This window comes from Allosalinactinospora lopnorensis (assembly GCF_000981225.1).
Lineage (GTDB): Bacteria > Actinomycetota > Actinomycetes > Streptosporangiales > Streptosporangiaceae > Allosalinactinospora > Allosalinactinospora lopnorensis.
In genome coordinates this window covers 1-96,582 of record NZ_LAJC01000014.1, presented here as the reverse complement: position 1 = coordinate 96,582, position 96,582 = coordinate 1, and the positions used below count along the sequence as shown (strand labels likewise).

Below are 96,582 nucleotides of genomic sequence, written 5' to 3'. Positions count from 1 at the left end.
CGGCCGATGAGCGGGCGCAGCCGGCGGCACCCGACCACGCGGCGCGCACTGAGGCGGGCGCGCCCGGAACCGATGACCGCCACCTGGTCCGCCGCCGATTGGTGGAGGACCCCGTGGTGCCGAGGTCCGAGCTGTCGGCCGAGCAGTGGGACTGGCTGCGCACCCACCTGCGCGGTGAGGCCGACCTGCTGGAGGATCTCACCGGTATGCGGCTGGAGGCGCGCGCGGAGGGCGTCCTCGCCGTGGATCCCGAGGGGTACCTCACCGATCACCTGTTCCCCGGGCACGGCACCACCGCCCGGATCGCCCTGCTGACGATGGCGGAGCTGCTCGCTCCCGGAGCCGGCGAGGAGAACGAACAGGCGGCGGTGGCCGGGTGGATCCCGGTCGGCCTCGACCGGCTCGGTGACGTCGCGGCCGGGATCGTGGAGCGCTACCCGCGCGCCTGGTCCAAGGAGGCCGTACAGGGAGTGGAACCCGGATCGTCGTCCCCCTCCACTACCGTCGGAGGGGACGCACCGCGCCGCAGGCTCGCCCGCGCCGTCGCCCAGGCGCTCGCACACGCGGGACTGGCCCGGCTGGGCGGCGACCTGGTGGAGATCAGCCTGCGGCGGCCCGTTACCGCCCGAGGCCCAACACACCGGGTGAGGAGGAGGATCCCGCCGACGGCCGCTCCGTAGCGGCCGAGCCCGGCGAGGGCCAGCAGTCCCTCTTCACCCGCTGACTACGGCCGGATCCCATCCTTTTGACGACCGAGTGAGGACGCACACGTGGACAGCAAAGCCGACCCGCGGGGGCGCTGGCGCCTGCACCGTGGCGGCGTGGTCAACATCTGGCAGTACCGCGACGAAGAGTTCGACCTCTCCGGCGGCCGGGTGATCTTCAAGGGGACCAACGGCTCCGGCAAGTCGCGCACCCTGGAACTGCTGCTGCCTCTGTGTCTGGACGGCGACCTGCGCAACATGGGGTGCAAGGGCTTCGACACCGTCAGCATGAGCCGGCTCATGCTCGACGACTACAGCGAGGGCACGGTCCGGCTCGGCTACGCCTGGGTCGAGCTGCGCCGGGTCCTCGCCGACGGCTCCGAGGACTTCTGCACCGCCGGTATCGGGGTGAAAGCCAGCGCCTCCAGCCGGCAGATCAGCGACTCCTGGCGGTTCGTCACCCCTTTGCGGGTGAACAAGGACTTCGCGCTCATGGAGCAGGACCGCCCGATCACGGCGTCGCGGCTGCGCGAGCACATCGGCGAGAACGCCGTCGTCGGCGCGCAGGAGGCGTTCCGGCAGCGCATCGCCGAGGTCGTCTACGGCATCACCGGCGGCAACCGCTACACCGACCTGCTGCACCTGCAGCGGACCCTGCGCAACCCCGACATCGGGCTGAAGGTGCTGCAGGGCCAGCTGGAGCAGCTCCTCTCCGACGCGCTCCCACCGGTCGACCCCGATGTCATCGCCCGCACCGCGACAGGCCTGGATAACCTCGAAGGGGTACGGCGCAACGTCGCCCGGCTGCGCCAGGCGGACGCCGCGCTGCAGGAGTTCCTGGCCGGCTACCGGGACTACGCGCGCGGGGTTCTCACCGATCGCGCGGCCCGGCTGGAGAAGGCCGAGAAGGAACTGCGGCGCACCCGCGGCGCGAAGGAGAAGCGGACCAAGGAGCGGGACGGGGCCGGGGCGGACCACCGGCGGGCCAAGCGGGCCCGCGGCGCTGTGATCGAGCGGCTGGAACAGGCGCAGACCGATCTGGACGCCCTCAAGGCATCCCCCGCTTACAGCGCGCTCGGCGATCTGGAGGACAAGGAGGCGACCGTTGCCTCCCGGCGGCTGCACGTCGAAGCGGCCCTGCGGACCGCCGCCGACCTGCGTGCCGCCGAGGAGCAGTCCGTCAGTGCCATCGAGCGCGCCGCGGCGCTGGCCGCCCGGCTGGGCGAGACCACCGCGGCGAGCGCGGCCGAGGCCCGCGAAGCCCTTTCGGCGGTCGGCCTGCGCTCGGCCCTCGACGCGCCGCCCTCCTTGGTTCCCGGCCTGGACCGGCGCGAGTCGGCCGCGCACGTGCTGCTGTCCGCCGAGCCCGACGCGCGCCCGGAAGAGCTTCGCCGCGTGTCCGCGCCCGCCATCGATGTCACCGCGCTCCAGCGGACCGCCGAGGAGGCGGCCGAAAGCGTCCACGCGGCCGCGCAGGCCGCCGGAGAACGGGCTCCACTGCTGAACGGGCTGCACGCGGAGGCCGAGCGGCTGGCCGAGGCCGGCGGCGACGTCGAGCGCCTGGGGGAACGCGCCGCGCAGGCCGCCGAGGACGCCGCCGATGCCGAGCAGCGGGCCCGCGAGAGCAGGGACCGCCTGGCCGGACTCGTCCGGCAGTGGGCCGGGGCGGTGCGGGACTGGCGCGACGAGGCGCTGCCGCAGGACGACCGCCCCGACCCCTCCGAGCTGCCGCCGGTACCGGACTTTGACGACGTGCTGGCGGCACCCGACTCGTTCCGCGAGGCGCACCGCGAGGCGCGCTCGGCGCTGAAGCCCCGGATGCGCGACGTCCAGCACGCGGTGATCGCAACGGAGCAGCGGCTGGCGGAGGCGACCGACGAACGGGCCCGGATCGATTCCGAACTGTCCCGGCTGCGAGAGTCCGCCGAGGTGGGCCTGCGCGCCCCTGCGCTCAGCACCGCCGTGCGCGACAGCGGGGCCGGAGCACCCTTCTTCCGCCTGGTGGACTTCGGTCCCGGCCTGAGCGACGCCGAACGCGCGGGGCTGGAAGCGGCGCTGCGCGCGAGCGGTCTGCTCAATGCCTGGGTGCGCCCCGACGGCGGTATCGACACCGAGGGCGACGACACCTGGGCCGTTCCGCGCGCCCCCGTCGACGGTCCGTCGCTCGCCGATGTGCTGGCACCCGGCCATGATGACGAGGCGCCCGATGTCGTCGCCCCGGACGTCGTCGGGGCACTGCTGCGTTCCGTCCCGTTGCTCGGCGACGGCGATGCCGCCGGCCCGGGCTCGGGCGCCTTCGCCGTGGGCTGCGACGGGCGGTGGAACGCCGGACCGCTGCACGGGCGGCACAGCAAGGACAGGGCCGAGCGCATCGGCGCGGGCGCGCGGGAGCAGGCGCGGCGCGGCCGTATCGGCGAACTGGAGCAGGCGCTGGCGGAGGTGGCCGGACGCGAGACAGGGGTGCGGGAGTCCCTGGAGGCGGCGCAGGCTCTCGAACAGGCATGGAACCTGTGCCTGGACTCCTTCCCGGACATCTCCGAGGTACTGAGCGGCCACGCGGAGGACCGGGCGCGGCGCTCGGCGGCCCAGCGCGCGGCCGCGGAGGCCGAGGCCGCCGAGGCCGCGCACGCACGCGCACGCGCCAGGCTCGGCTCCGAACGGGCCGGGCACCGGCGGTCCTGCGGCGAGCTCGGCGTGGCCGACAGCGGGAGCGTGCACGCCTTCGGGAACTCCGCGACCGGTCGCGGGAGGCAGCGGCCACATTGGAGCGCCTCGCCGCCCTCCTCGACCGGGACTACCCCGAGGCGCTGCGCTCGGTCGCGGCCTCCCAGGCCGACCACGAGCGCACCGTGGCCAGCCGGGAGAAGGCCGAGGCCGACGCCGAACAGGCGCACCGGGCCTACGTCGAGGCGCACTCCGGGCTGGCGACGCTGCGCTCCGCCCTGGGCCGGGACGCCGAAGAGGTCAGCGAGCAGGTGCGCGCGCTGAACGAGGAACGCCGGCGGCTACGCGAGCAGGCGCCCAGGGCCCAGGCGGAGGTCGAGAGCCGGGTGAAGGCCGTGGCCGAGGCCGAGGGCCGGCTGGAACGGGCGGAGAAGGAGGTGGCCGAGGCCGAGGGCAGGGTCGCCGACGCCGAGGACTCGCTCACCGACACCGCCGACGTTCCCGGTGTCTGGGAGGCGGTCACCGGACTGGTCGACCCGCCGTTCGAGCGCGCGGAACTGCGGGCCGCTCTGACCGAGGCACTCGAGGCCGCGGAGAGCCCGGGGGACCCATCGGCCCTGGAACGCGCCCTCATCGGCCGGATCCAGGCGCTGCAGACAGCGCTGGCCGGCACGCACGATGTGCAGGCCGACCGGACGCAGCAGATCCTCACGGTGGTCGTGAGCGACGAGTCGGGCACCGCACCGGTGGCCTCCACCGCGCGGCACACCGCCGCACGGCTGGCCGAGGCCGAGGGGAACCTGAGCTCCCGAGAGGAAAGGATCTTCGAGGAGTACCTGCTCGGCGACGTCGCGGAGGAGCTGCACCGCCAGATCCGGTCGGCCGAGGCGCTGACCCGGCGGATGAACACGGTGCTGGAGAACGCCCAGTCCAGCCAGGGTGTACGGGTGGAGCTCTCCTGGGAGCCCGCACCACACCTGGACCCCGCTGAGCGCTCGGCGTTCGCGCTGGCCAAAAAATCCGTCGGGCGGCGCACGCCGGAGGAGAACGACCGGCTGCAGCGCATCCTGATGGACCGCATCCGCGCCACGCGCGCCCAGGGCCGCAGCAGCGGCTACGCGGAGGTGCTGGCCGCGGCGCTGGATTACCGGCAGTGGTACACCTACCGAGTGCGCGTGCACGACACCGGCCCCGACGGCCGCCCGCGCGACCGCCGGATCCGCCAGCTCTCCTCGGGGGAGACGCGGCTGGTGTCGTATGTGACCCTGTTCGCCGCCAGCGCGGCCTTCTACGACGCCCTGCAGAGCGAGATCGACGGCCCGCTGCGCATGGTGCTGCTGGACGAGGCCTTCGAACGGCTCGACGATCCCACGATCGCCCGCCTGCTGGAACTTCTCGTCGACCTGGACATGGACTGGGCCATCACGTGGCCGTCCGGCTACGGGGTCTCGCCGAAGATCGACCGCATGCACATCTACGACGTCCTCAAGCGCAAGGCACGTGGGGCGTCGCCTGCGCCCGGACCACGTGGACCGGCAGCGGGTTCGAGGCGGCGGTATGACGTCGTGCGAGCCGAGTCCCGGATCGGGGATCCGCCCCGCTGCTTTGCCGTCCGGAGACCGGGCATGAGTACCGGTGACATGGGTAGCGGCGGGGTATTCCCGAAGCAGGCTGTCGCGAGGCCTACACCGGCTCGGCCGCTCGGCTGCTGATAGCTTCTTACCAGCGAGCAATTCGCTCACAACCAGCATACGAACGCGTCAGAGGAAAGGTGCGTACATGTCCGCGCCATATTCGCTTCCCGACCTGCCGTACGACTACTCGGCGCTTGAACCGTGGATCTCCGGTCAGATCATGGAGCTGCACCACGACAAGCACCATGCCACGTATGTCAAGGGCGCCAACGACGCTTTGGAGCAGATGGCCGCGGCCCGCGATAAGGGCGAGCTGGGCACCGTCAACCTGCTCCAGAAGAACCTGGCGTTCAACCTGGCCGGGCACGTCAACCACACCGTCTTCTGGCCGAACCTCTCCCCTGACGGCGGCGACAAGCCCGAAGGGGAGCTGGGGGCAGCGATCGACGACCAGTTCGGCTCCTTCGACGCCTTCCGTGCGCACTTCAGCGCCGTCGCGACCGGCGTCCAGGGCTCCGGCTGGGCCATCCTGGCCTGGGACATCCTCGGCCAGAGGCTGATCATCGAGCAGCTCTACGACCACCAGGGCAACCTGGCCGCGGGCTCCTACCCGCTGCTCATGCTCGACATGTGGGAGCACGCCTTCTACCTGCAGTACAAGAACGTCAAGGCGGACTACGTCAAGGCGTTCTGGAACGTCGTCAACTGGGCCGACGTACAGCGCCGCTTCAACGACGCCCGCAAGGTCCAGCTCGGCTGAGGTTCGGCTGACCACGGTTACGGGGCGGCGCCGGTGGGCGCCGCCCTTCGCTGTCGACGGGGGTCACCCCAGGGCCGCGACCGCGTCGATCGGGGACGACACCACGGGGTGTCCGGTGGCCTCCAGACGCGTCCGGCTCATCAGACCGCTCGCGACGAGAATCACGTGTGCCCCCGCCTCGCGCGCGGCCCAGGCGTCGTCGTCGACGTCGCCGATGAGCACCGCTGTGGCCGGATCGATGTCCTGTTCGGCGAGATGCGTCACCAGGTGCTTGGCCTTGGAGTCGTCCACGCTGCCGACCCGGCGGCCGTCGATGCGGGTGAAGTGGTGGGTCAGGCCCCGCTCCGAGACCAGCGGTATGAGATGCCCGTGCGAGGCCATCGACAGCAACGACTGCGTCCCCCCGGCCGAACTCCACTCGTGCAGCACGTCGGGCACGCCCGTCGCCAGCCGGCAGGAAGGCAGCGCCGCACTGTAGCCGCGCTCGTAGGTCTCGTTCACCCGCTTCCACTCCCCGTCGTCGAAGCGCCTCCCCAGCAGCTCCTCATAGCAGGGCATGAGCGGCCGCTGAAAGACCGAACGCCAGTAGTCGAGCTCGATGGGAGGGCGCCCGAACTGCGCGCAGATGCGGTTGACCGCCATGATGTTCGCATGGTTGTCGTCGAGCAGGGTCCCGTTCCAGTCCCAGACGATGTGCGTGATTCCGGTGAGCTGATCCAGCGCGTTTTCTGCCACGCCAGCACCTTAAGGCAGCCGGCGACCAGCCCGCGCCGTGGTACACGGCCTGCCGCACTCAAGACGGGGCCGCCTCACCCGGACCCTGCGCCGGGAGGCCGCGGCGTGTGGTCCGGCCCGCGTTGGCCTCGTTCGGCTTTGGCGCGGCGGCCGCGCTGCCGCGCCCACAGGAGAATCCCGATGAGCAGCGGCACGAACACCAGGACGAGGACCGGCACGACGATCGCCAGCACCGCCATTACGGTGCTGGCGAAGTCCTCGGCCGTGCTGACGGCGGGACCGGCCGCGCCGAAGGTGAGGGTGTTCAGGACCGGCCTGGCCAGCGCCTTGAGAGCGTGGAAGGCGAGAGCGATGAGCGCCCCGGCGACGACCGGCGTCCAGGACGCGGTCCCGTCGCTCACGGCCGCGAGGTCGGCGGCGGCCACTGAACCCCCGCTCCGAAGGTGATTCCGCCCGAGGCCGACCGGACGAACGTCTGCACGGCGTCGTTCACGCTGTCGACGAGCGGGACCTTGTCGGCCAGGAACTCGACGGCCAGCAGCACGCCCAGGAGCCCGAGGACGGCCGGGTGTTCCAGCCACTGCCAGCCCGGCCCAAGCGGCATCAGATCGCTGTAACGAGCCGCGAGCCCGACCGCCAGTAACGGGACGTAGGCGTTGAGACCGGCCGCCGACGCAAGCCCAGTACCGGTCAGTACTTCCAGCATGGACGCTCTTCCCTCATCCGCGGACTCACCTTGCGGATGAGACGGTATAAGAGCGGGCGTCCGGGAAAACCCCGCCGGCACTCATTGGCCGGATGCGGCTCTAGGTGCTCCAGGGGTCCTGACCGAACTCCGCGCGGGCCCTGCGCCGGCGCAGCAGATCCCAGCACTGGTCGAGGGCCGTCTCAAGCTCGCGCATCCGCTGCCGCTCCTGCGGGGTCAGCCGGTGTTCGGGTTGCTGGCGGAGATCGTGCTCTTCGGTGACCAAGGCGCCGATGCGTCCGAGGATGTCGGTCTCGAAGCTCTTGGGGTCGTTCATATGACCAATACTCGGCGCTACCGGAATGGTCGGCAACCCTTCGCCGCAGCGTCCGCGCAGCTCATCCCGTACACTACCGCCGATACGGGCCGCGAATACCGCCGCGGCGGGAACGGGATCGCCGGTCCGCGTCCCGGCCCCCATGGGATGAAAGGGCGGATTTTCCGCTGTTCTCCGTGGAAGAGCTGATACCCAGGAGTGCGGCAGGATTCCGGAGACACCGGAAAAATACCGCGAGGGGGTATAGTGACGGCGGAAGGCCACGGAGATCAGGGGAGTACCACCATGGCGACCTACGGATATCACGACGACAAACAGAGCCACCTCAACCGGCTGCGCCGCGTCGAGGGTCAGGTCCGTGGGCTGCAGCGGATGGTGGAGGACGACGCCTACTGCATCGACATCCTCACCCAGACCGCCGCGGTGAACAAGGCGCTGCGCTCCTTCGCCCTGTCCATGCTGGACGAGCACCTCAAGCACTGCGTCGGCAACGCCGTCGCCTCCGGCGGCGAGGACGCCGACGAGAAGGTACGTGAGGCCTCCGACGCCATCGCCCGGCTGGTGCGCTCCTGACCCCTACCCGAAGACCCGGTTGGAAGAGAGACCCCGATGACCAGCACCACGATCACCGTCTCCGGCATGAGCTGCGGGCACTGCGTCAGCTCCGTCAAGGAGGAGGTCGGCGCGCTGCCCGGCGTCCAGGACGTCCAGGTCGACCTGGAGAGCGGACGCGTCACCGTCGACAGCAGCACGCCTCTATCCGACGAGCAGCTCAAGACCGCGATCGACGAAGCCGGCTACGAGATCGTCGGCTGACCCTCCCCTCCCTCCCCGTTCCAGGGCCGTACCGGCCGACGGGCCCGGATGTTCCTTCCGAACCGCGGGCTCGCCACTTCCTGTGCTGGGACGGAAGCAGCGAGCCGCCGCTCCGGCCGGCCGGAGCGGCGCTCACCGTGCACCGCCGGCTCCGTCGGGGCGGGTCCCCGGCAGGCCACTCAGCGCCCGCTCGGAGCTTCGAGGAACTTGGCGCTCTCCTTGCGGGCCGCTTCCGCGTCCAGATAGCGCTCGGTCTCGACATCGACGAACGTGGACGGCTTGCCGTGCGCGAAACCGAGGCGTGCGACCTCGCCCCCGGTCAGCGCGCGGATCAGCCAGTTGGCCAGCACGCGGGCGCGAGCGGGCGTCGACTGCAGCGACAGCAGGTGGTAGGCGCGTGTCACGGCGAAGGCCGGGAGCCCGGACAGGTCGTAGCCGAAGGGGCGGGCCACCGCGTCACGGCCGCTGAGGTCCACCACCAGCCCCAGGTCCTCGTGCAGGAACGGCCGCATCGGCTGGTCGAGCAGGGAGGCGATCACGTTGTCCGCGGCCACGCACCCCTGCCGCTGCGCGTACTGAGCAGTGGGCGGGCAGAACGCCCCCTCGTCGTCCTTGGTGAGGTCGGGGACCGCCGCGGCGTCCCCCAACGCGAACACGCCGGGAAGCTCCGGAACCGCGAGATCGGATCCGGTGATCAGCTTTCCGCGCTCGGTCGGCGCGTCCAGCGAGGACATCAGGGGGCTGGGAGAGGTGCCGGCCGTCCAGATGAGCGTGCGGCAGGGCAGCACCCGGCCGTCGGTGAGCGCCACCTTGTTCTCGGTCACCTCGCGGACCGAGATCTCCAGTTTCACCTCGATCCCGAGGTTGCGCAGCAGGTGGAGAGCCTCGTCGCCGAGGTTGGTGCCCAGTTCCGGAAGCACCCGGGGCGCGATGTCGACCAGATGCCAGCGGATCGAGGAGCGCAGTGCCGGGTAGTACCGCGCCGCCTCCTCTGTCAGCCGGTGCAGCGACGCGGCCGTCTCCACCCCGGTGTAGCCGCCGCCGACGACGATGAAGCGGCACCGCTCCTCGCGCTCCACCGGGTCCTTGCTGGCATTGGCGAGTTCCAGCTGGGCCAGCACGTGGTCGCGCAGCACGACCGCCTCGGCGAGGTTCTTGTTGCCGAAGGCGTGCTCGGTCAGGCCGGGGATGTCGAAGACCCGGGTCAGGCTGCCCGGGGCGAGGACGAGCCGGTCGTAGCGCTCGTAGCTGATCTCCTCGGAGATCTTGCGGACCACCACGACGCGTGATTCGGTGTCGACCCCGATGGCCGAACCGGGCACCATCCGGGTGCGCCGCAGCCGCCGGTGCAGCGACACCGCGACGGATTGCGGGGTGAGCAGGCCGGAGGCCACCTGCGGCAGCAGGGGACTGTAGAGCATGTAGTCGTTCGGCGCGACGAGCACGAGTTCAGCCGCCCCCTTCGGGATACGCTGTTCGAGTCGGCGCAGTGTGCGCAGACCGGCGAACCCCGCGCCGATCACAACGATCCTAGGCCGTGTCATCGTCTGACCACTCTCCCCGTAGACGGCCCGGCACCGTATCCGCGAGACGCGTCAAGCGGCCCCACGACTCCCGCGGATGCCGGGCGGAATAGGCCGTTCGGTGACTCGGCTGCCCGCTTCCCCCTACGTGAAACGTGTCCAAAGCCTACGGGAAGAGCTGTCGCAGGGTCCGCCGCAGCCGGCGCACGCTCCTCATCCGCCCGCGAGTAGCGCCGCGCCCCCCATGTCCAGCAGCAGCTCGGCCATCTGCTCCCCCGGCACCTCGTCCGCACTGTGCGGAGTGGAGTTGAGCAGGCCGAAGGTCGCGTGCACAGTGGCGCGCAGCAGTTCGGGGCGGCCGTCCGCGCGCAGTTGGGCGAGCACCCGCACCCATTCCTCCACGTAGCCTCTCTGCAGCCGCCGGATGCGGCGGCGCTCCGGCTCGGGCACGTTGTCGAGCTCGCGGTCGTGCACGGTGATGAGCGCGGGCTCTCCCAACGCGAACGCGATATGCCCGCGCAGCAGCGACTCCAGGGCCTCCCGCGGATCCGCGGCGGCGGCCACCCGCTCGCGGCCGCCGGCCGCCAGCCGTTCGCTCACGTCCAGCAGCATCGCGGCGAGCAGCGACTCCTTGCCGGGAAAATGCCGGTAGAGCGCCGGACCGCTGGTTCCCACGGCCCGCCCCAACTCCTCGATCGAGACGCCGTGGAAGCCGCGCGCGGCGAACAGTTCGGCGGCGGCACGCAGGATCTCCACCCGGCGTGTGCCCACTGCCCGGCTCGTCATCCGTTCGTCACGCTCCATCCGCCGTGTTCTGGACACCGATGTTAATACTCACTAACATCGACCATGTTAGCGACCATTAACAGGCGCGGCCAGAAGGGACAGGGATGAGCAGGGCTCCCGTGCTCGCATCGGCGGTCGACACCGCCGGCGCGGCGTTCGAGGCCAACGCCGAGGCCAACCGCGCCCTGGCCGCCGAGTTGCGCGAGCGCCTCGCGACCGCGGCCCTGGGCGGCCCGGAGAAGACCCGGACCCGGCACGTCGAGCGGGGCAAGCTGCTGCCGCGCGACCGTGTACACGCGCTGCTGGACCCGGGATCGCCGTTCCTCGAGCTGTCTCCGCTGGCCGGCTACGACCTGTACAGGGCCGACGGACAGGACGCCACCAGCGCCGGGCTGATCACCGGTGTCGGCCGGGTGCGCGGCCGCGAGGTCGTGGTGGTGGCCAACGACGCCACGGTCAAGGGCGGCAGCTACTACCCGATGACCGTCAAAAAGCACCTGCGCGCCCAGGAGGTGGCCCTCCACAACCGGCTGCCCTGCCTGTACCTGGTCGACTCCGGCGGGGCGTTCCTGCCCATGCAGGACGACGTCTTCCCCGACCGCGAGCACTTCGGCCGGATCTTCTACAACCAGGCCACGATGTCGCGGCTCGGCATTCCGCAGATCGCCGCGGTGCTGGGGTCGTGCACCGCGGGCGGCGCCTACGTTCCGGCGATGAGCGACGAGGCGGTGATCGTCCGCGACCAGGGCACGATCTTCCTCGGCGGACCGCCGCTGGTGAAGGCCGCGACGGGCGAGGTGGTCACCGCCGACGAGCTCGGGGGCGGCGATGTGCACTCCCGGACCTCCGGGGTGACCGACCACCTCGCCGAGGACGACGCGCACGCGCTGTCCATCGTCCGCCAGATCGCCGCCACCTTCGGCCCCCGGGCCGAACCGGCGTGGGAGCGGCAGCCCGCGCGCCCGCCCGAGCTCGACCCCGCCGAGATCTACGGCGTGGTCCCGACCGACACCCGCACCCCCTACGACGTGCGCGAGGTCATCGGCCGCGTCGTCGACGCGAGCGAGTTCACCGAGTTCAAGGCCGAGTACGGCAGCACCCTGGTGACCGGGTTCGCCCATATCCACGGCCACCCGGTCGGCATCGTCGCCAACAACGGGGTGCTGTTCAGCGAGTCCGCGATGAAGGGGGCGCACTTCATCGAGGTGTGCGACCGCCGCCGGATCCCCCTGGTGTTCCTGCAGAACATCTCCGGCTTCATGGTGGGCCGCGACTACGAGGCCGGCGGCATCGCCAAGCACGGGGCCAAGATGGTCACCGCCGTCGCCTGCGCCCGAGTCCCCAAGTTCACCGTTGTGATCGGCGGATCGTTCGGCGCGGGGAACTACAGCATGTGCGGCCGGGCCTATTCACCGCGCTTCCTGTGGATGTGGCCGAACGCGCGCGTCTCGGTCATGGGCGGCGAGCAGGCCGCCTCCGTCCTGGCGACGGTGCACCGCGACCAGTTGGCGGCTCAGGGGGCGGAATGGCCGGCGGAGGCCGAGGAGGAGTTCAAGGCCCCTATCCGCGAGCAGTACGAGCACCAAGGCAATCCCTATTACTCGACCGCCCGGATCTGGGACGACGGTGTGATCGACCCCGTAGACACCCGCACCGTGCTCGCCCTGGCGCTTTCCGCAGCCAGGCACACCCCCCTGGAACCGGTCGGCTACGGCGTTTTCCGGATGTGAAGCTGGATGTACACGAATCCTCAGACGGCGACGAACCCGGCCGGCGCGACCACCGTTCTGGTGGCCAACCGGGGTGAGATCGCCGTGCGCATCATGCGCACGCTGCGACGGCTGGGAATGCGCTCGGTGGCGATCCACAGCGACGGCGACCCCGACGCCCGCCACGTACACGCCGCCGACACCGCGGTACGGGTCGGCGGCGCGGACCTCGCCGACAGTTACCTCAACGGGGCGGCCATCATCGACGCCGCGCTCACCGCCGGGGCGGGCATGGTCCACCCCGGGTACGGGTTCCTGTCGGAGAACGCCGGGTTCGGACGCGCCTGCGCCGAGGCGGGGCTGGTGTTCGTCGGTCCCCCGGCCGCCGCGATCGACGCGATGGGCGACAAGATCCGGGCCAAATCCGCCGTCGCCGCCGCGGGCGTGCCGCTGCTCCCCGGCTTCGCCGAGGAGCCGGACACCCCGATGGACGAGGACCAACTCGCGCGCGCGGCGGCCGAAGTCGGCTACCCGCTGCTGATCAAACCCTCGGCCGGCGGCGGTGGCAAGGGTATGCGGCTCGTCCGCACCCCGGTCGACCTCGCGGCCGCGGCGGCCGCGGCCAGGCGCGAGGCGCGGGCGGCGTTCGGCGACGCGACGCTGCTCGTGGAACGCTTCGTGGAGCGGCCCCGGCACATCGAGATCCAGGTCCTCGCCGACACCCACGGCAACGTCGTGCATCTGGGGGAACGCGAGTGCAGCCTGCAGCGCAGGCACCAGAAGATCGTGGAGGAGGCACCCTCCCCGCTGCTCACCGCCGACCAGCGCACCGCTATGGGCGAGGCGGCGGTCGCCGCGGCCAAGGCCTGCGGCTACGTGGGAGCGGGAACGGTCGAGTTCATCGTGCAGGCCGGAGACGCGGGCGGGGCCGGAGACTCCACCGCGAAGAGCCCCTCCCCCCTCGACTACTCCTTCCTGGAGATGAACACCCGGCTGCAGGTGGAGCACCCGATCACCGAGGCCGTGGCCACCGTGGCCGGGCAGCGCGGTGTCGACCTGGTCGAACTGCAGCTCCGCGTCGCCAAGGGCGACCCCCTCTCTTTCTCCCAGGCCGACATCGGGATGTCCGGGCACGCGGTGGAATCCCGCGTCTACGCCGAGGACCCCGCGCGCGACTTCCTGCCCACCGGCGGCCGGGTGCTGCTGCTCAGCGAACCCGAAGGGAGCGACGTGCGCGTCGACTCCGGCGTGGACGGCGGCGCGGAGATCACCTCCGCCTACGACCCCATGCTGGCCAAGGTGGTCACCTGGGGGCCGGACCGGGCGGCGGCGCTGGACCGCATGGACACCGCGCTCGCCGAGTACACCCTGCTCGGTTGCACCACCAACGTCGGTTACCTGCGCCGGTTGCTCCGGCACCCCCGCGTCGTGTCAGCGGACCTCAGCACCGACCTCATCGAGCTCGTCCACCGCGAGCTGCTCCCCGAAGAGGGGGAGGAGGTTCCCGACGAGCTCTATGCCGCCGCGGCGCTGGACCGCCAGCTCGACCTGGAGCCCGCCGGCCCCGCCGCCGACCGCTTCGACGTCCCCGACGGATGGCGCATCGGTGCCCCCGCCTGGACCATGTGGCGGCTGCGCGCACCGCGACTCGGCACGGTGGCCGTGGCCATCCGGCGGTCCGTGCCGCCGGACGCGCCGCACCGCTCCGGCGCGCTCGACTACGAGGTCCGCGTGGGCGACTCCGCTCCCGTGCCCGCCCGCGCCTCCCGCTCCGCCGATGGACGCCGACTGGCCGTCTCCTTCGGCGGACACACGGTACACTACGCCCGTGCCGCCGATGACAGCAGCCTCTGGCTCGGCCACGAGGGCGGTACCTGGCAACTGCTCGAAGAGCCCGCCTTCGCTCCGATCCGCGAGCGCGAGTCGGCGGTCGACGGCACGGTGCGCAGTCCGATGCCGGGCACCGTACTGTCGGTCCTGGTGGAGCAGGGCCGGCATGTCGCCGCCGGCACCCCGGTCGCCGTCGTCGAGGCGATGAAGATGGAGCACACGGTCACCAGTCCTATCGACGGCGTTGTGGCCCGGGTCGACGCGCACCCCGGCCGCTCCGTGGCCCTGGACACGGTCCTGGCCGCCGTCACCCCGGAACCGGCGGAACCCCCGCCCGGTTCCGCCGAACCCGCCACCCACGAGGAGTGAGCGCCATGCCCCACGGACTCTCCACCGAACACGAGGAACTCCGCCGCACCGTCGAGACGTTCGCACGGGAGGAGGTCGCCCCCGTCATCGGTGACTACTACGAACGGGGCGCCTTCCCCTACGACATCGTCGCGAAGATGGGCCGGATGGGCCTGTTCGGCCTGCCCTTTCCCGAGGAGCACGGTGGCATGGGCGGCGACTATTTCGCGCTCTGCCTGGCCCTGGAGGAGCTCGCGCGCGTCGACTCCTCGGTGGCCATCACCCTTGAGGCCGGGGTATCCCTCGGCGCGATGCCGATCTACCGGTTCGGCAGCGACGAACAGAAGAAGACGTGGCTGCCCCGGTTGTGCTCCGGCGAGGCGCTCGGCGCGTTCGGACTGACCGAGCCGGGAGGGGGCTCGGACGCCGGCGCCACGCGCACGACGGCCCGGCCGGTCGACGGCGAGTGGGTGATCAACGGGACGAAGTCCTTCATCACCAACTCCGGTACCGACATCACCGTGCTGGTCACCGTCACGGCCGTCACCGGGGAGCGGGACAACGGGAGGCCGGAGATCTCGGCGATCCTGGTCCCCGCCGGCACACCGGGCTTCTCCGTGGGGCAGAAGTACTCCAAGGTGGGCTGGAACGCCTCCGACACCAACGAGCTGGTCTTCGACGACTGCCGGGTGCCCCAGGCCAACCTCGTCGGCGAACGGGGCCGCGGCTACGCCCAGTTCCTGCGGATCCTCGACGAGGGCCGGATCGCGATCGCCGCACTGTCGGTGGGCCTGGCGCAGGGCTGCGTGGATGAGAGCCTGCGCTATGCCGCGGAACGCGAGACCTTCGGCAAGCATATCGGGCAGTACCAGGCCATCCAGTTCAAGATCGCCGACATGGAGGCCCGCGCGCACACGGCCCGCCTCGCCTACTACGACGCCGCCTCCCGGATGCTGGCCGGCGAACCGTTCAAGAAGCAGGCCGCCATCGCGAAACTGGCGGCCTCCAACGCCGCGATGGACAACTCGCGCGACGCCACGCAGATCTTCGGCGGCTACGGCTTCATGAACGAGTACCCGGTGGGCCGGTTCTACCGCGACGCCAAGATCCTGGAGATCGGCGAGGGCACCTCGGAGGTGCAGCGGATGCTGATCGCGCGGGAGCTCGGATTGCCGACCTGAGCCCCGCGGGGGAACCTGGGAGGGGCTCGGTACATCCAAGGTCCCATCAACCCCCGTTGCAGAGTGAGGTTCCCCGATGGACGTACCGATGGACGCGGTGGCGGGCATCCTCGTCTTCGTCGTCGTGGCGGTCGTGGCCCTGTCCGTCTCCACGTGGCTGCACCGCAGGAAGGTCGCCGCGCTGACCGAGTGGGCGCGGCAGCGAGGCTGGCAGTACACGGAGAAGCGGCCCGACCTGGTCAACCGATTCTCCGGGGCCCCGTTCGGCCGCGGGCGCGGCCGGCGGGTGCAGCACGTCCTCTCCGGCACGCACCGCGGCCACCGGGTCCTCGCGTTCGAGTACAGGTACACGACGAGAAGCGGAAGCGGGGAGGACAGCTCGTCGAGGACCCACCACCACCAGATCACGGCGATCCCGCTTCCGGCCGCGCGGCCGACCCTCGAGGTGTCCCGGGAGCACTTCGGCCACAAGCTCCTGGAGTTCGTCGGCATCCACGACCTGCGGTTGCCGAATGAAAGGTTCAACGCCGCCTTCCGGATCCGGACCGAAAACGACCAGTTCGCCCACGACGTCCTGCACCCGCACATGACGGAGTGGATGCTCACCGACGAGCGGATCCGAAACCTCACCCTCCGCTTCAATGGGGACCACCTGCTGGCCTGGCAGCGCGGCAAGTTCGACTCCGACAACGCCGCACGGGCCGCCGACTACCTGATCGACGTCCTGGAACGCGTCCCCGCCCACGTGTGGGCCCAGGCGCCGCGGATGTGAGGAGAGCGGCTCCGGCGCCCCGGGACCGCACTTCCGGCCTCCGGTAGCCGCGTTCGCGGCTACCGCCCGCCGCACCGCCTCAGCCGCTCGACCACCGCCGGACTTTCGGGCGCAGCGTCCTCCGCACCGTTCCTGAGTCGGAGGATTCCACGGCTCTTCCCTGGACGACAGGGGCAGTGCCGCCCTAAACCAACCTTAACCAGGAGTGTCGATCCCTTTAAGAGGCGCTCCTGCGCGACGAGAAACACTAGACTCATTCCCGGATTCACTGAGTGATATGCGCCACCGGCGGCCGGGGCCCGGAACCGCCTTCGCGCCGCCCTCCGGAAACGCGGGCCGAAGCATCCCTCGGAGGCCCCGACCCTCTGAACGGCTGGTTTGGCCATTTTCCGCGCTGCCGGATAAAACATACGTTGGATGCTCGCCACCGGGCGAGTTCTGTTTCAGAAGGGTCCTCTATTGAAAAACAGTTGGGTTTCGAACATCACGCGGGTCGGCGTCGTTTTCGCGGCGGCAGCCATGTTCGGCACGACCGCGCACGCCGCCTCCGCGTCGGAGGCCACCGCCGGGACCCCCGAACGGGAGGCGTCGGACGGTGTGGACCTACCCGAGCGCGGAGACTTCGGATACCTGGACACCCGCACGTTCCTCCCCACGACCCTCTGCGTCGCAAACAGAAGCGACACGTCCAAGGAGTATGTGGCGGCATACCTCGACTTCGTCTCAATGGATGTAAACTCGGCTCTCCGCATGGCCCCGGAGGCCGGGGAATCGGACTGCGCGACGAGATTCTTCGGCGGGCAGAAGGTCAAAGTGAGCAACAAAGGCGACACGCCGATTCATGCCTACAGGAAATAACGTCGGCGTTCCTTCCTGAGAACGTTCCGCAGTCGGTAGGCGGCGATTCGAGCGCCTTCGCACCGTCGCGGGCGCAGGTGCGGGCATAGGCTGATTCCGGTGCGGGCGCGGCCGAAAGCTCCGGCGTTTTCCGCGTCACGGATCCGTCACCACGTGTCTGCCCGCCGACTGCGGAATTCAGGCGCTGCTATCTCCGTTCGCGAACCGCCGCGGCGATCTCGGCGACGGCGTCCTCGACGGCCACGCCGTTGTTCTGCGAACCGTCGCGGTAGCGGAAGGACACCGCGCCCTTGCTGACATCGTCGTCCCCGGCCAGCAGCATGAAGGGAACCTTCTGCTTCTGGGCATTGCGGATCTTCTTCTGCATCCGGTCGTCGCTGGAGTCGAGTTCCGCCCGGATCCCCTCGGCGCGCAGCCTCTCCACGACCTTCTCCAGGTACGGAACGTGCTCGTCGGCGATCGGGATCCCCAGGGCCTGCACCGGAGCCAGCCACGCCGGGAACGCACCGGCGTAGTGCTCCAACAGCACGCCGAAGAAGCGCTCGATCGAACCGAACAGCGCCCGGTGGATCATCACCGGACGCTGCCGCGAGCCGTCGGCAGCGGTGTACTCCAGCCCGAACCGCTTGGGCTGCTGGAAATCGACCTGGATCGTGGACATCTGCCAGGTTCGGCCGATGGCGTCCTTCGCCTGCACCGAGATCTTCGGGCCGTAGTAGGCGGCCCCGCCGGGGTCCATGACCAGTTCCAGTTCCTGCTTGTCGGCGGCCTGCCGGAGCGCCTCGGTGGCCTCTTCCCACTCCTCGGGGTCGCCCATGAACTTGTCGGAGTCGCCGCGGGTGGACAGCTCCAGGTAGAAGTCGTTCAGGCCGTAGTCGCGCAGCAGGTCGAGCACGAAGGTGAGCAGGGTGTCGAGCTCACCCGGCATCTGCTCCTTGGTGCAGTAGATGTGCGAGTCGTCCTGGGTGAAGCCCCGTGCGCGGGTCAGGCCGTGCACAACGCCGGACTTCTCGTACCGGTACACCGTCCCGAACTCGAACAGCCGTAGCGGCAGCTCGCGGTAGGACCGCCCGCGCGCCCGGTAGATCAGGTTGTGCATCGGGCAGTTCATGGCCTTGAGGTAGTAGTCCTGCCCCTCGAACGCCATGGCCGGGAACATGGCCTCGGCGTAGTTCGGCAGGTGGCCGGAGGTCTCGAACAGCTTCGCCTTCGAAATGTGCGGGGTGTTGACGAACTCGTAGCCCGACTCCTCGTGCCGCCGCCGGGAGTAGTTCTCCATCTCCGTGCGGACCACGCCCCCCTTGGGGTGGAACACCGGAAGACCGGACCCCAGCTCCTCGGGGAAGGAGAACAGGTCCAGTTCCGCGCCGAGCTTGCGGTGGTCGCGCTTCTCGGCCTCCTCCAGGAAGGTCAGGTAGCTCTTGAGCGCGTCCCTGCTCTCCCACGCGGTGCCGTAGATGCGCTGCAACTGCGGGTTGAGCTCGCTTCCGCGCCAGTAGGCCGCCGCCGAGCGCATCAGCTTGAACGCCGGGATGACCTTGGTGGTGGGCAGGTGCGGGCCCCGGCAGAGGTCCTTCCAGCACAGCTCGCCGGTACGCGGGTGCACGTTGTCGTAGATGGTGAGCTCGCCCGCGCCGACCTCGACGCTCGCCCCTTCCGCGGCGTCATCCGCACCGCCTTTGAGCCCGATGAGCTCCAGCTTGTAGGGCTCGGTGGAGAGTTCCGCGCGCGCGTCGGCCTCCGAGACCGCGCGGCGGTCGAAGCGCTGCCCCTGCCGGACGATCTCCTGCATCCTCTTCTCGATGCGCTTGAGGTCCTGCGGGGTGAACGGCTCGGCGACGTCGAAGTCGTAGTAGAAGCCGTTGTCGACGGGCGGACCGATCCCCAGCTTGGCCTCGGGGAACAGCTCCTGGACGGCCTGGGCCAGCACGTGCGCGGTGGAGTGCCGCAGGATCGCGCGGCCCTCGCCGGAGTCGATGGCGACCGGCTCGACGGCGTCGCCATCGGCCACCTCGTGAGCGAGGTCGCGCGGTTCCCCGTTGACCCGCGCCGCGATCACGGTTCGCCCGTCGGCCTCCAGCGCCTGACCGGCCGTCGTTCCGGTCGCCACCACGCGCTCGGCTCCGGCGAGGGTGATGCGCAGGTCAGGAACGGCGGACACGGTGTCTCCTCAAGAGGTCGGGCATCTCGGCGGCCAAGATTGCGGCATGCGGCCGTATGCGGGATGATGTCGGAATTTCCGGGTGCGGGCACCGGCCACCGCGGCCTGGCCCGCCACCTCGGTTTCGATGCTATCGGCTACCGGCCGCCCCCTCATCCGGATCGCCGCGCTTCACTGGTCGTCTTCCCCCCCCCGCACCGACCACCCGAACCGTGATAAATGACTTCGAACTGGACACCCGGGCCTGACGTCGAATAATAAGTGAGGGATTCTCAGGACTCAGGACTTCGGTAAAGCTTCCACGGGTATGCAGATCAACAAGGACAGGGCGTGCAGCCCGAGATGTCCGAGGTGCAGGGGTGTTCATGCGGATCGTCATCGTAGGGGCGGGAATCGCCGGATTGACGCTGGCGACCGCGCTCGCGCGCAGCGGCATCAGGGTGGTGCTGCTGGACCAGAACCAGGAGCTCCGGCCGGTCGGGGCCGGGCTTCAGCTCGCGCCGAACGCCGCACGCCTCCTCCTGCGCCTAGGGTTGGGCGACGCGCTGGCGAAGGTGGCCGTGCGCCCCGAGAGCCACGACATGCTGCGGTGGAACGACGGCCTTCTGCTGCACTCCACTCCTCTGGGCACGGACTACGAACGCCGGTACGAAGCCCCCTTCTATACGCTGCTGCGCTCCGATCTGCACCGGATCCTGCTGGACGCCGTCCCCTCCGGCTCCGTCAGGCGCGGGCGCTACGTCACAGACGTGCTGGAGAGCAGCGACGGCGTAACCCTGTGCTGCGCCGACGGCCAGGAGGTACACGGCGACGTGGCGGTCGGGGCCGACGGCATCCACTCGGTCATGCGGGGAGTGCTCAACACCGAGAAACATCGGTTCGCCGGCAGGAACCTCTACCGCGGCCTGGTACCCGCCGAGCGCGTGACCGGTTTCGGCGCCGAGCCGCGGATCCGGGTGTGGATGGGCGCCGAAACGTACTTCTCCTGCTACCCGGTGTCGAGCGGCGCGACGATCAGTTTCAACGCCTCCGTTCCCACGCAGGTCGTCCGCCCGGAGTCGTGGACCGCTCAGGGGCGTATCAGCGACCTCAAGCAGGCGTTCCAGGACTGGAGCCCCGACATTCTCTCGGTGGTCTCCGGGGCCGACTGGATCGGCAGGTGGGTGCTGCACGACCGGGACGCGGCCACTGATTGGCACCGGGGCCGGATCGCCCTCATGGGCGATGCCGCACACCCGATGCTGCCCTTCTTCGCCCAGGGGGCCAACCAGGCCGTGGAGGACGCCATTGTGCTGGCCTCCTGCCTCCGCACGGCGACGGCCTTCACGGCGGACCAGGCGCTGGCCCGGTACGCTGCGTTGCGCCGGGAGCGCACCGAACGGATCCACGCGCTCTCCCGGGAGCTCATGCACAGGCTGACCGGGACCGGCAGCGAGGATTCGGGGCGGCGCACGGCCGTCCTCAGAAACGCGGAGCTGGCCAACGCCGACTGGATCTACGGCCACGACGTCGCCGCCGAGACCGGGGGCGGACTGTAGAGCGGGATTGGGGCCCACCGGGGCGGATGACGACCGCCTAAACTCTTCCCCTAAGCGGCCGAGCCGATTTCTCCACGTCATCTAGCCGATATTGTGATCATATGTCACCGAGCTCACTCTCCGGCACGCCGGATCCGGCGACATCCCCCTCTTCGAACCTCTCTTCCCCGCGCGTCCGCCGTTGGCGGCGGTTCCGCACCCGGCTGCGCATCTGGCGTCAACGTATGCGCTCCCATCCGGTGCTGCACTGGACCTGGCGCACCGCTGTTGGGCTCACCGGCGGCCTGATCCTGCTGGCCGGGCTCGTCATGTGTGTGACCCCCGGACCGGGACTCGCCGGGATCATCCTCGGGTTGGCGATCCTGGCGACCGAGTTCGCGTGGGCGCACGGACTGCTGCGCCGGGCCCGGCGCTGGGCGCACGGCACCAAGGAGAGGGCCCTGGATGCCGGGCGCCGCGCCCGCAAGAGGGTGGCATCCGACGAGTGAGACCTTCCGCAGCCTGCGCCCGGAAAACACCGTCACCCGCAGCGAAGTCGAACTGGGGCGGGTGGACCGGCCAAGGGAGCCTGGCTCCCCGAAGGAACGCTGCGGCCCGCCATGAAAATGACCGGGGGTCGGTGAACAGAACGGGTCGACTTGTGGGCGATACTGGACTCGAACCAGTGACCTCGTCGGTGTGAACGACGCGCTCTAGCCAACTGAGCTAATCGCCCCTGAAGGTGCGCCCGCCCCGCGCTATGGGGCGGACAAGAAAGACTCTAGCGCATCCGGAGGGGTGGGTGGCGCACTCACCCGCACCGAGGAAACCCCCTGGATGTGATCGATATCACGCCATGAATGCACAGGTTCTTCCCAAGGACACGCAAAATGTGAAACCCCCTCATGTGACGGTGGTCCGGGCGCACGGTAGTAGAAGGGAGCCATAAGCTTCCCGCCTGCAGGTGACCTGGCACACACACCATCCGGAAATTCCTGGTTTCCGCAGCTCATTACAGTGACGAAGGATCGGGGGAGCGGCCGCGGCGCGCTCCCCCTGCACGATTCGAGAGGATAAGTTCCGGTCGCGCGTCACAGGTCGCGGCCGGCCGCGTTGAAGCGGGCGACACGGCAACCACCCGCACAACGCGGGGCCGGACGAGAAAAAGGTTTGGCGAATATGAACAGTAGCGGCATAACTGCCAGCGCCGAGCTCGGCCTTCGGCTCGTGGTCCCTGACCGCACGGCGGTCCCCTTGGTCGCGCGGCTGGACTACACCGCCGATGACCCCTACGCGATCAAGGTGGCCTTCCACACCGGCGAGGACGACCCCGTTGAGTGGATCTTCGCCCGGGAGCTGCTGACAGTGGGCATCGTGCGTCCCGTCGGCGAGGGGGACGTCCGGGTCTGGCCGGCCAAGGGCGAGGGAGAGCAGACGGTCAACATCTCACTGTCGTCCCCGTTCGGGAAGGCGCAGTTCGACGCTCCCGTCTCTCCACTGGCCGAGTTCCTGCACAAGACGTACGAAATCGTTCCAGCAGGGCAGGAAGCCGACCATGTGGACCTGGACGCTGAGATCGAGCAGCACCTGCACCTCTGATGCGCCCTTGGTACCTCCGTCGCCCGGGGCGCTGCGACATGTCCGACAATACGTGAATACGCCTATACACCTGGTTCGTGGTTTACCCACCGACATCACCCACAAACCCCCCATCAGAGCCGAAGACGACGAAGCCGTGCCCCTTCCGGAAGGGGCACGGCTTCGTCGTCTTCGGGGCGCATGCGGTGTTCCGGTCGGCTCAGGGGTCCAGGTCGGCCGCGGCGCGCTCCATGAACACCTCCATGGCCTTCCGGGTGATCGGTCCCGGAGCCTCCGGCAGCTCTCGGCCATCGATCGCGCGGATCGGCTGGACGTCGCGGCCGGTCGACGCCAGGAAGGCCTCCGATGCCTCCGGCAGCGACGACATCGGGATGTCGCTCTCCTCTCCCCCGGCCCACTCCAGCACCAGCTCGCGGGTGATACCCGCCAGCGGACCGGCCGACAACGGGGGCGTCACGAGCCGCCCCCCGATGACCACGAAGATGTTGCTGCCCGTTCCCTCGCACAGGTTCCCCGCCGTGTTCGCGAAGACCGCCTCACTCCCGCCGCGCTTGGCCGCATAGCTCAGCGCCAAGACGTTCTCGGCGTATGAGGTGGACTTCACACCGGCGAGCGCACCGTTCTCGTTGCGGGTCCACGGCACCACCGTGACGTCCACCATGGGAGCGATCGGAGGGAAGGGCCCGATCGCGACAATGCTGGTGAGTTCGCTTCCGGTGCGCTCGGATCCCAGCGGCCCCAGCCCCGCGGTCACGGTGATGCGCACCCGGGTCGGCTCCATCCCGGGATTGGCGTCGAGCGCCTGGCGTACGCCGGCCCTGATGAGGTCGAGGTCGGGAGACGCGATGCCGAGAGCCCGCGCCGAGCGAGCCAACCGTTGCAGGTGGCGGGTGAGAGCGAAGGTCTCCCCTCCCACGGCCTTCACCGTCTCGAAGACGCCGTCACCGACCGTAATCCCGTGATCCAGCACGGGAATCCGGGCCTCCTCGGCATCGAGCACCTGCCCCCTGCCGTATCCGGCACCCGCGATCCACACCCGCATGGCTTCGATCCCCTCATCTCCGAACCGCGTCCTATCCTGATCCTGCCACCTGTGCACTCTCGGACCGCCATCCACTACGTTCTGTTCCGCCATGGACGCAACCCCCTGACCAGCACCGGCCGGTCTCATATAGAGCTCTGAACCGGTGGGTACGGTAACGGACCAGACCGGTTCCCCACCCTCACCAGGAGAACGCCACCCCGGCACCACATCAGAAACCGGACGGACGGGTCACGAATCGCTATCATCTGGGCAACGCTTGCGGGGCCCTCACGGTATCCCGCCGATGTCGGTGGCCGCCCGGCCTTCACGGCCGGCCACCGACGCGCCATCTCCAGACGACAACAGATCAAGAGAGCCATGACCTCACGGAGTACCGCCCCCGCCGAACTGAGCTGGTTGCTCGACGACCTCCTAATCCGCGCGAAAGGCACGCGCCACGCCATCGTGCTCTCCACCGACGGCCTGCTGATGGCCTCCTCCAGCCAACTGGACCGTTCGACGGCCGAGCACCTGGCGGCCATCGCCTCAGGGCTGCACAGCCTCGCCTCAGGCGCCGGCAAGCAGTTCTCGGCCGGCGACGTCCGACAGAGCATCATCGAGATGGACGGCGCGTTCCTGTTCGTCGCCGCCGCAGGCGAGGGCGCCTGTATGGCGTTGCTCGCCGACACCGACTGCGATGTGGGCCTGGTGGCCTACGAGATGAACAAGGTAATACAGCGAGTGGGCCGGTACCTGTCAGCCCCGCCCCGCCCGGACGTCCCCACCTCCATAGGCCCTCTGGAGCGCTGACCCGCGGTATTCCCGGTGAGCAGGGATCACTCCCGTGGACGCCCACCCCCTGCTCCCCTTCCGCGACGCTTCGGGGCGGACCTCCGTTCCCGCGCCGATCCGCGCACTCGTCGTTCATCCAAGGATCGCTCCCGCGCCACCAGCGGGTTTCGATTTCGTCTGGAGGCTGGTATCCGCTAGAGTTCTAAAGGCAGTGAGGGAGGCGCATCCGGCAAGCCCCGGGCGCCCAGGCCTCGCGGCGCGGACGTGGCTCAGCTGGTAGAGCATCACCTTGCCAAGGTGAGGGTCGCGGGTTCGAATCCCGTCGTCCGCTCGGAGCAGCAAAACTCACGGGGTTGCGGCCCCGTGACAGGCGGACGTGGCTCAGCTGGTAGAGCATCACCTTGCCAAGGTGAGGGTCGCGGGTTCGAATCCCGTCGTCCGCTCGGAGAGGCCGTGTGGGTGCCACTCAGAGGGCGCGAACGCGCCTCGCGGCGGAGTGGCCGAGTGGCTTAGGCAAGGGACTGCAAATCCCTGTACACGGGTTCGATTCCCGTCTCCGCCTCCAAGCCTAGGCTTGGGCGGTTAGCTCAGCTGGTTAGAGCGCTACCTTGACACGGTAGAGGTCACTGGTTCGAATCCAGTATCGCCCACCACTACAACAGCGGGTCAGGACAGGTCTCTCAGAGATCTTCCGGGAGGGCTCAGCCTTCATGGGAGACATCTGGGAGACCGTTTTCGTTTCCGGGGTTTGTCCGCACCCCTCGGTGCCGCTCGCATGGTAGTGCCCACCGATCTGCGGCACACCGCCTCCGACAACCTCGCCTCACCCTGCCAGAGCGCACGCAGGCTCTGCCGCCGATCCAGGACGGTGCGCACCTGTTCCACCTGGGCCTCGGTGAGCTTGGGCAGGCGCCCGCTGGCCACGCGCCCGCCGCAGCGCGGCGGTGCCGCCCCGCTCGATCTGGCGCTTCCAGCGCCGCACGCTCTCGGGCGAGACGCCTGCCATCCGTGCCACCTCGGCCTGGGAGCAGCCCTGCTCCAGCAACTCGGCGGCTCGCCTCCGCCGCGCCTCGACCGTCTGCGGCCGTGTCAACGGGGGCACATCAGCAGCGTCACGCTCAACAATGGGGGCATACCGCGATGATCGCAGACCACCCACTCGCCCCACCCGACTAATGAAAAGATCAGTTGTGGTGACAAGCGTGGAAGCGGAGCGGGCCGGTGCCTTCAGGCTGGGCGCACTGGTGTGCGGGCATTGGGATATCGAGGCCCCGCACCACCTCAGAGACCTCCGCTTGGCGAGAACGCCTGCCAGACAGTGCTGGCCACCGACCTGAGAACCTGGCTACGCTCCGCAGCCCCGCCGTCTGGTTTTGGCCACCACACGATCCCGGATGCGATCCGATGGGGTCTACGAGATCCTTATCCACCCCTCAGCCTGGTCGGGCTCTGCTGGCCGGCGAAGCCTCGCACCAAGAGCGGAAATGAATCCACCTCGGAGCGGAGCGGGAGCACCACCGCGGTCCACGCATTCGGGCGGCAATAGAATCTGAGAAGAGTTGCCTCCGGAATTGACTCGTCCGCGGGGCAGGGCGCCCCCCGATCGCGAAATGGACTCACTTTCGACTCGACGAACTGTCCCGATTTCTTCTTTTTGAGTCCCGAGTGAAATCCCCATCCGTCGACAAACAGCGCATTCGATGCAAAGCGGACTGTTCGCCAATCGAGCGAAAAATAAACGGAAGTTGTTTCATGTGGCACGCCTGCCGCGCATGATGAGCCCTATGAATGGTCGCTTCTGCTGGCTGGCCCCCACCTGCCTGTGGGAATTGGCCGCACCGCTCCTTCCCTGGTTCGCCCATCGACCGCAGGGCGGAGGCACCGCCGCTACCGACGAGGAGGCCGTATTCGCCGCGGTCGTTTACGTGCTGGTGACAGGGTGCCCGTGGCGGCAACTGCCGTCGGTGTTCACCGTCTCCTGGCAAACCGCCTACCGCAGATTCCGCCGGTGGACCCGGGCCGGGGTCTGGCGAGACCTGCACCGTTCCGCGGTGCAGCAGGCGTATGCGCCTTCCGTGGTCTACTGGGCGCGGCGGGTCCTGGAATTCGCCGAGGCCCGCACGACATCCCGTGAGGGCCCACCGCATTCGCCTTTCAACTCGTCACGCCGGTATTTCTAGAACACCACACGAAACAGCGGCTCCCGTTTCACCTGTGTTTGGACCGGAATGGCGCCCGGGTAGATCGGATCTCGCCGATTCCAGTCGGGGTGAACTTCGGCACCGGAGTCGCTCATAGCGCGACGCCCACGACCGCCCAACGAAAGAGAACCTCCGATGGCCAGAAAGGCATGTGGTAGCCGCGCTTGGAACGGGATTCCGGAAAGTCTCTATTTCAAGGAGCTCCTATGACCACGGACACGGCCGCCTTCCCGAAGAAGCTCCCCATCATCCCCAACCTCAACCAGGAACGGGGGCAGCCCGCGAACCGGCTGATCATCTTCGGCAACGAGTGGCTGACCTTGCAGTCACACATCGCCTCCGCTCTGAAGCTGCCCATCACCACTGGGGACTTCGTCTCCCGCTACGGCGAGTTCCCCGACAAGGACAAGATCAACAAGGCGGTCCAGGCGATGAAGAACGTCCAGGACCTCAGCGGCACCTTCGGCAACCCGACCACACTGCGCGATGCGATCGCGAAGGACGGCGCGATTCTGCTCCAGAAAGAGCCGCCGAAGGAGATCTACGCGCACATCGTGTGGTTGGCGGGCCAGGTCCGCAGCAGGGCCGACCAGATCGCCTTCATGTTCCGAAACTTCTCGGACGTCTACTCCGGCCACGACGCGGCGCAGAGGGCCAAGGACGTCCGCGACTTCCTCACCGGCCCGCAAGGGGTCGTTCAGACAGCCGAGGAGATGCGCAAGCAGACCGCGAAACTTCTGCAGAAACTGGCGGACTTCGACACGAAGATCACCGCCGCGCACGAAGAGCTCCGGCTCTACACCAACGCCTCCTCAGACATCATGAGCGAGGCCAACAAGATGATCGGCGAGAAGAAGAAGGAAATCAAAACCCTGGAAGGGGCCAGGGACGCGGCGTGGAAGAAGTGGCACGACTACACCATCACGGCATGTGCAACCTCCGTCGGGCTGCTCATCCTCTCAGGCGGCCTGCTCTTCCCGATCGCGCTCGGCCTCGGGATCGGTTTCGGAGTGGCCGCCGCCAAAGCCCGCTCGGCCTACAACGACCTGTGCGGTCAGATCGCCGGCGCCGGACAGGAGATCACCAAGAAGACCCTGCTGACCACGGACCTGTCCGCGTTCAACACCTCGATCAGCCAAGTAACCCCCGCTCTCAGCGGCTTCAAGACGCAACTGGAGAGCATCGAAGGCTCCTGGATCGACATCGGGCAGCGGCTCACCTTCGTCGCCCAGAACTACCAGGACAAGGAACTCGCCGACATGAGCCTCATGATGCAGAAGCTCAAGGTGGCCGAGGCCGCGCACAAGTGGGAGGAGATCAAGGAGGCTGCCGGCAACTTCACGCTCAACTCGATGGTGAAGTTCTCCCACTCTGCCACGCCTCCCGGCAAGCCCATCCCCGAGCATGAACTCCAGCCCGCCTAGGTGGACCGGATGGCCCAGACGGTGTTGCGGGGGTCGGAGGCACCGCTCCCCCGCGGCCCGCACCCACTGTTCGAAAGGAGCGTCCTCGTGGCCACCGAGTTGAGCGGTCTCACCGTCAAGACCAAGGCGTACCGAACGCTGCGTCGCACCGTTGACAGCGGCCGGGTGATCGACCTGCTGTTCGGCGGGCTGTACACCGCGCTGAGCGAGATTGTCGACCATCCCGGTGCCGATCCCGGCACCACTCTGGTCATCTACACCGATACCCTGCTACTGGACCAACCGAGCTTCAACGCTCGGGGAACCTCGATCGTCGCGCGCAACGTGATCGTGCGCGACGCCCAGGACGGCCCCCGGATCGTCAGGGACGGCGACGCCCTAACGCTGCTGATCGGCGGCACCACCGAAGGTCCGCTCCGGCTTGCGACCGGAGCCAGGAGCGACGATGGCTATCCGGTGCCGACCTCCCCGGAGCCACGTGTGGTCAGCGTCGAGGTGGCCGGTGGCCATGTCAAAGCCACCACCAGCGCCACCGCTGAGGACATCGCCGACATGGTGGCGCGGCCTGCTGCGCTCAACGCGTTCAAGGCGTCCCTCACCGCGTCCACATTTCTGCTGGGAAACGAGGATCCGGACGACGCCGCGACCGCCCGTTCGATGCTGAGCTGGATCACCCGATGCGTGGCCATCGCGGGGGCGAAGATCCCGGCCGGGCTGCGCGGAGAGTTCACCGACCTCTACCAGCAGGCCGCCGCGCTGCTGATGACGCTGAACGTACCGCCCGGCACCACCTACGTTCCGGTGCTGGCGTCGGATTTCTACAAAGAGCGCATCACCGGCTTGATCGACGCCGTCAAATGGCACGAGGACGCCCTGCACACCCTCGCCACCGCCGCGGAGATCGACGATGCGGTCACCAAACTGAGCACCGGCCTGGCCGAGACCGCCCTGACCGAACAGAAACCCGTCAAGCAGCGGCACGACCAGGTCGACGAGGACCTGGTCCGGTTGGGCAAGGAGATCACCTCTCTGCGGTACGAACTGCTGGCCCAGCATGACACCGTCGCCACCCGGTTCGCGCTGCTTCGCAAAGCCATTGCCGACAAGCAGATCCGCGATTGGCTGGACGCCTGCCTCAGTATGGGCATCAACGCGGTGAAGAGCGGCGTCACCGCTGCCGCGGCTGTCGAGGATCCCGGAAAGGCGCAGGAGGCCGCCGAGGGATTCGCGCGGCTGGCCGAACAGGCCTACAGCGCCATCAAGGAGGTCTCGCAGGAGATCCCCGACGACGGCGGACTGATCGGGCACGCCAGGACACTGATCCGAACCCAAGAGCAGATAGTGGCGGCCTGCCAGAGTGGGGCCCGGCTGCGTGAACAGCCAACGGCGGCCACGGACCTTCCCCGCGAGCTGGGAACCATCGCCGTCGACCCGGATCTTGCCTGGTCCAACTTCCTCACCGCAGCCGAACACAAAGTCGCCGATCTCAGAGACTCCGGCGCCCCCGGGCCAGAGGTCAACGCCTACCTCGCGGCGCTGCGGATCCTGGGCGCCTATGGCAAGGCCGTCAGCGCCAAACTCATCCGGTACGCTGCGCGGCTCGCCGACGCGGCCGCGCTCAGCTCGCAGATCACCGCGGCCGCAACCGTCCACGACCGGTGGGCCAAACTGGCCCGGGACACGGGCGAGCAGGGGGAACGCCGGGCGGCACTGCGGGGGTTGCTCGCCATGCGCGCCGACACCATCCGCAGATCGCTGTATGCGACCTGGACCGACTACCGAAGCGCCTATCGCTACCTGTTCTTCGCCGCCCCGCCAACGATCGGCGTCGACATGACCGCAACCGAACTCAAGACGCGATTCGCCGAGGTAGCCGACTGGGTGGCCCGGGTCAGCGGCCTGGGTGCCAACCGGGTGACCCTGCCCAGTAAGGGGACGGTGGAACTCGCCTTCCCGATCGTAGGCGCCAAGGACACAACTGTCCCGGACAGCGACGTGGCCTACCTGGTCCCCCCTTCCGGTCGTAGCGGGTCCGGGCTGCTCTTCACCATCTCCCCGAACGACCCCCGACTGCAGGGTCAACTGCCTGACAGCGGCCAACTGCCCGTCTGGGTGCTGGAGGCGAAAGTGCGTGTCGAGGGGGCGACCCCCAACAGTCGGGGCAACATCATCGCGAGCTTGGCGACATCTGGCTGTACCGCAACCTCACCGGGCCGGACCCGACCGACGAGCGCCGGTTCGTGTCGGCCGCTATGAAAGGCAGCTACGTCTACGCCCCGGCGACCGGAACGATATCCACCCCTTGGACGGTCGATGAGAAGACCTATCTCACTCCCACGCCGTTCACCGAATGGATCCTGCGGCTCGACCGCAACGGAGGCGACCTCAACGGTGCCACCAGACTCCTGCTCACCCTGCGTGTCAGCTACCGCACCGCTGACTGAGCATCTCCATGCCGCGACCAGAACCGACCTTGAAGGCGAGGAAGGCAGCATGACCGACGGCACCACCGCTTCCGCCACAAGCGACCCGGCCTCGTTCACCGGCGTGCGCACCTGCTGGGACACCATCACCGCGTGGTTTGCCCAGGTGTCCGAGATCCCGCATCACACCGAGGAGTTCACGCACCGCTACGGCGCGTTCGACGAAGCGGCCGAGATCACCGCGTTCACCTCCGCGCTGTCATCCGTGCGGCAGGTCGCCGCACGGATGAGCGGGCCGGCCGACCTCAAGAACCACATCGTCCACGACGGGAACTACCTGCTGGGCAAGCGCTCCCCCAAGGAAACCTTCGGGGCGCTGGTGTGGTTCGCCGGGCAGGTCGGCAGCGCCGCCGGGGCGATGCTCGACACCCTCGACCATCTGCCCGCCCTCGTGGACGGCACCACTCCCGCCGAGCGGATAACCCAGGTTCGCGAGATCCTGGTCGGGCAGGGAGGGCTGACCGCCACCGCGGCCAAGATCACAGGTGAGGGCCCGGCGCTGCGCGCCCAGGTCCAACAGGACCGCGCCGACCTATTCGCCCAGGTCCAGGCCCTGGAGAGCACCAAACTGATCAACGAGGCCAACCAGACAATCGGTGAACTCACCGCCGTCAACCGCGACCTGCAACAGCGGCTTGCCTCTGGTAAGGGCGGCGGCCTCCTGCCCCAAAAGAAGCTGACTCCGGCCGAGAAGCAGGAGATCACCAGCAAGATCTCCCACAACCAAGAGATCATCCAGCACAAGCAGCGTTTCACCGCCGACCTCCGGGACTTTTTCATCGCCGCCGACCGGGTCGTGCCCGCACTGCTGGAGGTGGAACGCCGCGTCCGCGAGATCGAACACGCCTTCAACAGCGTTTCGGCCACGTTCGGCATGGTGACCGAGCTGGGCCCCGACTCGATGCTCGCCGACCCCGCCAAAGTCCGCACGGCAATCGGGTATCCCGAATGGCCGAAGCGGTGGCAGGCGCTCAAGGCCAACGCCGAGCAATTCGTCCAAGCGTCCATGGCCACCAGCGATCCCTGAACCTGCACGCCCCGCCAGCAGCGACTGGAACGAACAGGAGCACCGCCGTGAACAACCAGGCACAGGTCGCCTCCGCCATCGGTCGCCTCGCCCGTCTGCCCCAAGACATCCTCGACATTGGAGCCCGCGTCGCAGCTACCGACCTCGGCCCTTGGCACATAGCAGTCAACTGCACCTACGACCCCTTCCTGTTCTGGGACACCAAACGCGCCCAATATGGCTACGAGGTCAGCTTCTCCGCAATACGCGGCCCCATAAGCGGCATCCTCTTCGAGGCCGCGAACGAGGGCCGGTCAACCCTTTCGGACTACCGCGCGCTTCTTGACTGGATGCGCGACACCGTCCCCGCTACCGACGACGCCTACCGCGGAGCAACACGCCTGGTGAACGACGTGCGCAGCGCGATCGATCGGGGCGAACAACCCGGCCCTGGTGACCGGGAGCAGCTCCACACCGCGCTGACAACCCTGTACCGGCACTTGGACGGCAGCAAGGAGGTATTCAGCTCCCTGACCTCACGAATCGCCCGGCACTCTCAGCGCACCGACGCCGCCCTGGACTCACTCGTCCGCCTGGCCGAGGAGTTCGAGCGCTCCGCGGCAGCGTCCCTGAGCGCGATGCGGGAGTTCATCGACGACAAACCGTGTGGCAAGGACAACGCCATGCGGCAATTCGAGCGGGTGCGGTCCACGTTCGAAGAGTCCGTTGCACGGCTCCGCGAGGAGATCACCGTCCTCAGGCAACGCCTGAGCCAGACCGGAAACGCCATCGCCCTGGTGGCGGGAAACACGCTCGTCCTGGCCAGCACGGCCAAGAACGCCGCGGACGCCGTCGAACGCGCCGGGGAAGCCGAAATCGGAACGGTGATCCAACGGATCTCGCTGTCGGGATCGCAGCACTTCTGGGAGGAGGTCGTACGCTCGGTCCGCGCCAACCTCGACACCATTGAGTCAGGGTACGCTAAACACGCACTGGCGAGCTGAAGGAACAGCGAGGACACGCCACGTGCGGGCGGGCCAGCGATCGCCGGCCGAGGAGGTCCTCCGGCCCTGTCCCGGACACAGCCGGAGGGCTTCGCCCTCGTAGTGTGCGAACGGCTCGCCCACCGCGCTGAGATCGTCGTCCTTGACATCCTCTCCTGCCCAAAGGCGGGAGAATCCAGCCAACGGAACGCGTCCGCTGCTGGTGGTTGACGCTTCATCGCCCGGGTACCCCCGAGGGCTCCACAGAACCCGGCACACACCAGAGCCTCCATCACACCCGGTACAGGACAGTGGCCGCCCCGGTCGAACAGCTTGTATTCCAGCAGGGTGCTCGTGCGTCCCCACGCTTCTCCGCTGATCGACCGGTTCAATCCGGCTTTCTGCCGGACGCCTGTGCCCGAGGTGTCCACGGTCCCCCGAGCGGACTTGACCATGTTGGCGATGGCCAGGTTTTCCACCCCGATCACGCCGAAGGTCTCGGCAAGTCCGGTGGTGGTCTTGTGCTGCCAGTCCAGGGTGCGGCGCTTGGCTCTCGCGCGCATGCCTGCGATCTGGTCATAGGTCCGCTTGAGACGGTTCGATGTTCTCTCACCGCGCTTGCGAGCGTGCTTCTGACGTGCCGCTGTCTTCTCCAATCGGCGCAGACGTTGCGACTCAGCCGGCTCAGCCAGGGGTCGTGTTCGCGGAAGCTGCCGTCTGAGAGGGCCAATGGCTTGGCGACACCCCGGTCGATACCGACTCCGGGTCCGAGCTGGGGGGCCAGTTCCTTGGTCTCGGTGCGCACGCGGAACACCACGTGCCACCCGTTGGCTTCCCTGACCAGGCGGGCACCGGTGACCTTGTTCTTGACGTCGGTGTGCTTGCCGACCGGAAGGTCTTTGGTCCACCGGAACCGGATCATGCCGACCTTGGGGACCTTCACCACGCCCCATCGGCGGGTGATCCTGCGGATGCCGAGGTCGCGACCTTGGGGTACGTCGATGGCCATGCGGGAGCGGAACCGGGCCTTGAACGTCGGGGCCTTGGCACGTCCTTCCCAGTAGTTCCCCCACGCCCGGAAGTAGGTCTTCAGGACCGCTTGGGCGGCTTGGGCGGGCAGGTCGGACAGCCAGTCGATGTCCTTGCGTGCCTGCCGGATCGCCTGGTCGGCTTCCTTCAGCTGCACGCGCCGGTTCTCGCTTGCCATGGTCCACCAGTCGTGCAGGAGGTTCCACATGGCGCGCGACGCGTGCCCCTGGTCTTCCAGCGCCGAGAGCTGGTCAGAGTCGGGGTAAAGGCGTGCCTTGTGGCCGCGTTCGCGCTTCATATGTCACCTCCTTGCCAACACAGCACTATGCTATTGGTTCATGTCACCACGATGGGAACAGAGTCCCGATTTACGCCGGGGTGCACATGTCGCCTACAACCTTCATGCTCACTTGGTTTTCGTCACGAAGTACCGGCGCAAGGTGTTCACGCCCGAGATGCTGATCAGGTGCGAGGAGATCATGGGCGATGTGTGCGCGGACTTCGGCGCCAAGCTGAAGCGGTTCAACGGCGAGCACGACCACGTGCACCTATTGGTGCACTACCCACCGAAAGTCGCGTTGTCCAAGCTGGTCAACAGCCTTAAGGGGGTCAGCTCTCGCTACCTTCGGCGGGAGTTCACTTACCAGGTGAACCGCAACATCATGCACGGGCGGTTCTGGTCAGGGTCGTACTTCGCGGGATCGTGCGGTGGTGCTCCGCTGGCCGTGGTCAAGCGCTACATCCAGGAACAACAGCGACCCGGGCCGGTTCCGGGAGGCTGGTGGGACGATTCACCCCCGGCCTGAAGGCCAGGGCATTCTCGCGAATGCTAGGTAGGGGCCTGGCTGTGCCACTTGCGAACCTCCCTTAGGCGGGACGCATCGTCCCAACTCCTCAGGTGTCCGCGAAACCGAGGCAAGACCACATCCCGCCAAGCACCGGCCAGCGGCGACGGGCGTCTGACCCGGATGTCGCAGTCCGCACTCGGTGAACGGCTCGGTTACGCCCCCTCCTACATCTCCTTTCTCGAACGCGGCCAGCGCACCATCACCGACCACGGTCCACGGTCCTACCTCAGCCGCGCCCTTGCCATTCCTCCGCATGCGTTGGGCATCACGGCCGACGACGATTTCCGCTCCGCTTCACGGCTCGGCGACTCCACGGTGCGTGGGAGCCGTTGATCGCGGTGCACGCCGCTCCCCCACCCGGCTGCGTCGAGTCCACACGTGCGGGAGAGGTCGGAAGACGGACGATGTCCCTTCCGCCGCTTCCCCCACCGGTTGGTGCACGGGGAAGGCCGTCTTGTTCGCCGCGGTGCCCTCAGGGATCGCCGCCGGGAGGTGCCGGTCTCCTGCATCCCGGAAGTCCGAACGGCGCTCGGCACTCCCCTCCGGGCGCCCACGGTCCGATGGTCCCCATGGGCGAAATGTGCGAATCGCCGTCGATGAGCGGCATGCGTCTCTCAACCGGGATACACCGCTTTGCGTCCTATAGAGGGAATGACGACTGACCAGGGGCTTTTCCCGATCTCCCGAGACGGGGCGCCGGGGTGGCCACACAGCCGCGCCGACCGTCCCTCCGCCCTGACTCGCCGCAGCCACACGTACCCCTTGAGGGCCGGCCGCGGTCCCCGCACGTCCGGGTCGGGAGAGCCGGCAGGGCGCAGCGCACTGTGGCCGCCGGGTCCCGTTCGCCAACGGGGAAGGTGCCCGCAAGACGGAGGCTCGTGTGACCCCCACAACACATCCCCCAGCCCCCTACCGGCCGCGGCACTACACATTGCTCGCCATGGCGGCGCTGTTGCTCACCTCGTGCGGAGGGCCGGGCGTGCAGGACCCCGCCGAGAACCAAGGCGCGACGGCCGAGGCCGTCGACACATCCGAATCCTCGACCGAGCCGAAGCCGTTCACCGTCGCTTTCGGCGGCGATGTGATGTTCGAGGGCATGCTGGCCGACCGGCTGGCCTCCGATCCCGGAACCGCCATGGGACCGGTCTCCGAGGTGTTCTCCCGGAGCGACCTCAGCATGGTGAACCTGGAAACCGCCGTGACCGAGGCGGGTACTCCGGCCCCCGGCAAGGAGTTCGTCTTCCGGGCGCCCCCCTCGGCCTACGAGGCCCTGGAAACCGCCGGGGTCGATGTCGCCACGGTCGCCAACAACCACGGCATGGATTACGGCACCGAAGGCTGGAGGACACCCTTGACCATGCCGAGGACGCCGGATTCCCGATCGTGGGCATCGGCCGGAACGCCGATGAGGCCTACGCCCCGCACCAGGTCGAGATCAACGGCAACACGGTCGCGATCCTCGGCGCCACCGACGTCCTGGACGCACACCTGATCCCGGACTGGACGGCCGGGGACGACAAGCCCGGGCTCGCCTCGGTCAAGGACGGAGAGCTGGAGCGCATGCTGGAGGCGGTCAGCCAGGCCGACGCGCAGGCCGATACCGTCATCACCTACCTGCACGAAGGGCTGGAGGGCGAGCACTGCCCGCTTCCGCACGCGCCGGATCTCGCACGCCGGCTCATCGACGCCGGCGCCGACGTCGTCGTCGGCTCCCACGCCCACGTGCTCAGTCCCGGCGGTTACCTCGACGGCGCCTACGTGCACTACGGGTTGGGCAACTTCGTCTTCTACAACTTCAGCGGCCCCACCGCCGAAACCGGTGTGCTCCAGCTCACCCTCCAGGAGGGAGAAGTGCTGGAGGACGAGTGGCTACCGGGGCGGATCCGGGGCGGCGTCCCGATCCTGTACGAGGGGGAGCAGGCCGCGGGCGCGCTGGAGACCTGGGAAGGGTACCGGGACACCTGCGGATCGGAGGTGAGCGCCGAACCGTGATCGCGCGCCCAGGCCGGTTCCCGAGTCGATCGAGATCCGCCACCTGCGGGGACAACAGGGAGACCCCGTCGAGGAGAAAACCTCTCGCGCAGGGCGCGTCCCGTCCGATGAGGCTGCCCAAAACGTCGCAGACACGGTTCACGGGCGGCACCTCGGGGCCGCGGCGCTGACGGTCACCTCCCGGGCGTACCGGTGGCGGGTGGCTCTCCGGTGGGCAGGCCGGCGAGCCGGCAGAGTGCGGTGAAGCCGTCCTCGGTGCCGGGCCAGTGCCGGCGTACGGCCTGGATTCCGGCGCGCCGTACGACGGAGCGCAGTACGGCGATGACGACGATCGCGTCGTCGGCGTAGCCGAGCACGGGCACGAAGTCGGGCACCAGGTCGATGGGCATCGCCAGGTAGACCGCCAGCAGGCCGATTCGGATGCGCACACCACGGGGAAGGTCGGGATCGGTGGCCAGCCGCCGGATCAGGCGCGGCGCGTCGGACAGCAGCCGAAGCGCCTCCCGTGGCACCCCCCCATGGGGACGGAGCACCAGCAACACAGTGACCAGGGCAAGCCATGCCAAAAGCATCCCCGCGGCGAGACCGATCAGTGCGTCCGCCCAGGCTGTCCCGGTCACGGTGGCCCCTCCGCCTTGACCACGCGGGCACGACCCGCCAACGGCCCTCTGCCCGGCCGGCCGGCGAACGCGAACGCCTCCCCCGGTCCGGTGATCATCCCGACCAGCGCCGTGTCGGCTCCGAGCGAGCCCAGGACGGGCCGGTCACCGCACGGGCCTCCTCGTGCACCGCTTTCGCGGGCAGGCTGACCGCACCGAAGGCCACCGCAAACCGCCATACACTAACCAATGTCATATATTGATCATAACTGCTGTTAGAAATACCAGGTAGAACTATTATCCGGTCTCAGCGGCGTAGACCCGTTCCGCGAAGCCCTCCAGGGATGTCGCGCAGCTCTCCACAGCGGTACCGGCCTCCCGGGCGCGGGAGGCGCCCAACCTGTCGCGCGTGCGGATCTTGTCCAGCCAGCCGCGCAGTTTGGCCAGGTCTTCCTCGTTCTCCTCCAGCTCGGCGTAGGTGAACTTCTCTGCCTTGGTCTCCTTGTCGATCTCGGCCTGGAAGTCCGCACACCGCGACAGCACCTCTGTGTACTCTGCATCGCGCGCGGCGTTGAAGGCGGCGACGATATCGGCCTGCCCCGCCAGCGCTTCCGCCCGCAGCACCTGCCCGGACCCGCCCATCTGTTCCACCTCGGCCCGCAGCGTACGCAGTGTCCGCTCGGCAGTGCTGGACTCCGGTAGCACGGCCACCGAGTTCGCCAGGTACACCGCTCCGGCCGACTTCAACCGCCGCCACACCGCCGCCCGCAACCGGGACGGCTTACTCGGCACCCGGTAGACCAGCATCAACCACGCAGGATCATCGCTCACGTCCGCCAGTATCCCCGCATGAGAACCCCGAGACCACCGCCGGCCTGCGTGGCTCGGTCCTAGGAGTGGCATCCCGGCCCCCTGGCTCCAGAGGCGCCCTTCATCATTCGGGGGCGTCTGCGCGGTTCCGCCGCGCACAGCGGCCACGGAAGCCGCTAGTCCATCTCGGCTGGAACCGTCCCGAGCCCGAAGAAACTGACGGCCCAGTAGACGATGTAGAGGCTGAGCAGCGTGTAGCCGTGCCATCGCTTCAGCTGCCCCGTGGAGAGGAAGTACGCCGCGAGCCCGGTCAGTGCGACGAGCACCGGCAAATGCCACGTGAGCACGTTCGGGCCGAGCATGAGACCGCCCGCCAGGAGGATGATGCCCAGTTTCCCCGTGACCGAGAAGACGACGCTCCCGATGACGTTCCCGATTCCGATCTCCGGCGCGCCCTTGCGGGCGGGTTCAACGGTCAGGAAGATGTCTTCGACGGTCAGCACGACGGTTACGATCGTGGCCCCGAAGATGGTCCCCTCGATTCCGTACTCTTCGAGGATGCCCTCGGTCCCGATGCCCGTGGTCGCGGCGCCGATAATGAGACCGGCGAGTGCGATGACCGCCAACCCGAGGCTGGCCCATCCGGAACGGCGGCGTGCTTCACCGAAAGGCATGTGTTCCGATAGCCGCCCCTCCGCCACCCCGGCCGGAAGTTCGCTTCCGGTGTCCGGCTCGGCCTTTCCCGCGTAGGTACCGGCCTCCGGGAGGTCCGACGTTTCTCCGCCGGACGCTCGGACGGCGGCGTAGGCCTCGTACATCTCCGCGTCGCGGAATACCGGCGTCTCTCCCCTCGACTCCCGGACTGCGACGTAGGCGAGGAACAGCGCGAACAGCCCGAGGAGGATTACACCGTGCACGATGGTGAGCGGCGCTATCAGCGTGAACACGATCATCACGACCGGCGCGAGGGCGAAGACGATGACATAACCACGCGGAACGTTTATCTCGGTCGGTGTGAGGATCGCGGCGATCGCGAGCACGATTCCAGGTAGCGAGAGCACCGTCCCGAACACGATGCCGAGTGCGACATCGTCGATGTCCTCGAGATTGAGCACAACACCGAGAAAAACGTCGTCGAACTCGATACCCGTGAAGATGATGGCGAGCAGAAACACGGAGACCTTGAGGCCACCCGCGACCCCGACGAGGTAGCCGATCAGCTTTTCGGCGCTGTAGACCAACAGCGCCGCCCCGGAGATGAAAACGAGTACCGAGGTCACAGTGAAACCTCCCTCTCGCCGTCTGAACCGCCGCGTTCCCGGAGGGCACGGCACGCCTACCGTGCTCGCGTCGGAGTCGGACACCCCCTCCTTCCCTTTCTTAAAGTAGTGAAACCATCACCCTGTGTGCCGATCCGTAGGAGCGCCGGTGGAGTGGGCAACGACGAGGATCCCCTACCAGCGGCCTGCCCCTCAGCAGTGCCGCGCGGCTGGCGAGGGTTCCGCGCACCGCTCACACCGAGCGGCCCGGATGAGGTCGGGGAGTGAGTTCTTCTTCGCGTGGCCGTGCCGCCTCGTTGGCCGCCTGCACCGCTTCGACCACGATCCCGTGGTCGGGCGAGAGATGGCAGACCGGATCGGTGCGTGCAGCATCCCCTGTGAGCTGGAAGGCCTGACAGCGGCACCCGCCGAAGTCGAGTTCGCGGCGTTCGCAGCTCCGGCATGGTTCCGGCATCCAGTCTGTTCCGCGGAAACGTTGGAAGAGGGGAGACTCCTCCCAGATCCACGCCAGAGAGTTCTCGTGCACGCTCGCGCGCGGCAGCGGCAGGGCGTGTGCGGCGGGACAGGGGAGGACGTCGCCGTTGGGTGCCACGGTGAGCTGTCGCTGTCCCCATCCGCCCATACACGGCTTGGGGTACTGGCCGTAGTAGTCCGGGAGAACATAGACGATTTCCATCCGTTCCCTCAGGCGCTCACGCGCGGCGCGTACGGTCGTCTCCGCCCGTTCGATCTGCGGCCTGCTGGGCAGAAGCGCACTGCGGTTGTGCCACGCCCAGCCGTAGTACTGAGTGTTGGCGAGCTCGACGCGGTCGGCCCGCAACTCCTCGGCTATGCGAAGAATGTCGGTGACCCTGTCGATGTTCCGCCGGTGGAGGACGACGTTCAACGTGAGCGGCCAGTCCAGCTCCTTCACCAGATGCGCTGCCGTGAGCTTGCGCTCGAAGGAGGGAGTGCCGGCGATGCGGTCGGACTCGGCCGCCTCAGCGGCCTGGATGCTGATCTGTACGTGCCCCAGGCCGGCCGCTCTGAGCTGCTCCGCCCGACGTCGCGAGAGACCGAGCGCGCTCGTGATGAGGTTCGTGTACAGCCCCAGATCAGTGGCACTGTGCACGATCTCTACGATGTCGCGGCGCTGGAGCGGTTCGCCGCCCGACAAGTGAAGCTGCAGGACACCCAGCTCCCGCGCCTCGGTCAGCACCCGTTGCCACTGCGCCGTGCTCAGTTCGTCGCGGTAGTCGGCGAGGTTGAGCGGGTTCGAGCAGTACGCGCAGTGCAGTGGGCAGGCGTAGGTGAGCTCGGCCAGCAGTCCGAACGGGCTAGTCATCGCCGAACTCCACACACCGGTTGGCGACCAGGCGAGCGAGGAAGTCCCGCACCTCGTCGCCGACCACACGGTCGTATTGCCGGCCCAGTTCCCGCACGATCTCGGCCACCGTCCGCCGCCCGTCGCACAGTTTGAGAACGGCCGCGCCTGTCGGGTTCAGGACCAGTACCGACTCCGGGCCCAGCAGCACGTGGCGCTCGCGCACCCGATCGAACGCCAGTCGAACGTGCGGGGAAAGCCCGGGATGGCTTGATAACCGCAGTGCAGTGCTCATCGCTGTTTCGGTCCGTTCATTCGGCATAGGCTCGGTCAATGGCGTCCAACATGCTCCAGAGGACGTCGCACTTGAACGACAGCGCCGCCACGGCGCGCTCCTGTTCGTCGACTGATCGGCAGTGTCCGGTTACCACCTCCAGGGCGTGCTCGGAGTCGCGGGGAGCCTGCCGCAACCGGGCCCGGAAGTAAGTGAGGCCCTCGCGGTCGATCCAGGGATAGGAACGTTCGAACGCGGCGATCCGCTCTGTCATCAGGTCCGGCGCGAAGAGCTCGGTCAGCGAGGACGCCACCGCCTCGGCCCACGGCCGGGTGCGGGCGAAGGTGACATACGCGTCGACAGCGAACCGCACGCCGGGCACGACATGGCGCTTGTCGCACACCTCCTCGCGTGTCAGTCCCACCGCCTCGCCCAGGCGCAGCCATGCTTCGGTGCCGCCCTCGTCGCCCTCGGTGCCGTCGTGGTCGAGGACGCGTCGGATCCACCGTCGGCGCACCTCGCGGTCAGGGCAGTTGGCGAGGATGGCGGCATCCTTGCGGGGAATGTTCTCCTGGTAGTAGAAGCGGTTGGCCACCCAGCCCTGGATCTGCCAACGGCTGAGACGCCCTTCGTTCATCTCGACGTGGAAGGGATGCCGGTCGTGGTAGCGCTGCGCCTGGGCGCGCAACGCTGCGACGAAGCTGTCGGTGTCGGGTAGCGTCATCACGGCTCTAGATCTGCACCTCCATCCCGTCCATGGACACTTCCATGCCGCTCTCCTCGACGATGCGCCGTTCCGGCGCGTCGTCCAGCAGGATCGGATTGGTGTTGTTGATGTGGAGGTAGATCCTCCGCTCGATGGGAAGCGATGACAGCTGCTCGAGCTGCCGCCGGGCCCCTCGATCGGTAGGTGCCCCATCTCGCGTGCCGTCCTGCCGGCAAGACCGAGCCGGATCAGCTCGTCGTCGTGCCAGCAGGTTCCGTCGAAGAGCAGACAGGCGCAGTCGTCCAACTGCTCGCGCACCGCTGGCGTGAGTTCCTGGACGCCCGGCAGGTACACCGCCGCCCGCCCGCTGCGTTCGTCGGTCAGGCGGTAGCCCACGACCCGTCCCTCTTCCTTCCCGGTTCCCAAGCGTGTCCGCTTGGTCGTGGGGACCTCGAAGGCCCGGTAGGACACCCCGTCCGCCAGGGACACGTCGACGTTCAAAGCGACCGGTCGCCACTCGACGGGGCAGTAGGCGCCGAGGGTTCGGAGCAGCGCTGTCCCGTCGCACAGCGTTTCGTGTACCGCGGGGGTGGCGTGGAGCTCAAGGGCCCGTCCCTCGCGCAGTAGCAGCAGCCCCAGCGTGTGGTCGAGTTCGGCGTCAGTGAGCAGCACCGCCTGCAGCGGCGTCGACCTGGTCCCGCGCGAACGCAGGGCGGGGAAGGACTCGATCTGGGCACGGATGTCGGGTGAGGCGTTGAGCAGGAACCACCGCTGGTAGTCGGCACTCACCGCGATCGACGACTGCGTGCGCGGGCGGCAGGGCCGGGACCCTTCACGTACCGCACGGCATGCCGGGCAACCGCAGTTCCACTGTGGATAGCCTCCCCCCGCTGCTGAGCCCAGCACCCGCAACCACATCCTGGCCCTCCAACCCTCGCAACACGGTTGTTCGCGGTCGGACACCTGCGCCGGAAGGACCGGGCGGGCGGCGGGCCCACACCCGGCGCCCGCCCGTCAGGCACTAGTCCAACCGAGCGAAGTACATCGTCACCTCGGGCGCGACCTCGATTTCCTCGAACTCCGGGGCCTCCCATACGTCGGGCTGAGGCCGAGCGGCAACGGACTCCATGGCTGTCACCTCCTCCGCCGAACTCGCGGGCGGGTCTGGTGGTTGTCCGCCGCAGCCTTCCCGGTCACCGGTGAGGTCGGGGAAGTCCGCGGCGCTACTACGATTCCGGCAGTGCGAAGACGACGAGCGCGCTTCCAGAGGGAGCCCCGAGCATCCCGGGGAGGAACCCCTCGACCCAGGCACCCCACCCGACCGGCACGGCTATGTACTGCCTTCCGTCGACGCTGTAGGTCGTCGGGCTGCTGTGGTGACCGCTTCCCGTCTGGAACTGCCACAGCAGCTCCCCGGTGCGGTCGTTGAACGCGTTGAACTCCCCCGTGGGTTCGCCAGCGAACACGAGGTCACCGCCCGTGGCCAACACCGACGCGCACATCGGCAGGTCATTACGCCAGCGCCACACCTCCTCGCCCGTGGACGGATCGAAGGCGCTCACGGAGCCCGCCATTTCCTCGGAGTCCACGACGACGGCCGCTCCCCAGTACGGAATGCTCTCCCTGAACTCCCTGCGCCGCAGGGTGACCTCCGCACCGACATCCTGCACCGGGACGTAGAAGAGCTGTGTCCTCGGGCTGTAGGCCGCGTGCGTCCATTCCTTGCCACCAGCCGGCCCCGGCCAGAACTTGACCGGCTCCCCCTCGTTCTTGGGGTACACCTCGGGTGTCACCTTGCCGTTGGCGTCGATCTCGCCCCACGTGATGCGATCGACGAAGGGCGCTACCCGGACCAGCTCACCGTTCGTACGATCCAGGACGAAGAAATACCCGTTCTTGTTGAAATGCGCCAGCAGCTTGCGGCCGTCCAGGTCGAACAGGATGTTCTCCATCGTGCTGTCGTAGTCCCACAGGTCGTGCGGGTTGTACTGGTAGTGCCAGCGGATCTCGCCATTGTCCGGGTTCACGGCGATGACGCTGTCGGTGTAGAGGTTGTCGCCCTCACGGACACCTCCGTCGAAGTCGGGCGACGGGTTGCCGGTCCCCCAGTACATGAGGTTCAGCTCCGGGTCGTAGGTGCCGGTGACCCAGCAGTTTCCCCCACCCCGCTCCCAGGCCTTCCCTTCAGCAGGCCAGGTCTCGGACCCGGGCTCGCCGGGCTTCGGCACTGTGTACGTCCGCCAGACGTGCCGTCCGGTGTCGAGATCGAAGGCGTCGAGGTGGCCGCGCACCCCGAACTCCCCGCCAGAACTCCCGACGATCACCAGGTTCTTCACGACCAGAGGAGCGAGCGTAGCGCTCTCCCCGGCCCGCACATCACCGTACGTGCTGTCCCAGACACGCTCGCCGGTTTCGGCGTCGAGCGCGATCACGTGGGCGTTCAGGGTGACGACGAAGACCTTCCCCTTCGCCACGGCGACCCCGCGGTTCACATTGCCGCAGCAGAGCGACGTGTCATACGGGATCGCATGCTTGTATCGCCATAGTTCCTGCCCGGTCCGGGCGTCGAGGGCCCAGACCCAGCCGTCCCAGCCCGCGACGTACATGACTCCGTCCACGACGATCGGGGCGGCTTCGAACGAGTACGTCGACGGGCCCGCGTGAAGGCCGACAGAGCCGGACTGGAACACCCACGCGGGAGCGAGCTGCTTGACGTTCTCCGTGTTGATCTGGTCCAGCGGGCTGTAGCGCTGCCCGTCGTAGGCGCCGTAGTAGGTGAGCCAGTTCTGCGGTTCCGAGCGGGCCTGGAGAATGCGCTCATACGTGACGTTCTGGGCCACCGGCGGCGCACTCCCGACTATGCCGCTCAGCGATGCTTGGTTGACGGCATGCCCTGCCTCTACGTATTCCGCCATCACCTGCTCCTTTCTACGGTTGCGGCTGGGGCGGGCGATCGAGGCGAGCCCCCTTCGGAACGTCCCCCAGTACGACGATCGCTCCGATCAGGCCCCGGCCTTCGTCGTTGCCGATGGGGGAACTGAACCAGTAGTAACCAGGGCCATCGAGGTTGAGGCTGGCCGTTCCGCGTGAGTGGTTCGGCAACCAGATGAACTGCTCGTCACCGTTGCTCGGCAGGAGCGCGCAGTGAGTGTTCTCGTCGTCGTTGACGAGTTCGACATCGAGGTCGCCCGCATGGGGCAGGACGAGGATCGAGGGATCCCAGATCAGCTCATCGGGCGGGATCCGGACTCGAGCGCGCATGCGGCCGTCCGGTCCCTCCTCGGCACGCCTGAGAGGTCCGTGGGCGAGCAGTCGACCCAGCGTCGCCTTGTTCTGCCTGTCCAATCCGATCTCGCGTACCATTGCGGACAGGTCCTCTGTAGCGGTCGCCATCGGATTCACCCCCTAATTCCAAAGGCGCCTGGTAGGTCGCCCCACTTTTGGTGTGAGCCGCCTCCACGCCAACAATCTCTCGGAGACAATTCTTCGGCTCGGTGGTGGTCCTCCGAGGGAGACCGCACGCATGGTGCCCCTCTCGCGCCACCGGGCGAACCATCGGGGTGCCGCCTTACGCGGCGACGCTGCCGTGTGGACCGGTCCCGCACTTCCCCGCGGACGAACCCGGCGTCCCCCTGCGCCACCCGAAAGGCGCCAACTCCTTTCCACTCCAATCATTGAAAAATGCGGATTTCACTGAAATCAAATGTGAACTCCGGGTTGTCCAGCACGGCGCGGCGAGGAAGTCGCACGGAGCGACTGCTGTCGGGCGACGAACGGCGGGCAGGCGGTGGAAACCGGTCAGCGAACAAGACGTCTCACGGCAGCGCGCCTGCGCCGGCATCTGCAACGTCGTGGTCGTTCTCGACCGTGCTTCCACTCACCCCGATCGCTCCGATGACCTCGCCATCGCCGTTGCGCAACGGGATCCCTCCGGGGAACGTGACCAAGCCGCCGTTGGAGACCTCGATGTTGTAGAGCGGACCGCCGGGCTGTGACAACTTGCCGATTTCTCCGGTATGCATGTCGAAGAATCGGGCTGTTCTTGCTTTCTTGATCGAGATGTCGATGCTTCCCAACCACGCACCGTCCTCGCGGACGAATGCTTTGAGGTTGCCGCCGACGTCCACCACGGTGATGTCCATGAGTGTTCCGAGCTGCTGCGACCTCCGAGCCGCCGCATCGACCACGACCTGCGCCTGCGCCAGGGTTATATCGGCCATCCTCGCGCCCCTTTCGGTACCCCCGAAAAATTTTCGGCACCCAAACAAAAGTGGCGTATGTCTTTGCTATACACGCTAGTCCGACCGAAGTTACACGAACATTACCCTTGGACTAAATTGGGAGTTTTTTTACCGCGAGCGGATACTCGATGCCGACGTTTGGAAGTCCTACACGCCAAGAAGCGGCCGGACCTCAGACGCGTGTCCGCGGGAGACCGGAATGGGCTTCGGAGCGCGGGGATCGGCCGAGGGAGCGGTCCGTCTCGATGCCTTAGGCGAGGACCACGGCGTCCGGGCGTACTCGCCCCGCCCCGGAGTGCTTCCCACGTCCCAGGCGAGCTCTGGGCCGCTTCCGACGGTCTCCCCGGCACCACCGCCGGCGACCCCGCGCACTTCCTGCGGGTTCGGGCGAGACATGGATGTCAGCGGGCCAGTGGGGCGTCCGCGAGGCGGTCGAGGAGTTCGTCGAGGAGCGCGCGCTCGCCGGCCGTGAAGAGTTCGGTCGCCCCGCCTAGCACCGCTTTCAGCCCGGCCGCGCGCTGGGCATAGTCGCGCGCGTCGGTGGGCGCGGCACCGGTGATGGAGTCGATCGTCGCCTCGCGCAGTCGCCGGGGAAGGTCGGGGTCGCGGTCTTCGGGGGCCGTTCCGATGAGGCTGAGGGTGACCCCGGTACCGGCGGCGTGGATCATGCCGGCGCCGGTCTCGACACTGACCGCGAGCCTGCCCGCCGTGGCGATGCGTCCGACGAGCATGCGCAGCCGCTGCGACGCCCGCTCGGCGGCGGCCGTTCGGTGACCGGGAACCGGCTGCCCGTACATGAGGAGATAGTGGGCCGGGTGCTCGAGTCCGAACTGGACGTGGAGATCCCAGCCCGTGCGCAGGTCCTCCACCGGGTCGTCGGTCAGAGCCTGATCGTGCTTGCGCACCAGGTAGGTATCGAACCCGTCGGACGCCACGGCGTCCAGCAGGCCGCGCATATCGGTGAAGAGCCGGTAGATGGTCGGCGGCTGCACCCCGGCGGCAGCGCTCACGGCACGGGTGGTCACCGCGTCGCGCCCCTGCGACTGCAGCAGTTGCGCCGCCGCATCGATGATCCGCTGGCGCACCTCACCTCGCTCGCTCACGAATCAACGATAGCAGTTCGGTGATATCTATGGTTGCATTCCACTGAGAACAGTGTATTGTTATCATCGATAAAGTGGAGGTTGAGATGAGGTTCACCAGAACGATGGCCGCGGCCCCGGTGTCCGCGACGGCCCTTGCCGTCGCGCTCGGGCTGGGCGGCTGCATCTCGCCGCCCGCGCAGGCGCCGCAGACGGATCGCCCGACGGGTCCGGCGACGGATTCCTTCCCCACCGACGCTGACCGACTGGTGCCGGGCGAGCGCACCGAGCTGGTGACCGGGCTCGACTCGCCATGGGGCCTCGCGTTCCTGCCGGACGGCTCGGCGTTGGTGTCGTCGCGGCTGTCGGGCGACATCGTGCGTGTGCCGGCGGAGGGCGGAGACGCCGAACCAGTCGGAGACGTTCCCGACGTGGAAACGAGTTCCGAGGGCGGCCTGCTCGGCCTCGCCGCCTCACCGGACTTCGAGACCGACCGCACCGTGTTCGCCTACGTCTCCTCGTCGCCCACCAACCGCGTCGTCGCCCTGCAGGTCGGCGAGGACTTCGACTCGCTCACGCAGGAGCGCGTGCTGCTCGACGGCATCGAACCCGCCGACCGCCATCACGGCGGACGGCTGCGTATCGGACCCGACGGGCATCTGTGGATCGGCACGGGCGACGCGTTCGAACCCGAGAACGCCGCCGACGATGAATCGCTGAACGGCAAGATCCTGCGAATCGGCCTGGACGGCTTGATCCCCGAGGACAACCCGTTCGGCACCGAGGTGTACTCCAGCGGACACCGCAACGTCCAGGGCATCACCTTCGACCCGGACGGGACCGTCTACGCATCCGAGCTCGGCCACCGCACCTGGGACGAGGTGAACGTGCTCGAGGCCGGCGCCGACTACGGCTGGCCCGAGACCGAAGGAATCGAGGGTGACACCGGCGAGGAGCCGATCTTCACGATCCACCCGGACGAGGCCTCACCGTCCGGGGTCGCCTACGCCGAAGGGTCGCTGTGGATGGGTGCGCTCGGCGGACAGCGCCTCTGGCAGCTCCCGGTCGACGGCCGCGAGGCGGCGGGCGACCCGATCGCCCACTACGTCGGCGAGTACGGACGCATCCGCACGGTCGAGGCGGCCCCGGACGGCGCCCTGTGGATCGTGACCTCGAACACCGACGAGGCGACCTGGGGCGGCACCGCCCCCCGGCCCGGCGACGACCGCATCCTGCGCATCGAACTCGCCCCGCCCGACTGACCAGTCCTATCCATCCGAAGGAGAACGGAATTGAAGACCACAGGCAACACCGTCCTCGTCGCCGGGGGCACCTCCGGCATCGGCCTCGAACTCGCCCGCCGGTTCCACGCGGCCGGGAACAAGGTGATCGTCGCCGGCCGGCGCCGCCGGCTGCTCGACGAGATCGCCGCCGAGCACGACGGCATCGAAGGCGAGGTGCTCGACATCACCGACGACGCGTCGATCCGCCGGCTGTTCGAGACCGTCACGACACAGCATCCCGAGCTCAATGTGCTCATCGCCATGGCCGGGGTCATGGTTCCCGAGAGAGTACTCGATCCCGGCTCGCTCGAGGTCTCCGAACGCACGGTCGGGACCAACCTGCTCGGCCCGATCCGGCTCGTCCACGCGTTCGCGCCGTTCCTCGTGGAGCAGCCGAACGCCGCGATCCTCACGGTGACGTCGGGGCTGGCGTACGTGCCGCTGCCGACCACGCCGACCTACAGCGCCACCAAAGCCGCGATCCACTCCTACACAGAGAGCCTGCGCGAGCAGCTGCGCGAAACCTCGGTGCAGGTCATCGAGCTCGCCCCGCCGCTCACCCGCACGACGCTGATGGGCAGCGGGACGGACAACGAGCGGGCCATGCCACTCGACGAGTTCGCGTCCGAGACCATGAGCCTGCTCGAGTCGCAGCCCGACGCGCCGCAGATCCTGGTCGAGCGGGTCAAGCGCCAGCGCTTCGCCGAGGCGACGGGCACCTACGACGAGGTCTTCGCCATGCAGGCCGGCCGCTGACCTCGGTCCGCCACAGCCGTCCGCCGGCTCCCTCCTCGGGAGACGGCGGACGTATCGGCCTGTACCCCGTCCACCGGCCCAATCGCCGAGGCGCAGTCGACCGCGCCGATCGTGTGCGTGCAGAACTTCTACAGCATCGCCGACCGGCGGGATGCCGACCTGATCGACTCCCCCGCCGCGCAGGACGACGAATCCGGGGGCGGGCTTACCCCCGCACGTCTGAGCCGCCCTCCCGCCCGGTCTGAGCGCGCGCAGGCTGTTCTGCCAGCGCCGCTCCGGAACACACAGCGCCTGCGCCTTCGTCCGCGGGGTGGCGGGACAGAACACCCGGTCAGGAACTTTCGGCGCTCTGCCGCAGGTGGACACAGCATTCGCCGGCGCGCGGCGCGAGGACGGCCTCGACGGTAGGGGCATGGAGCCCGACGAGGAAGCCGGCGAGGAGGGCGTGGTTGATCCCGCAGACCAGTTCAGGGGAGGTGGCAGCCATGGGGTGGAAGGGACAGTTGACCAGGCGCAGGCAGGTGGGTGATTCACGTGCGGGCTCGAAGCCGTACCGGGCGAGCACTCCTTCGGCGCGGGTCAGCGCACGTTGGGCGCCGAGCTTGCCGAGGCGGGTGTGCGCCCGCTCGGTGGCGCCCAGTTGCCGGCCGTGGTCGTGTGCGACGCGTATGGCGGCCTGCCGGGCGTTCTCGCCCTCGCCCTCGGTACGCACGGCCTCAAGCAGGATGCCGGCGAGCAGGTCGTGCTGGCGTTGGGGGATGCTGATGCGGACGTCGGCGTCGGTGGGTTCGTAGACCTTCGGCCTACGCCCTGCCTTGCGGGTGCCGCCGACCGCTTCGAACTGGGCCTGCAGCAGCCCCGCGGTGACGAGTTTGTCCAGGTGGAATGCTGCGAGTTTGCGGGAGATCCCGACCGCGGCGGCGGCTTCGTCCCGGCCCACAGGGCGGCGGGCGCGCCGGATGAACTCATACATCCCGCGGCGCAGCTCGTCGTCCAAGGTGGCGACGGCCGCGATCGAGCCGGATTCCTCACCGATGGTCACAGGGCCACCTTAACTCAGATACACCAACACACATACGCCGAAAACAATCCACCATCGACTGGCGTGCATACATTGCGTCTGCTCACGAATAAAACTAATGTTTCTTAGCGAAACGATGATGAGGAGGCCCGCTATGGTCGGTCCGCACGCGCAGGCGAAACAGCCGGTGAGCGCAGCACTGGCCGGCCCCTACGGGCACCCGTTCCACCCGATCCTGGTCACCGTGCCGATCGGGGCGTGGATCGCGAGCCTGGTGTTCGACGCGGCCTCGCGGTTCGTGGCCGATCCGGGGTTCCTGACCCAAGGGTCGGTGTGGTTGATCGGTCTCGGCGTACTCGGGGCCGTGGCGGCGGCACTGGTGGGCCTGCTGGACCTGTTCGCCATCCCGGTCGGCACACCGGCCTTCCGCCTCGCGCTGGTGCACATGACGCTGAATCTGGCGGTCACCGGCGCCTATGCCCTCAACCTCGTGTGGCGGCTGGCCGACTACGGCCAACCGGTTCCGACCGGGATCGGGATGCTCGCACTGTCAGCGGCGAGCGTGGCCGTACTCGCGGTGTCCGGTTTCCTCGGTGGCAAACTCGCCTACCGCTATGGCGTGCGGGTCGCCGACGAGACCACTCAGGCCGAGGGCTACGTGTACCGCGGCCGCGATTCGGACAGTTGACCTGGTGTTCCGTGGCCTCGGCTCCTTTCGACCACTGAAAGCAGGAGAACGACATGGCTATCGCAGCACTGGTCACCTGGTTGCTCACCGCCGTCGGCGGCTTCGTCATGCTGGGCATGTGGATCGCCAAGGGCGGGCCGAAAAAGCAGCAGCCGACCACCCACCTACCGCCGAGCGTGGTGTTCGGCCACTTCGCGCTCGCCGCGCTCGGCCTGATCCTGTGGATCGGCTACGTGTTCACCGACAACCACGCGATCGCCTGGATCGGGGTCGCGCTGCTGGTGCCGGTCGCGGTGCTCGGCTTCGTGATGCTGTTCCGCTGGATCCCCGTCTACCGCGCCCGCGCCGCCTCGGCCGGTGCTCCCGGCGCCACGGCCGCGGGCCAGGGGCCGGCCGAGCAGCATTTCCCGGTGGCCGTGGTGGCCGGACACGGGGTGTTCGCCGTGGCCACCGTCATCCTCGCGTTGCTGGCCGCCCTCGGCCTCTAACCACATCCACCCCCGTCATTGAATAGCGAGGACATGCCCATGCGCCCGACGCCGCCCTGCATGTGGTGCACGAACCCGGTACCGGTATCGACCTCGATGCCGCCGAGCAGGCCGCGGGCCGGTTCTTGCGGGCGCTGGGCATCCGCACCGACTCCGAGAGCATGCGCAGCACGCCCGAGCGGATGGCGCGCGCCTACGCCGAACTGCTCAGGCCACGACCGTTCGACCTGACCACGTTTCCCGGCAACGAGGGCTACGACGAACTCGTGCTCGCCCGCGCGATCCCCGTACGCTCCGTCCGCGAGCGCCACCCGCTGCCTTTCGTCGGTGTGGCCCACGTCGCTACCTGCCCGGAGAACGGATCCTGGGACTGTCCGAACCGGCCCCGATCGTCGAGTACTTCGCCTGCCGCCCACAGGCGCAGGAACGCCTGACCAAGCAGACCGCCGACCGGCTACGCGAGCACTTGCACCCCAAAGGTGTCGGAATGGTCGTCGAGGCCGAAGACACCTGCATGACACTGCGCGGAGCCCAAGCCACCGGCTCGCGCACCGTCGCCTCCACCCTGCTGGACAGCCTGCGCCAGGACACCCGCTCCCGCCAGGAATTCTTCGCCCTCACCGGCGTCAACGGTCAGCACGCCAGGGGGCGCAAAAGCCTCGGCCGAAACGATCCCCACGTGATCGAGGCCGCCGCGCTCGTTCCCCTCCCTGACAGCTCAAAGGCCGGCGGGCCGCCCGTCACGCAGCGCGGCGGGTGGTCCGCAGCATCGCCACACCGGCGCGGTGGTAGCACCGCACCCGGTTCCGGCCCGCCTTGCAGGTGCAGCCGTCCGTGGTGCTGAAGTAGGCCCGCGATCCGTCACTACTGACCGACCGGTAGACCTCGGGGAGGCTGGTGGGCACGAGGCCGCAGGTTTCGATCAGCTCGGCGGCCTTGTCGGCCTGCCAGGTGTGGAACCCGGTGAGGTCGGTGGTCTTTCGGGCTTCGTGAATATAGCTGACACAGGTGGGGCCGTAGCCACGGGAGACGGAGGAGGGAGCACGGAGGGAGCGACCGCACCGCAGACAGAATGCGCTGACGTAATCTTGGACGACCGCCACGGTCATCTCACGTCCCTTCATATCGCTATTCTTCTCGCCATTCTATTTCACTCCGGACAGCGGGGTCAATTGATTCCGCACGCTAAATCGAGCAAACCGCGCGGAGCGCTCGAAACCACCGGAAGCCGGCAGCGGACCCGGCAGCCTCTACGACATCTCAGACCTGTGGCACCTCTCCTGCTCCAGGGCCGGCACCGCAACACCGCACAACCGGCGATACCAGCCGTGCACTGGCACATCGCCAGTTCGGCCGAGGTGCCACGCCGCTTCGGCGAGCACCGGACCGGAATCCGCGGCAGAAGGAAGGGAAACGAGTCCGACGGGCAATTATTTTCCCGAAAACAAAAACGAGAATTGCAGACTTTTCCGTTCCGCACATCACCGGACAGCAAAATCGCGATCATCCCGGATAAGGAACCAGCCGGCGGTTCGGCGATCCACGGAAATGCGGTCCGAAAGTGTGGGTGACGGTCGCCCGGCGGCCGCGAAGAGGACACCGACGGCGGCTTCGCCCACGGCGGCTGGTCGATGCCGTTCTTCGGCCCCCAGACCATGGGGGCGGCCATCGACGAGGCGATGCCGACCACGCAGGCACTGCTCTGTCCGGGCGACGTACCGCGAGGCCCGGTGGCGCGCATCGATGATCCGCCCTCATCGCGCGCCCTTGCCTCGGAGGCAGGTCGCCGGGGTTGAGGGAAAAGGGCGGTTTCCCCCGTTCGTCGGGTTAGGGTCTTTGCGGGAGTCGGCCCGGTGGGGTGACGCTGGCGCGATACCCCGCTCTCACGCCGACAGATAACGCAACGAATCGCCGATCAGTGCCACTAACTAGCAACATTCGACTGTTTTTTTCGGCATATGGGTAGCGATACCGTTTGTCCAGCCCTGCCACCGGGTGAACAAGCTCACGATCGACACTCCCGAGGAGCCGCGGTGCTCGTCGCAGTCTCCCAAGGTTCGCCGCACACCGGCGGCCACGCCAGCGGATGCCGTTGTCCCCTCCGCCCGCCCGAGGATGTCCTCGCCCATGGCGGGAACGGCGGAGCGCTGCCGCAGGCCGGGAGCTCCCCGGATCGCCGCGTGCCTCGCGCGCCGGAACCCGCGGGGAACCGCAGCACGGCCCCCGCACCGCCGGCACCGGCCCACAGCCCCGCAGCAGGCCGCGCGTTCCCGGAGATACTCCATGGGACCAAAGGGGTAGGGGTGAACATGGTCGAGGCGACTCCCGATCGCGAGCACGCCGAGCCCACCGGCATCGCCACCGCGCATCGCCGACGGACCGCCCAACGTGCTACCGGGAGGGCCGCTGATGCGTAACCGCACCGCCACCGAAGCAGCCGAACGCGCCGCCGAGACCACAGCCGAACATGCGGGCGTTCGGATCGAGACCGTGGACGACCCGCGGCGGCTGGGACCGGTGGCCGAGTTGTTCGCCTCGGTCTGGGGCAGCGAACCGGGCCAGGAACCGCTGGCCGCCGACGTCCTGCGCGCGCTCGTCCATTCCGGGGGAGCCGTGCACGTCGCCTACGACGTCGACGGCACAGACGGTCCGGAGCCGGCGGGGGCGGCCGCCGCCGTATTCGGGCCGCCCCGGACGCGCGGCGCCTACTCCCTGATCGCGGCGTCGGCCAGGCCGGGCCGGGGGATCGGGTTCGCGCTCAAACACGCGCAGCGCGCGTGGGCGCTGGGAAACGGGGCGACGTCGCTGACGTGGACCTTCGATCCACTCGTCAGCCGCAACGCCCGCTTCAACCTGGTCAAGCTCGGCGCGGTGGCAAACGAGTACATCGTGGACTTCTACGGCCCCCTCGCTGACGGCACCAACGACGGCGACGAGACCGACCGGCTGACCGTGAGCTGGGCGCTGGACAGCGTGCACGCCCCGGACGCCGCGCACGGCCGGCCCCACCGGGCCGCAGGAGCCGGCCCGTCCTCCCCCGAACACGCACCGGAGTGGGCGCCGGACGGCGGGCCGCTCACCGTCATGGACTCCCATGGCCTGTGGTGCCGGGTACCCGATGACATCGTCGCCCTGCGCCGGACCGATCCCGGGCAGGCGGCGAGCTGGCGGGCGGCCGTACGCGACGTGTTCGTACCGGCCATGGCCGATGGTTTCATCGCCATCGGCATGTCGCGCGACAACTGGTATCACCTCGCGCGCCAGGAGCAACGGGAGCACAGGGAACACCACCGGGAGCAACAGTGAAGATCGAACGGATCGAGCTGGTCCACATCCGCCTGCCGCTGACCGGCGTGTTCCGGACCTCGTTCGGCTCGATGCCGGAGAAGGACACCTTCCTGCTCCGTGTGGTCACCGACAGCGCGGAGGGCTGGGCGGAGTTCGCGGGCGACCCCGAACCGCTGTACTGCGACGAGTTCGCGGCGAGCGCCGAGCTCGTACTCCGCGACCACCTCATCCCGCGCGTGGTCGCCCTCGGGGATCCCGGGGCCGCGCGTATCGCCCCGGCCGTCGAAGCGGTCAAGGGGCATCCGCTGGCCAAGGCGGTGCTGGAAACCGCGGTCCTCGACGCGGAGATGCGCGCCTACGGCATGCCGCTGGCCACCTACCTCGGCTCGGTGCGCGACCGGGTGCTCCGGGGTCTCGGTCGGCATCATGGATTCGATTCCCGAGCTGGTGGGCGCCGTTTCCGACTACCTCGCCCAGGGCTACCTGCGGATCAAACTGAAGATCGAGCCCGGCTGGGACATCGAGCCCGTCCGGGCGGTCCGCGCCGAGTTCGGCGCGGACCTGCTGCTGCAGGTGGACGCGAACACCGCGTACTCGCTGACCGACGCCGAGCACCTGCGCGGGCTCGACGATTTCGGCCTGCTGATGATCGAACAGCCGCTGGCCGAGGACGACCTGCGCGGCCACGCCGAACTCGCCAAGCTGGTACGCACGCCCCTGTGCCTCGACGAGACGATCGGCTCCGCCCGCGACGCCGCCACGGCGATCGCGCTCGGAGCGTGCCGGATCGTCAACGTCAAACCCGCTCGCGTCGGCGGTTACCTGGAAGCCCGGCGCATTCACGATGTCGCCGCCGCGAACGGTGTCCCGGTCTGGTGCGGCGGGATGCTGGAGACCGGAGTCGGCCGGGCCCCCAACCTCGCGCTCGCCGCGCTGCCCGGTTTCGTGCTCCCCGGGGACGTCTCCGCATCCCGCCGCTTCTACGCCGAGGACATCACAGAGCCGTTCGTCCTGGACGACGGCTCCCTTCCGGTGCCGAAAGGCCCCGGTACTGGCGTGGACGTGCTCCCCGACGTGCTGCGCCGCTTCACCGTCGCCCGACGCGACCTGTATCCCCACCGCTGATCCCAGGAAAGACCATAATCATGACAGCGACCTGGTTCTCCATCCTGCCACCACTACTCGCGATCGGCCTTGCGCTGCTGACTCGCCAGATCCTTCCGTCACTCCTCGCGGGCGTCTGGCTCGGCGCGTGGCTCGTCGAGGGGGTGACACTCAAAGGCCTGGGCATCTCCCTGCTCGACACGGTCGGGGTCTACGTCGTCGACGCCCTGTCCGACCCGGACCACGTGATGATCATCGTTTTCTCCCTGATGATCGGCGGTATGGTCGGCATCATCCGCCGCAACGGCGGCACCGACGGCATCGTCAAGCTCGTGACACGCTGGGCGTCGACACCGCGCCGCGGGCAGGCCGCCACCGGCGGGCTCGGCGTCGCGGTCTTCTTCGACGACTACGCCAACACGCTCGTCGTCGGCAACACGATGCGGCCCGTCACCGACCGGCTGCGGATATCCCGCGAGAAACTGGCGTACCTGGTGGACTCCACGGCCGCGCCGGTCGCCACGCTCGGGTTGTTCACCACCTGGATCGGCTTCCAGGTCGGCCTGCTCGGTGAGGCCGCGGACGGGATCGGCCTCGAACGGACCGGCTTCGCGGTCTTCGTGGAGTCGCTGGCCTACGCCTTCTACCCGGTTCTCGCCGTCGTCCTCGTGTTCGCGATCGCCGCGAGCGGGCGCGACTTCGGCCCCATGTTGAAGGCCGAGCGGCGGGCGCGGGAGGGCCAGGTGCTGCGGCCCGGGTCGCAGCTCGGCAACAGCGAAGCGCTCGCCGAGGAACTGCAGCCCGATGAGCGTACGCCGCGCCGGCTGGTGAACGCCGTCGTCCCGATCGTCGTGCTGATCACGACGACCCTGATCGGGCTCATCGTCACCGGCGAGGGCGACAACGCCATGGAGGTCATGGGCGACGGCGACGCGTTCTCCGCCCTGCTGTGGGGGTCGCTGCTGGCGGTGCTCGTCGCCGGGGTCATGAGCGTGGGCCAGCGGATCCTGACGCTCAGCGAGACCGTGGCGTCGTGGTTCTCCGGTGTCACGTCGATGCTCTACGTGGTCATCATCCTGACGATGGCCTGGTCGCTGTCCGCGTTGACCGAGGAACTGGGGACCGCCGAGTTCCTCGCCGGGGCCCTCGGCGATGCGATCCCCGCCGCGCTGCTGCCCGCCATCCTGTTCGTCATCGCGGCAGCGGTCGCCTTCGCCACCGGCACCAGCTGGGGGACGATGGGCATCCTGACGCCGCTGGCCGTGCCGGTGGCGTGGGCGGTGCTGGAGGCCCAGGGCAACGCGTTCCCGGAGGGCCACCCGATCCTGTTCGCCAGTGTGTCGACCGTTCTCGCCGGCGCCGTCTGGGGCGACCACTGCTCGCCGATCTCCGACACGACGGTCATCTCCTCGCTCGCCTCGCAGTGCGACGTGATCGACCACGTCCGCACCCAGATCCCGTACGCGCTCTACGCCGGCGCCGTCGCGCTCGTGTTCGGGCTCATTCCGGTGGGCTTCGGCCTGCCGTGGTGGCTGGCGTTCCCCATGGCCGTGGTCGTGCTGGTCGCCGGGCTGCGGCTGATCGGCAAGCAGTCCCCTGCCCCTGCCGAGGAAGCCCCGGGCGAGACTCGGATCGCCGCAGACTCCTGACAGCACGGGGACCGGTGGCGACGCGGGCTTTTCATCACCCCGACCGCCGGTCCCCGCCTTCCGGCCGGCGGTCGGGACCATGGACCTGCCGATGCCCGGCGGCTCCGCTCACTCCGCTCACTTCCCGCCGCGGTGGCGCGTCTTCAGCCGGCATGGCCGCTGCGGACCGTGGTGTCCCCCTCGGAGGGGTCCAGCAGGTTCCGGGTGCGCTCGGCCAGCTCACGCTGGAAACGCGCGTCTCGCGCGGTCGCGCTCGGCAGCGTCACCCTGCCGTCGTCGAGATACTGCCCCGAGACGACGTCCCCGGCCAGTGCGGCCTGCACGACGTTGCGCGCTCCGTGCTGGACGGGCGCACCGCCTATCCCGTACATCGCGTGCAGCAGGGATGTGCTGATCACCCCCGGGCTGATGCTCACGATGCCCGGTATTGCCCCGGCGCTCCGGCCGGCCAGCCACAGGGCGTGTGCCACCATCGCGAGCTTCGACCGGGAATAGGCGATCGTTGGGCTATAGGGGTGCCGGTCGAGGTTGAGATCGTCCAGTTCCAGCGTCGCCGACGCGTGCGTGGCCGAGGCGACGTGCACCACACGACCGCCGGCCGCGCGCAGTGATGGCGCCAGCCGCTCGGTCAGCACGACCGCGGCGAGGTAGTTCGTCTGCAGGGTGACTTCGTTGCCGTCATGGCTCAGCCGCCGCCGCGGCGGTCCCGGACGCCCCGCGTTGTTGACGAGCACGTCGACCCGGTCGGTCAGCCGGCCGATCGAGGTGGCCAACTCGCCGACGGCCGCCAGTTCGCCGAAGTCGGCCCGGACATAGTGCACCTCGCTCCGGCCCGCTTTCCTCAGTCGCGCCAGCAGGTCCGCGACCTCCGCGGCCGGTTGCGGACCGTGCACGACGAGCCGGCCGGCCCGGTCGGCCAGCAGCAAGGCGGCGGCCGCGCCGATGCCGCTGGTGGCCCCCGTGAGCACGATCGTCCTGTCCATATTCCGTGCCGCCTCGCCTCATGTGTGCCGATGGGCCGCCGGCGGGAGCACAACGGATCAACGCGCCGCGGTTCCCCGTGGTTCGGCACCGGCGCCGCCCCGGTGGCCCACTGCTCCCGCACGCCGAAGGCCGGAGCTGGTCCTACCGGGTACTACCCACCCGCCGGGAGGTTCCAACGGCCACGAGCATCCCGCGGAGAACCTACCTGGCCGGCCCGAGGCAATATCGGGCCCAGTGGACCGCGAACCATCCGGCCGTGCTGTCACCGGCGCGCCTTCGCCGAGCGATGCGACAGTGCCTCCTTCCGGGGCATGATCCACACGGACGGCCGGGGCGTGCGGAGCCCCCGTACGTCTCGTTCTTTTGTCCCTGCTGGTTGGAGGACCGGCCGTGCGGAGGGGCGGTGCGGTACCGCGGTCTCATGGCCCCGGACGGGCGCAACCTCTCGTGGACGGGAGGAGCGCGATGCCGGCACACGGGGACCCCTCGGTCGCGGCGTCGGGCGAGTGGGGATGAGGGCGGTGTGCGCCTGCCGTCAGGAGAGACACACGCCTGGCGGCCGGGCCGGAACCAGACCCTGCGCGGACCGGCGTCGGGCCGTTCGCGGCTGACCCGATTCAGCCGTGTACCGTGAATGGGCGCGTTCCCCGAATCCGGCGGCCCGGTCGGCGAGGGGCGGCGGGTGTGCCCCAAGTGCCGTGCCGCGGCCCGGCGGGGCGCTCCGGCCGCCGCTGGAGCAGGACGTTCCCTACCCCTGACCGCAGGTGCCGGCCCGGCCGGAACCCGCCTCCGGATCGCGGCGTCCCGCGATGAGGCCCCCGCGAGCGACGAAAGGCCCTCGTGACTTCTCCCACCGCTAAAGCGGCGGGCTTCTCCTGGCGTCGTTCAGGCGGCAGGAAGGACCAGCCCGGCCCTGATTCCTACGTTGATCGCTGCCACCCGGTCGGCGTGCTCTGTGTAGCCGCACCGGGAACAGCGGAACTTTTCCTGGGTGGGGCGGTTGTCCGCACTAACGTGCCCGCACAGTTCGCGGGGGCAGGTGCGCGAGGTGTTGCGGGCATCCACCGGGAACAGCTCGCGACCGGCCCTTGCAGCCTTGTGCGCGAGGATTCCCAGGAACAATCCCCAACCCGTGTCCAGGATGCTCTTGTTCAACCCAGATTTGGCGACGGCGCCGTTGGGCAGGTAACCGCCGTCCGGGTCGGGTTTGGGTGCAGGCACCTTGGTCATGCCCGCGATGTTCAGTTGCTCGTGTGCGATCGTCTCGAACCGGCGCACCAGGTCGAGCGCGGTCTTGTGGTGGTGATCCAGGCGCTGGTGGCGCACCTTGGCATGCAGCCGCGACACCTTCGCTTGAGCGGCGTTGTGCTTGCGGGTCCGGTTCTCCGCCTTTACCCGGGGAAACCTGGCGAGGTCACGTTGCGCGTTGGCCAGCTTGTCCGCCGACCGTTGAAGGAACCGAGGGTTTGGGATGCGCTCGCCCTCGGATGTGGTGGTGAACGATGCCACCCCCATGTCGATCCCGGTGACGCGCCCGGTCGGCTCCAGCGGTTCGGCGGGAACCTCATCGCAGGCCAGGACGACGAACCAGCGCTTGCCTTCCCGCTTGACGCTGATCGTCTTCACCCGGCCCTTGAGCGGGCGGTGCTGGTGGACACGCACGTGCCCGACACCCCGGAACCGCACCCGCCTCACCGGGTCCTCGGGGGTGGAGTCCCACCGGCACCCGTCGCCGTCCTTGGGAAAGACCACGGTGTCGAAGCGACCAGCCCCCTTGAACCGGGGGTAGCCGGGCTTGAGGCCAGCTTTCACACGTCGGAAGAACGCTTGGAAGGCTTTGTCCAGCCGTCGCAAGGTGGCCTGCTGGGAAGAGAACGACCAGCGGCCCTGGCGTTCGGGGTCGAACGCGCGGATCTCCCTGAGCTGGGCGGACTGGTCGCCGTAGGTGATAGGCGTCGTGGATGCGTGGGCGTAGGCGTCGCGTCGTTCTTGCAGCGCAGCGTTGTACAGCGACCGGTGGTCGGCCAGCATTCCCCTCAATGCCGCCTGCTGCCGCTTGGTCGGGCGAAGGAGGAACTTGTAAGCGCGGTGCACTATGCGTCCTCCTCGCGCTTCCTCCACGGGCGTTCCCACTGGGTATCGATGTACCGCTGGACGGTGTCAGCGGATACGGCTCCGACCGAGGCGGCGAAGTACGACGACGACCACAGAGTGGGCAGCTTGGATTTCAGGTGCGGAAACTCCTCGCGCAACACGCGCGAGGTGTACCCCTTGAACTGGTTGGCCACATACGACGCCGATGCTTTCGGGTCGTGCTTGACGAACAGGTGCACCTGGTCGGGCATCACCTCAAGGGCAATGACCTCCCACCCGCGCTCGTCGGCCTTGGCCTGATGAGTTCTTCCAGGCGGTGTGCGACGCGTCCACCGATGACCGGGCGGCGGTACTTCGAGCACCACACCACGTGCAATCCCAAGTCGTACACGCCCCCGGAGAACCGGCGAACCTTCCGAGCCACAGACACACGAGTAGTATACATGCCAGACAGGTCTACCAGGCGTGGTCTGGGGTGGGCGCCGGTCCGCCTAGCGGCGAATCGGCTTTTCCTGACCCGCTACGCGGAAGGCCTGATTCCCCCACCGACTAAAACCGGTGGCCCCCTCAGGAGGATTCGATGGACGAGTCCGCATTCCCCGTCGTGCTCTTCATCCTCGGCCCGGCGATCGCCATCGCCATAATGTGCATGGCCGCGGGGGCCCACAGCAAGAAGGTCAAGGAACTGACCGCGTGGGCCGGGCGACACGGGTGGAGGTACGACGAGCGGCGCCCCGACCTGGTCGACCACTTCCCGGGGGACCCGTTCGACCGCGGCGGTTCAAGCCGCAGCGCCGACCACGTGCTCTCCGGCTCCCACCGCGGCCACCGGGTGCTCCTCTACGAGCACCGCTACACCAAGCGCAGCCACAACGGGCAGAGCACCACGAGCACCACGCACCGCCACCGGATCGCGGCGGTGGCCACGCCGGCCCCCACCCCCGTGCTGGAGATCAAGGAGCAGCACTTCGGACACGTGCTGCTGAACCTCATCGGCATGCACGACCTGCGGATCGGCGATCCGCGTTTCGACGACGCCTTCCGGGTGACCGCCGACGACGACGACTTCGCCCGTTCCGTGCTGAGCGAGGAGCTCAGGACGTGGCTGCTCGCCCAGCCGCCGGGCCGCCGGGTTCCCCTCCGCTTCACCGGCGACCACCTGGTCACCTGGGAGAGCATCCGGCTGGATCCCGACTACGCCCTCGAAGCCGCCGATCACCTGATCGACGTCCTCGAACGGATCCCTGTCGGCGTCTGGGAGCAGCACAGGCACTGAGCTCGCGGAGATCACTCCTTCCCAGCGTTTGGACCAAGACGCGCCGAAGGCCCGGATTCCGCAGGAGCAAGGAGGAAGGGGAGGGACCTCAGTCGGCGAACTCGACGCCGGACAGCTCGGTGCGCCGGTACTCCGCCAGCCGCTCGGCCTGCTCCGCCACGTCGCCGCGTACCGACGCCGGAGCACCGGTCCACAGTTCGACGCGCACCTTCAGTTTCCTCCCGGATGCGCGCGGCCGCCACGTCCCCACGATCTCGCCATCGGCGAGTACGGCGCCGGGCCGACCCAGCACCGGCCACAGGGCCTTGGCGCGCGCCGGGTCGCCGACCAGCAGGGACCGGTCCTTCGCCTGCAGGAACAGGTCGTAGGGACCGAGCAGCCGTGTCGTCCTCGCCGGTCCCGCCGCGAGCCCGTCGGCGTCGATCGCCAGCAGCCACCTGGTCTGCCCGTCGACCGAGACCTCGACGGTGTCGGAGGGCCAGCGGGCCTTGATCTCCTTGACCGGCGCGTCGAGGTAGTCGGCGACGTGCTTCGGTGTGGCGGGCCCGCACAGGCGCAGGTAGCTGCGAACGACCTCGTAGTGCTGCGGCACCTCGACTGCCCGCTCGAAGCCGGGAATGGACCGCAGTACCGGCGGCGACGTGCCAGCCTGCAGCTCCAGCCCGGCACGCAGCGCCGCGAGCCGGAACGGCATCTCGTACAGGTGCGTAGCCTGGCAGGGACGGCAGTACCGCAGGTACGGCCGGTCCATCAGGGAGGTCATCCGCGTGGAGACCTCGCCTTTGACCATGGGCTCGGTCACCACCGACCGCATCGCCGCCGCGACCGCCTCCAGCGCGTCGAGCGCGCCGATACCTGCCTCCTTCAGCGGCTTGGCCGCGTCGTAGATGCGCTTGGCGGCGTCGGCCTCGGAGAACGGCCAGACCGCGGCGGCCACCTGCGGCAGGTTCGCACGGCGGTAGACGTGCGGCGCCCCGCGGATTGTCCAGGCCGTGGCCAACTCCGCGTCGGAGGCTTCGACACGTCCACGCCGCGGATCGCCAGCGCCCACAGCCCGCCGTCCGGGCCGGTGTCCTGCACGCCCGCATCCAGCACCGCGGTGTCGGCCAGTCGGCCGGACTCCCGCTCCAACTGCTGGGCCCGCACCCGGAAACCGAGAACCTGCCCACGCGTGACCGAGATACCCACACTGGCCATAGTAGGCGCGTCCGGTCCCGTCGCGGGGCCGGGCGAGTGCCCGCGGCCCCGCGAAGCGGCGGACCGCTCCGGTCGGGGCGGAGCCGCGGCACCCGTGAACGCAGCCCGCGGAGAAGGGCTCACCGCTCCGGCGGGGCGTGCGCGCCGCCTCCTCCCGAGGCGACCGTCTCCTCGGCTTCCCCGCGGAGGGACCGCGCCGGCTCCACGCGGTGCATCAGCCGGTCGACCAGGAAAGTCGAATCGCCCTCGGCCACAACGTGGTACGGCACGTACACGCGTTCGCGTTCGCACAGCTCAAGGCCCACCAAGCCGGAGGGGCGGTAACGGCGTACGACCTGGTCGCGAGCGAACTCCAACCATGCCTCGTCATCCGCCGCCGCCACTGCCGCGACCAGCTCGCCGGGCGCCGCCGAGGTCTCCTCCCGTTCCCGCAGCGCGACGTCGACGACGCCGAGGCGACCGGTGACCGCGTCACGGGCGAGGGCGACGCGGGCCGACCGGGCCGCGCGGAACGGGAGCTCGATCATCGCGGCCGCGACCGCGAGATCGACCGGCCAGTAGAGATCCCCGCACACGCGGGGCGGCTGCCGCCTTCCGGCGAGCCGGCGCAACAGCCATCCGGAGCGGCGCCGGACCAGTCGGCGGGAACGCTCCGGCCCGTGGTCCACCGCGATTGTCCGGATCCGCACGGCAGGCTGCGTCACCATGCCTGCTCCCCTCCCCTCTCGGCGACGGTCTCCGCCGAACGCACCATCGCCATGTGCTGTTCGGGAAGAGGAGCGCCGATCCGGCTCCACAGCCAGCACCCCAGGAAGCCGGCGGCCATTCCGACCACTGTGGAGGCGAAGGGGTTGTCGCTCAGCGGGTACCACCCGGCGTAGAGGCCGAACTGCGGCCCCATGTGAACGGCCAGGTAGACGAGGAAGCCGGTGAGAGCGCCGCCGAGCGCCCCGGCCGTGTTCGCGCCGCGCCACCACACGCCGAGGAACACGGGCCCGGTCAGCGCCGAGATGATGCCTCCCAGTCCGAGCCACATCCAGATGACGAGCAGCTCCGGCGGCGTCCATACGGCGGCCGCGGCGACGAAGCCGGCGAGGAGCACGCCGATCCGCCCCACCAAGAGAGAGCGGCGGTCCACCCGCGGGTCCTTGGGGTCCTGGCCGCGCCATGGCACCCAGGTCTTGCGGTACAGGTCGTTGGCGAAGATCTGCGAGATGCTCATCAGCAGGCCGTCGGAGGTCGACAGGATCGCCGAGAGAATCGCGATGCTGAGCAGCGCCGCCATCCAGGACGGCAGCATCTCGATGAACAACGTCGGTACCACCGCGTCGGGGTGGTCGGGTTCCACCCCGATGGCCCGCGCGAGTATGCCGCCCAGGAACAGGAAACTCACCACGAACCCGGCGAGGCTCGATGTGACGACGAACTGGCGGACCTGGGCGGTTCCCCGCAGCGCGAAGAACTTGTTGCCGAGGTGCGGCAGCGCTATGAAACCGAGGTGCGACACGAGCACCGCGATGATCATCCACCAGTTCGCGAAGCTGGGGTTGGCGGGATCGGTGTGCACGTCCCAGCGCATCACCTCGGGCAGGGCCGCGTTGACCGCGCCGGGGCCGAATCCGTCGACCCCGAACCCGACGAAGAACGCCCCCGCGACAATGCCCGCGATGACGAGCATGAAGAATCCCTGGACGGCGTCGGTGATGATGTCGCTGTGGCTGCCGCCTATGGTCATGTAGACCATCAGGATGCCGATGACGACCAGGAGCCCGTACTGGTACGGGATGCCCATGAGCGTCTCGAACAGCTGGCCGGAGGCCGCCAGCTGCGCCATGAGGTAGTAGATCAGGAACAGTGACATCAGGGCCGCGACGGCCCGGACGACGGGACTTCGGTAGAGGTCGCCCAGGAAGTCGGGGATCGTCGCCGAGCCCAGGCGGTCTCCGCTTCTCTTCAGGCGGCGCGCGATGAGCATCGTGCCGATGTAGGCGCCGATCGGATACAGCAGCGCGACGTAGGCGCCCTTGAACCCCGACTCGTAGGCGATCCCGGGAACACCCATGAAGGTCGCGCCGCTGGCGATCATGGCCATGTAGCTCAGCCCGAGTACGGGCCCTATGTAGGAACCGCGGGCGGTGGCGTAGGAGTCGGCGCTGTGGGTGCGTCGCATGCCCACGTAGCCGAAGTAGAACATCAGCCCGACGAAGCCGGCGAGGTAGATCCATCCCCAGGCGACGACCGTCATTGGGGCCACCCCCCTGCGTCGGCGCCTTTTCCGGCCTCGTTCCCGGCGGTGGGCCGCCGTTCGTCGTAGTGCAGCCAGACCAGCATTAAGAGCAGGTACGCGCCCATGGCGAGGGCGGACACGAGCAGAGTGTTCACTGTGTTCCTCCGGATGGCCTCAAGTGGACGAGGGGTGGGTGTGGTCGTGGGGCTGAAAGAGCCCCATGGGAGGCGCCGCACGCGCGTACCGGTCCGGCCGTGCGCGCGGCCGGGCGGTGCGCCGCGGCTCCGCCGTCGTCTCCGCGCGTTTTCGGGGGTTGACGTCAGACGAGGATCTGGAACGGGTCTTCGATGACCGCCTTCAACGTGGTGATCCACCGGGCGGCGAGCACGCCGTCGACCGGGCGGTGGTCGGCGGACAGGACGAGGTGGACGGTCGTGGCGACTTCGACCGCGCCGTCGATGACGAGAGCCTCCTCCTGGAGCGCGCCGACGGCCAGGACCGCTGCCTGCGGCGGGTTGATGATGGCGGCGAACTCCTCGGCGCCGAACATGCCGAGGTTCGAGACGGTGATCGAGCCGCCTTCGAGGTCGGACTGCCGGAGCCCTCCGGATCCGGCCTTGTCGGTGTAGTCGCGGACCCGGGTGGCGACCGCCGAGACCGGCATCGCCTCGACACCGCGCAGCACCGGGGTCACCAGGCCGTTGTCGGTGGTGACGGCGACCGATATGTCGACGGCGGTGAACCGGCGGACGGCCTCGGAGTCCCAGGCCACGTTCATCTCCGGTACCAGAGTGTGCGCCTTGGCGACGGCCTTGACCAGCATGTCGTTGACGGAGACCCTGACCGGGCTCGCTGCGTTGATCCGCTCTCGCAACTCCAGCAGCGCGTCCGCCCTGCACCTGGCGCGGACGTAGAAGTGCGGCGCGGTGCGCTTGCTCTCGGCGAGCCGCGCGGCGATCGCCGTCCGCATCCGTGAGTGGGGGACCTCCTCGTAGGCTCCGCTCGGAGCCGACGTGGTCGTGGCGGCCTCGGCGGGTTCCGCCGGTTCCCCGTCCTGTTCGGTCCCCTTGGTCTGGGCGGCGATGGCCGCCTCGACGTCCCGCCGGACGATGCGCGCGCCCGGGCCGGTACCGGTGATGGTTTCGATCGCCAGCCCCACATCCCGGGCCATGCGCCTGGCCAGCGGGCTGATGAAGATCCTGACGCCGCGATCGTCGGCCGCGCCGTCGGTGGCCCTGGGTGCCGGCTCGGCACCGCGGGCAGCGGTGCCGGCCGCGGGAGGGTCGGGCACTTCTCTGCGGGCGGTCGCGGTCTCCGCCAGCCCGGCCACGCCGAGCTCAGCGAACAGCGCATCGAGGTCTCCGGCCTTTTCGTCCGCGGACCCCAGGACAGCGATCGGACCACCGACCGGGACTTCGGCCCCCTCGGAGCACAGGGCCGTGAGCAGGACACCGTCGGCTTCCGCGGTGATCTCGACCTCGGCCTTGTCCGTTTCGATGACGGCGATCGCGTCGTTCTCGGCGAACCCGCCGCCTTCGACGACGTTCCAGGAGGACAGGATCGCGTCGGTGCTGGCGGCGGCGACTTCGGGCATACGGAGAAGCTCGGCCATGGTGTCCCTCCTGGGAAGGGGGTGGGGAGGGGTCAGTGACTCGTGATCTGCACGAGCCGACTGACGATGTCGTCCGTTCCCGCGATGGCGGCCCGCTCCAGCACCCTGCTGATGCTCGGGGCGGCCTCACCGCCGTGGACACGCTGGACGGGCTGGTCCAGCCAGTCGAAGTACCGGCGCTGGATCTCGTCTGCGAGCCAGGATCCGTAGGAGGTGCCCACCGGGCCCTGTTCGGCGATGAGGACGTTGTTGGTCTTGCGGATGCTCGCGCCGATGGTGTCCCAGTCGACGCCGGCCCGGTCCAGCCACCGCAGATCGACGACCTCCGCGTCGACGGCGCCGAGTTCGCCGACGGCTTCGAGGACGAAGTTCGTCATCGCCAGGTAGGAGAGGACGGTGACGTCCCCGCCCGTGCGGCGGATCGCGGCCTTCCCCACGGGCAGGCAGTAGTCGAGGTCGTCCACGGGGCCATCGCCGACCGAGGCGTAGAGGTCGACGTGTTCGATGACGACCACGGGGTCCTTGCATCTGAGGGCGCTGTTCATGAGGCCCACGTAGTCGAAGGGCGTGGACGGGGCCGCGATCCGCCAGCCGGGGGCTGTGGCGAGGATCCCGGCGGGGTCCATGGAGTGCTGGGAGCCGTAGCCGGTGCCCATGGCGACCTTGCTGCGCAGAACGAACGGAACGTCGCCGTCTCCGCCGAACATGTGCCGCGCTTTGCCGATCTGGTTGAAGATCTGGTCCGCGGCGACCCACATGAAGTCGGCGTACATGAACTCCACGACCGGTGTGTAGCGGCCGTCCAGCGCGATTCCGCAGCCGAGCCCGGCGAAGGCGTTCTCGCTGATCGGTGTGCCGAGAACCCGGTCGGGGTGCGCTTCGGCCAGTCCCTTGGTGGCACCGTTCGTGCCGCCCTTGAGGCGGTGGACGTCCTCGCCCATGACGACGATCGTGCCGTCTTCGGTCATGCGCCGGCGCATGACCTCGGAGACGACGTCGATGAACGTGCGTTCGGCGATCCGTCCGGTGAAGGTGTCGCGGTCGGCGAGACGGGCGCCGGAGAACTCGCTGAGGTCTCCCCGGATGCCGACATCGCAGAAGGCCGGGTCGGGCCACTCGCCGGGTCTGATCCTGCGCTGCCCCGGCCTGCCGTCCGGGTCGGGTTCCAGGAACTCCTCCCCGATCTCGACCATGGTGGCTTTCGCCTGCGTCACGCAGGCCTCGACCTGTTCGGCGCTCAGGATGTCCCGCTGGGTTATGTGGCCGCAGACGAGGGCGAGCGGGTCGCGCCGCCTCCACTCCTGCTCCTCGTCCTTGGTGCGGTACCCGAACGCGCTACCCGGGAAGGGGCCGTTCTGGTGGAAGTAGCGGTAGACGTCCGCCTCGATGATCGTCGGCCCGCTGCCCGCACGCATGTGGTGCACGGCTTCGGTCATCGCCGTGTGCACCGCGAGGGGATCCATGCCGTCCACCCGCCAGCTGGGGATGTTGAACCCCAGTCCGCGCGCCGACAGGCGGGGCTCCGCCGTCGCCTCGTTGACGTGGGTGGAGACCGCGTACTGGTTGTTCTCGATGAGGAAGCAGACGGGAAGCCGCCAGGCCGCGGCCAGGTTCAGCGTCTCCAGCACCGAGCCGATGTTCACGGCTCCGTCGCCGAAGCACGTCACCGAGACGGCGTCGGTCCCGGCGTGCCGGCCGGCCCAGCCGAAACCCGCTGCCTGGGGTACGCCGCCGCCGACGATGGCGTTGGTCCCCATCGCCCCGGCCTCTCTCCATCGCAGGTGCATCGAGCCGCCGCGGCCGCGGCAGAAGCCCTTCGCCAGGCCGCATATCTCCGCCAGACTGCGCGACAGGACGGTGCGGACCTCCTCCGTCACCGGCGCACGCGGGTCGATGCCTTCCGGTGCCACGTAGCCGAGCGCCTTGGCGAGGAACTGGTGGTGTCCGCGGTGGGAACCGTTGACGAAATCGGCCCCGGTCAGCGGCAGCATGGCACCTACGGCGCCGCCCTCCTGACCGACACTGGAGTGCACCGGCCCGTGGACCAAGCCCTGGCGGGCGAGTTCGAGAACGTACTCCTCGAAGGTCCGGATCAGCAGGATCTGGGCGAACATCGACAGCAGGAGCCGCGGCTCGGCGGCGTGCCAGTCCTTTTTCGTCGCCGCGACCTCGACCCAGGCGCCGCCGGAACCAGTTTCTTGTGTGTGGGCATGAGCACACCGCTCCGCTCGTCTCGGCTCCGGTCTGACAGGGTCCGGCGAGGGCCGCGACCCGTTTCTCCGGCATCACTGCCTCCTTGGTGACGAAGCCTGTCCGGCAGCCGGCGGCGTCTGCCGGACTGCGCTCTGGACGGCCACTTCGGACTCCAGTGAGACAGGCATCACACTGACAGCGACATGGATCCACAGTAAAGCCAAGTTATTCAGACGTTATATTTCAAGACCTCTGATCATTGACTATTCAGGCATCAACGCATGATACTTGCCGCCGGAGCCAAAATATGGATCCATATTCGGTAGGAACCGCAGCGGGAGGTGTTCGCCCGATGAGCGGCCGGAGATCCGGTGGTCTGCCGGGACTGACCGGGGTCGAGCACGTGGGCTTCACTGTCCCCGACCTCGAAGAGGCGACGAGGTTCTTCGTCGACGTGATCGGATGCGACTTCGTGTACTCGCTCGGCCCGTTCCACTCCGATGACTCGTGGATGTCCGACCGCCTCAACGTGCACCCGCGCACGGTGATGCGCGAACTCCGCTTCTTCCGATGCGCCAACGGCCCGAACTTCGAGATCTTCGAGTACGACGCGCCCGAGCGGAACCCGCAGCCGCCCCGCAACAGCGATGTCGGCGGCCACCACCTGGCGTTCTACGTCGAAGACATCGATGCGGCGGTCGCTCACCTGCGCGGTCACGGGGTGCGGATCCTGGGCGAGCCACCGCCAGCTCCGGCCCGAGCGGAGGACAGCGCTGGGTGTACTTCCTGTCGCCGTGGGGGATGCAGCTCGAACTGGTGTCCTACCCCGGCGGCAAGGCCTACGCCGAGAACGCCTCCGTCCTACTGTGGCAGCCTGATGACCGGAGCGACCGCTAGTCACGCCCGGGGAGGGCCATGTCCAAGAAGGCAACCGCCACCTCGAGTCCGCCGACCGTGGCGAGTCAACGGGTGGCCGACTACCTGCGAGACGCGATCCTCAGCGGCGAGCTGAGGCCGGGCACGCGGATCATGCAGGAAGAGGTCGCCTCCGCGCTCGGGGCGAGTCGGCTGCCCGTCCGCGAAGCGCTGCGGATCCTCGCGGCCGAAGGACTGACCGTCCTCAAGTCCAACAGCGGCGCGTGGGTGTCGAAGATGGACCTCTCCGAGTGCGACGGGGTCTACAAGATCCGCGAGCGCGTCGAACCGCTCGCCCTGGCCGAGAGCATCCCCCGCCTCACTCCGGCGGCCGTGGAGCGCCTCGAACAGATCCAGCAGGAGATCGAGGGCAGCGACGACATCGACCGCTTCCTCAGCCTCGACAAGGAGCTCCACCTCGCCACCTACGCCGGCTGCCGGATCGATCAGCTCAACACCATGATCGACCGGTTCTGGAACAGCACCCAGCACTACCGCCGCGCCTTCGCGCGGATCATCGACACGAGCGGCTGGCAGCTGATCTACGCTGAACACCGCCTGATCATCGAGGCCGTCAAGCGAGCGGACACCATCGACGCCGAGCGCTTCCTCACCGGACACATCCGCCGGACCCGCCTCGAACTGTCGAAGCACCCGGAGCTCTTCTCTGAGGACGGCTACGGCTGACCCCGGCGGCGAAGGCCCGCGGGATCCGCCGGCCGCATCGGGCAGTGGCGTGCTCAGCCCCCCGCCCCCGGCTCACCGCAGGGCGGAGCGGAACCGGCCGACTTCGGCAGCACGACGCTGAGCGCCGGGTCGAAGACCACCCGCGCCTGCTCGCCCGCCGGCGGAGGGGGACGGTCGAGCCGCACCTTCGCGAGCAGCGGCACCGCGCCGTCGAGTGTCACCGTCCAGTACCCCGGACCGGGGGCGACCTGGCAGACGTGCACGGGCACCCCCGGATCCCCCTCCCCCGCCACCCGCACACCGTTGGCGAAAACGGCGACCGTCGCGGGACCGGCGGGACCGCTGCAGCCGAGTCCGGTGGGGACCCCGTCCACGGACACGCCGCCGTCCGCCTCGACGAAAGCGTCGACGAGGTTGTCGTAGCCGACCAGCGCGGCCACACTGCCGTCGACCGGGTGCCGGGTGAGGAACTCGGGGGTTCCGGTCTGGTGCACGCGCCCGTCGAAAAGGGCCACCACCCGGTCCGCCAGCCGCATCGCCTCCTCCGGGCGGTGCGAGACGTGCACGACCGTGGTGGTGCGATCAGCCAGGGCCTGGTCGAGATCGGCGAGGAACGCCAGGCGCGACTGGGCGTCCAGGCCCGCTGCCGGCTCGTCGAGCAGCAGCACGGCCGGCTCGACGGCGAGCGCACGCGCCAGGCTGACCCGCTGCTGTTCTCCTCCGGAGAGCGCGGCCGCGGGGCGGTCCGCCAGGTGCGCGACGCGCAGCCGCTCCAGCGCGTGGAGGGCGAGGCCGCCCCGCCTGTCCCGCGGCACCTTCCGCCAGCGCAGCGGCAGCTCGACGTTGCACCGGACGCTGGTGGACAGCAGCGCCGGACGCTGCGTCGCATACGCCACCCGGCGCCGCAGCTCCACCCCGCCGTCGGTGGTGCGCACCCCGCCGACGGTGACCCGGCCGCGGTGCGGCATCTCGACGGCGGCGAGCAGCCGCAGCAGGGTGGTCTTGCCCGCCCCATTGGGGCCGAGGACGCACAGCCGCGCGCCGCGCTGCACATCGAGTTCGCCCACCCGCAGTACCTCGCGGCCGCCCCGGAAGTGCCGGAGACCGCGCACGCTCAGCTCCGCGCCCACGCGGCCCCCCTTCGCTGCACCGAGGCCAGCAGGCCGTTGACGAGGAACGCCAGGCCCAGAAGGATCAGGCCGTAGACGATCGCGACCCCGAAGTCGCCGCGGCTCACGCTCTCCACGATCGCGGTCGTCATCACCTGCGTATGGCCGTGGATGTTGCCGCCGACGATCGTGGCGGCGCCCACCTCCGAGATCGCCGTCCCGAACCCGGCCGCCGCGGCGGCGAGCAGCGGCAGCCGGGCTTCGAGCCACATGCGCAGCACCAGCTGCGCGCGGTTGGCCCCGAGCGAGCGAAGCTGCTCCGGCAGCTCCGGGGGGAGCATGCGCAGCGCCGCCATCGTGATCGCCGTGATCAGCGGTATGGCGATCAGCGCCTGGGCGATGATCATGCCGCGCACAGTGTAGATCAGCCCGAGACCGCCTAGGGGGCCGCTGCGCCACAGCAGCAGCGCCACGCCCAGCCCGACGACGACCGTCGGAACCGCCATGCCGGTGTTGACCACGGCGACCAGGAACCTGCGCCCGCCCGCCCGGGTGAGCGCCAGCGCGGTCCCGAGCGAGATCCCGACCAGCGAGGCGATCGCCGCCGCGCTCAAGGACACGACCGCGGAGCGCGCCAGCACCTCATAGACCGTCTCGCTCATCAGTCCAGTGCGTCGGGAAAGAACAGCGGCTCGGAGTGCTCGTCGACGCCGAAACCGGCGATCGCCCGCTGTACGGGTTCGCCGCGGATCCAGCCGGAGAACTCCTCCGCGCAACCGGTGTTCGTCCCCTCGTGGTCGACGACGACCACGTGGTAGTCGTTGTTCAGGTCCTCGGTCCCCTCGAAGGCGATCTCGGACTCCAGGCCGCTGGTGGCCAGGAACGTTCCGCGGTCCGAGAGCGTGTAGGCCTGCTTCTGGCTCGCGACCGTCAGGGTCTCCCCCATGCCCTGGCCGGTCTCGACGTACCACGAACCGCCCGGCTCGATGCCGGCCTCCTCCCACAGGGACAGCTCCTTGGCGTGCGTACCGGAGTCGTCGCCGCGCGAGGCGAACAGCGCCTCGTCCTCTGCGACCTCGGCCAGCGCCGCGGCCGCGTCGTCCGCCTCGGCGAGCCCGGAGGGGTCGTCCGGTGGTCCGAGGAGGACGAAGTCGTTGTGCATGACCGGCTCGCGGCTGGACCCGTGCCCGTCGGCCATGAACCGCTCCTCGGCCTCCGGCGAGTGCACGAGCAGGACATCGGCGTCGCCCCGCTCGCCCATCTCCATGGCCTGCCCGGAACCGACCGCCACCGTCTTCACGGTGCAGTCGCTGTTCTCCTCGAACATCGGGAGGATCTCGTCGAGCAGCCCCGAGTTCTGGGTGCTCGTCGTGGTCGCCAGCACCACGTCGCCCCCGGCACCGACCGTGCTCTCCTCCGCGTCCCCGGACGAGCATCCCGCCGCCGCCAGGACCGCCGCTGCCGCTACCGCCCCGGACGCCGTTCTCATCACGCTGCCTCCCGCATGTCGCCGGCACGGCGCGCGTCGTAGCCCGCCATGTCGGCCAGCCGATTCCGGAATGCCCCCGTTGTGAGTACGTCGAGCAGCGGAGCGAGCAGCCCCGCGGAGTCCGGGCCGGTGGCGAGTTCGAAGTCCTCCCACTCGATCGGCAGGAAGTCCGCGTCGACGGCGTCGGCCACCGCGCGGACGGCCAGACCCGCGTCGGCGGCCCCCGTGGCCACGGCGGCGGCGACCCCGAAGTGCGACTCGCACACCTCGCCGCCCTGCCCGGGAGTGACCCCCTCCTCGCGGAGCAGCCGGTTCAGCAGCAGGCGCGACCCGGTTCCCGGTGCCCGCACGGCCAGAGCGGCGCCGTTGAGATCGGCGACCCCCGCGATCCCCAGCGGGTTCCCTTTCGGCACCACGAGGCCCTGCTCGCGGCTCCACAGGTGGACGAGGGTCGCGGGCCGGCCCCCGAGGACGCGCCGCGCGAACGTGTCGTTGGCGCGGCCCGTGCGCGCGTCGCGGAGGTGCACCGCGGCCGCGTCGGCGGTGCCCTGGGCGAGCATCCCCAGCCCCGCGACGCTGCCCCGCCCCGCCGGGACGCGCTCGACGGCGGGCCCGGCGGTCGACAGCAGCAGGTCGAGCGCGGGATCGTCGCTGCCGCACAGCCGGGCCGCTTCGGTACCGCTGCCGAGGCCGGCCGTCATCGCGACCGCCCGTTCCGGACCCTCGGCCGTGACCACCGCGTGCGAACGCGGCGATCCCTCGATGACGCCCGCCTCGCGCAGGATCGTGTGCGCCCGCGCGGCCGTGCCCGGAGAACAGCCGGCCGTCCTGGCCAGTTCGCGGACGGCGGGGACGGGGGCGCCGGGACCGATCCGCCCGGCGATGATGTCGGCTGCCACGGCCATCGCGACTTCCTGTACCTTCTGTACCACCGGTACAGAATACAGTCTACCGGATCCGGTGACCAGTCTCCGCTGTGCTGTAGCCGCCGAGCGCCTCCACCGACGCCTGGAAGTCCGGCGACTCCAGCAGGTCCCACAGAGGTGCGAGGAGCGGGTCGTCGAGACCGCCGGCGTCCAGCACGAGGTCGTAGGGCTCCTGTGCCACCGGAACGAAGCCCAGCCCGAACGCCTGCGCGGCCGCCATGATGCCGAGGCCGCAGTCCGCCCGTCCCGCGGCGATCGCGGCGGCGACGGCGAGGTGCGTCGGCTCCTCCCGCGCGTAGCCGTCGATCCCCGCCGGATCGATCCCCAGCCTGCGCAGCTCGTGGTCGAGCAGCATCCGGGTACCCGCGCCCCGCTGCCGGTTCACATAGGACAGGCGCCCCCCAGCGAGGTCGGACAGGCCCGTGACCCCCTCCGGGTTCCCGGGCGGCACCAGCAGCCCCTGATCACGGTGCACGAGGCGCACCACGGCCAGCTCCCGATCAGGCATCATCTCGTCCAGGTAGGGCAGGGTGTACTCCCCCGTCGCGGGGTGCAGCAGATGCGAACCGGCCACGTGGCACAACCCGTCGCGCAGCGCCACCAGCCCGCCGAGCGAGCCGACGTTGGACGACATCAGGCTCAGCGTCGGGTCGGCGGCGCGCAACTCCGTGGCCGCGAGGTCGAGGACCAGGTCGTGCGAGCCGATGGCGACGATCGAGCGCTCGATCTCGGGCAGCCTGCGCAGCAGCTGCACCGGAACCCGCTCGCCGGCCTGGTGCCCCTCCACGGCCGCCGGCACGACCAGCAGCCCGTCCGCCCGCACCAGCGAGGTCAGCACGCCGGCACCGCGCGGCAGCGGGGTCGCCACGACCTGCCCGTTCACCGCTCCCAGGCGCACCCGGACCCAGTCGTCCATGCCGACGACGGACGGCAGCTTCCGGGCGAGCCGGGCCTGGACCTCCGGCCGGTGCGGCGGCGCCGCGCCTTCGAGCTCGGCGAGCAGCGGCGCGGCGAAGATGTCGAACGTCAGGGCAGCCGAGACCGGATAGCCCGGCACCCCGATCACCGGGGTGGCCTCGACCGCGCCCAGCACCACCGGGTGGCCGGGCCGCACGGCGACCCCGTGCACGGCGAGCGATCCCAGCTCGGCCACCACGCGCGCCGTGTAGTCGTCCCGGCCGGCACTGGACCCGGCGACGACCACCACCAGGTCCGCAGCGGCGGCCGCGCCGCGGACCGCCTCGCTGATCCGGGCCACGTCGTCGGGCTGGACCGGCAGCGCCCACGCCTCGCAGCCCACCTCGCGCGCCTGGGAGAGCAGCATCAGCGAGTTGGTGTCGAGAATCTGATCCTGACGCGGCGGCGACCCGATCGGCACGATCTCGTCGCCGGTGGGGATGACCACCACCTTCGGCCGCCGCCGGACCGTCAGCTCGGTGGCGCCCGCGGCCGCCGCGGCGGCGACGTCGACGGGGCGCAGCCGGTGCCCCTCGGGCAGCAGCAGCTCGCCCGCGCTGACGTCCTCCCCGATCGAGCGCACGTGCTGGTAGGGCGGTACGGCCGCCAGGATCTCCACGGTGTCGCCCCCGCCGACGCGGTGCACGTGCTCGCGCATGACGACCGCGTCAAGGCCGTCCGGCATCGGGTCCCCCGTGTCGACCACGTGGTAGGAGTCCGGCTTCAGATGGAGCGGCGTGGTCTCCGACGCACCGTGGGTGTCGGCGGAGCGGACGGCGATACCGTCCATCGCGGCGACGTCGCCGACCGGCGACGAACGGCCGGCCCAGACCGGTAGCGCGGTCACCCGCCCCACCGCCTCCTCGAGCGCGAGGGTGACCCCGTCGAGCCGCTCCGGGCAGCCGGTGGCGGCGCGGGCCCGCTGCCAGGCCGCCATCGCCGAGTCCGCGGGCACGTCGTTCACGAAGGGACTGTCGTGCACGGGCGTTCCTACCTGTACATCGTTACGGTCACGGCCGCCTGCGCGTCGAGCCCGGTGGCCGCCTCGGGGATCACGACGTAGCCGTCCGCGTTGGTGAGCAGGGACAGCAGCGCCGAGGCCCCGAACAGCGGTGTGGCGACACCGTCGCGCAACCGCACCTGGACGACGTCCAGCCTGCCCGCCGCCGATGCGACCGCGCGCTCCATGGTGGCCGCGGTGGTCGGCTCCGCGGGCGGGTGCGTGATACCGCCGACCCGGCGCAGCACCGGCAGTCCGACCTGCCGGAAGACGACCAGGGCCGACAGCGGGTTGCCGGGCAGCCCGATGACCGGCACGCCCGAGCACTCGGCGAGCAGTGTGGGCTTTCCCGGCTTGATGGCCAGACCGTGGCAGTAGACGCTCGAATCGCCCAGGGACCGGACGGCGGCGGTCGTCTCGTCCCGCGCCCCGACCGACGAACCGGCCGAGACCACCACGACATCGCAGTCCCGCACGGCCGCCTCCAGCGTGCCGGCCAGGGCGTCGACGTCGTCTGGTACAATCCCCCGCGGCGACGGCTCGCCTCCCGCCTCCGCCACCAGCGCGGCCAGCGCGGACGCGGTCGCGTCCCGCACCTGGCCGGGCCCCAGTTCCGCGGTGTCCGGGGGCACCACCTCGTCACCCGTGGAGATGACGCCCACCCGCGGCCGGGCGCGCACCTCGACCCGCGTGACTCCCGCCGCGGCGAGCAGGCCGAGGTCCTGGGCGCGCAGTGCCCGCCCGGCCGGGGCGAGCTCGGCGCCGACGGCGACGTCCTCGTCCGCACGCACGACACCCCCTCCGACGGCGATCGGCCTCGTCACCTCGATCACCCCGGGCATGGTGACCTGCGTGTGCTCGACCATGACGACCGCGTCGGCCTCGTGCGGGATGGCGGCGCCGGTGGGGATCTGCACCGCCGCGCCCGGGCGGACGGCGACATCAGCGGGCGCGCCCATCCGCACGCTGCCGATCAGATCGAAGTAGGCGGGCAGCGCGTCGCTGGCGCCGTAGGTGTCCGCGGCGCGGACCGCGTACCCGTCGACGGTGGAGCGGGCGAACCCGGGCAGCGCCGCACCCGAGGTCACCGCCGCCGCGGGCACGCGGCCCAGGGCCGCCTCGCGGTCGACCGGCTCCGTGCCGGTGCGCCGGCGCGGCCGGAACCCCGCCAGCGCCTCCGACACGGGCAGCGCCGTGAAGAACTCCGTAGCGCTCAATCCCACCTCACTCCGGCGGCTCCGCGGCGCCGTCGCCCCGCTGGTCCAGGACGCTCACGACCGGCCCCATGGCCACCTGCCCCAGCCCGCAGATCGAGGTCTTGCGCATCACGGTCTCAAGCTCGCGCAGGCGCTCGCGGCGCTCGTCGCTCAGCTCGCCGCCGGCCTGCAGCGTGTCGGTGAGCAGCTCGTGGGCCTTGGTGGAGCCTACCCGGCAGGGGACGCACTTACCGCAGGACTCGTTGCGGAAGAACCGCAGCACGTTGGTCGCCGCCGCCAGCGTGTCCGTTCCCTTCGCGATGACGACGAGCGCCCCGGACCCCAGCATCGAGCCGGCCTCGGCCAGGGTGCCGAAGTCGAGCGGGGTGTCGAGGTGCTCCACGCCCAGGAAGTTCGACGACGCGCCCCCGGGCTGGACGCAGTCGAGCTCCGCGCCGCCCGCGACACCGCCGGCGAGGTCGATGAGGTCGCGGATGCTGGTGCCCATCGGCACGCAGTAGACACCCGGCTTCTCGACGTGGCCCGATACCGCGAAGAACTTCAGCCCGGTGCTGTCGCCCGTCCCCTGGTCCTTCCACCAGTCGGCGCCGCGCGAGGCGATGATCGGCACGTCGGCGAAGGTCTCGACCGAGTTCATCAGGGTGGGCTTGCCCCACAGCCCGTAGACCCCGGGGAACGGCGGCTTGTTGCGGGGCTCTCCCCGGTGCCCTTCCATGCACTCGATCAGCGCGGTCTCCTCGCCGAGGATGTAGCCGCCGGGTGAGGTGAAGATGTCCAGGCTGAGCGTGCGGCCGCTGCCGAGGACGTCGTGCCCGATCAGCCCCAGCTCCCGCAGGTGCTCGATCTCGGCGTGCAGCACGGCCTCCTCGGGGCCGTACTCGTGGCGGATGAAGACCCACCCCTCCTCGCGCCGGTGACGACCATCCCCATCAGCAGGCCCTCAAGCACCAGGTGCGCCTGCTCGGCCAGAAGCTGGCGGTCCTTGAAGGTGCCCGGCTCGGACTCGTCGGCGTTGCAGATTGCGTACTTGAGGCTGCCTTCGGTCGTGCGGACCAGCTCCCACTTCCTGCCCGTCGGGAAGCCCGCGCCGCCCATGCCGCGCAGGCCCGACCGCTGCAGGTTGTCGATGACCTGTTCCGGTGTGATCTCACCGGACAGCAGCGCCCGAAGCGCCCCGTAGCGGTGTTCGACCCGCTCATAGGGGTCGTTCGGCCAGCCGCCCTCGGGCCCGTAGGCGACGGTCGGCCCCGGTTCCCTGCTGCCGCCGCGCCGGGCCTCCAGCAGGGCGGGGATCTCCTCGACCCGGCCGGGACGGTCGTCCACGGTCGCGGCCGGCGCGATGTCGCAGCGGCCGGGGCAGGAGATCCCGGTGATCTCCACGTCCCCGGTGTCGCCGTACCGCTCGCGCAGCTGCGCGATCCGCTCCTCGGACCCCTTCAGCCAGCACGCCAGGTCGTGGCAGAGCCCCACGGTGGCGCCCTGCGGCGGCTCGGTCCGAAAGTGCGGATAGAACGAGATCAGGCCCTCGATCTCGTAGAGCGGCCGCCGCTGCTCGCGGGCGAGCGCTTCGAGTTCCTCCCGCGGCAGCCAGCCGCAGCGCTCCTGGATGGCCATGAGCATGGGGATCAGGCTCGGCCCTCGGAACTTGCCGGCCCGCGCCTCGACGCCGGGGACCTTCGCCTGATGGTGAGCCTCCAACGTCATGATGCGCTACCTCCGACTGTGGTGCTTACACGGTCCGCCACGGGAGCTATCCGTACGGCGCAGAACTTGAACTCCGGGATCTTGCCCATCGGGTCGATCTCGTCGATCGTCAGCAGGTTCGCCGCTGCCTCCCGGAAGTGGAACGGGATGAAGATGTTCCCGCGGGCCTCCCGGTGCGAGATCTTGACGTTGAGCACGATCTCGCCGCGCCGGGAGGTCACCCTGGCGAGTTCGCCGTCCTTGAGCCCGAGCTCGTCGGCGTCCTCGGGGTGCACGTAGGCCTCGGCGCGCGGCGCGATGCTGTCCAGGGCGAACGAGCGCCGCGTCATCGAGCCGGTGTGCCAGTGCTCCAGCAGCCGGCCGGTGTTGAGCACGTAGGGGTACTCCTCGCTGGGCAGCTCCTTACCCGGCAGCCACTCGGCGGGCACCAGGTGCGCCAGCCCGTCGGCGGTGTTGAACCGGTCGTCGAACAGCACCACCGTGCCGTCAGTGTGCTCGGGGTCGGGGTTGGGATAGAGCTTGCCCTCCGAGCCGAGGTTGTCGTAGCTCAGGTTGGCGTAGTCCGGCATGAGGGGGACCATCTCGTCGAACACCTCTTGCGGGGACCGGTAGTTCCAGTCCAGCCCCAGCCGCTGCGCGATCTCCTGCACGATCTCCCAGTCGACCCGGGCGTCGCCCGGCGGGTCGAAGACCTTGCGGCCGCGCTGCACCCGGCGGTCGGTGTTGGTGTAGGTGCCGTCCTTCTCCAGGTACGACGAGGCCGGGAGGATGACGTCGGCGAACTCCGCGGTCTCGGTGAGGAAGATGTCCTGCACCACCAGGAAGTCCAGCTGGGACAGCGCCTTGCGGACCTTGTTGATGTTGGGGTCGGACAGGAAGGGGTTCTCCCCCAGCATGTACATGCCGCGCACGCCGCCGTCGAGGATCGACTTGATGATCTCGGTGACGGTGAGCCCCTTCTCCGGGTTGAGCTCGGTCCCCCATGCCTCCTCGAAGAGGACGCGGGCCTTCTCGTCGCCCGCCGACTGGTAGTTGGGGTAGAACATCGGGATGAGCCCGGCGTCGGAAGCGCCCTGCACGTTGTTCTGCCCGCGCAGCGGGTGCAGCCCGGTCCCCGGCCGGCCGACGTTGCCGGTGATGGAGCACATCGCGATGAGGCAGCGCGCATTGTCGGTGCCCGTGGTGTGCTGCGAGATGCCCATGCCCCAGTAGATGACGCCGGCGTTCGCCTCGCCCCAGAGCCGGGCGATCTCGCGGATCGTGTCCGCGTCGACACCGGTGATCTGCGCCGCCAGCTCCGGCGGGTAGGCCTCGACGGTGCGGGCGAGTTCCTCGTAGTTGGTGGTGCGGCTTGCGAGGAAGTCCCGGTCGACCAGTCCCAGCCGGATGACCTCGTGCATGATCCCGTTGTAGAGGGCCACGTCCGTACCGGGCTTGAGCTGGCAGAAGATGTCGGCGTGGTCGGCGACCGTTCCGCTGCGCGGGTCAACGTAGATGATCTTGGTGCCGTTGCGCCGCGCCTGCTTGAAGAAGGACGACGCCACCGGGTGGTTGGCCGTCGCGTTGCTGCCGGTGATGATCGCGACGTCCGCATTGGTGATGTCGCCGTAGGTGGTCGAGACCGCGCCGGAGCCGACGCCCTCGAACAGTGCGGCCACGCTGGAGGCGTGGCACAGCCGGGTGCAGTGGTCGACGTTGTTGGTGCGGAAGGCCGTGCGGATCAGCTTCTGGAAGAGGTAGGCCTCCTCGTTGGAGCACTTCGCCGAGCCGAAGCCCGCGATCCCCTCGGGCCCGCTTTCGGCGAAGATCCCGCCGAGCCTCCTGGCCACCAGGTCCAGCGCTTCGTCCCAGGTGGCCTCGCGGAAGTGGGGCAGCACCTCCTCGTAGGGCACCAGCCCTCCCGGCTTGCGGCCGCGCCCGCGCTTGCCGTTGCTCTGCTGCGCCTCGTCCTTGACATCGGCCGACAGCGGCCCCTTGGGGTAGGAGGAGTCGACGCGGATCAGCGGCGCGGTGAGCCGCTGCGGTGAGGCCGCGTAGTCCCAGCCGTAGCGGCCCTTCACGCAGAGCCTGCCCTGGTTGCCCGGCTGGTTGCGGCCCTCGGCGAACGAGATCCCGCCGCGCTCGCGGTCGACGTAGTAGGTCAGCGCGCAGCCGACACCGCAGTACGGGCACACCGTGTCGACCGCGTCGAGCTCGGAGCGCGGCCGGATCGGGATGTTGTTGATCGGCTTGTTGGTCAGCGCGCCGGTGGGGCACGCGGAGACGCACTCGCCGCAGGTGACGCAGGAGGACTCGCCCATCGGGTCGTTGAGGTCGAACGCGATGCGCGTCGAGTAGCCCTTGCCGCTGCGCCCGATGACGTCGTTGCCCTGGACGTCGTCGCACGCGCGGACGCACCGGTCGCACAGGATGCAGGAGTCGTGGTCGACGGCGATCACCGGGTTGGAGGTGTCGGTGCCGCGGCCGGGGCCCTTGAACAGGTCGTCGATCGTGGCGATGTCGTAGTTGTCGGCGACCTCGATGAGCTCGTTGTCGGCCGTCGTCGTCTGCTTGGGGTCCTCCTCGCGGGGTGGCTGGTCGGCGAGGAGCAGCTCGGTGAGCACCGCACGGCTGCGTTCGACCTCCGGTGTCGACGTCGCGACCTCCATACCGGACTCGCAGGGGCGGATGCACGAGGCCGGGAAGGTCCGGCCCCCCGTGTCGACCACGCACATCCGGCAGACGCCCACCGGGTCGTAGCGTTCGTCGTGACACAGAGCGGGGATCTCGATCCCCGCCTCCTTGGCCGCCTGCCAGATGGTCGTCCCCTCGGGGACGGTGAGCTCTCGGCCGTCGATGGTGAGCGATACAGTCCGCTGTTCGGTATCGGCCGGAGCATGGTTGGTCTGTGTCATGTTCTCGACTCCGTTCTTGAATCAGTCGACATCACGAGCGGCCGACCATCCCGGCCCAGCCCACGTTCGGCGTAGTAGGTGTCGATCATCATGCGTAGACGCTCCGGGGGCAGTGTCGCGGTGCGCCCGGAGCCCAGAGAGAGCGACCCGTCGAGGAAGCGCTCGGGTAGCCAGTCATCGCTTGCGGTCCATCCCTCCCGAAGGTTGTAGGCGCGCTTGGCCATGACGATGCGGCGCGCGGTCTCGCGCAGTTCCTCCCCGTCGACGTCCCAACCGGTGACGTGCGACAGCAGGAGCGCCCATTCCTCGAAGGGCTCGGTGAACACTCCGCGGAGGAACTTGCAGAAGATCAGTGAGTCCATGACCGCGGCCCGGTCCTCGGTCTGGATGGCGGCCCGCACGTGCTCGGCCGTGCCGTGCACCCGGTCCAGCCCAGCTTTGAGGTCGGCCTCGTAGGCGCCCGAGCGGTTGTGGTCGGCGCCGCGGGCGTTGACCGCCAGCCCCAGCGCCATCGACTGCATCGTGCGCGGCTCGTATCCGGGCATCTCCAGGCCCTTGACATGCGGCGCGAACGCCCCCGAGCCCTGCCCGACGATTTCGGAGGCGCGCCGGGAGCCCTCGGCGAGCATGTCCCCGACACCGGTGCGCGCACCGATCTCGTCCAGCGCCCGCAGCAGCGCGGCCCCGTCCCCGAACCGCAGCCACGGCACGTCGAGCAGGCCCCGGTCCACGCACTCCATGGCCCAGGCGATCGTGCCGCCCGCCGAAATGGTGTCCAGGCCGAGCTCGTCGCAACGGGCGCTCGCTTCGAGCACCTGGTCGGGGTCCGAAACCCCGCACATCGGTCCGAGGGCGAAGACGTTCTCGTACTCCACCCGCGCCTTCGTGCCGCCTTTCGAGGCGTAGATGTGCTCGCAGCCGATGCTGCAGGAGGCGCAGCTGGACCTGGCCACCGACCGGCTCTGCGCGAGGTCCTCGGCCGACAGGTTGGGCGCGTCGGCGAAGGTGGCGCTCTGGAAGTTGCGGGTGGGCAGCGTGCTGATGGCGTTGAAGGCGAGCAGGTTGGACAGCGTGCCCAGCTCGCGGTACTTCTCCGTGGCGGGCCCGAACGAGCGGTTGCGCAGGTCCTTGGCCGCCGCGAGCACCGCCTCCCGGTCGGCCAGCTCCACCCGCTTGCCGCCCCGCACCGCGACGCACTTGATGTTCTTGGCGCCGAGCACGGCGCCCAGCCCGCCGCGGCCGGCGTGCCGTCCGTCGTGCGAGATGGTGGCGTAGCGGACCGCCCGCTCCCCTGCCGGTCCGATACTCGCCGCCCGCCACTTGCGGCCGTACTGCTCCCGGACCGACTCCTCGGCCTCGGCGGCCGACATGCCCCACTGCGCCGCCGCGTCGACCAGGCGGACGCCCTCCTCATCGATCAGGAGGTTGGCGGGCGCCTGCGCGCGGCCGGTGACCACGATCGCGTCGTGCCCGGTGAACTTGCCCGAGATCGCGAAGTGGCTGGAGGACAGGGCATCGTTGAGCAGGCCGGTGAGCGGCGACTTGGCCACCACGGCGAACTTGGCGCTCGTCGTCAGGGGGGTTCCCACCAGCGGGGAGAACACGAACGCCAACGGCGCGGCCGGGTCCAGAGGGGCGACACCGGCCGGAGCGAGTTCGGTCAGCAGCCAGGTGCCGAGGCCGGCGCCCCCGAGGTAGCCGCGTAGTACGTCCTCGGGCAGCGGCAGCACCGTCGTCGAGCCGTCGGAAACGTCGACGACCAGGGCCTGGCCGCAGTAGCCTCCAGGGGTCCGCATGGCATTCACCCACCCGCGTCCGCAGAGAAGAACGAGACAGTGTCGCCGGCCAGCAGGGGCAGTTTCCCGTCGCCGCGGATCTGGTCGCCGTTGACGGCCGCCACGATGTGGCCGTCGAACGCCAGCCCCACCTGCCGCGCGGCGTCGGCGAGGTTCGCCGCCCTGATCCGGACCGTACCCCGGCCTCCGCCGCGGGTGGCCAGCACGCCGTACCGCTCCACGGTGATCTCCGGCGCCGGGCGGCCATGCGCCGCCGAGTACTCCTCGGGGGTGTTGACGTTGACGACGGCATCGAGGCCGGGGTCGACTTCGGCCAGCCGGGGATCGGCCAGGAATCCCGCGTCGTCGATCTGCCGGACGGCGCATTCCTCGAAGAGGTGGGCGGGACGCAGTCGCTGCTCCTCCAGCAGCTTGGTCACCCGGCCCGCGAGATCCGTGCGGTAGCCGGCGGCCATCGGCTGGCGGAAGCCGCCCACGAACGGCAGTACCACGTCGGGCGGGTTCGCCCAGCCGGACGCCGGATCGGGCTGGAAGCCGCGCAGCACCGCGCGCACGAAAGCCGTGTGCAGAAACGGCAGGTCGGTGGAGCACACGAAAGCGGTCTCGGCGTGTTCCGCCGCGGCCGACAGGCCGACGGCGAGCCCCTGCATCGGCCCCCGCCCCTCTTCGGGGTCCTCCTGAACAGCGACCGCGGGATCCAGTTCCGGTAGCACTTGGTCGGGGGCCCGCACGACGATCACCGGACCGTCCACCGCACGCCCGACCACTCCGGTGACGTGCCGCAGCAGGGTGGAACCGTGCCAGTTGAGCGCCGCCTTCGGCGCCCCCATCCTGGAGGAGCGGCCACCGGCGAGCACAACTCCCGCGCTCGAATTCATACTGTAGACAGTATACGTCATGTCGGCGCTCCCGCTCTGGCGGCACCCCCGCCAGTCCACATGAAATTTGATCGTTATCTCGGCGCCGAGTCCAGTCTACGCAGCGTGAGCACGGCAGGAAACGTCCGCGGCGCACACTGCGGCGATCCGCCGAAGAGGGCGAACGGCGGCCGCGGCGCGGGACGGCGCGCGGCGGTCCGGTGCCCGGCGCCCGCCGCGGTGATCACCGAGAGTGGTACTCCTGGAGCCCGCTTGACGTGCCGATGCGCACGTCCCGGCCGCAGAGAGCCGGGAGTCCCGCCGCCGCTGCGGGACGGACACCGGAAAGCCCGGACCCGTTGGGCGGGGGCGGTCGGTTACCCGCCCCCGAAGAGGCGCGGGAGCCGCCCGCCACGCTGCCGCGAGGGCCCTGCCAGCGGTGCGGCCGCGGAAGCCGGATCCGACCAGGCGGCGGAGGCGGACACCGCCGTCCCCGCCGCCCGCGCGATGTCAGCGGGTGTCGGGGCCTCCGGCTCCTCGGCGGCGGAATAACGCAGTTCGCCGATGTCGCCGACGAGGCGCACGCCCGATTCGCCCAGCTCGTCAAGGCCCTCAGCGCTCCACCGCTCCACCCGGCCGCGGTACCGCGGCGGGATCCCGAGCCGCGGACCGCGCGCGTCGCGCGCCCGGAAGTCCTCGATGATGCGTTGGCGCAGCAGCATCCCCGCCTCGTGCGGCCAGCCCGCTGCCGCCAGGGTGGCGTTCATCGATCTGAGCACGTCGGCCTCGGCCGCGGTTATCCCGCTGTGCACGGTGGTCCCCGTCTCCGGAGCGGGGAGACGGTCGGCGGTGCCGTCGAGGCCGATGGCCGCCATGAACCGGTGCCACAGCAACTCCGCCGGGGACCCGGGGTTGCTGACGAGCGTCACCCGGTCGGTGCCGACGACCGAGGCCCACCGCTCGGCCAGCCGCCCCAGGGCATAGGCCCGCCACAGGTGGGCCTCCGCCTCCTTCTCGACCACGTCCCACCCGCGGTCGCGCAGGTCCGCGAGCCCGTCCAGGTAAGCACCGAAATCCCGGACCCGGCCGTTGCGGATGTGCTGCTGCCAGGCCGAGGGCAGCAGCCGACCGAGTCCGCGCGCGGTGATGACGACCTGGACGTCGGCGACGTCCAGGCTCTCAATCACCCGCCGCACGGCCTCGCCGCGGACCACCGACAGGGCCTCAGCGGAGACGACCGCGGTTCCGGACCAGTCGCGCACCTGCTCCAGCAGCCGCTCCCAGGCCCTGCGTTCGGCCGCCGCCCGTTCGGCGCTCACCCACGGGTACTCGGTACCGAGCAGGCCGTAGGTGGCCGTCTCGTGGTAGTTGCGTCCGGTGGACCGGTTCTCTGCCGGGGGCAGTGGGTAGCCCACACCGGCCTCGGCCAGTTCCCGGGCACGTTCCTGCAGCATCTGCTGCAGGTAGGTCGTGCCGGACTTCTGCACACCGATATGGAGGACAAGCCGCGTCGCCACGTACCGCTCCACTGCTCCTCGGGGGACGGGGGTGCCCAGAAGCTATAAGCGGAAATGGGCGCGAATGCGAACTCCGGAAGAACAGGTGGATAACCGGACCAGCGGGGCGGTGAACTCCGCGGCAGCCGGCCGGCGAACCGCTCAGGAGCAGCGAGGGGCTGTACCTGGGCGGGCTTCGCACGCACGCTGGGAGACATGACTTCGAACGGCATCGCCCCCTCCGGCAGAGAAGCACTGCGCCCGGCCTCCAGGGCCGTCCACCCGCACACCCCTCCCCCCGCAGTGAGGGCAGCCCCCTCGGCGTTCCGCTGTACCAGGCCACCACCTTCGCCTTCTCCGACACCGAGAGCATGGCGGCCTCCTTGGAAGAGCCGGACGGCGCTTTCGTCTACGCGCGGCACGGCAACCCGACCGTCCGCGCCCTGGAGACGGCGGTCGCCGAGCTTGAGGGCGGTGCCGGGGCCCAGGCCGCGGGCTCGGGGATGGGCGCGATCGCCTCCACCCTGGGAGCCCTGCTGCGGCAGGGCGACCACGTGGTGGCCCAGAACCGCCTCTACGGCGGGACCCGGGCCTTCCTCGACACCCTGCGGCGGCACTGGGGCGTCGACGTCACGCACGTCGCGGTCGGCGACCCGGAGAACGTGCGCGCCGCGATCCGACCGGACACCCGCCTCCTGTTCGCCGAGACCATCACCAACCCCACCGGGGAGGTCGCCGACCTGCCGCGGCTCACCGCGGTCGCGCGCGAGGCGGGCGTCACCACGGTCGTCGACAACACCTTCGCCACACCGCTGCTGTGCCGCCCGATCGAGCACGGCGCCGATGTCGTCGTCCACTCGGCGACGAAGTACCTGGGTGGCCATTCCGACGTGCTCGGCGGTCTCGCGGTGTTCGCCGACGACACGACCCGCCGTGCTGTGTGGGAGCGGGCCGTGGAGTCCGGCGCGGTGCTCGACCCGTTCGCTGCCTGGCTGCTGCTGCGCGGGTTGCAGACACTGGGGGTGCGGGTGGCGCGCCAGTGCGCGAACGCGCAGATCCTGGCCGAACGCCTGGAAGCCGACCCGAGGATCGCGGCGGTGCACTACCCGGGCCTGCCCGGGCATCCCGGGCACGGTACCGCGCAGCGGCTGCTGTCCGGCGGGTACGGCGGGGTGCTGGCCTTCGAACCGGTCGGCGGCCTGCGGGCGGGGCGGGCGTTCGCCGAGTCGGTGCGGCTCGCCTCGCTGGCGCCCTCGCTGGGCGACGTCAAGACCCTCGTGACGCACCCGGCCAGCGTGTCGCACCGGCAACTGAGTGCCGAACAGCTGGCGCGGGCCGGGATCAGCGACGGCCTGATCCGCCTCAGCACCGGCATCGAGGACGTCGAGGACCTGTGGGAGGACATCGACCAGGCCCTGGCCGCCGCGCAGCCGGAGGCGGCCCCTTAGGCCCGACCGCCGAACACGGTGCGGCGAGCTCGGCCCCGGCGGCACCAACCGCGCGTGAAGACTCGTGGTCGGTTCCGGGTGCCGGTGGTAGCCGGACGCCGCCCATGGGTAGCCCTACCCGTCGGAGGGACGCGGCCCGCCGGCCCGTCCCAGACGGCGAGCGGTCAGGAAGGGGGCCGGACCGTGCTGTTCCAGCAGTTCTATCTACAGTCGCTAGGGCACGCGTCCTACCTGGTCGGGGACGAGAAGACCGGTCAGGCTCTGGTGTTCGACCCGCGCCGCGACGTCGACGTCTACACCGAGGCGGCGCGGGCCGCCGGGATGCGCATCGCCTTCGCGGCCGATTCGCACGGCCACAACGACTACCTGTCCGGCTTGACCGAACTCCGGGAGCGCACCGGCGCCCGGCTCTGGGGCTCGGCCGCCGGCGAGCTCGGTTACGAGCACAGGCCGCTGCGGGACGGCGAGGTCGTCGAGATCGGGGACATCGGTCTGCGGGTGATGCACACGCCGGGACACACGCCGGAGCACATCAGCCTGCTGGTCTACGATCGCTCGATGAGCGCGGACACGCCAGCGCTGCTGCTGTCCGGGGGCGCGCTGCTCGTCGGCGATCTGGCCCGCCCGGACCTCCTGGGCGGGACGGAGCAGGCCCGGGAGGCCGCGCGGGCGTTCTGCACGACACTCCAGGACAAGCTGCTCCCCCTGCCCGACGGGGTGCAGGTGTTCCCCACCCACGTGGCGGGCTCGTTGTGCGGGGGCAACATCGGCAGCCGGCTGTCCACCACCGTTGGCTACGAGCGCCGCACGAACGCCGTCCTGTCCGCGGTGGACTCCTCCGAGGACTTCGTCCGCGAGTGTCTCCGGTTGGACAACCTGCCCGCGGTGCCGCCCTACTGGCGCCGGATGCGCGGCCGGAACCTGCGGGGGGTGGAGCCGCTGGGAGCGCCGGCCGAACCGCCCGCGTTGGATGTCGACGCGTTCGAGCGGCACCGCGGTTCAGGGGCGGTCGTACTGGACGCCCGGTCCCCGGAGGCCTTCGGCGGTGCCCACATCCCCGGTTCCCTCAACGTGGGGCTCGGCTCGGCGTTCTCCACCTGGGCGGGGACCGCGCTTCCCGAAGGGGCGCGCGTGCTGCTGCTCCTCGACCGGTCCGGGGACCTGCCGGAGGCGGTCGCCCAGCTCTCGCGTATCGGCTACCCCCTCCCGCTGGGCTGGCTGGCCGGCGGCATGGCCTCCTGGCGGAGTGCCGCCAAGCCCGTGGAGACCACGCCGCAGATCACCGTGGAGGAGGTCCGCGAACGGCTCGACCGGGGCGAGCTGACGCTGCTGGATGTCCGCCAGCCCAACGAGTGGGCCGCGGGGCACGCTCCCGGCGCCGCCTACATCACCGGCGCGGAACTGCCCGACCGGCTCGGCGAGGTCCCCGATGGCAAGCCGGTGGCGGTGGCCTGCGGCAGCGGCTACCGCTCCTCGGTCGCGGCGAGCCTGCTGGCACGGGCCGGGCGCACCGACGTCCTCAACGTCACCGGCGGCATGACCGCCTGGAAACGCGCCGGCCTGCCGACCAGCCAGGAGGAATGAGCCGCGCAGTACGCCGCCGCGCGCACCGGCGCCTCGTCCCGGGCGGCGGCAGGTGTTGAGCTGTCGCCGGCTACGAGCATGCGGCGCCGTCCCACAGGTCGGTGCTGTGCGCGTCGATGAGAGCGCCAATGCGGGCGAGGACGTCGCCGGCCGGCTGTGGATCGAGGCGGCGCCCGTCGCGCAGGCGCAGGGCGATACGGTCTGCGGCGGCCTCCTTGGCGCCGATGACGGCCTGGTAAGGCACAAGGCGGGCCTGCCTGATACGGGAGCCCAGGCTGCCGCGTTCCGGTTCGGCGATCTCCGCCCGCAGCCCGAGGCCGGCGCATCGCCGGGCGAACGCCGCGGCGTCGGGCAGCTCGGCCTCGGAGATCGGGAGGATCACCATCTGGACGGGGGCGAGCCAGGCGGGGAAGGCGCCGCCGTGCTGTTCGACGAGGTGGGCGACGGCTCGCTCCACGCTGCCGATGATGCTGCGGTGCAGCATGACCGGCCGGTGTTTCGCGCCGTCCGCGCCGATGTAGTGCAGGCCGAACCGCTCGGGCTGGTGGAAGTCGACCTGGACGGTGGACAGGGTCGACTCCCGGCCGGCGCTGTCGACGACCTGGATGTCGATCTTGGGGCCGTAGAACGCGGCCTCTCCCTCGACCGCCTCGTAGGGCAGGCCGGAGCGGTCCAGGACAGCGGTCAGCAGAGCGGTGGACCGCTGCCACATCGCGGGGGCGGCGACGTACTTCCCGCCGGGTCCGGGCAGGGAGAGCCGGTAGCGGGCCGGAGTGATGCCCAGCGCCTCGTGGGCTCGGCGGATCATCTCCAGGGCCGCCTGCGCCTCGTCGGCGACCTGGTGCGGGGTGCAGAAGACGTGCGCGTCGTTGAGCTGGATCGCCCGGACGCGGGTCAACCCGCCGAGCACGCCCGACGGCTCGGAGCGGTACATGCCGCCCAGTTCGGCCATGCGCAGGGGCAGTTCGCGGTAGCTGTGGGAGCGGGACCGGTAGATCACCGCGTGGTGCGGACACAGGCTCGGCCGCAGCACCACCTGCTCCGCCCCCAGATCCATCGGGGGGAACATGTCGTCGCTGTAGTGCGACCAGTGCCCGGAGATCTCGTACAGCTCCCGCTTGCCCAGCACCGGCGAGTACACGTGCCGGTAGCCCGCCCGCCGTTCGGCGGTGCGGACGTACTCCTCCAGGGTGTGCCGCACGGTCGCGCCGTCGGGCAGCCAGTACGGCAGTCCGGCGCCGATCAGGGGGTCGGTGTCGAACAGGTTCAGCTCGCGGCCGAGCCTGCGGTGGTCGTGCACGGCGGTCTCCTCGCGGGTATCGGACGAGTGACCGCACTACGAAGCCCCGGGGCACTCGCCCCGGGGCTTAAGACATCGGTCAGCGCGCCGGGACACTCTCCGGCGTCGTCGTCGCGGCAGCGCGCTTCATGCCGTTAACGGTAGCAGAGAGGCAGCGGCGGCCACCCGGTCTTTTCCGGCCGGAAAACGCGGGGGGAGCGGCTCTTCGGTCATGCCGGACGGGTTCCTCCGGCTCCGGGCCGGCAGTGGAGCAGCGTGCGTCCCCGCGCGGACGGAGGGAACCGGGCCGCACCCGGGGCGTACCGGCCGATGACCACCGAGTGAACGTTGCGTTTCTTAGTCGGGAGAAGTAGATTCCCTTCAGAGAACTAACCGTTCTCTAAAGGGAACAGCCCCGCGCCCACGGAGGCCGCCATGCCACGCCGCTCCACGCAGCCTCCTCCCGCTGCGGCGCGGACCGGCCCGGCCGACGAAGGTCTACGGATCGGCCGGGTGCTGCCCGGGCTGATGCTGACGATGCTGCTCGGAGCCCTGGACCAGACGATCATGGCGCCCGCGCTGCCCGCGGTGGCCGGGGACCTGGGCGGCCTGGACCGGATGTCCGCGGTGATCACCGCCTATCTCGTCGCCGCCACCGCGGTCATGCCGCTCTACGGCAAGCTCGGCGACCGGTTCGGCCGCCGACCCGTGCTGCAGGCCGCGATCGGCGTGTTCGTGGCCGGCGCCGCGCTGTGCGCCCTGGCGCCCTCGATGCCGTGGCTCATCGCGGCCCGGGCGGTGCAGGGGGCGGGCGGCGGCGGGCTGATGATCGGCGCGCAGGCGATCCTCGGCGAGATCGTCAGCCCGCGTGAACGAGGCCGCTACCTCGGCCTCCTCGGGTCGGCCTTCATCGTCGCAGCGATCGCCGGCCCGCTGGTCGGCGGGCTCCTCGTCGACCTGCTGACGTGGCGCTGGATCTTCGTCCTCCACGCCCCGTTCGGCGCCCTCGCACTGCTCACCGTGACCCGCACCCTGCGCCGCCTGCCGTCCCCTCCGCAACGCGCTCCGATCGACTACGCCGGCGCGCTCTGCCTCGCCACCGCGGTCACCGGCCCCGTACTGCTCCTCAGCACGGCCGGACAGCACCGCCCCGGCTGGCTCGTCACCACCGCGGCCGCGGTGACGTTGGGCGCCGGCGCGGGTTGGCTCCTCACGGCGCGCCACGCCGCCGATCCGATCATCCCGCTCCACCTGTTCCGGGACCGCGCTTTCACGATCCCCGCCGCCGTGAGCTTCCTCATCGGCTTCGCGATGTTCGGCGCCGTCAGCTACATGCCGGCCTTCCTGCAGATCGCGCTGGGCACCACCGCGACCCGAGCAGGTGTGCTGGTCACCGCGCTGATGGGCGGAGCCATCCTCACCATGACGCTCTCCGGGCGCCGTATCAGCCGGACCGGGAGCTACAGGGCGTACCCGATCGCCGGAACGGCCGTGGCGGCGCTCGGCCTGGCCCTGCTGGCGGCGCTGGGCCCCACGAGCACCCTGGCCGCCGCGGCCGCCGCGATGCTGCTGATAGGGCTCGGCCTGGGACTCGTCATGCAGGTCATGACACTGGTCGCCCAGAACAGCGCCGCGCACGCCGACCTCGGCGCCGCCACCTCCACGGTGACCTTCCTGCGGCAGATCGGCGCCTCCGCCGGCGTGGCGGTGGTCGGCACGCTGATCACGCTGCGTTTCACCGACCGGCTTCCCGCCGACCTCGCCGACCGGGCGGGCGGCGTCGGCTCGCTCTCCCCGGAGGCCGTCGCGAGCCTCCCGTCCGGCGCGCAGGAGGCCGTCGCGGTGGCGTTCGGCCAAGCGGTCCCGCCGGTGTTCGGGTACGTGACCCCTCTGCTCGCCCTCGCGTTCCTGCTCACCCTCGCGCTGCCGGCACGCCCGCTGCGCACCACCGCCCACCTCGCAGCCACCCCCGAGGGGACCGACACAAGGAGTGCTCCATGACCGAAACGCCCCGTGAGACCGCCACCGGGGCCGCGGCTCCCGCCGGACACCGGTTCGCCGCCCCGCTGCGCGCTTTCGGCTCGGCGGACCTGCAGCGCGCCGGCGGCAAGGGCGCCAACCTCGGCGAGCTCGTCCGGGCCGGCTACCGGGTCCCCGACGGTTTCGTCGTCACGACGGACGCCTACGCCGCGGCCGTTGAGCGCACCGGGCTCTCCGACCGCATCGACGCCCATCTCGCGGCGGACGCGGCCGGCGCCTCCGCCGGCGAGGCGATCCGGGCGGAGTTCGCGGGGATCGGGATCCCGGAGGACGTGCGCTCCGCGATCGCCGACGCCTACGCGGGCCTCGGCGCGGGCCCGGTGGCGGTACGGTCCAGTGCCACCGCCGAGGACCTGCCCGGCGCCGCGTTCGCCGGCCAGCAGGACACCTACCTCAACGTCATCGGCGCGGAGGCGGTTCTCGACGCGGTGCGGAACTGCTGGGCGTCGCTGTGGACGGAGCGCGCCATCGCCTACCGGCGCCGCCGCGGCATCGACTCCGGCGAGGTGCGGATCGCCGTGGTGGTGCAGACCATGGTGCAGGCCGAGACAGCAGGGGTGATGCTCACCGCGAACCCGGTCACCGGTGCACGCGGCGAGATCGTCCTGGAGGCCGGCAGCGGACTCGGCGAGGCCGTCGTCTCCGGCCTGGTCACACCGGACCGCTACGTGCTGGACCCGCGCGGGCGGGTCCGCGAGTGGCGCCCAGGGCAGCGCGAGGTCGTCGTCCGCGGCGCCGCCGGCGGGGGCGTCACCCACGACACCACACAGGCGCCCGGCCGGGACCGGCTGTCCCAAGGGGTGCTGGCCGAACTGGCGGAGCTCGGCACAGCGGTCGCCGAGCGCTTCGGCCGCCCGCAGGACATGGAGTGGGCACACGCCGACGGCGAGGTCTGGCTGCTCCAGGCGCGGCCGATGACAGCCGTCCCGCCCCCTCCGGTGCGGTTGAACCGCATCCAGCGGATCACCGGGCCGCAGATCATCGAGATGTTCCCCTACCGCCCCTATCCGCTCGACATGAGCGCGTGGACGCTGCCGGGCCTGGGCCGGATGGTCACCCGGATGCTGGACGAGATGCCCGGGCTGCGAGCGGATCTCGCCGACGTGGTGCCCGAGGTGGACGGGGTGGTGGACCGCTTCGTTCCGCCGTCGCCGCAGCTCACGCGCCGGGTGCTGAGTGCGCCCGCCCGGCTGCTGCCCCGGATCCGGCGCTACGATCCCGCCGAATGGACGTGCGATCCGCGGTTCGCGGAGTTCCAGCGGCGCGCCCGGGAACTGGCCGAGCGCGACCCGGCCGCCCTCACCTGGCCGGAGCTGGTCCGACTGCCCCGCTATGGGCTGGAGGTGCTGAACATCATCACCGACCTGCGGATCGACTACCTGCCGCGGGCCGGGGTCGGCCTGCTGCGGCTGCGCCTGATGGTGACGCTGCTGGGGCTGGGCGCGCTGTTTCCCTCGCTGATCCTGGGCGCGCCGACCCGCACCGAGGACGCCAACCGCGCGCTGGACGCGCTGGCGAGGCAGGTACGCCGCGACCCCGACCTGCGCGCGGCCTTCGCCGAGTACGAGGCGGAGGCTCTGGCGGAGCGCGTGCACCGCGCCCCCGCGTTCGCGGACTTCCGCGCCGCCCTGGACGGCTTCCTCGCCGAGTACGGGCACCGCGAAACGGCCAGTCCGCTGTTGCTCTCCGCCCCCACCTGGAGTGACGCCCCCGAGGTCGTCCTCGGTGCGATCAGGGCCCTCGTCGAGGATCCCCCCGAGCCCGCCTCCGCCGACCGCGCCGGCCAGGCGCAGCGGCGCCTGCTGGAGCACCGCGCGCTGCGCTGGACCGGTTCGCAGGAGAGGGCGCTGCGTGCCGTGCGCGCCGCACGCAACGGAATCGCCCTGCGTGAGGACACGCACTTCCACGCAACACGGGTGCTGCCGCCCCTGCGCCGCGCGCTGCTGGAGATGGGTACCCGGCTGGCCCGTGCCGGTGTGCTGAGCGAACGGGACGAGGTCCTGCATCTGCGGCTGGAGGAGCTGACGGAACTCCCCGACCCCGCGGCGCTCCCGGAGGCGGACGCGCAGCGGCTCCGGGCCGCCGTCCGCGAACGAGCGGCCCGGCGCGCGGAGATGGCCGGGGTACCGCTCATCTCCCCCGCGGCGCTGTTCCCGGCCTCCGCCGGCGACGCCGACACGCTGGTCTCGGGCACCGCCGCGGGCGGCGGGCGTGCCACCGGACCGGTGCGCGTGATCCGGGAGCCGACCGAGTTCGGCCGGCTGCGCAGCGGGGACATCCTCGTCTGCCCCTACACCAATCCCTCCTGGACGCCGCTGTTCCAGCGCGCGGCGGCCGTCGTGGTCGACACCGGCGGGCTGGGCTCCCACGCCGCGATCGTCGCCCGCGAGTACGGCATACCGGCGGTCATGGGGTCGGCGACCGGCACCGCCACGCTGACCGACGGCCGACCGGTGACCGTGGACGGCGACCGCGGCCGGGTGACCGCCGCCGACGGAGCTGAGACGCCGCAGCATCCGGGGAGCCCGTGATGAGACTCTAGGCTCGTTTCCGCAGCCGACCCCTACGAAGAAGAGATCCGCAGTGCCGAACGATAACGCCGCCCACGCCGCAGCCGGTACCGCCGCCGACCACCGCAAGCGGCCCCGGCGGCGCGGCGACGCGCTCAACGCGGCCATCTTCGAGGCGACCCTGGCCGAACTCGCCCAGGCCGGCTACTCGGGGCTGACCATGGAACGCGTCGCCGAGCGGGCGCGGGCGAGCAAGGCCTCGTTGTACCGCCGCTGGCCCGGCAAGGTCGAGCTGGTCATGGACGCGGTCTACCACGTGCTGCCCGACCCCGAGGCGGCCACCGCCACGGGCAGCCTGCGCGGCGACCTGCTGGCCATGCTCCGCAACGCCGCCGATCAGCTCGCCGGTCCCGCCGGCTATGCCATACGCGGCCTGCTCAGCGACGCTCTGCGGGACCCGGAGCAGGCCGCGCAGATCCGCGCGCACGCGCGCGGGAACAGCCTGCGCACCGTGCGGGAGATCGTCCGGCGGGCCGCCGAACGCGGCGAGGTGGACGCGGGGGCGATCACCGACCGCCAGCTGGAGACCGGCCACGCGCTGATGCGCTTCCACTTCCTCACCCACGGCGCACCGGTCCCCGACGAGATCGTCACCGGCATCGTCGACGAGGTAGTGCTCCCGCTCTTCACCGCGGCCTCCGGCGAGTAGCCGAGCGGATCGCCGGACCCGGGGGCCGCGATCTGCTGGCAGGATAGACAACGTGCGCTACTACGCCGATCTGCACATCCACTCCAAGTACTCCCGCGCCTGCAGCAAGGACTGCGACATCGAGCATCTGACCTGGTGGGCGCGCCGCAAAGGCATCAGCGTGGTCGGTACCGGCGACTTCACGCACCCGGCCTGGTTCGCCCACCTGCAGGAGGTGCTCGAACCGGCCGAGCCGGGCCTGTACCGGCTGCGCCCGGAGCACGAGCGGACGCTGCGCCGCACGATGCCCGCCACGCCGCCCACGTGCGGGAGCGATGTGCGCTTCATGCTTTCGGTGGAGATCTCGACGATCTACAAGTACGGCGACCGCACCCGCAAGGTGCACCACCTGTGCTACATGCCGGACTTCGCGGCGGCCGAGGAGTTCAACCGCCGGCTCGGCAAGATCGGCAACATCGCCTCCGACGGGCGCCCGATCCTCGGCCTGGACTCCCGCGACCTCCTGGAGATCACCCTGGAGAGCGGCGACGGCGCCTACCTTGTTCCGGCCCACATCTGGACGCCGTGGTTCGCGGTCCTGGGTTCCAAGGCCGGATTCGACGCGGTCGAGGACTGCTACCGGGATCTGGCCGGGCACATCTTCGCCCTGGAGACCGGGCTGTCCAGCGACCCGGAGATGAACTGGCGGGTGTCGGCGCTGGACGGCTACACCCTGGTGAGCCACTCCGACGCGCACTCCCCGCCGATGCTGGGGCGCGAGGCCAGCGTTTTCGATACCGAGCTGGACTACTTCGCCATCCGCCGCGCCCTGGAGAGCGGTGCCGGCTACGAGGGAACGGTGGAGTTCTTCCCGGAGGAGGGCAAGTACCACCTCGACGGCCACCGCAAGTGCGAGGTGCGGCTGGATCCCGCGGAGACCCGCGCCCACCAGGGCCGCTGCCCGAGCTGCGGCAAGCCCGTGACAGTGGGGGTGCTGCACCGGGTGGAGGCGCTCGCCGACCGCGCCGAGGCCGCGCGTCCCCAGGGCGCGGCCGGCTTCCGCAACCTCATCCCGCTGCCGGAGATCGTCGGCGAGATCGTGGGAGTGGGGCCGAAGAGCAAGCGGGTCCGCCGGGAGATCGACGCGTTGACCGCGGCCCACGGCCCCGAGCTGGCGATCCTGGACGACGTGCCGCTGGCGGACCTGGAACGCGACAGCGCGGCGCTGGCCGAGGCGATCCGCCGGCTGCGCGCCGACGAGGTCATCCGCGACCCCGGATACGACGGGGAGTACGGCACGATCCGCCTCTTCGAACCCGGCGAGCTCCGCGACCTGCGCGCCGGCAACGCACCGGCGTTATTCGACGACCTGGACGGCGCCGTCCCCGCGTCCGCGCCCACACGCACCGCGGTCTCCGCGCGGGTGGCCA

General features: G+C 69.8%; 78 protein-coding genes, 5 tRNA genes and 7 pseudogenes. 45 read left to right on the top strand and 45 right to left on the bottom strand.

Annotated elements, in window-relative coordinates; genetic code table 11:
• The 4 genes from VS93_RS07660 to VS93_RS07650 all read left to right on the top strand — a co-directional run.
• Positions 1 to 680 (top strand): DUF2398 family protein (locus tag VS93_RS07660; protein ID WP_236700397.1); only part of this gene is annotated, 680 nt, incomplete at its 5' end.
• 90 nt (positions 681 to 770) lie between these two features.
• A complete protein-coding gene (locus tag VS93_RS07655) occupies positions 771 to 3,692 on the top strand; it encodes a hypothetical protein (protein ID WP_046469288.1) in 2,922 nt (973 codons plus the stop codon).
• A gap of 578 nt (positions 3,693 to 4,270) precedes the next feature.
• The gene (locus tag VS93_RS31185) at positions 4,271 to 5,080 is read left to right on the top strand and encodes an SbcC/MukB-like Walker B domain-containing protein (RefSeq protein ID WP_338022687.1); all 810 of its coding nucleotides are present in this window, start codon (positions 4,271 to 4,273) and stop codon (positions 5,078 to 5,080) included.
• Between the two features lie 67 nt (positions 5,081 to 5,147).
• Positions 5,148 to 5,762 carry a superoxide dismutase gene (locus VS93_RS07650; protein WP_046469287.1) on the top strand — a complete coding sequence of 205 codons (615 nt, stop codon included), beginning with the start codon at positions 5,148 to 5,150 and terminating at the stop codon, positions 5,760 to 5,762.
• A 63-nt stretch (positions 5,763 to 5,825) separates the two neighbouring features.
• Here VS93_RS07650 and VS93_RS07645 read toward each other — a convergent pair whose 3' ends face one another.
• The 3 genes and pseudogenes from VS93_RS07645 to VS93_RS07635 form a co-directional block, all read right to left on the bottom strand.
• Positions 5,826 to 6,497, bottom strand: coding sequence for an HAD family hydrolase (locus tag VS93_RS07645; protein WP_046469286.1), 672 nt, complete (start codon positions 6,495 to 6,497; stop codon positions 5,826 to 5,828).
• Positions 6,498 to 6,571: 74 nt separating this feature from the next.
• Positions 6,572 to 7,203 (bottom strand): annotated as a pseudogene (locus tag VS93_RS07640) (DUF4126 domain-containing protein).
• Between the two features lie 100 nt (positions 7,204 to 7,303).
• On the bottom strand, positions 7,304 to 7,519 hold the full coding sequence (locus tag VS93_RS07635) for a DUF2630 family protein (RefSeq protein WP_046469285.1): 216 nt from the start codon (positions 7,517 to 7,519) through the stop codon (positions 7,304 to 7,306).
• 285 nt (positions 7,520 to 7,804) lie between these two features.
• Here VS93_RS07635 and VS93_RS07630 point away from each other — a divergent pair, with 285 nt between their 5' ends.
• Both VS93_RS07630 and VS93_RS07625 read left to right on the top strand, forming a co-directional pair.
• Entirely contained in the window at positions 7,805 to 8,092 is a 288-nt protein-coding gene (locus tag VS93_RS07630; RefSeq protein ID WP_046469284.1) for a metal-sensitive transcriptional regulator, read from the top strand.
• A gap of 36 nt (positions 8,093 to 8,128) precedes the next feature.
• Entirely contained in the window at positions 8,129 to 8,335 is a 207-nt protein-coding gene (locus tag VS93_RS07625; RefSeq protein WP_046469283.1) for a heavy-metal-associated domain-containing protein, read from the top strand.
• 179 nt (positions 8,336 to 8,514) lie between these two features.
• Here VS93_RS07625 and VS93_RS07620 read toward each other — a convergent pair whose 3' ends face one another.
• The gene (locus VS93_RS07620; RefSeq protein ID WP_046469282.1) at positions 8,515 to 9,879 is read right to left on the bottom strand and encodes an NAD(P)/FAD-dependent oxidoreductase; all 1,365 of its coding nucleotides are present in this window, start codon (positions 9,877 to 9,879) and stop codon (positions 8,515 to 8,517) included.
• A 192-nt stretch (positions 9,880 to 10,071) separates the two neighbouring features.
• Entirely contained in the window at positions 10,072 to 10,644 is a 573-nt protein-coding gene (locus VS93_RS07615; RefSeq protein WP_046469304.1) for an SACE_7040 family transcriptional regulator, read from the bottom strand.
• Between the two features lie 119 nt (positions 10,645 to 10,763).
• Here VS93_RS07615 and VS93_RS07610 point away from each other — a divergent pair, with 119 nt between their 5' ends.
• The 5 genes from VS93_RS07610 (at position 10,764) to VS93_RS07590 (ending at position 17,342) form a co-directional block, all read left to right on the top strand.
• Positions 10,764 to 12,374, top strand: a complete 1,611-nt coding sequence (locus VS93_RS07610; protein WP_082126694.1) for a carboxyl transferase domain-containing protein — start codon at positions 10,764 to 10,766, stop codon at positions 12,372 to 12,374.
• A gap of 6 nt (positions 12,375 to 12,380) precedes the next feature.
• The gene (locus VS93_RS07605) at positions 12,381 to 14,552 is read left to right on the top strand and encodes an acetyl/propionyl/methylcrotonyl-CoA carboxylase subunit alpha (protein WP_046469280.1); all 2,172 of its coding nucleotides are present in this window, start codon (positions 12,381 to 12,383) and stop codon (positions 14,550 to 14,552) included.
• A 5-nt stretch (positions 14,553 to 14,557) separates the two neighbouring features.
• The gene (locus tag VS93_RS07600) at positions 14,558 to 15,712 is read left to right on the top strand and encodes an acyl-CoA dehydrogenase family protein (RefSeq protein WP_046469279.1); all 1,155 of its coding nucleotides are present in this window, start codon (positions 14,558 to 14,560) and stop codon (positions 15,710 to 15,712) included.
• Between the two features lie 76 nt (positions 15,713 to 15,788).
• Positions 15,789 to 16,484, top strand: coding sequence for a type III secretion system chaperone family protein (locus VS93_RS07595; protein ID WP_052745581.1), 696 nt, complete (start codon positions 15,789 to 15,791; stop codon positions 16,482 to 16,484).
• Between the two features lie 417 nt (positions 16,485 to 16,901).
• Positions 16,902 to 17,342 carry a hypothetical protein gene (locus tag VS93_RS07590; RefSeq protein ID WP_156184717.1) on the top strand — a complete coding sequence of 147 codons (441 nt, stop codon included), beginning with the start codon at positions 16,902 to 16,904 and terminating at the stop codon, positions 17,340 to 17,342.
• Positions 17,343 to 17,529: 187 nt separating this feature from the next.
• Here VS93_RS07590 and thrS (VS93_RS07585) read toward each other — a convergent pair whose 3' ends face one another.
• The gene (thrS, locus tag VS93_RS07585) at positions 17,530 to 19,503 is read right to left on the bottom strand and encodes a threonine--tRNA ligase (protein WP_046469277.1); all 1,974 of its coding nucleotides are present in this window, start codon (positions 19,501 to 19,503) and stop codon (positions 17,530 to 17,532) included.
• A gap of 365 nt (positions 19,504 to 19,868) precedes the next feature.
• On the opposite strand from thrS (VS93_RS07585), the gene VS93_RS07580 reads away from it, so the two are divergent.
• The gene (locus VS93_RS07580; RefSeq protein WP_046469302.1) at positions 19,869 to 21,041 is read left to right on the top strand and encodes an FAD-dependent oxidoreductase; all 1,173 of its coding nucleotides are present in this window, start codon (positions 19,869 to 19,871) and stop codon (positions 21,039 to 21,041) included.
• A 224-nt stretch (positions 21,042 to 21,265) separates the two neighbouring features.
• Entirely contained in the window at positions 21,266 to 21,529 is a 264-nt protein-coding gene (locus tag VS93_RS07575; RefSeq protein ID WP_046469276.1) for a PGPGW domain-containing protein, read from the top strand.
• Positions 21,530 to 21,682: 153 nt separating this feature from the next.
• On the opposite strand, the gene VS93_RS07570 is transcribed toward VS93_RS07575, so the two are convergent.
• Positions 21,683 to 21,756, bottom strand: a tRNA-Val gene (locus VS93_RS07570).
• Positions 21,757 to 22,199: 443 nt separating this feature from the next.
• Between VS93_RS07570 and VS93_RS07565 the strand changes: the two genes are divergently transcribed.
• Positions 22,200 to 22,619 carry an SsgA family sporulation/cell division regulator gene (locus VS93_RS07565; RefSeq protein ID WP_046469275.1) on the top strand — a complete coding sequence of 140 codons (420 nt, stop codon included), beginning with the start codon at positions 22,200 to 22,202 and terminating at the stop codon, positions 22,617 to 22,619.
• A gap of 199 nt (positions 22,620 to 22,818) precedes the next feature.
• On the opposite strand, the gene VS93_RS07560 is transcribed toward VS93_RS07565, so the two are convergent.
• On the bottom strand, positions 22,819 to 23,661 hold the full coding sequence (locus VS93_RS07560) for an aminotransferase class IV (RefSeq protein WP_046469274.1): 843 nt from the start codon (positions 23,659 to 23,661) through the stop codon (positions 22,819 to 22,821).
• Positions 23,662 to 24,021: 360 nt separating this feature from the next.
• Between VS93_RS07560 and VS93_RS07555 the strand changes: the two genes are divergently transcribed.
• The 5 genes from VS93_RS07555 to VS93_RS07535 all read left to right on the top strand — a co-directional run bounded on the left by VS93_RS07555 (position 24,022) and on the right by VS93_RS07535 (position 25,088).
• Complete coding sequence (locus tag VS93_RS07555) at positions 24,022 to 24,453, top strand: roadblock/LC7 domain-containing protein (RefSeq protein WP_046469273.1); 432 nt, start codon at positions 24,022 to 24,024, stop codon at positions 24,451 to 24,453.
• 240 nt (positions 24,454 to 24,693) lie between these two features.
• Positions 24,694 to 24,766 (top strand) — tRNA-Gly (locus tag VS93_RS07550).
• Positions 24,767 to 24,805: 39 nt separating this feature from the next.
• Positions 24,806 to 24,878, top strand: a tRNA-Gly gene (locus tag VS93_RS07545).
• Positions 24,879 to 24,925: 47 nt separating this feature from the next.
• Positions 24,926 to 25,000 (top strand) — tRNA-Cys (locus VS93_RS07540).
• 11 nt (positions 25,001 to 25,011) lie between these two features.
• Positions 25,012 to 25,088 (top strand) — tRNA-Val (locus VS93_RS07535).
• Positions 25,089 to 25,258: 170 nt separating this feature from the next.
• On the opposite strand, the gene VS93_RS33285 is transcribed toward VS93_RS07535, so the two are convergent.
• The gene (locus VS93_RS33285; RefSeq protein ID WP_394298800.1) at positions 25,259 to 25,537 is read right to left on the bottom strand and encodes a helix-turn-helix domain-containing protein; all 279 of its coding nucleotides are present in this window, start codon (positions 25,535 to 25,537) and stop codon (positions 25,259 to 25,261) included.
• Between the two features lie 682 nt (positions 25,538 to 26,219).
• Between VS93_RS33285 and VS93_RS07525 the strand changes: the two genes are divergently transcribed.
• The 6 genes from VS93_RS07525 (at position 26,220) to VS93_RS29690 (ending at position 32,553) form a co-directional block, all read left to right on the top strand.
• Positions 26,220 to 26,615 carry a transposase gene (locus tag VS93_RS07525; RefSeq protein WP_162231652.1) on the top strand — a complete coding sequence of 132 codons (396 nt, stop codon included), beginning with the start codon at positions 26,220 to 26,222 and terminating at the stop codon, positions 26,613 to 26,615.
• A 227-nt stretch (positions 26,616 to 26,842) separates the two neighbouring features.
• On the top strand, positions 26,843 to 28,060 hold the full coding sequence (locus VS93_RS07520; RefSeq protein ID WP_046469272.1) for an alpha-xenorhabdolysin family binary toxin subunit A: 1,218 nt from the start codon (positions 26,843 to 26,845) through the stop codon (positions 28,058 to 28,060).
• 87 nt (positions 28,061 to 28,147) lie between these two features.
• Positions 28,148 to 30,316 (top strand): hypothetical protein, encoded by a 2,169-nt coding sequence (locus VS93_RS07515; protein WP_156184716.1) that lies wholly within the window; start codon positions 28,148 to 28,150, stop codon positions 30,314 to 30,316.
• Positions 30,301 to 30,504, top strand: coding sequence for a hypothetical protein (locus VS93_RS07510; protein WP_156184715.1), 204 nt, complete (start codon positions 30,301 to 30,303; stop codon positions 30,502 to 30,504). The genes VS93_RS07515 and VS93_RS07510 overlap by 16 nt, the downstream gene beginning before the upstream one ends.
• Positions 30,505 to 30,553: 49 nt before the next feature.
• The gene (locus VS93_RS07505) at positions 30,554 to 31,570 is read left to right on the top strand and encodes a hypothetical protein (RefSeq protein ID WP_046469269.1); all 1,017 of its coding nucleotides are present in this window, start codon (positions 30,554 to 30,556) and stop codon (positions 31,568 to 31,570) included.
• Between the two features lie 47 nt (positions 31,571 to 31,617).
• Positions 31,618 to 32,553, top strand: a complete 936-nt coding sequence (locus VS93_RS29690; RefSeq protein ID WP_082126691.1) for a hypothetical protein — start codon at positions 31,618 to 31,620, stop codon at positions 32,551 to 32,553.
• Between the two features lie 463 nt (positions 32,554 to 33,016).
• Here VS93_RS29690 and VS93_RS07500 read toward each other — a convergent pair whose 3' ends face one another.
• Complete coding sequence (locus VS93_RS07500) at positions 33,017 to 33,859, bottom strand: RNA-guided endonuclease InsQ/TnpB family protein (RefSeq protein ID WP_236700396.1); 843 nt, start codon at positions 33,857 to 33,859, stop codon at positions 33,017 to 33,019.
• Positions 33,860 to 33,899: 40 nt separating this feature from the next.
• Here VS93_RS07500 and tnpA (VS93_RS07495) point away from each other — a divergent pair, with 40 nt between their 5' ends.
• The 3 genes and pseudogenes from tnpA (VS93_RS07495) (at position 33,900) to VS93_RS07485 (ending at position 36,401) form a co-directional block, all read left to right on the top strand.
• Positions 33,900 to 34,367 carry an IS200/IS605 family transposase gene (gene tnpA, locus VS93_RS07495; RefSeq protein ID WP_082126690.1) on the top strand — a complete coding sequence of 156 codons (468 nt, stop codon included), beginning with the start codon at positions 33,900 to 33,902 and terminating at the stop codon, positions 34,365 to 34,367.
• A gap of 162 nt (positions 34,368 to 34,529) precedes the next feature.
• A complete protein-coding gene (locus tag VS93_RS07490) occupies positions 34,530 to 34,742 on the top strand; it encodes a helix-turn-helix domain-containing protein (RefSeq protein ID WP_046469299.1) in 213 nt (70 codons plus the stop codon).
• Positions 34,743 to 35,349: 607 nt separating this feature from the next.
• Positions 35,350 to 36,401: pseudogene (locus VS93_RS07485) on the top strand (CapA family protein).
• Positions 36,402 to 36,574: 173 nt separating this feature from the next.
• On the opposite strand, the gene VS93_RS07480 reads toward VS93_RS07485, so the two are convergent.
• The 11 genes from VS93_RS07480 to VS93_RS07425 all read right to left on the bottom strand — a co-directional run bounded on the left by VS93_RS07480 (position 36,575) and on the right by VS93_RS07425 (position 46,717).
• Positions 36,575 to 37,021, bottom strand: a complete 447-nt coding sequence (locus tag VS93_RS07480) for a YkvA family protein (RefSeq protein WP_046469268.1) — start codon at positions 37,019 to 37,021, stop codon at positions 36,575 to 36,577.
• A gap of 276 nt (positions 37,022 to 37,297) precedes the next feature.
• Positions 37,298 to 37,831: a Chromate resistance protein ChrB gene (locus VS93_RS07475; protein WP_236700395.1), complete on the bottom strand. Its 534-nt coding sequence runs from the start codon at positions 37,829 to 37,831 to the stop codon at positions 37,298 to 37,300.
• A 155-nt stretch (positions 37,832 to 37,986) separates the two neighbouring features.
• Positions 37,987 to 39,090 (bottom strand): sodium:calcium antiporter, encoded by a 1,104-nt coding sequence (locus VS93_RS07470; RefSeq protein WP_046469266.1) that lies wholly within the window; start codon positions 39,088 to 39,090, stop codon positions 37,987 to 37,989.
• A 232-nt stretch (positions 39,091 to 39,322) separates the two neighbouring features.
• Positions 39,323 to 40,414: a pyrroloquinoline quinone biosynthesis protein PqqE gene (gene pqqE / locus VS93_RS07465; protein ID WP_046469265.1), complete on the bottom strand. Its 1,092-nt coding sequence runs from the start codon at positions 40,412 to 40,414 to the stop codon at positions 39,323 to 39,325.
• Positions 40,407 to 40,688, bottom strand: a complete 282-nt coding sequence (pqqD, locus tag VS93_RS07460; protein WP_052745580.1) for a pyrroloquinoline quinone biosynthesis peptide chaperone PqqD — start codon at positions 40,686 to 40,688, stop codon at positions 40,407 to 40,409. Before pqqD ends, pqqE begins: the two co-directional genes overlap by 8 nt.
• 16 nt (positions 40,689 to 40,704) lie before the next feature.
• Positions 40,705 to 42,291, bottom strand: a complete 1,587-nt coding sequence (pqqC, locus tag VS93_RS30290; protein WP_201776573.1) for a pyrroloquinoline-quinone synthase PqqC — start codon at positions 42,289 to 42,291, stop codon at positions 40,705 to 40,707.
• 103 nt (positions 42,292 to 42,394) lie between these two features.
• The gene (pqqA, locus tag VS93_RS07445; protein ID WP_046469262.1) at positions 42,395 to 42,502 is read right to left on the bottom strand and encodes a pyrroloquinoline quinone precursor peptide PqqA; all 108 of its coding nucleotides are present in this window, start codon (positions 42,500 to 42,502) and stop codon (positions 42,395 to 42,397) included.
• Between the two features lie 97 nt (positions 42,503 to 42,599).
• On the bottom strand, positions 42,600 to 44,288 hold the full coding sequence (locus VS93_RS07440; protein ID WP_046469261.1) for a PQQ-dependent dehydrogenase, methanol/ethanol family: 1,689 nt from the start codon (positions 44,286 to 44,288) through the stop codon (positions 42,600 to 42,602).
• 13 nt (positions 44,289 to 44,301) lie between these two features.
• Positions 44,302 to 44,766, bottom strand: a complete 465-nt coding sequence (locus VS93_RS07435; RefSeq protein ID WP_046469298.1) for an MSMEG_3727 family PQQ-associated protein — start codon at positions 44,764 to 44,766, stop codon at positions 44,302 to 44,304.
• Between the two features lie 422 nt (positions 44,767 to 45,188).
• Positions 45,189 to 45,593, bottom strand: coding sequence for a GlcG/HbpS family heme-binding protein (locus VS93_RS07430; protein WP_046469260.1), 405 nt, complete (start codon positions 45,591 to 45,593; stop codon positions 45,189 to 45,191).
• A 422-nt stretch (positions 45,594 to 46,015) separates the two neighbouring features.
• A complete protein-coding gene (locus tag VS93_RS07425) occupies positions 46,016 to 46,717 on the bottom strand; it encodes a TetR/AcrR family transcriptional regulator (RefSeq protein ID WP_046469259.1) in 702 nt (233 codons plus the stop codon).
• A gap of 86 nt (positions 46,718 to 46,803) precedes the next feature.
• Between VS93_RS07425 and VS93_RS07420 the strand changes: the two genes are divergently transcribed.
• Together VS93_RS07420 and VS93_RS07415 are read left to right on the top strand one after the other, a co-directional pair.
• Entirely contained in the window at positions 46,804 to 47,958 is a 1,155-nt protein-coding gene (locus tag VS93_RS07420) for a PQQ-dependent sugar dehydrogenase (protein WP_052745579.1), read from the top strand.
• A 30-nt stretch (positions 47,959 to 47,988) separates the two neighbouring features.
• The gene (locus VS93_RS07415; RefSeq protein ID WP_046469258.1) at positions 47,989 to 48,735 is read left to right on the top strand and encodes an SDR family oxidoreductase; all 747 of its coding nucleotides are present in this window, start codon (positions 47,989 to 47,991) and stop codon (positions 48,733 to 48,735) included.
• Positions 48,736 to 49,066: 331 nt separating this feature from the next.
• On the opposite strand, the gene VS93_RS07410 is transcribed toward VS93_RS07415, so the two are convergent.
• Positions 49,067 to 49,777 carry a helix-turn-helix transcriptional regulator gene (locus VS93_RS07410; protein ID WP_046469257.1) on the bottom strand — a complete coding sequence of 237 codons (711 nt, stop codon included), beginning with the start codon at positions 49,775 to 49,777 and terminating at the stop codon, positions 49,067 to 49,069.
• 133 nt (positions 49,778 to 49,910) lie between these two features.
• Between VS93_RS07410 and VS93_RS07405 the strand changes: the two genes are divergently transcribed.
• From VS93_RS07405 to folE, 3 genes and pseudogenes are all read left to right on the top strand, one after another.
• Complete coding sequence (locus tag VS93_RS07405) at positions 49,911 to 50,444, top strand: DUF2231 domain-containing protein (protein ID WP_156184713.1); 534 nt, start codon at positions 49,911 to 49,913, stop codon at positions 50,442 to 50,444.
• 53 nt (positions 50,445 to 50,497) lie between these two features.
• Positions 50,498 to 50,932 carry a hypothetical protein gene (locus tag VS93_RS07400; protein ID WP_046469255.1) on the top strand — a complete coding sequence of 145 codons (435 nt, stop codon included), beginning with the start codon at positions 50,498 to 50,500 and terminating at the stop codon, positions 50,930 to 50,932.
• Between the two features lie 161 nt (positions 50,933 to 51,093).
• A pseudogene (gene folE, locus VS93_RS31175) lies at positions 51,094 to 51,776 on the top strand (GTP cyclohydrolase I).
• Here the strand turns inward: folE and VS93_RS29685 are convergent.
• Entirely contained in the window at positions 51,673 to 52,056 is a 384-nt protein-coding gene (locus VS93_RS29685; RefSeq protein WP_052745578.1) for a DUF6011 domain-containing protein, read from the bottom strand. The pseudogene folE and the gene VS93_RS29685 overlap by 104 nt on opposite strands.
• Positions 52,057 to 53,341: 1,285 nt before the next feature.
• Here VS93_RS29685 and VS93_RS07385 point away from each other — a divergent pair.
• From VS93_RS07385 to VS93_RS07375, 3 genes are all read left to right on the top strand, one after another.
• Positions 53,342 to 54,238: a hypothetical protein gene (locus VS93_RS07385; RefSeq protein WP_046469254.1), complete on the top strand. Its 897-nt coding sequence runs from the start codon at positions 53,342 to 53,344 to the stop codon at positions 54,236 to 54,238.
• Positions 54,239 to 54,646: 408 nt separating this feature from the next.
• Entirely contained in the window at positions 54,647 to 55,345 is a 699-nt protein-coding gene (locus tag VS93_RS33695) for an enolase C-terminal domain-like protein (RefSeq protein ID WP_236700393.1), read from the top strand.
• 20 nt (positions 55,346 to 55,365) lie between these two features.
• Complete coding sequence (locus VS93_RS07375; protein ID WP_082126688.1) at positions 55,366 to 56,973, top strand: Na+/H+ antiporter NhaC family protein; 1,608 nt, start codon at positions 55,366 to 55,368, stop codon at positions 56,971 to 56,973.
• A gap of 143 nt (positions 56,974 to 57,116) precedes the next feature.
• Here VS93_RS07375 and VS93_RS07370 read toward each other — a convergent pair whose 3' ends face one another.
• From VS93_RS07370 to tnpA (VS93_RS07360), 3 genes and pseudogenes are all read right to left on the bottom strand, one after another.
• Positions 57,117 to 57,956 carry an SDR family NAD(P)-dependent oxidoreductase gene (locus VS93_RS07370; protein WP_046469253.1) on the bottom strand — a complete coding sequence of 280 codons (840 nt, stop codon included), beginning with the start codon at positions 57,954 to 57,956 and terminating at the stop codon, positions 57,117 to 57,119.
• Between the two features lie 886 nt (positions 57,957 to 58,842).
• A complete protein-coding gene (locus VS93_RS07365) occupies positions 58,843 to 60,051 on the bottom strand; it encodes an RNA-guided endonuclease InsQ/TnpB family protein (RefSeq protein WP_046469252.1) in 1,209 nt (402 codons plus the stop codon).
• Positions 60,051 to 60,496 (bottom strand): annotated as a pseudogene (tnpA, locus tag VS93_RS07360) (IS200/IS605 family transposase). Before tnpA (VS93_RS07360) ends, VS93_RS07365 begins: the two are co-directional and overlap by 1 nt.
• A gap of 135 nt (positions 60,497 to 60,631) precedes the next feature.
• On the opposite strand from tnpA (VS93_RS07360), the gene VS93_RS07355 reads away from it, so the two are divergent.
• Positions 60,632 to 61,327 (top strand): type III secretion system chaperone family protein, encoded by a 696-nt coding sequence (locus VS93_RS07355; RefSeq protein ID WP_046469251.1) that lies wholly within the window; start codon positions 60,632 to 60,634, stop codon positions 61,325 to 61,327.
• An 88-nt stretch (positions 61,328 to 61,415) separates the two neighbouring features.
• Here VS93_RS07355 and VS93_RS07350 read toward each other — a convergent pair whose 3' ends face one another.
• From VS93_RS07350 to VS93_RS07330, 6 genes are all read right to left on the bottom strand, one after another.
• On the bottom strand, positions 61,416 to 62,378 hold the full coding sequence (locus VS93_RS07350) for a winged helix DNA-binding domain-containing protein (RefSeq protein WP_201776572.1): 963 nt from the start codon (positions 62,376 to 62,378) through the stop codon (positions 61,416 to 61,418).
• Between the two features lie 265 nt (positions 62,379 to 62,643).
• On the bottom strand, positions 62,644 to 63,231 hold the full coding sequence (locus VS93_RS07345; protein WP_046469250.1) for a hypothetical protein: 588 nt from the start codon (positions 63,229 to 63,231) through the stop codon (positions 62,644 to 62,646).
• A complete protein-coding gene (locus VS93_RS07340; protein ID WP_046469249.1) occupies positions 63,225 to 64,769 on the bottom strand; it encodes a sodium:solute symporter family protein in 1,545 nt (514 codons plus the stop codon). Before VS93_RS07340 ends, VS93_RS07345 begins: the two co-directional genes overlap by 7 nt.
• Positions 64,766 to 64,906, bottom strand: a complete 141-nt coding sequence (locus VS93_RS28935) for a hypothetical protein (RefSeq protein WP_156184712.1) — start codon at positions 64,904 to 64,906, stop codon at positions 64,766 to 64,768. The genes VS93_RS07340 and VS93_RS28935 overlap by 4 nt, the downstream gene beginning before the upstream one ends.
• A gap of 164 nt (positions 64,907 to 65,070) precedes the next feature.
• The gene (locus VS93_RS07335) at positions 65,071 to 66,363 is read right to left on the bottom strand and encodes a dihydrolipoamide acetyltransferase family protein (protein WP_046469248.1); all 1,293 of its coding nucleotides are present in this window, start codon (positions 66,361 to 66,363) and stop codon (positions 65,071 to 65,073) included.
• Positions 66,364 to 66,395: 32 nt separating this feature from the next.
• Positions 66,396 to 68,477 carry an alpha-ketoacid dehydrogenase subunit alpha/beta gene (locus VS93_RS07330; RefSeq protein WP_156184711.1) on the bottom strand — a complete coding sequence of 694 codons (2,082 nt, stop codon included), beginning with the start codon at positions 68,475 to 68,477 and terminating at the stop codon, positions 66,396 to 66,398.
• Positions 68,478 to 68,863: 386 nt separating this feature from the next.
• Between VS93_RS07330 and VS93_RS33280 the strand changes: the two are divergent.
• Positions 68,864 to 69,253: pseudogene (locus VS93_RS33280) on the top strand (VOC family protein); the annotation flags it as partial.
• A 218-nt stretch (positions 69,254 to 69,471) separates the two neighbouring features.
• Positions 69,472 to 70,158 carry a GntR family transcriptional regulator gene (locus VS93_RS07320; protein ID WP_046469247.1) on the top strand — a complete coding sequence of 229 codons (687 nt, stop codon included), beginning with the start codon at positions 69,472 to 69,474 and terminating at the stop codon, positions 70,156 to 70,158.
• 53 nt (positions 70,159 to 70,211) lie between these two features.
• On the opposite strand, the gene VS93_RS07315 is transcribed toward VS93_RS07320, so the two are convergent.
• From VS93_RS07315 to VS93_RS07265, 12 genes and pseudogenes are all read right to left on the bottom strand, one after another.
• A complete protein-coding gene (locus VS93_RS07315) occupies positions 70,212 to 71,288 on the bottom strand; it encodes an ABC transporter ATP-binding protein (protein WP_052745577.1) in 1,077 nt (358 codons plus the stop codon).
• Positions 71,273 to 71,929 carry an ABC transporter permease gene (locus VS93_RS07310; protein WP_046469246.1) on the bottom strand — a complete coding sequence of 219 codons (657 nt, stop codon included), beginning with the start codon at positions 71,927 to 71,929 and terminating at the stop codon, positions 71,273 to 71,275. Before VS93_RS07310 ends, VS93_RS07315 begins: the two co-directional genes overlap by 16 nt.
• Positions 71,929 to 72,756, bottom strand: coding sequence for a substrate-binding domain-containing protein (locus tag VS93_RS07305; protein WP_046469245.1), 828 nt, complete (start codon positions 72,754 to 72,756; stop codon positions 71,929 to 71,931). Before VS93_RS07305 ends, VS93_RS07310 begins: the two co-directional genes overlap by 1 nt.
• Entirely contained in the window at positions 72,756 to 73,661 is a 906-nt protein-coding gene (locus VS93_RS07300; protein ID WP_046469244.1) for a substrate-binding domain-containing protein, read from the bottom strand. The genes VS93_RS07305 and VS93_RS07300 overlap by 1 nt, the downstream gene beginning before the upstream one ends.
• Positions 73,662 to 73,704: 43 nt before the next feature.
• Positions 73,705 to 75,621 (bottom strand): molybdopterin biosynthesis protein, encoded by a 1,917-nt coding sequence (locus tag VS93_RS07295; RefSeq protein ID WP_201776569.1) that lies wholly within the window; start codon positions 75,619 to 75,621, stop codon positions 73,705 to 73,707.
• 8 nt (positions 75,622 to 75,629) lie between these two features.
• On the bottom strand, positions 75,630 to 76,856 hold the full coding sequence (locus VS93_RS07290) for a molybdopterin molybdotransferase MoeA (RefSeq protein ID WP_052745583.1): 1,227 nt from the start codon (positions 76,854 to 76,856) through the stop codon (positions 75,630 to 75,632).
• Between the two features lie 7 nt (positions 76,857 to 76,863).
• Positions 76,864 to 77,493 (bottom strand): NADH-ubiquinone oxidoreductase-F iron-sulfur binding region domain-containing protein, encoded by a 630-nt coding sequence (locus VS93_RS32845; protein ID WP_338022685.1) that lies wholly within the window; start codon positions 77,491 to 77,493, stop codon positions 76,864 to 76,866.
• Positions 77,494 to 77,520: 27 nt separating this feature from the next.
• Positions 77,521 to 78,476, bottom strand: a pseudogene (locus VS93_RS30280) (NAD(P)H-dependent oxidoreductase subunit E); the annotation flags it as partial.
• Positions 78,477 to 78,556: 80 nt separating this feature from the next.
• Positions 78,557 to 81,454, bottom strand: a complete 2,898-nt coding sequence (gene fdhF, locus VS93_RS07280) for a formate dehydrogenase subunit alpha (RefSeq protein ID WP_046469243.1) — start codon at positions 81,452 to 81,454, stop codon at positions 78,557 to 78,559.
• Positions 81,451 to 83,250, bottom strand: a complete 1,800-nt coding sequence (locus VS93_RS07275; protein ID WP_046469242.1) for an aldehyde ferredoxin oxidoreductase family protein — start codon at positions 83,248 to 83,250, stop codon at positions 81,451 to 81,453. Before VS93_RS07275 ends, fdhF begins: the two co-directional genes overlap by 4 nt.
• Before the next feature lie 5 nt (positions 83,251 to 83,255).
• Positions 83,256 to 84,149: an NTP transferase domain-containing protein gene (locus VS93_RS07270; RefSeq protein ID WP_046469241.1), complete on the bottom strand. Its 894-nt coding sequence runs from the start codon at positions 84,147 to 84,149 to the stop codon at positions 83,256 to 83,258.
• Positions 84,150 to 84,484: 335 nt separating this feature from the next.
• Positions 84,485 to 85,624 (bottom strand): hypothetical protein, encoded by a 1,140-nt coding sequence (locus VS93_RS07265; protein ID WP_201776566.1) that lies wholly within the window; start codon positions 85,622 to 85,624, stop codon positions 84,485 to 84,487.
• Between the two features lie 350 nt (positions 85,625 to 85,974).
• On the opposite strand from VS93_RS07265, the gene VS93_RS07260 reads away from it, so the two are divergent.
• Positions 85,975 to 87,051: a trans-sulfuration enzyme family protein gene (locus VS93_RS07260; protein WP_236700390.1), complete on the top strand. Its 1,077-nt coding sequence runs from the start codon at positions 85,975 to 85,977 to the stop codon at positions 87,049 to 87,051.
• 183 nt (positions 87,052 to 87,234) lie between these two features.
• Positions 87,235 to 88,635 carry an MBL fold metallo-hydrolase gene (locus VS93_RS07255; RefSeq protein ID WP_046469240.1) on the top strand — a complete coding sequence of 467 codons (1,401 nt, stop codon included), beginning with the start codon at positions 87,235 to 87,237 and terminating at the stop codon, positions 88,633 to 88,635.
• 70 nt (positions 88,636 to 88,705) lie between these two features.
• Here the strand turns inward: VS93_RS07255 and thrS (VS93_RS07250) are convergent.
• A pseudogene (gene thrS / locus VS93_RS07250) lies at positions 88,706 to 89,941 on the bottom strand (threonine--tRNA ligase); the annotation flags it as partial.
• 408 nt (positions 89,942 to 90,349) lie between these two features.
• On the opposite strand from thrS (VS93_RS07250), the gene VS93_RS07245 reads away from it, so the two are divergent.
• The 4 genes from VS93_RS07245 to VS93_RS07230 form a co-directional block, all read left to right on the top strand.
• Complete coding sequence (locus VS93_RS07245) at positions 90,350 to 91,915, top strand: MFS transporter (RefSeq protein WP_082126686.1); 1,566 nt, start codon at positions 90,350 to 90,352, stop codon at positions 91,913 to 91,915.
• Positions 91,912 to 94,485: a PEP/pyruvate-binding domain-containing protein gene (locus VS93_RS07240; protein ID WP_082126685.1), complete on the top strand. Its 2,574-nt coding sequence runs from the start codon at positions 91,912 to 91,914 to the stop codon at positions 94,483 to 94,485. Before VS93_RS07245 ends, VS93_RS07240 begins: the two co-directional genes overlap by 4 nt.
• Positions 94,486 to 94,537: 52 nt before the next feature.
• Positions 94,538 to 95,173: a TetR/AcrR family transcriptional regulator gene (locus VS93_RS07235; protein ID WP_046469238.1), complete on the top strand. Its 636-nt coding sequence runs from the start codon at positions 94,538 to 94,540 to the stop codon at positions 95,171 to 95,173.
• Positions 95,174 to 95,225: 52 nt separating this feature from the next.
• A partial coding sequence (locus VS93_RS07230) for an endonuclease Q family protein (RefSeq protein ID WP_046469237.1) occupies positions 95,226 to 96,582 on the top strand: 1,357 nt, incomplete at its 3' end.

Coding starts and splice junctions, on each gene's coding strand:
- VS93_RS31185 (WP_338022687.1), top strand. CDS start 4,271: ATGAACACGGTGCTGGAGAACGCCCAGTCCAGCCAGGGTGTACGGGTG.
- VS93_RS07650 (WP_046469287.1), top strand. CDS start 5,148: ATGTCCGCGCCATATTCGCTTCCCGACCTGCCGTACGACTACTCGGCG.
- VS93_RS07635 (WP_046469285.1), bottom strand. CDS start 7,519: ATGAACGACCCCAAGAGCTTCGAGACCGACATCCTCGGACGCATCGGC.
- VS93_RS07630 (WP_046469284.1), top strand. CDS start 7,805: ATGGCGACCTACGGATATCACGACGACAAACAGAGCCACCTCAACCGG.
- VS93_RS07625 (WP_046469283.1), top strand. CDS start 8,129: ATGACCAGCACCACGATCACCGTCTCCGGCATGAGCTGCGGGCACTGC.
- VS93_RS07620 (WP_046469282.1), bottom strand. CDS start 9,879: ATGACACGGCCTAGGATCGTTGTGATCGGCGCGGGGTTCGCCGGTCTG.
- VS93_RS07615 (WP_046469304.1), bottom strand. CDS start 10,644: ATGACGAGCCGGGCAGTGGGCACACGCCGGGTGGAGATCCTGCGTGCC.
- VS93_RS07605 (WP_046469280.1), top strand. CDS start 12,381: ATGTACACGAATCCTCAGACGGCGACGAACCCGGCCGGCGCGACCACC.
- VS93_RS07600 (WP_046469279.1), top strand. CDS start 14,558: ATGCCCCACGGACTCTCCACCGAACACGAGGAACTCCGCCGCACCGTC.
- VS93_RS07595 (WP_052745581.1), top strand. CDS start 15,789: ATGGACGTACCGATGGACGCGGTGGCGGGCATCCTCGTCTTCGTCGTC.
- VS93_RS07590 (WP_156184717.1), top strand. CDS start 16,902: ATGCTCGCCACCGGGCGAGTTCTGTTTCAGAAGGGTCCTCTATTGAAA.
- VS93_RS07580 (WP_046469302.1), top strand. CDS start 19,869: ATGCGGATCGTCATCGTAGGGGCGGGAATCGCCGGATTGACGCTGGCG.
- VS93_RS07575 (WP_046469276.1), top strand. CDS start 21,266: ATGCGCTCCCATCCGGTGCTGCACTGGACCTGGCGCACCGCTGTTGGG.
- VS93_RS07565 (WP_046469275.1), top strand. CDS start 22,200: ATGAACAGTAGCGGCATAACTGCCAGCGCCGAGCTCGGCCTTCGGCTC.
- VS93_RS07560 (WP_046469274.1), bottom strand. CDS start 23,661: ATGCGGGTGTGGATCGCGGGTGCCGGATACGGCAGGGGGCAGGTGCTC.
- VS93_RS07555 (WP_046469273.1), top strand. CDS start 24,022: ATGACCTCACGGAGTACCGCCCCCGCCGAACTGAGCTGGTTGCTCGAC.
- VS93_RS07525 (WP_162231652.1), top strand. CDS start 26,220: ATGAATGGTCGCTTCTGCTGGCTGGCCCCCACCTGCCTGTGGGAATTG.
- VS93_RS07520 (WP_046469272.1), top strand. CDS start 26,843: ATGACCACGGACACGGCCGCCTTCCCGAAGAAGCTCCCCATCATCCCC.
- VS93_RS07505 (WP_046469269.1), top strand. CDS start 30,554: ATGACCGACGGCACCACCGCTTCCGCCACAAGCGACCCGGCCTCGTTC.
- VS93_RS07500 (WP_236700396.1), bottom strand. CDS start 33,859: ATGAAGCGCGAACGCGGCCACAAGGCACGCCTTTACCCCGACTCTGAC.
- tnpA (WP_082126690.1), top strand. CDS start 33,900: ATGTCACCACGATGGGAACAGAGTCCCGATTTACGCCGGGGTGCACAT.
- VS93_RS07490 (WP_046469299.1), top strand. CDS start 34,530: ATGTCGCAGTCCGCACTCGGTGAACGGCTCGGTTACGCCCCCTCCTAC.
- pqqE (WP_046469265.1), bottom strand. CDS start 40,414: ATGACTAGCCCGTTCGGACTGCTGGCCGAGCTCACCTACGCCTGCCCA.
- pqqD (WP_052745580.1), bottom strand. CDS start 40,688: ATGAGCACTGCACTGCGGTTATCAAGCCATCCCGGGCTTTCCCCGCAC.
- pqqC (WP_201776573.1), bottom strand. CDS start 42,291: ATGTGGTTGCGGGTGCTGGGCTCAGCAGCGGGGGGAGGCTATCCACAG.
- pqqA (WP_046469262.1), bottom strand. CDS start 42,502: ATGGAGTCCGTTGCCGCTCGGCCTCAGCCCGACGTATGGGAGGCCCCG.
- VS93_RS07440 (WP_046469261.1), bottom strand. CDS start 44,288: ATGGCGGAATACGTAGAGGCAGGGCATGCCGTCAACCAAGCATCGCTG.
- VS93_RS07435 (WP_046469298.1), bottom strand. CDS start 44,766: ATGGCGACCGCTACAGAGGACCTGTCCGCAATGGTACGCGAGATCGGA.
- VS93_RS07430 (WP_046469260.1), bottom strand. CDS start 45,593: ATGGCCGATATAACCCTGGCGCAGGCGCAGGTCGTGGTCGATGCGGCG.
- VS93_RS07420 (WP_052745579.1), top strand. CDS start 46,804: ATGAGGTTCACCAGAACGATGGCCGCGGCCCCGGTGTCCGCGACGGCC.
- VS93_RS07405 (WP_156184713.1), top strand. CDS start 49,911: ATGGTCGGTCCGCACGCGCAGGCGAAACAGCCGGTGAGCGCAGCACTG.
- VS93_RS07400 (WP_046469255.1), top strand. CDS start 50,498: ATGGCTATCGCAGCACTGGTCACCTGGTTGCTCACCGCCGTCGGCGGC.
- VS93_RS29685 (WP_052745578.1), bottom strand. CDS start 52,056: ATGAAGGGACGTGAGATGACCGTGGCGGTCGTCCAAGATTACGTCAGC.
- VS93_RS07385 (WP_046469254.1), top strand. CDS start 53,342: ATGCGTAACCGCACCGCCACCGAAGCAGCCGAACGCGCCGCCGAGACC.
- VS93_RS33695 (WP_236700393.1), top strand. CDS start 54,647: ATGGATTCGATTCCCGAGCTGGTGGGCGCCGTTTCCGACTACCTCGCC.
- VS93_RS07375 (WP_082126688.1), top strand. CDS start 55,366: ATGACAGCGACCTGGTTCTCCATCCTGCCACCACTACTCGCGATCGGC.
- VS93_RS07370 (WP_046469253.1), bottom strand. CDS start 57,956: ATGGACAGGACGATCGTGCTCACGGGGGCCACCAGCGGCATCGGCGCG.
- VS93_RS07355 (WP_046469251.1), top strand. CDS start 60,632: ATGGACGAGTCCGCATTCCCCGTCGTGCTCTTCATCCTCGGCCCGGCG.
- VS93_RS07345 (WP_046469250.1), bottom strand. CDS start 63,231: ATGGTGACGCAGCCTGCCGTGCGGATCCGGACAATCGCGGTGGACCAC.
- VS93_RS07340 (WP_046469249.1), bottom strand. CDS start 64,769: ATGACGGTCGTCGCCTGGGGATGGATCTACCTCGCCGGCTTCGTCGGG.
- VS93_RS07335 (WP_046469248.1), bottom strand. CDS start 66,363: ATGGCCGAGCTTCTCCGTATGCCCGAAGTCGCCGCCGCCAGCACCGAC.
- VS93_RS07330 (WP_156184711.1), bottom strand. CDS start 68,477: ATGTTCGCCCAGATCCTGCTGATCCGGACCTTCGAGGAGTACGTTCTC.
- VS93_RS07320 (WP_046469247.1), top strand. CDS start 69,472: ATGTCCAAGAAGGCAACCGCCACCTCGAGTCCGCCGACCGTGGCGAGT.
- VS93_RS07310 (WP_046469246.1), bottom strand. CDS start 71,929: ATGAGCGAGACGGTCTATGAGGTGCTGGCGCGCTCCGCGGTCGTGTCC.
- VS93_RS07305 (WP_046469245.1), bottom strand. CDS start 72,756: ATGAGAACGGCGTCCGGGGCGGTAGCGGCAGCGGCGGTCCTGGCGGCG.
- VS93_RS07300 (WP_046469244.1), bottom strand. CDS start 73,661: ATGGCCGTGGCAGCCGACATCATCGCCGGGCGGATCGGTCCCGGCGCC.
- VS93_RS32845 (WP_338022685.1), bottom strand. CDS start 77,493: ATGAACTCGGTCGAGACCTTCGCCGACGTGCCGATCATCGCCTCGCGC.
- fdhF (WP_046469243.1), bottom strand. CDS start 81,454: ATGACACAGACCAACCATGCTCCGGCCGATACCGAACAGCGGACTGTA.
- VS93_RS07275 (WP_046469242.1), bottom strand. CDS start 83,250: ATGCGGACCCCTGGAGGCTACTGCGGCCAGGCCCTGGTCGTCGACGTT.
- VS93_RS07270 (WP_046469241.1), bottom strand. CDS start 84,149: ATGACGTATACTGTCTACAGTATGAATTCGAGCGCGGGAGTTGTGCTC.
- VS93_RS07260 (WP_236700390.1), top strand. CDS start 85,975: ATGGCGGCCTCCTTGGAAGAGCCGGACGGCGCTTTCGTCTACGCGCGG.
- VS93_RS07245 (WP_082126686.1), top strand. CDS start 90,350: ATGCCACGCCGCTCCACGCAGCCTCCTCCCGCTGCGGCGCGGACCGGC.
- VS93_RS07240 (WP_082126685.1), top strand. CDS start 91,912: ATGACCGAAACGCCCCGTGAGACCGCCACCGGGGCCGCGGCTCCCGCC.